96 protein-coding genes, 1 other RNA gene and 2 pseudogenes (1 of these 99 running past the window's edge) are annotated in these 115,343 nt (G+C 53.0%); 57 read left to right on the plus strand and 42 right to left on the minus strand.

The window, feature by feature from the left end; genetic code table 11:
• Positions 1–140: 140 nt before the first annotated feature.
• From CMR03_RS23180 to CMR03_RS23190, 3 genes are read right to left on the minus strand one after another with little or no spacing between them, the layout of a single operon-like run.
• Positions 141–1,073 (minus strand): SMP-30/gluconolactonase/LRE family protein, encoded by a 933-nt coding sequence (locus CMR03_RS23180; protein ID WP_063880632.1) that lies wholly within the window; start codon positions 1,071–1,073, stop codon positions 141–143.
• Entirely contained in the window at positions 1,070–2,008 is a 939-nt protein-coding gene (locus CMR03_RS23185) for a hydroxyacid dehydrogenase (RefSeq protein ID WP_096012778.1), read from the minus strand. Before CMR03_RS23185 ends, CMR03_RS23180 begins: the two co-directional genes overlap by 4 nt.
• Positions 2,008–2,700 (minus strand): RraA family protein, encoded by a 693-nt coding sequence (locus CMR03_RS23190; protein ID WP_096012779.1) that lies wholly within the window; start codon positions 2,698–2,700, stop codon positions 2,008–2,010. Before CMR03_RS23190 ends, CMR03_RS23185 begins: the two co-directional genes overlap by 1 nt.
• 171 nt (positions 2,701–2,871) lie before the next feature.
• Here CMR03_RS23190 and CMR03_RS23195 point away from each other — a divergent pair, with 171 nt between their 5' ends.
• The gene (locus tag CMR03_RS23195; RefSeq protein ID WP_096012780.1) at positions 2,872–3,588 is read left to right on the plus strand and encodes an IclR family transcriptional regulator; all 717 of its coding nucleotides are present in this window, start codon (positions 2,872–2,874) and stop codon (positions 3,586–3,588) included.
• Between the two features lie 132 nt (positions 3,589–3,720).
• Here CMR03_RS23195 and CMR03_RS23200 read toward each other — a convergent pair whose 3' ends face one another.
• The 11 genes and pseudogenes from CMR03_RS23200 to CMR03_RS23255 all read right to left on the minus strand — a co-directional run.
• Positions 3,721–4,479: an iron ABC transporter ATP-binding protein gene (locus CMR03_RS23200; RefSeq protein ID WP_096012781.1), complete on the minus strand. Its 759-nt coding sequence runs from the start codon at positions 4,477–4,479 to the stop codon at positions 3,721–3,723.
• Positions 4,476–5,468: an iron chelate uptake ABC transporter family permease subunit gene (locus CMR03_RS23205; RefSeq protein WP_096012782.1), complete on the minus strand. Its 993-nt coding sequence runs from the start codon at positions 5,466–5,468 to the stop codon at positions 4,476–4,478. The genes CMR03_RS23200 and CMR03_RS23205 overlap by 4 nt, the downstream gene beginning before the upstream one ends.
• Positions 5,458–6,417 carry an ABC transporter permease gene (locus CMR03_RS23210; protein WP_063880626.1) on the minus strand — a complete coding sequence of 320 codons (960 nt, stop codon included), beginning with the start codon at positions 6,415–6,417 and terminating at the stop codon, positions 5,458–5,460. Before CMR03_RS23210 ends, CMR03_RS23205 begins: the two co-directional genes overlap by 11 nt.
• Positions 6,418–7,359: a siderophore ABC transporter substrate-binding protein gene (locus tag CMR03_RS23215; RefSeq protein ID WP_096012783.1), complete on the minus strand. Its 942-nt coding sequence runs from the start codon at positions 7,357–7,359 to the stop codon at positions 6,418–6,420. It lies immediately after the preceding gene.
• A 273-nt stretch (positions 7,360–7,632) separates the two neighbouring features.
• Positions 7,633–9,840: a TonB-dependent receptor domain-containing protein gene (locus tag CMR03_RS23220; protein ID WP_096012784.1), complete on the minus strand. Its 2,208-nt coding sequence runs from the start codon at positions 9,838–9,840 to the stop codon at positions 7,633–7,635.
• 1,030 nt (positions 9,841–10,870) lie between these two features.
• Complete coding sequence (locus CMR03_RS23230) at positions 10,871–11,767, minus strand: alpha/beta fold hydrolase (RefSeq protein WP_096012785.1); 897 nt, start codon at positions 11,765–11,767, stop codon at positions 10,871–10,873.
• Between the two features lie 3 nt (positions 11,768–11,770).
• On the minus strand, positions 11,771–12,211 hold the full coding sequence (locus CMR03_RS23235) for a DMT family transporter (RefSeq protein ID WP_096012786.1): 441 nt from the start codon (positions 12,209–12,211) through the stop codon (positions 11,771–11,773).
• A 3-nt stretch (positions 12,212–12,214) separates the two neighbouring features.
• Positions 12,215–12,832, minus strand: coding sequence for a TetR/AcrR family transcriptional regulator (locus tag CMR03_RS23240; protein ID WP_096012787.1), 618 nt, complete (start codon positions 12,830–12,832; stop codon positions 12,215–12,217).
• Between the two features lie 545 nt (positions 12,833–13,377).
• Positions 13,378–13,770 (minus strand): DUF943 family protein, encoded by a 393-nt coding sequence (locus CMR03_RS23245; RefSeq protein WP_096012788.1) that lies wholly within the window; start codon positions 13,768–13,770, stop codon positions 13,378–13,380.
• Entirely contained in the window at positions 13,770–14,615 is an 846-nt protein-coding gene (locus CMR03_RS23250; RefSeq protein WP_096012789.1) for a DUF3289 family protein, read from the minus strand. Before CMR03_RS23250 ends, CMR03_RS23245 begins: the two co-directional genes overlap by 1 nt.
• A gap of 178 nt (positions 14,616–14,793) precedes the next feature.
• Positions 14,794–15,042, minus strand: a pseudogene (locus CMR03_RS23255) (transposase); the annotation flags it as partial.
• Positions 15,043–15,411: 369 nt separating this feature from the next.
• Between CMR03_RS23255 and CMR03_RS23260 the strand changes: the two are divergent.
• From CMR03_RS23260 to CMR03_RS23270, 3 genes are read left to right on the plus strand one after another with little or no spacing between them, the layout of a single operon-like run.
• Entirely contained in the window at positions 15,412–17,721 is a 2,310-nt protein-coding gene (locus CMR03_RS23260; protein ID WP_096012790.1) for a tellurite resistance TerB family protein, read from the plus strand.
• Positions 17,722–17,724: 3 nt separating this feature from the next.
• Positions 17,725–19,038: an ATP-binding protein gene (locus tag CMR03_RS23265; RefSeq protein WP_096012791.1), complete on the plus strand. Its 1,314-nt coding sequence runs from the start codon at positions 17,725–17,727 to the stop codon at positions 19,036–19,038.
• Complete coding sequence (locus CMR03_RS23270; protein ID WP_096012792.1) at positions 19,035–21,233, plus strand: DEAD/DEAH box helicase; 2,199 nt, start codon at positions 19,035–19,037, stop codon at positions 21,231–21,233. Before CMR03_RS23265 ends, CMR03_RS23270 begins: the two co-directional genes overlap by 4 nt.
• Before the next feature lie 490 nt (positions 21,234–21,723).
• Here the strand turns inward: CMR03_RS23270 and CMR03_RS23275 are convergent, their stop codons facing one another.
• The 4 genes and pseudogenes from CMR03_RS23275 to smpB form a co-directional block, all read right to left on the minus strand.
• The gene (locus tag CMR03_RS23275; protein ID WP_096012793.1) at positions 21,724–25,347 is read right to left on the minus strand and encodes a DEAD/DEAH box helicase; all 3,624 of its coding nucleotides are present in this window, start codon (positions 25,345–25,347) and stop codon (positions 21,724–21,726) included.
• Positions 25,348–25,535: 188 nt separating this feature from the next.
• A pseudogene (locus CMR03_RS23280) lies at positions 25,536–26,743 on the minus strand (integrase domain-containing protein).
• Positions 26,744–26,936: 193 nt separating this feature from the next.
• Positions 26,937–27,299: a transfer-messenger RNA gene (ssrA, locus tag CMR03_RS23285) on the minus strand.
• 43 nt (positions 27,300–27,342) lie between these two features.
• Positions 27,343–27,825: an SsrA-binding protein SmpB gene (gene smpB, locus CMR03_RS23290; RefSeq protein WP_063880613.1), complete on the minus strand. Its 483-nt coding sequence runs from the start codon at positions 27,823–27,825 to the stop codon at positions 27,343–27,345.
• A 158-nt stretch (positions 27,826–27,983) separates the two neighbouring features.
• Between smpB and CMR03_RS23295 the strand changes: the two genes are divergently transcribed.
• Complete coding sequence (locus CMR03_RS23295; protein ID WP_063880612.1) at positions 27,984–28,418, plus strand: type II toxin-antitoxin system RatA family toxin; 435 nt, start codon at positions 27,984–27,986, stop codon at positions 28,416–28,418.
• Complete coding sequence (locus CMR03_RS23300; protein ID WP_063880611.1) at positions 28,411–28,704, plus strand: RnfH family protein; 294 nt, start codon at positions 28,411–28,413, stop codon at positions 28,702–28,704. Before CMR03_RS23295 ends, CMR03_RS23300 begins: the two co-directional genes overlap by 8 nt.
• Positions 28,705–28,806: 102 nt before the next feature.
• On the opposite strand, the gene bamE is transcribed toward CMR03_RS23300, so the two are convergent.
• The 3 genes from bamE to nadK all read right to left on the minus strand — a co-directional run bounded on the left by bamE (position 28,807) and on the right by nadK (position 31,965).
• Positions 28,807–29,154 (minus strand): outer membrane protein assembly factor BamE, encoded by a 348-nt coding sequence (gene bamE / locus CMR03_RS23305; protein WP_063880610.1) that lies wholly within the window; start codon positions 29,152–29,154, stop codon positions 28,807–28,809.
• A 186-nt stretch (positions 29,155–29,340) separates the two neighbouring features.
• Complete coding sequence (gene recN, locus CMR03_RS23310) at positions 29,341–31,002, minus strand: DNA repair protein RecN (RefSeq protein WP_096012794.1); 1,662 nt, start codon at positions 31,000–31,002, stop codon at positions 29,341–29,343.
• Between the two features lie 84 nt (positions 31,003–31,086).
• On the minus strand, positions 31,087–31,965 hold the full coding sequence (gene nadK / locus CMR03_RS23315) for an NAD(+) kinase (protein WP_063880608.1): 879 nt from the start codon (positions 31,963–31,965) through the stop codon (positions 31,087–31,089).
• Positions 31,966–32,087: 122 nt separating this feature from the next.
• Here nadK and grpE point away from each other — a divergent pair, with 122 nt between their 5' ends.
• Positions 32,088–32,669, plus strand: coding sequence for a nucleotide exchange factor GrpE (gene grpE / locus CMR03_RS23320; protein WP_063880607.1), 582 nt, complete (start codon positions 32,088–32,090; stop codon positions 32,667–32,669).
• 57 nt (positions 32,670–32,726) lie between these two features.
• On the opposite strand, the gene ung is transcribed toward grpE, so the two are convergent.
• Positions 32,727–33,407 (minus strand): uracil-DNA glycosylase, encoded by a 681-nt coding sequence (gene ung, locus CMR03_RS23325; protein WP_063880606.1) that lies wholly within the window; start codon positions 33,405–33,407, stop codon positions 32,727–32,729.
• A 257-nt stretch (positions 33,408–33,664) separates the two neighbouring features.
• Between ung and grcA the strand changes: the two genes are divergently transcribed.
• Entirely contained in the window at positions 33,665–34,048 is a 384-nt protein-coding gene (gene grcA / locus CMR03_RS23330) for an autonomous glycyl radical cofactor GrcA (RefSeq protein ID WP_063880605.1), read from the plus strand.
• A 208-nt stretch (positions 34,049–34,256) separates the two neighbouring features.
• Here the strand turns inward: grcA and srmB are convergent, their stop codons facing one another.
• Positions 34,257–35,585, minus strand: a complete 1,329-nt coding sequence (srmB, locus tag CMR03_RS23335) for an ATP-dependent RNA helicase SrmB (RefSeq protein WP_063880604.1) — start codon at positions 35,583–35,585, stop codon at positions 34,257–34,259.
• A 167-nt stretch (positions 35,586–35,752) separates the two neighbouring features.
• Between srmB and trmN the strand changes: the two genes are divergently transcribed.
• Positions 35,753–36,505: a tRNA(1)(Val) (adenine(37)-N(6))-methyltransferase TrmN gene (trmN, locus tag CMR03_RS23340; RefSeq protein ID WP_096012795.1), complete on the plus strand. Its 753-nt coding sequence runs from the start codon at positions 35,753–35,755 to the stop codon at positions 36,503–36,505.
• Here trmN and nadB read toward each other — a convergent pair.
• A complete protein-coding gene (gene nadB / locus CMR03_RS23345) occupies positions 36,487–38,148 on the minus strand; it encodes an L-aspartate oxidase (protein ID WP_096012796.1) in 1,662 nt (553 codons plus the stop codon). The genes trmN and nadB overlap by 19 nt on opposite strands.
• A 371-nt stretch (positions 38,149–38,519) precedes the next feature.
• On the opposite strand from nadB, the gene rpoE reads away from it, so the two are divergent.
• From rpoE to acpS, 11 genes are all read left to right on the plus strand, one after another.
• Complete coding sequence (rpoE, locus tag CMR03_RS23350; RefSeq protein ID WP_006120509.1) at positions 38,520–39,098, plus strand: RNA polymerase sigma factor RpoE; 579 nt, start codon at positions 38,520–38,522, stop codon at positions 39,096–39,098.
• 26 nt (positions 39,099–39,124) lie between these two features.
• Complete coding sequence (gene rseA / locus CMR03_RS23355; RefSeq protein WP_096012797.1) at positions 39,125–39,772, plus strand: anti-sigma-E factor RseA; 648 nt, start codon at positions 39,125–39,127, stop codon at positions 39,770–39,772.
• Entirely contained in the window at positions 39,772–40,728 is a 957-nt protein-coding gene (gene rseB, locus CMR03_RS23360) for a sigma-E factor regulatory protein RseB (protein ID WP_096012798.1), read from the plus strand. The genes rseA and rseB overlap by 1 nt, the downstream gene beginning before the upstream one ends.
• Positions 40,725–41,189, plus strand: a complete 465-nt coding sequence (gene rseC / locus CMR03_RS23365) for a SoxR-reducing system protein RseC (RefSeq protein ID WP_096012799.1) — start codon at positions 40,725–40,727, stop codon at positions 41,187–41,189. The genes rseB and rseC overlap by 4 nt, the downstream gene beginning before the upstream one ends.
• A 219-nt stretch (positions 41,190–41,408) precedes the next feature.
• Complete coding sequence (gene lepA, locus CMR03_RS23370; RefSeq protein ID WP_063880599.1) at positions 41,409–43,208, plus strand: translation elongation factor 4; 1,800 nt, start codon at positions 41,409–41,411, stop codon at positions 43,206–43,208.
• Between the two features lie 9 nt (positions 43,209–43,217).
• Positions 43,218–44,192 carry a signal peptidase I gene (lepB, locus tag CMR03_RS23375; protein ID WP_096012800.1) on the plus strand — a complete coding sequence of 325 codons (975 nt, stop codon included), beginning with the start codon at positions 43,218–43,220 and terminating at the stop codon, positions 44,190–44,192.
• 129 nt (positions 44,193–44,321) lie between these two features.
• Complete coding sequence (gene rnc, locus CMR03_RS23380; protein WP_014594336.1) at positions 44,322–45,002, plus strand: ribonuclease III; 681 nt, start codon at positions 44,322–44,324, stop codon at positions 45,000–45,002.
• 45 nt (positions 45,003–45,047) lie between these two features.
• Positions 45,048–45,953, plus strand: coding sequence for a GTPase Era (era, locus tag CMR03_RS23385; RefSeq protein ID WP_063880597.1), 906 nt, complete (start codon positions 45,048–45,050; stop codon positions 45,951–45,953).
• Positions 45,954–45,957: 4 nt separating this feature from the next.
• Complete coding sequence (recO, locus tag CMR03_RS23390) at positions 45,958–46,695, plus strand: DNA repair protein RecO (RefSeq protein ID WP_063880596.1); 738 nt, start codon at positions 45,958–45,960, stop codon at positions 46,693–46,695.
• A 66-nt stretch (positions 46,696–46,761) separates the two neighbouring features.
• The gene (pdxJ, locus tag CMR03_RS23395; protein ID WP_096012801.1) at positions 46,762–47,493 is read left to right on the plus strand and encodes a pyridoxine 5'-phosphate synthase; all 732 of its coding nucleotides are present in this window, start codon (positions 46,762–46,764) and stop codon (positions 47,491–47,493) included.
• Positions 47,493–47,873 (plus strand): holo-ACP synthase, encoded by a 381-nt coding sequence (gene acpS / locus CMR03_RS23400; RefSeq protein ID WP_096012802.1) that lies wholly within the window; start codon positions 47,493–47,495, stop codon positions 47,871–47,873. Before pdxJ ends, acpS begins: the two co-directional genes overlap by 1 nt.
• Here acpS and CMR03_RS23405 read toward each other — a convergent pair.
• Entirely contained in the window at positions 47,870–48,118 is a 249-nt protein-coding gene (locus CMR03_RS23405) for a YfhL family 4Fe-4S dicluster ferredoxin (RefSeq protein ID WP_096012803.1), read from the minus strand. The two genes, acpS and CMR03_RS23405, sit on opposite strands and share 4 nt — an antisense overlap.
• A 490-nt stretch (positions 48,119–48,608) precedes the next feature.
• Here CMR03_RS23405 and CMR03_RS23410 point away from each other — a divergent pair, with 490 nt between their 5' ends.
• The gene (locus tag CMR03_RS23410) at positions 48,609–48,986 is read left to right on the plus strand and encodes a hypothetical protein (RefSeq protein WP_063880592.1); all 378 of its coding nucleotides are present in this window, start codon (positions 48,609–48,611) and stop codon (positions 48,984–48,986) included.
• A 112-nt stretch (positions 48,987–49,098) separates the two neighbouring features.
• Here the strand turns inward: CMR03_RS23410 and CMR03_RS23415 are convergent, their stop codons facing one another.
• Positions 49,099–49,938 carry a MurR/RpiR family transcriptional regulator gene (locus tag CMR03_RS23415; protein ID WP_063880591.1) on the minus strand — a complete coding sequence of 280 codons (840 nt, stop codon included), beginning with the start codon at positions 49,936–49,938 and terminating at the stop codon, positions 49,099–49,101.
• Positions 49,939–50,093: 155 nt separating this feature from the next.
• Between CMR03_RS23415 and yfhb the strand changes: the two genes are divergently transcribed.
• Together yfhb and tadA are read left to right on the plus strand one after the other, a co-directional pair.
• Positions 50,094–50,732 carry a phosphatidylglycerophosphatase C gene (yfhb, locus tag CMR03_RS23420; RefSeq protein WP_063880590.1) on the plus strand — a complete coding sequence of 213 codons (639 nt, stop codon included), beginning with the start codon at positions 50,094–50,096 and terminating at the stop codon, positions 50,730–50,732.
• A 73-nt stretch (positions 50,733–50,805) separates the two neighbouring features.
• Positions 50,806–51,300, plus strand: a complete 495-nt coding sequence (gene tadA, locus CMR03_RS23425) for a tRNA adenosine(34) deaminase TadA (protein ID WP_096012804.1) — start codon at positions 50,806–50,808, stop codon at positions 51,298–51,300.
• On the opposite strand, the gene mltF is transcribed toward tadA, so the two are convergent.
• Entirely contained in the window at positions 51,297–52,754 is a 1,458-nt protein-coding gene (gene mltF, locus CMR03_RS23430; RefSeq protein ID WP_096012805.1) for a membrane-bound lytic murein transglycosylase MltF, read from the minus strand. The two genes, tadA and mltF, sit on opposite strands and share 4 nt — an antisense overlap.
• A 267-nt stretch (positions 52,755–53,021) precedes the next feature.
• Between mltF and purL the strand changes: the two genes are divergently transcribed.
• The 5 genes from purL to glnB all read left to right on the plus strand — a co-directional run bounded on the left by purL (position 53,022) and on the right by glnB (position 61,331).
• Positions 53,022–56,912: a phosphoribosylformylglycinamidine synthase gene (gene purL / locus CMR03_RS23435; RefSeq protein ID WP_096012806.1), complete on the plus strand. Its 3,891-nt coding sequence runs from the start codon at positions 53,022–53,024 to the stop codon at positions 56,910–56,912.
• Between the two features lie 565 nt (positions 56,913–57,477).
• Positions 57,478–58,905 carry a sensor histidine kinase gene (locus tag CMR03_RS23440; RefSeq protein ID WP_096012807.1) on the plus strand — a complete coding sequence of 476 codons (1,428 nt, stop codon included), beginning with the start codon at positions 57,478–57,480 and terminating at the stop codon, positions 58,903–58,905.
• Between the two features lie 3 nt (positions 58,906–58,908).
• Positions 58,909–59,580: a two-component system QseEF-associated lipoprotein QseG gene (gene qseG, locus CMR03_RS23445; RefSeq protein ID WP_063880585.1), complete on the plus strand. Its 672-nt coding sequence runs from the start codon at positions 58,909–58,911 to the stop codon at positions 59,578–59,580.
• On the plus strand, positions 59,580–60,914 hold the full coding sequence (gene glrR, locus CMR03_RS23450) for a two-component system response regulator GlrR (RefSeq protein ID WP_063880584.1): 1,335 nt from the start codon (positions 59,580–59,582) through the stop codon (positions 60,912–60,914). The genes qseG and glrR overlap by 1 nt, the downstream gene beginning before the upstream one ends.
• A 78-nt stretch (positions 60,915–60,992) precedes the next feature.
• Positions 60,993–61,331: a nitrogen regulatory protein P-II gene (glnB, locus tag CMR03_RS23455; protein WP_003848647.1), complete on the plus strand. Its 339-nt coding sequence runs from the start codon at positions 60,993–60,995 to the stop codon at positions 61,329–61,331.
• A 51-nt stretch (positions 61,332–61,382) separates the two neighbouring features.
• Here glnB and hmpA read toward each other — a convergent pair whose 3' ends face one another.
• Complete coding sequence (hmpA, locus tag CMR03_RS23460; protein WP_096012808.1) at positions 61,383–62,567, minus strand: NO-inducible flavohemoprotein; 1,185 nt, start codon at positions 62,565–62,567, stop codon at positions 61,383–61,385.
• 325 nt (positions 62,568–62,892) lie between these two features.
• Here hmpA and glyA point away from each other — a divergent pair, with 325 nt between their 5' ends.
• Positions 62,893–64,146 (plus strand): serine hydroxymethyltransferase, encoded by a 1,254-nt coding sequence (gene glyA / locus CMR03_RS23465; protein WP_063880582.1) that lies wholly within the window; start codon positions 62,893–62,895, stop codon positions 64,144–64,146.
• A 130-nt stretch (positions 64,147–64,276) separates the two neighbouring features.
• A complete protein-coding gene (locus tag CMR03_RS23470) occupies positions 64,277–65,425 on the plus strand; it encodes a 3-phenylpropionate MFS transporter (protein ID WP_096012809.1) in 1,149 nt (382 codons plus the stop codon).
• Here the strand turns inward: CMR03_RS23470 and csiE are convergent.
• Entirely contained in the window at positions 65,407–66,675 is a 1,269-nt protein-coding gene (csiE, locus tag CMR03_RS23475) for a stationary phase inducible protein CsiE (protein WP_096012810.1), read from the minus strand. The two genes, CMR03_RS23470 and csiE, sit on opposite strands and share 19 nt — an antisense overlap.
• A 154-nt stretch (positions 66,676–66,829) precedes the next feature.
• On the opposite strand from csiE, the gene CMR03_RS23480 reads away from it, so the two are divergent.
• The 3 genes from CMR03_RS23480 to CMR03_RS23490 all read left to right on the plus strand — a co-directional run bounded on the left by CMR03_RS23480 (position 66,830) and on the right by CMR03_RS23490 (position 69,636).
• Positions 66,830–67,456, plus strand: coding sequence for a DUF1007 family protein (locus tag CMR03_RS23480; protein WP_063880579.1), 627 nt, complete (start codon positions 66,830–66,832; stop codon positions 67,454–67,456).
• The gene (locus CMR03_RS23485; protein WP_096012811.1) at positions 67,447–68,427 is read left to right on the plus strand and encodes a nickel/cobalt transporter; all 981 of its coding nucleotides are present in this window, start codon (positions 67,447–67,449) and stop codon (positions 68,425–68,427) included. The genes CMR03_RS23480 and CMR03_RS23485 overlap by 10 nt, the downstream gene beginning before the upstream one ends.
• Positions 68,428–68,622: 195 nt before the next feature.
• Positions 68,623–69,636, plus strand: coding sequence for a hypothetical protein (locus CMR03_RS23490; protein ID WP_063880577.1), 1,014 nt, complete (start codon positions 68,623–68,625; stop codon positions 69,634–69,636).
• 55 nt (positions 69,637–69,691) lie between these two features.
• Here the strand turns inward: CMR03_RS23490 and suhB are convergent, their stop codons facing one another.
• Positions 69,692–70,495 (minus strand): inositol-1-monophosphatase, encoded by an 804-nt coding sequence (gene suhB / locus CMR03_RS23495; protein ID WP_063880576.1) that lies wholly within the window; start codon positions 70,493–70,495, stop codon positions 69,692–69,694.
• A 119-nt stretch (positions 70,496–70,614) separates the two neighbouring features.
• Here suhB and trmJ point away from each other — a divergent pair, with 119 nt between their 5' ends.
• The 5 genes from trmJ (at position 70,615) to sseB (ending at position 75,475) form a co-directional block, all read left to right on the plus strand.
• On the plus strand, positions 70,615–71,361 hold the full coding sequence (gene trmJ, locus CMR03_RS23500) for a tRNA (cytosine(32)/uridine(32)-2'-O)-methyltransferase TrmJ (RefSeq protein ID WP_063880575.1): 747 nt from the start codon (positions 70,615–70,617) through the stop codon (positions 71,359–71,361).
• 136 nt (positions 71,362–71,497) lie between these two features.
• Positions 71,498–71,995: a Fe-S cluster assembly transcriptional regulator IscR gene (gene iscR, locus CMR03_RS23505; RefSeq protein WP_063880574.1), complete on the plus strand. Its 498-nt coding sequence runs from the start codon at positions 71,498–71,500 to the stop codon at positions 71,993–71,995.
• An 89-nt stretch (positions 71,996–72,084) separates the two neighbouring features.
• A complete protein-coding gene (locus tag CMR03_RS23510; RefSeq protein WP_096012812.1) occupies positions 72,085–73,245 on the plus strand; it encodes an IscS subfamily cysteine desulfurase in 1,161 nt (386 codons plus the stop codon).
• A 127-nt stretch (positions 73,246–73,372) separates the two neighbouring features.
• On the plus strand, positions 73,373–74,659 hold the full coding sequence (pepB, locus tag CMR03_RS23515; protein ID WP_096012813.1) for an aminopeptidase PepB: 1,287 nt from the start codon (positions 73,373–73,375) through the stop codon (positions 74,657–74,659).
• A 51-nt stretch (positions 74,660–74,710) separates the two neighbouring features.
• Entirely contained in the window at positions 74,711–75,475 is a 765-nt protein-coding gene (sseB, locus tag CMR03_RS23520; protein WP_096012814.1) for an enhanced serine sensitivity protein SseB, read from the plus strand.
• Between the two features lie 33 nt (positions 75,476–75,508).
• Here the strand turns inward: sseB and sseA are convergent, their stop codons facing one another.
• On the minus strand, positions 75,509–76,351 hold the full coding sequence (sseA, locus tag CMR03_RS23525) for a 3-mercaptopyruvate sulfurtransferase (protein WP_096012815.1): 843 nt from the start codon (positions 76,349–76,351) through the stop codon (positions 75,509–75,511).
• A 145-nt stretch (positions 76,352–76,496) separates the two neighbouring features.
• Here sseA and CMR03_RS23530 point away from each other — a divergent pair, with 145 nt between their 5' ends.
• The 13 genes from CMR03_RS23530 to CMR03_RS23590 all read left to right on the plus strand — a co-directional run bounded on the left by CMR03_RS23530 (position 76,497) and on the right by CMR03_RS23590 (position 96,624).
• The gene (locus CMR03_RS23530; protein WP_096012816.1) at positions 76,497–81,395 is read left to right on the plus strand and encodes an alpha-2-macroglobulin family protein; all 4,899 of its coding nucleotides are present in this window, start codon (positions 76,497–76,499) and stop codon (positions 81,393–81,395) included.
• A gap of 12 nt (positions 81,396–81,407) precedes the next feature.
• Complete coding sequence (gene pbpC, locus CMR03_RS23535) at positions 81,408–83,735, plus strand: peptidoglycan glycosyltransferase PbpC (RefSeq protein ID WP_096012817.1); 2,328 nt, start codon at positions 81,408–81,410, stop codon at positions 83,733–83,735.
• A 174-nt stretch (positions 83,736–83,909) separates the two neighbouring features.
• Positions 83,910–84,341, plus strand: coding sequence for a nucleoside-diphosphate kinase (gene ndk / locus CMR03_RS23540; protein WP_003848684.1), 432 nt, complete (start codon positions 83,910–83,912; stop codon positions 84,339–84,341).
• A gap of 183 nt (positions 84,342–84,524) precedes the next feature.
• Positions 84,525–85,694, plus strand: a complete 1,170-nt coding sequence (gene rlmN, locus CMR03_RS23545; protein WP_063880567.1) for a dual-specificity RNA methyltransferase RlmN — start codon at positions 84,525–84,527, stop codon at positions 85,692–85,694.
• Between the two features lie 81 nt (positions 85,695–85,775).
• Positions 85,776–86,507: a type IV pilus biogenesis/stability protein PilW gene (gene pilW, locus CMR03_RS23550; protein WP_063880566.1), complete on the plus strand. Its 732-nt coding sequence runs from the start codon at positions 85,776–85,778 to the stop codon at positions 86,505–86,507.
• Positions 86,497–87,501, plus strand: coding sequence for a cytoskeleton protein RodZ (gene rodZ / locus CMR03_RS23555; RefSeq protein ID WP_096012818.1), 1,005 nt, complete (start codon positions 86,497–86,499; stop codon positions 87,499–87,501). The genes pilW and rodZ overlap by 11 nt, the downstream gene beginning before the upstream one ends.
• A 39-nt stretch (positions 87,502–87,540) precedes the next feature.
• On the plus strand, positions 87,541–88,662 hold the full coding sequence (ispG, locus tag CMR03_RS23560) for a flavodoxin-dependent (E)-4-hydroxy-3-methylbut-2-enyl-diphosphate synthase (RefSeq protein WP_096012819.1): 1,122 nt from the start codon (positions 87,541–87,543) through the stop codon (positions 88,660–88,662).
• A gap of 105 nt (positions 88,663–88,767) precedes the next feature.
• Positions 88,768–90,042, plus strand: a complete 1,275-nt coding sequence (gene hisS / locus CMR03_RS23565) for a histidine--tRNA ligase (RefSeq protein WP_096012820.1) — start codon at positions 88,768–88,770, stop codon at positions 90,040–90,042.
• A 38-nt stretch (positions 90,043–90,080) separates the two neighbouring features.
• Positions 90,081–90,698 (plus strand): YfgM family protein, encoded by a 618-nt coding sequence (locus CMR03_RS23570; RefSeq protein WP_063880562.1) that lies wholly within the window; start codon positions 90,081–90,083, stop codon positions 90,696–90,698.
• Positions 90,699–90,717: 19 nt separating this feature from the next.
• Complete coding sequence (bamB, locus tag CMR03_RS23575) at positions 90,718–91,899, plus strand: outer membrane protein assembly factor BamB (RefSeq protein WP_063880561.1); 1,182 nt, start codon at positions 90,718–90,720, stop codon at positions 91,897–91,899.
• A gap of 174 nt (positions 91,900–92,073) precedes the next feature.
• Positions 92,074–93,558, plus strand: a complete 1,485-nt coding sequence (gene der / locus CMR03_RS23580; RefSeq protein WP_063880560.1) for a ribosome biogenesis GTPase Der — start codon at positions 92,074–92,076, stop codon at positions 93,556–93,558.
• A gap of 71 nt (positions 93,559–93,629) precedes the next feature.
• On the plus strand, positions 93,630–93,851 hold the full coding sequence (locus CMR03_RS23585) for a zinc ribbon domain-containing protein (RefSeq protein WP_074181031.1): 222 nt from the start codon (positions 93,630–93,632) through the stop codon (positions 93,849–93,851).
• A gap of 331 nt (positions 93,852–94,182) precedes the next feature.
• Positions 94,183–96,624 carry a glucose/quinate/shikimate family membrane-bound PQQ-dependent dehydrogenase gene (locus CMR03_RS23590; RefSeq protein ID WP_063880559.1) on the plus strand — a complete coding sequence of 814 codons (2,442 nt, stop codon included), beginning with the start codon at positions 94,183–94,185 and terminating at the stop codon, positions 96,622–96,624.
• Between the two features lie 53 nt (positions 96,625–96,677).
• Here the strand turns inward: CMR03_RS23590 and CMR03_RS23595 are convergent, their stop codons facing one another.
• Genes CMR03_RS23595 through xseA form a run of 3 tightly spaced genes read right to left on the minus strand, consistent with a single transcriptional unit; the run spans position 96,678 to position 99,434 of the window.
• Positions 96,678–97,010 carry a protealysin inhibitor emfourin gene (locus CMR03_RS23595; RefSeq protein WP_063880558.1) on the minus strand — a complete coding sequence of 111 codons (333 nt, stop codon included), beginning with the start codon at positions 97,008–97,010 and terminating at the stop codon, positions 96,678–96,680.
• On the minus strand, positions 97,007–98,020 hold the full coding sequence (locus CMR03_RS23600; RefSeq protein WP_063880557.1) for a M4 family metallopeptidase: 1,014 nt from the start codon (positions 98,018–98,020) through the stop codon (positions 97,007–97,009). The genes CMR03_RS23595 and CMR03_RS23600 overlap by 4 nt, the downstream gene beginning before the upstream one ends.
• A gap of 40 nt (positions 98,021–98,060) precedes the next feature.
• Positions 98,061–99,434, minus strand: a complete 1,374-nt coding sequence (xseA, locus tag CMR03_RS23605; protein ID WP_096012873.1) for an exodeoxyribonuclease VII large subunit — start codon at positions 99,432–99,434, stop codon at positions 98,061–98,063.
• 168 nt (positions 99,435–99,602) lie between these two features.
• Between xseA and guaB the strand changes: the two genes are divergently transcribed.
• Positions 99,603–101,069 carry an IMP dehydrogenase gene (gene guaB / locus CMR03_RS23610; protein ID WP_063880556.1) on the plus strand — a complete coding sequence of 489 codons (1,467 nt, stop codon included), beginning with the start codon at positions 99,603–99,605 and terminating at the stop codon, positions 101,067–101,069.
• Between the two features lie 69 nt (positions 101,070–101,138).
• Entirely contained in the window at positions 101,139–102,719 is a 1,581-nt protein-coding gene (gene guaA / locus CMR03_RS23615; protein WP_096012821.1) for a glutamine-hydrolyzing GMP synthase, read from the plus strand.
• 183 nt (positions 102,720–102,902) lie between these two features.
• Here the strand turns inward: guaA and CMR03_RS23620 are convergent, their stop codons facing one another.
• Together CMR03_RS23620 and CMR03_RS23625 are read right to left on the minus strand one after the other, a co-directional pair.
• Positions 102,903–103,781: a DMT family transporter gene (locus tag CMR03_RS23620; RefSeq protein ID WP_063880554.1), complete on the minus strand. Its 879-nt coding sequence runs from the start codon at positions 103,779–103,781 to the stop codon at positions 102,903–102,905.
• A gap of 496 nt (positions 103,782–104,277) precedes the next feature.
• On the minus strand, positions 104,278–105,297 hold the full coding sequence (locus CMR03_RS23625) for an alpha/beta hydrolase (RefSeq protein WP_096012822.1): 1,020 nt from the start codon (positions 105,295–105,297) through the stop codon (positions 104,278–104,280).
• 362 nt (positions 105,298–105,659) lie between these two features.
• On the opposite strand from CMR03_RS23625, the gene CMR03_RS23630 reads away from it, so the two are divergent.
• Together CMR03_RS23630 and CMR03_RS23640 are read left to right on the plus strand one after the other, a co-directional pair.
• On the plus strand, positions 105,660–107,630 hold the full coding sequence (locus tag CMR03_RS23630) for a tetratricopeptide repeat protein (protein ID WP_096012823.1): 1,971 nt from the start codon (positions 105,660–105,662) through the stop codon (positions 107,628–107,630).
• Positions 107,631–108,076: 446 nt separating this feature from the next.
• Positions 108,077–108,850 carry a DUF3750 domain-containing protein gene (locus CMR03_RS23640; RefSeq protein WP_096012825.1) on the plus strand — a complete coding sequence of 258 codons (774 nt, stop codon included), beginning with the start codon at positions 108,077–108,079 and terminating at the stop codon, positions 108,848–108,850.
• A gap of 117 nt (positions 108,851–108,967) precedes the next feature.
• On the opposite strand, the gene CMR03_RS23645 is transcribed toward CMR03_RS23640, so the two are convergent.
• The gene (locus CMR03_RS23645) at positions 108,968–109,147 is read right to left on the minus strand and encodes a DUF2158 domain-containing protein (protein ID WP_063880551.1); all 180 of its coding nucleotides are present in this window, start codon (positions 109,145–109,147) and stop codon (positions 108,968–108,970) included.
• A gap of 189 nt (positions 109,148–109,336) precedes the next feature.
• Between CMR03_RS23645 and CMR03_RS25725 the strand changes: the two genes are divergently transcribed.
• Together CMR03_RS25725 and CMR03_RS23655 are read left to right on the plus strand one after the other, a co-directional pair.
• Positions 109,337–109,600: a hypothetical protein gene (locus CMR03_RS25725; protein WP_096012826.1), complete on the plus strand. Its 264-nt coding sequence runs from the start codon at positions 109,337–109,339 to the stop codon at positions 109,598–109,600.
• A gap of 1 nt (position 109,601) precedes the next feature.
• Complete coding sequence (locus CMR03_RS23655; RefSeq protein ID WP_096012827.1) at positions 109,602–110,105, plus strand: helix-turn-helix transcriptional regulator; 504 nt, start codon at positions 109,602–109,604, stop codon at positions 110,103–110,105.
• Here the strand turns inward: CMR03_RS23655 and mgtE are convergent, their stop codons facing one another.
• The 5 genes from mgtE to ppk1 all read right to left on the minus strand — a co-directional run.
• A complete protein-coding gene (gene mgtE / locus CMR03_RS23660) occupies positions 110,106–111,539 on the minus strand; it encodes a magnesium transporter (protein WP_063880549.1) in 1,434 nt (477 codons plus the stop codon).
• Positions 111,540–111,663: 124 nt separating this feature from the next.
• Complete coding sequence (locus CMR03_RS25730; RefSeq protein ID WP_063880548.1) at positions 111,664–111,849, minus strand: YfgG family protein; 186 nt, start codon at positions 111,847–111,849, stop codon at positions 111,664–111,666.
• A 98-nt stretch (positions 111,850–111,947) separates the two neighbouring features.
• A complete protein-coding gene (tehB, locus tag CMR03_RS23670) occupies positions 111,948–112,586 on the minus strand; it encodes a tellurite resistance methyltransferase TehB (protein WP_208625043.1) in 639 nt (212 codons plus the stop codon).
• A gap of 2 nt (positions 112,587–112,588) precedes the next feature.
• Entirely contained in the window at positions 112,589–114,112 is a 1,524-nt protein-coding gene (gene ppx / locus CMR03_RS23675) for an exopolyphosphatase (protein WP_063880547.1), read from the minus strand.
• Positions 114,113–114,117: 5 nt separating this feature from the next.
• A protein-coding gene (gene ppk1 / locus CMR03_RS23680) for a polyphosphate kinase 1 (protein WP_063880546.1) crosses the window boundary here: on the minus strand, positions 114,118–115,343 show its 3' portion. It continues 835 nt past the right edge of the window; the window shows 1,226 of its 2,061 coding nt (coding positions 836–2,061); its start codon lies off the right edge, out of view; it ends in the stop codon at positions 114,118–114,120.

A 115,343-nucleotide genomic window follows, 5' to 3' on the forward strand; every position in this document is an offset into this window, starting at 1 on the left:
TAACTCGCTTTGTTCAAAATCTGTTTGATTCATTTCTTCACGAGATGCGGACACGGCTTGCGGCTCAACAGGTGAGCCGGCGCTTGCAGAATGCAGATTCATGGTTGCCTCCGCTGCGTTCAGGAAACGCAGAGTTGTTCTCAGAGAAAAGCAGTGGAAAGGAAGGGCAGTGGGTGGCCTGGTGTTTTCATTGAACAGGTAAGAATGCTGCCGCTGACGGATTCGGTAATAAACAGCTGCTGTAAATTTTCTCCACCAAAACAGAGATTAGTGGTGGAGCGTCCGGCGGGGCTGGTGAGGATTTCTGCAGGCTCAGCCAGATCGTTGAGCAGCCAGACGCGGCCCAGGCCCGGATTGGCAATCAGCAGCTCGCCGCGCGCGTTCATCGCTAACCCGTCGGGACCGCTGGGTCCGTGCGAGGTAAAATATTGACCGACCTTGCTGATCGAACCCTCTCGCTGAAGCGGCACGCGCCAGATTGAGTTACCGCGCGTCATGGCGACATACAGCACCTTTTCATCTGGCGACAGAACCAGCCCGTTTGGGCTGGGGCAGTTATCCAGCAGGATATCCAGTCGGCCGTCCTGGCTGAGCCGGTAAACCCGTCCGGTGGGATCGTGCAGCCCGGTTTGCCCTTGATCGGTGAAGTAAAGATTCCCGCGACTGTCAGGCGTTAAATCGTTAACGCCACGAAAACTCTCGCTATTGCGGCGCGACAGCCAGGGGGTGATCGTTTGCGTTTTAAGACAAAGCTTCATTAACCCGTGACGATAATCCGTAATCAGAAGCGTATCCGGGTCGGTGAGTTTCATGCCGTTGGGTTCGCCGTCGTACTGCATGACGATCTCCCAGTTGCCTGCCATATCGACCCGGAATATCCGGCCAAAGGGGATGTCGGTCAGGTACAGACAGCCCGAAGGATGCCAGACCGGCCCTTCCAGAAACGAATCGGTAAGCTGGCCGCCGCGATTGGCGGCAGCCCAGGTATTGTTGCTGTCGGGGACGCGGAAACGGTCAGGCAGCCGGGTGAAAATCGTTGTCTGCCTGACTTCCGCTGTTGTCAGGCACATCATACGGTGGCTTCCTTTTGCGCTAAGACCTTGAGCAGATTGGTCACGGAGGCGGTGCCCATTTTCACATAAGAGTTATCGCTTACGCCGCCGATGTGCGGGGTAATGATGACGTTTTCGACAGACTGCCAGATGTGCGGCGCAGTAAGAGGTTCAACGGTGAAACTGTCCAGGGCGGCGCCACGGAGTCTGCCGCTCTTAAGGGCCCGAATCAGGGCATCATCATCAATCAGTCCGCCACGTGCGGTGTTGATCAGAACGGCGCCGGGTTTGAACTGGGCCAGCGCCTGTTCATTAATCATCTTGCTATTTTGCGCGGTAAGGGGACAGTGCAGCGACACAATATCTGCGCGTGCATACAGCGTGGCTAAATCATCCACCTGCTCACAGCCCGCGGGCAAGGTTTTCGCCCAGGGATCGTAAGCAATAACCTGCATGCCAAACACGCGACCAATATCCGCCACCCGGCCGCCAATCGCGCCCAGCCCGACGAGCCCGAGCGTCCGACCTTCCAGTTCAAGTGACTTGTGGGTGGATTTATCCCAGTGTCCCTCACGCATCCGGCGATCCAGCGGGAGCAGGGATTTTGTGCAGGCCAGAATCAGTGCCCAGGTATGTTCAGCCACCGCCGCCGCATTGGCGCCTGGCGCAGACTGGACGCTGATGTTGCGTTCGCCCGCCGCATCTTGATCAATGACGTCAATGCCGCTGCCATGCTTGGAGATCACGCGCAGCGCAGGCGCGGCATCCATAATGCGTGCGTTGATTTTTCCATAGCGCACCACGATCCCAACGGGATTATACTGCTGGCACAGCGTGAATAAGTCGTCTTCAGACGGCTTACTGCCCGCAAAAACCACCTCATAATTGTCCAGCATCGCGAGCGCGGCGGGGGCAAGATCTTCGCCAGTTACGATGACGGTGTCCTGTTTGCGCATCAGAGTTCCTCCCCTTCCGCTAACATGCCAGCTGCACGCAGTGCACCGTTCAGCCAGCCCGGTCTTTTGTCCCCCGCTTTGATCGCGGCAATACGACGGGTTTCCATATCCAGCTTTTTCGCCGCGAGTGCTAATACTATTTCAACGTCGTCGCGCGGCACGACCACCACGCCATCGATATCCCCGACTACCAGATCGCCCGCGTTAATCGTGGCACCGGCAACGGAAACGGGATAATTCACGCGCCCGGGAATCGACTTGGTTGGGCCACAAGGGTTAAGGCCTGCGGAAAAAACAGGGTAGGTGTGCGTGCTGAGTGCATCGGCATCCCTGACTGCGCCATCGATGATGATGCCAGCAATGCCTGACGCTTCGGCCTGGGTTGCCATAATCTCGCCCAATAGCGCGCAGCTGATATCACCTTTACCATCAACCACGATGACGTCACCAGGTTTGGCAACCGCCAGCGCAGCATGGATCGCCAGGTTATCACCGGGACGAACCTCGACGGTCACTGCCGGACCCGCCACTTTCATATGTGCACCCAACGGCTTGATGCGGCCATGAAGTGTGCCCCTTCTGCCTGCCACATCAGCAATAATCGCGGCCTGAAATTCAGCCGCGCGTCTGACATAATCAGCGCTGACTCGCGTAACTTCACGGTTAATCATGGGTTTTTCATTAGCGGACATAGCGTACCTCATAGGTTGTTTTACACAGTAAAACCAGGTTGTACATTATGAAACCACTATATCGGTGATACTGACGATGACGCCAGTGTTGCGAGCTTGTTTGTGATGTAAACAAGATGTGACTCACAGTTTCGGGTACACTCGGTTCCAGCAAAAATCAGGAGAAGCAAAATGGGAAATGAAGGCGTTAATGCTGTAGAGAAGGCACTGGCCTTGCTGGACTGTTTTAAGCCAGGCGAAGAGAGTCTGTCACTCACGGCGTTGTCACAGCTTTCGGGTTACCATAAAACCACCGTTTATCGCCTGATGAATTCGCTGGAACGCATGAGTTATGTGGTCAGAAGGGAGAATGGCATTTATACCCTGGGGCCAAGGTTGCTGTATCTGGGCAAGCTGTATGAACAGTCGTTTCATCTGGCCAGCGTGGTTCAGCCCGAGCTGCAGTCGCTGGCCTCGGCAACAAACGAAAGCGCCAGCTGGTATGTGATTGATAACGGCCAGCGTCTTTGTGTCTTCCGTGCGGAGTCGTCGGACGGTTTGCGCCATACGCGACTGCCTGGCTCGCTTTATCCGCTGGATAACTCGGCGATTAGCCAGGTGCTGCGTCACTGGGGAATGGGCGAAAGCTTGTTTACTGACGTGCCCGATTTACCGCTCTATACCTCAGGCGCGCGCGATCCGCATACTGCCGCCTTTGCCATCCCGGTGTTTGGCGAAGGGGATAAATTAACGGCAGCCCTTGCGCTGACGGGGCCATCGTCACGATTAACCCTGGATCGTAAAGCGGCAGGGCTGGGCGACCTGATGCGGGACAGTGCGGCCAGACTGTCGGCCCAACTGGGCGCGAGAAAACCTTTCTGTGATTTCGTTTATGCACGTAGCGCGTGAAAAGCGTACGGCAAAAAACACGCATTCTGTAGGCCCACATTAGCGCAGACGCGGCTGACAGGCGGATGGTTGCCCGACATGAGCGTGACAGGGCCGGGGAACACCGCCGGCGTTCATGCTCAGTGCACAGGATTAACGGTAGTAAACCGCAATATGTTGCCCCGCCACGGTTTCAACCGCGACAGGTATTTCAAAAAGGCGTTCGATCAGATCGGGTTTCATCATTTCAGCGGGGGTGCCTCTGAAAAAAACCTCACCCTTTTTCATGGCGATAATATGGTCTGAATAGGTCGAGGCGAAGTTAATATCATGGATGACCAGGATAATGGATTTTCCCAGCTCGTCAGCGGCGCGCCGTAACTGCTTCATCATGGTGACGCTGTGTTTCATATCAAGATTATTCAGCGGCTCATCCAGCAGAACGTATTTGGTATTTTGACACAGCACCATGGCGACAAAGGCGCGCTGCCGCTGTCCTCCGGACAGTTCATCAAGATACCGCTCGGCCAGTGGCAGTAAATCCAGAAAATATAATGCCTGATGAATATGATGCTTATCGTTTTCCGTTATGCGCCCTTTTGAATAGGGATAGCGGCCAAAACTCACCAGATCGTAAACCGTGAGTCGGCTGGTAAAATGATTATCCTGCCGCAGGACTGACATGATTTTCGCCAGCTTCTCGCTGTGCGTTTCATTGACGACCAGCGAGTCGATCCTGACCTCGCCACTGTCGGGCATCATCAGGCGGCTAATGACTGACAGTAATGTGGATTTACCGGCCCCATTAGGCCCGATGATTGAGGTGATACCGGATGAGGGCAGGGTTTCATTAATGTTTTTAAGGACAGATAAGGGTCCGTACGCTTTATTAACATTTGCAACTTCAATCACGTCGCCACCTTTTTCAGAACCAGATAAATAAAGAGCCCACCGCCAAAGAATTCAATAATAACGGACAGCGTTCCCGCCATGTTGAACAACTGCTCCAGGAGCAACTGTCCGCCCGTCAGCATAATGATGCCAATAAGAATCGCCCCCGGTAGCAAATAACCATGACGCCAGGAGCCCACCACCGGCCAGGCAAGGTTAACCACCAACAGTCCCAGAAACGTCATCGGCCCGACCAGCGCGGTTGAAATCGCCACCAGCAGCGAAATCAGCAGCAGCAGGCCGGTCACATAATGTTGATAGGGCACGCCCAGTGCCGTCGCGCTATTGCGCCCTAGCGCAATGACGTCAAGGCGATGCCGAAGCCGCCAGACGATAACGGTGATCGCAACAATCATCATGGCTGAAATGGCCAGTACCTCAGCATCAGCATGGGTAAAGGTGGCAAACATCCGGCTTTGCAGCACGGCAAATTCGCCAGGTGACAGTAAGCGCTGCATCAGACCGGAAAGGCTGCGAAACAGCGTGCCGAACACCAGGCCAGTTAACAATACCCGGTGAAGATCCAGCCCACTGCGGTTGAATAACCAGCGGTAGAGCAGCGTAGCAAAGATCATTAACAGCGCCGTTTCGCCAAGAAACTGCACCACGCTGCCCATCTGACTCAGTTGCGAAAGCTGAATAAAAAACACCAACAGGGTTTGGAGAAAGACAAAGAGTGACTCAAGCCCCATCACCGACGGCGACAGAATGCGGTTTTGCGTAATGGTCTGGAAAAGCAGCGTGCTGATTCCGGATGCAAAGGCGACCAGTACGATGGTTAATAAAATCTGCCCTCGGTGTTTCAGTATGTAGCTGATATTTCCCTGCAGATGCAGTGTCATAAAGACCAGGGATAATACGACCGCAAGCAGCGCCAATATCCACAACCGCTTCACAGGCGATTGTGCCGCTCTCGGGGCGTGGGACGGTTGCAACAGGTCAGTTGGCATAGCGCTTTCCCCTGATAATCAGCACCAGAAAAACGGCTGCGCCCAGCACGCCGAGTAAGGCGCTGACCGGAATTTCAAAGGGATAAATAATCAGCCGTCCCAGGATATCGCAGCTCAATACCAACATGGCGCCTGTCATGGCGACCCAGGGCACGGTTCGTCGCAAATTATCGCCAAAAATCATGCTGACAATATTCGGGACGATCAATCCCAGGAAAGGTAAAACACCGACCACAACGATAACCACGCCGCTGGCGATGGCGATCATGGCCATGCCCGTTAACTGAATCTTGCGGTAGTTAAGCCCGACGTTAACAGAAAAATCATGGCCCAGGCCGGCCACCGTGAACCGATCGGCAATGAAGGCCGCCAGCAGGGTAATCAGCCCGACAATCCAGAGCAGCTCATAGCGTCCCTGCATCACGCTGGAAAAGTCACCGGATTCCCAACTGCCCAGGGATTGCAGGATATCAAACTGCATCCCCAAAAATGTCGTCACGGAACTGAAAACAGCCCCCAGCATGATGCCTGTAAGCGGCACGATAAAAGCGCTTTTCTGACGGATGTGTTGAATGAGCAGCATAAACAGCACCGTGCCAGCCAGGGCAAACAGGGACGCGATGCACATTTTGACGATGACGGGCGCGGCGGGATACCAGACCATCACCAGCAAAAGCCCCAGGCTTGCGGATTGCGTGGTGCCCACGACCGAAGGCTCAACAAAGCGGTTTTGCGTCAGCATCTGCATGATCTGGCCCGCGACACTCATCGCACTACCGGCCAGCACCAGCGCGACGGTACGCGGAAAGCGGCTGATAAACAGAATGTCCCGCATCTCTGCATCTTGCCACAGGTCGATTAATGACACGCGGGTTACGCCCGTCACTAAGCTCAGAATAACCAGCGCAGCCAGCAGGCCCAGGCTGACAAGATAAGCCCCGTATTTCATTCAGGGCTGGTTCCCGGCCGCGATCAGGTGCTGCCTGATCTGCTTCATCATGAGGCTGTAGCTCTGGATTCCACCGGCAATATACAGCGAGGCGGAATCCAGATAGATAATTTGCTGCTTTTTCCAGGCGGTGGTGCGGCGCACCAGCGGATTATCCAGTACCTGGCGGGCCGACAGGCCTTCTTTGCTGCCGATGGCGCTGTCACGATCCAGAACGAACAGCCAGTCGGGGTTGGCCTGCATGATCAGCTCGGGTGAAATGGCATTGCCATGTTTACTGGCGTTTGGCATAGCGAGTGCAGGTTTGAACTGCAGCACATCAAAAATAAAACCAAAGCGGGAGTGCGGCGTGTAGGCGCTGAGTTTGCCTCCGTTTACCATTAACATCATGGCGCTGCCCGACTGAGCGGCGGCGGTGCGAAGGTCTGCAATTTGTGCATTAAAGGCGCTTAAAACGGCCTTTGCCTGCGCCTGTTTACCAAAGATCTCCCCCAGTTGCGTAGTACGCTGTGTCAGACTTGCCATGACATTGTTCGGGTCAAGATCCAGCGAAACGGTTGGGGCGATATCGCTGAGTTTGGTGTAGGCCGCAAGGGCTCTGCCACCCGCAACGATCACATCCGGCCCGGCAGCGCTTAAGGCTTCATAGTTTGGCTCAAACAGCGTGCCGGCATTGAAATAGTCATGGCTGTTGTATTTAGCCAGATGCGCCGGATAGGTGAAACCGGATTGCGCGACGCCCGCAGGATTAATGCCTAACGCATCGGCAATATCCAGCGTGGCCGGATTCAGGATCACCACGCGTTGGGGATGCAGCGGCAGCGCGGTGGTTCCCTGTAGATGCGTGACGCTGACCGTTTGTGCTGCCTGGGCAGAAGCCGGAGGGAAAACGGTCAGTATGCAGGCCAGGGTAAATAAAATCGTCAGAAGAGGGAAACGCATAAGTTCTCCTTGCGCGTTGCTTTTATCCATGGGAAAGCATTCGTAGTCGGTTATAAATAATCGTTAATCTGTGCGTCAGGTCAGATAACCGGCGCGCCTTGCCTGTATGACGCTCAACGTGCCAGCACCGCTTACTCTCAGGCCGCAATAAATAAAACGTGATGCTGGCATCTGTTAACGTTCAGGTTTTATATCGCCATACCGGGCTGGTTTACCTGAATCATCCTTTTCAAAACGCCGTTAATGCAGCGGCCTGATAACAAAGCAGGGCGATCAGAATGAGGCCGTTATTGAGGCATACATGGTGCGACCGGGCACCGCGTAATTGTTGCCTGAATCCCCGCTTGAGGACGGATTGTCAGAGACAGGATTTTTATCAAAAAGATTGTCCAGCCCGACATTAAACTTAAGGTGTTTCGTTGCCCTGTATTGTCCTGACAGACCATAAATCATGTAGGCTTTTCGGATACGTGCTGTCGCGGTATTGCCTCGTGCGGCCTGGTCTGCGCTGCTGTTCAGTCCCAGCATTTTTCCATAGTATTTTGCGGTAAATGAAAGGCTTATGTCGTCATTAACCTGCCAGTCAAGAGAAGACCAGGTGGAGAGTTTTGGCGTTGTCACTAACATCACGCCCAGAGAATCTTCGGCTTTAATCATTCGCGTGAGCGTGTTATTCAGTGACAGACGCTTCATCCAGGGACCCTTTTCTTCTGATATCAAAGGAAGGGTTAAATTGCCCTCCAGGCCCTGGGTGCGCGCAGTGTCAAGATTGACGCGTTCAAGCCAGTAGCGGCCGGAGGTATCGCCCGGAATATAGCCAACAGGGGCAGCGGCAATTTTGTCTTTGAATCGGCTGTCAAAGAAAGTCAGTCCTGCGCTCCATCCCTCGTAATCGAAGATTGCGCCAACTTCCCAGTTTTGTGATGTTTCAGGCTTGAGTTGGTCGCTGCCCATCGTGTAACAACCCCCGCCGTTGTAATCGGCATAGCCGTTACATCCCGCGCCTTTTGAGGATTCAATAAAGCCTTTGCTTGCCTGGCGCACGCTGGGTGCTTTAAAACCTTCTGAATAACCGCCTTTTAATGTCCACGCGTCCGTGGCTTGCCAGACCAGATAGGCGCGCGGCGTTGTCCTGTTACCGTAATCGGTATTATCTCTGCGCAGGCCCAGAGTCAGTGAAACATCCTCCAGCAGGTCGATCTGGTCTTCGACGAACAGGCCGGTGCTTTTGGCTTCACCGCTGTGTTTGCCGTAGGTGCTGGAGGCGTCCGCTACCACGCCGATAGAACGAGGATTGTTCAGCTCTTCTTTTTTCCACTGTGCGCCGAATGTCAGGTTGTGCGGTAAGCCGAACTCAAAAGGCAGGTTAATATCGCCTTCCACGATGCTTTCTTTATTCCATAGCGCGACATCCTGGCTGCCCGTTACCGTAGCGCCAGAAATCACCGGGATATCGGACACCCAGTTTTTGAACTTATTTTGATAGGCGTTCAGCTTCACCGTGCCAAAGTCAAAAATACCGCGATAATCCAACGCATAATTTTCACGTTCAAGTTTATCCACGCCACGCAGCGCAATTTCACTGCCGTCACTGGACTCGCCGGGAATCCCTTTTTCGGTTCCCTGCTGAGTGGAAACGGACAGGCGGTGATTAGGGGTAATATCCCAGCCGAGTTCTGCGCCGTAATTTTCATTTTTGCGTCCTTCCTGGCCGCTTCCCCAGCGCAATGCGTCGGTCTCGCTTTTATCCGCTTCGCGCTTATTCCACGAACCGTTAACGCGTAAATCAAATCCATTTCCCAGCGGGCCGCCGATGCTGCCTGTCCAGGTCTGAGTGTTTCCCCGGTTACCATCTTGCGGCTGACGGGTGCCTGCCGTTAATGCACCGTGCCAGGCATCATTATTTTTTTTGGTGATAATATTCACCACACCGCCCATCGCATCTGAACCATAGAGCGCGGACATTGGCCCTCTGACCACTTCAATACGTTCAATGGATTCGGTTGGAATCCAGTTAATGTCGTCGAAATAGTTTTGCTGTGTGCTTTTGATGCCGTTACTTGAGCCTATGCGTTTTCCATCCACCAACAACAGCGTATATGCCGCTGGCATTCCGCGCAGTTGAATACCGGAACTCACGTCTGTACCAATCGCTTTTGTTACGCCTGCGACACGTTCGAGAATATCCGCCAAATCCGTGGCCGATTTACCGATGTCTCTTTCCAGCTGTTCTGCGGTGATGACAGAGATGGATGCGGGCGCATCTTTAAGCCGTTGTTCAATTGCCGATGCCGTTACCACCATCACATCTTCATTGTCGTCGTTAATATCAGGCTCAGCCAGAGCGGGGGAAACCATACCAAAGGCGGGAATGAATAAACTCGTAGTAATATGACGGGTGATTTTTTTTAACGGCAGCATAACGATTAATCCTTTAACGATTGTCATCCAGTTGAGGAAGCCACACTCGAAAGAAATCATAATTCCATATGCAAATGGGAATCAACTCAAGAATCATTATCAATTGTCGAAAAAATAAATCCGTCCGGAAACTGAATAGTTTTTTTAACGGATAAAGGCGAGCGGGAGGAGAGGGCGGCACCACGAATCGCTCGCGAGAGTTTGGCGTTAACTGATTTAATTGAAATGATTTTTACTTATGATTTTCTGGATTTAACATTGAATTAACGGTAAGAATAAATAATAAGGTGCCTATAAGTAACTTGCAAAGATTAAATATTCTCTTCTTTGTAATTCATCACCTTTTAAGAGTGAGTAACGATTTTTTATTGAATAGTTAACTCATAATCAACTTTACAGGAACGTTTAAAACATAACTTGGCTTTGTCCGGTTTGGTTCCGGCATTGTGCGGATGACGTGTCATTCAGATTTGTCATGGTTTCATGACAATACAGGGTAAGACAGGCTGAAATGATGGGAATATCTGGGCATATATCCCTAACCGCTACGAAAGTGGTTATCGGGTGAGCGAGGGCTTAGCCTCTGTTTTAAACAGGACTTTAAACCCGAAAAGTTTTTGACGCCACCTTGCTCGTGATAGAAAGGAGTGCGGAGTTTGGGGGCGTCATTCACTTTTATTTTCCACACAGAACCACTAATGAAACTGAATGTTATGGTTTCGTCATTTACCGACAGCTGTTAGAAAGAACCTGATGAAGAGGTATTGCCAGTTTGCAGGCTTTCAATATTCCCTTTGCTCAAGCTGATTAGCGTTACAGTTAAAGAGAATATCCTCTGTCGTGAACAGCAGATATCTGTCGTTATCGACCTTTATCGTTGTGCGTTAATCGTGATACCTGTCGGTTTATTCTGATAACAACTTAAGAAATTGCCTGCTTAACATGCGTGGCTTTATTTTTTTACGCAGAGTCACCGAAGCGGTTTGCTTCATCCTCCTCCAAAACGCTATTTCAAAAGTTCTATGACGGCTTCGCATAATAAATTAGCGTTCTGATTAATTTATACCGTTGCCAGACTAATCAACGGATTTTAATGTGCGTACTGACCAAAAAACGCGGCTAGCGCATGGGCCGTGGCTTCGGGTTGCTCCTCGGGCTGGAAATGTCCGCAATCCGAGAGACGCTGACCCTGTACATCATCGCCGTAGGCTTTCAACGTGGCAGCCATATCAGGAATGGAGCCCTGGTCGGCGGACAGTCCCAGTACCGGCATGGCCAACCGCCCCAGCCTGACCAGTTCTGCATTTTGCGCAGCGGATTGAGACAGCGCTCTGTAAAATGCCAGCCCGGCGCGTAAACCCCCCGGTGTTTTAAGCAACCGCTCATATTCGGTCAGTTCAGTCTCGCCATAACAGCTGTGATCAGCGGCTTTCTCGCGGAAAAACCATTCCAGATAAATGCGCTCACGTCCTGCCAGCAAGGCTTCAGGAAGATCAGCCACGGCATGGAAGGCAAAATGCCATGTTTTCCAGGATTTGTCGGAGGCCGACGGCAGTTTATCCGGCAGGGATATTCCCGGGATACCGGCATCCATCAGGGTCAGCGCACGTATTTCATCGCCATATAACATTGCATAGGTAAAGGCGACCCAGGCACCGACGTCATGCGCGGCAAGAAAGTACGATCCTAAATCAAGTGAATCGACAAAAGCATGCAGTCGCGTGGCAACCGTTTGAGTGTCGTAACCGGAAAGCGGCTTATCTGTGTCCCCCTGTCCCGGCAAATCAACGGCAATAATTCGGTATTTATCAGCCAGGGGACGCATGACATTTCGCCATGCAAACCAGCTTTCGGGGAAACCTGCCAGTAACACCAGGGGAAAGCCATCCTCACGACCGCCCGTCACATAATGAAAGCGCAGACCATTTACACGCGCAAAGTGGTGACTAAAACCATCGGGTGCAGCGGGGAGCATAAAAGCAGACATAATCTATTCCTGTAGTAAAAGTACAGTACCGGCTAACAGCAGAACCGCTGCCATGGCGCGTTGTACTGTAATGGGATGAGGGGGAACACCAAACAGACCGAAACGATCAATCACCAGAGAAAAGGCTACCTGCCCGGCGATAACCAGGGCGACCATCGCGGCGGCACCCAGGCGCGGTAGACTGACCGTGACGCCAGCCAGCGTCATCACACCGCAAATACCGCCAAACCACGCCCATAAAGGCAGAGACGGCAGGGATGAGGTGCGCGGGAAGGTTCCGGTTGTGATAGCCCCGAGTATAAAAAGAACGAGTGCCGAAACCAGTGCCGATACCGCCGCCGCCCAAATCGGTGAGCCCAGCGCATGGCCCAGGCGAGCATTGAAGACCGCCTGCAACGGCAGCATCGCCCCGGCGAGAACGGCAATAACGACGTAAATAATCATGGCTTATTCCAGTACCTTCAGCGCCTGAGCCACAAAACGCTCAGTATCCTGTGTGAGGGTTGAGGCTTTTCCGATGACGCGCATTCCCTGAAGTAACGCCAGAATGACCTCGGCAGCGGCGGTTTCGTTGGTAGTCGCGGCAATGGAACCGTCCTGTTTTCCGTTTTTAATCAATTCCGCAATGTTGCTGCGTCGCTTTGCCAGCTGTTTCTCCAGACTACTGGCCGCAGCGCCAAGCTGGTCGAAGCTGGTGACACCGGCCACCACCATGCAGCCCAGCTTGCCGTCTTTTCCCTGACTGAGCTCAACATAGTCCCGCAGCAGTTCCGCAAGCTTGTCTTTACTCGTTGCCGCCTTTTCCAGCCGGGTTTTTATCTGTTCTTCGCGAAGAAACACATAGCGCTCAAGCGCCATGGCAAAAACACCCTGTTTGTCTTTATACGCCTTGTAAACGCTACCGGTACTGAGGTTGGTGGCCGCGGTGATGTCACTGATGCTGACGCCACTAAAGCCACGATCGCGGAAAAGGCTAATGGCCCCGTCCAGAAATTGTTCTTCGTTGAAAGCGCGTGGTCGCCCCGCAGAGGATTGCGCACTACCGGTATGGGAAGAGGGTTTCATGGCTAACCTCCAATTAGGAAATGATCATTTCCTTTTTAGGGCATAGAGGGTGAGGTTGTCAAGGGGAAGGATGGGGAGGGGGGTTTTGGGGAGGTTGTGGGTGGGTTGGAGTTTCTGCGATATTCTGATGAAAAAATTGGAAATGATTATTAGCTGATAGTTTTGTAAAAGAAGGGTTTAAGGTAGTTAGGTGAGGGGGAAGGGGAGTGAATTTTTTGTAAGATCTTTGACGATGGTAGAAAGTAAACAGCATTTATTCGTTTTACTGCTGCTACGTATTGAACGTTATTTTACAAACCCAGTTTTTATTTTATGCTTCAATCTATACTTATTGCTTAGTAAAGCACTTTCTGGATTATTCATATAGACTGGTCTGCCCAGGATAGATTTTCTTCCCTGTATTCGTAGTACAGGAAAAAGAATGAATCATTTGGTAATCTTAATAAACCTCAATGTATTCAGGTTTCCACTATTTCAGGCTTTATTTTGACCTGGTAACAAACAAGCGAAACCTAACACTCATTCTGTTAATATTGGCTCGAAACTTATTTAAATTGATATTTTACACCACCATCTCGTGTGCGCCAGATCATCATGAGAATGTTTTTATCAATGCAGTTTTTCGGTGATTTTATGTCTGAGAAGCAAAGCCTGTCTTCTTTACCTTCCTCCTGATAGCCATTGCCATACGCATAGATTGCAATAAGAAATGGCACTTTATCTCCAGTTGGAATTTTGTACTTTTCAAGTATTTTATTTTGGTTTTGTTTCCACCAACTGATCTTTGCTGCGTCAGTCAATGGTAATTTATCGACAATAATCTGTGCCGTACTGCCATCGTAATGTGCGTCAATAACTGAAACGTCTTTTTTTTCATTAAAAAGAAAAAACGCGACGCATAATAGTAGTGTAAGTAGTAAAACTATCAACTTTCGCATTATCGGTTTCCTTTTATGTCAATCACTGCTTCCATATTAGTCAGGAAGGGACGAAACCCTAATCTATCAAAATGTTGCAAAATAAACCAGATTTTAAAAAACTGAAACTGGCTAAACATCTTCTTACGTATATCGCTGACATCCAGGCCGAAATGGTCCTGACCAGTAAACTTGATACTTGCTTGCCATCCAGTGTTGCTAACATCTAAATTTATTATTTCAATCTTCGTTGCATGAACATCATGAATTGTAATACCCATGCCATTTATTTTATCAACTATGAAAGAATCAAATTTGGGCAGTATGGAAATTTTTATTGCAGAGGCTAAATCATTCAGTCGATCTTGAGGAAATCCTCGTTTGTTATAATCAACAAATAATCCAATAGCTTCTTGCATGATAGCCGTTGTTTTTTTAGCAGAATAATCAGAGTGTAATTTATCACGGTAGGCGTTATTCAACTGTGGATGATTAAAAGCTGAACCTTGTGAAAACTGAAAGTGCTTTAGCATCAAGTTGATTAAAATTCTGTACGGACCGACAAACGAATAAGGTAGAGATGTTACCTGCATTTCCTCAAACAATAGTTGCGCGCATTGCTGAATGCTTAGCTTACTGCCACGGTTGAGGCCACCATAAGCACCTGTGAACCTCGATTGTGGGCTATCAAATGCTGTCAATCTGGTTAAGGTGTAGGGATCAACCACATTTGATATATTGACCAGTCCAAACTCTCGTTTTAGCCTCTGTTCTGAAATATCCCCGTATCGCATATCGTCAGAGGCAAAATCATTAAAACGCCTTTGTGTCGTAAAAATTGTCGCTGGAAATGTCGCATTGCTCATTGAAGTATTCCTTTACTTGTACCCATAACAACTTCAATGACACTTAGCGCTTTTAAGGGAGCTAATCGCCAGTACTGCCATTGAGAGCAATATTATATCGCCGCAGGCACTGATGAAACACTAAATAATTCATGTTTTGAACGAATTTAACAAAAAATGGTTAATGGTGCTGTCAGTACTTACGGCCCAATGCCACCTGTAATACTTCCTTATCCAGCATAGTTTCTGCAAGCAACTTCTTTAGACAGGTGTTCTCTTCTTCAGGCGATTTAAGGCGTTTGACTTCAGGGAATTCTCTGCCACCAAACTTCTTGCACCAGGTGTAAAAGGTGGCGTCAAAGTTACGACATAGGTCACAGTCGGATATGCCGGCTTTAGCTTCGCGGAGAATACTGATGATCTGCTCGTCAGAAAAGCGCTTCTTCATGGGGATGCCCTCACGTTGTTGTTGAAGACATTACTAACATAGCGGCGTGTTAATCAACGTGAGTAGGTCAGTGTCATCATACAGCCGTGATCTGCACTCCCAGTACATTTGCTTGCATGTTAACGTAACAGTAGTACAACATCATTCTAAAGTGCATTACCCAACAGGCTTTTTTAGACCTAAAAAATTCACTGCTGGTTAAGTACATTATTCAATGATTTTTGTCATTTAAATCATTGGTTTGATTTTGATTGTGATTTGCTTTAAACCCTCGCAATTTAGAAGTATTATTTTAAGATTAATCCCCTTGCTCCTTTTGCTCTCATCACTTTCCAGGTGTGCGTGAGGAATGATTTTAAGGTATATATCATGGATTTATTGAAGTTTTTAGCAGCGATTTTTATCATTTATTTATTATTTTTCAAAAAGAAAAAACGTAAATCCCCAAAGCCTTATGCTTCAAACCTTGTCAAAGCACCACCTAAAGAATGGATTGCTGACATCAAGAAAAAAGAGGCGGTTGTGCGAAAAGATGATAATAAAGATGATAACCTGGCAACCTTTACACTGCGCAGCAGCGGGGATGTAGAATTCCAGGTGACAACCAATCATCATCAGAAAATATCAAAATCTGCAGGAGCATTGGCTAGGTGGGTGCTTCCCGGAGAGAAGATAACTGTAGCTGGTGTAACTATTACAGGTGGTCACATTTACGTGGGGCACCGTATGAAGTCCACTGGAAAAGAGCTAAACGGCTATTATGACGATGGAAGTGAGGCATCATTAATTGATGACATGTGTAAGATACGACCTACTTCTTATCTTTACGAAGACAATTCATTAGGGTACTGGCCAGGTTTTTCCTCTCTTTCTCCAGAAGCACGTGGTGCGTATGTCAGTTGGCTTGCCAGTGACAGGTCTGACCCATCGTGTCCTATAGGCTATGTTTTTATATATCTCTACGGTCTGGAAAGAAAAGCGCTTGTGGATTCCTCAGACCAAAATTTCCCTGATGCTGAATTCCGTAATTTGTTCAATGAAGTCGCTCGGTTAAGGTCGGTATTCAGTGAGAACCGCTCCTTCCGTAGATATTCGGCCCAATTACTCGAAGCTATGTCTATTCTGCGCCCGGAAATGAATTTAACCACAGACCTCAATAGCGCATCAGGTTTCAGTAATGGCATGCAATTTAAGCTGGCTCTGGCAAAAACTGTACATGAGGGGATGCCTGTATCAGCCGAACTGGCGTTGAACTGGGTAATCAACCATACCGAGTATGCGCTGCGTACTCCGGCCCGCCGCTGTGCCAAAGAGTTTGCTGCGCTTTTCAAACGGCGTTACGCCCTCAGATATGGTGAGGGGATGGTCCTTAAGGCGAATAAAACGCGTTTGCGATTAGATTACGTACCTGCAAGCCCCAGTCTACGAGGTATTCGACTTCCTGTTCCCGACTTGCCTGATCCAAGTATATTGAAAGGTCCTACCCAGAAAATTATGACCCTTGCCGACATATGTACTGATGAACTTGATGCTTACAGTCGCTACCTTGGCAGGAAAGGTACGTCAGTAAATGATACTGCTGCAATTATGTTGCTTCCTTCAGAAATCGTTAATGAAAGCGCAGAAAAAATATTAAGCTCATTCAAAGCCTGGGCTGATGAGGCGATTCTCGATAAGGAGGGAGTAGTCTCAGTTGCTGATTTTTGGGCCCATATGAATGCCAGCTGTCCAGCGAAGATCAATAAAAAAGAAGCCGACTTGATGCAGGCCTTTGCACATAAAATGGGGTACAGTCTGGCACCTGATCTGTATTACCACCATATGAAGGCTGACGTTGATGGTACTCTTGTTCTATTCCCTGCCGGTGAAGGTGGACGCTTCTCGCCTTCTCCTGAATTTACCTCAGCTGTAATGACGCTCAGATTAGGTGCGATGGTCGCCTTGATTGACAATTCTCTTGATCAAGCCGAACAGAGAGTGCTTGAGAATGCCATTAACAATAATACTGGCTTCACCGATGATGAAAAGCGTTCTCTACATGCGTATTTAACGTGGCAGCTTCATACCCCAGCTAATATGACCGGAATGAAAAGCAGGATTGAGTTGCTGGGGGCTGCGGAAAAATCAGCGGTTGGTAAAGTTATCGTTAGTGTGGCCTGCTCGGATGGCACAATAGCGCCTGCCGAAATCAAACAGCTTGAGAAGATTTATTCAAGCTTGGGTCTGGATCCCTTATCTGTATCAAGCAATATCCATCAGCATTCCGCAACTGAACATTCTCTCGTTTCGTCTGTACCAACTGATCATCCAACGGCAGGGTTCGCACTGGATGTTAATGTGCTTGCCCGCCATGAATCTGCCACGGATGATGTTCGTAAATTACTAAACACGATTTTTACTGAAGAAGAACCGGAAGAATCAGAAAGCGCTCCAGCCTCATTAGTAGAGGAAGGAGGCCTTGATCCCGCACATAGCAAGCTTTATCGCAGTTTGCTGGAGAAAGAACAGTGGTCACGAAAAGAGGCGACAGAACTGTGCGGAAATTTGAATTTGATGCTCGGCGGTGCGCTTGAGGTGATCAATGACTGGTCCTATGCGGTGGTTGATGCTCCGGTGTTGGAAGATGCCGATGATGATATCTGGGTTGACCTGGAAATTGCTAAAGAATTAGAGGGATAGTGAATGTCTGTAATACGTATAAGAGTGAAAGAACGCGATGCTATTATTCAGTCACTTAAGTCAGGTGTTACGCCAAGGATAGGCATTCAGCATATCCAGGTTGGCCGCGTGAATGAGATCACCGCCCTCCATCAGGATATTGAGAGGATTGCTGACGGTGGTGCAAGCTTCCGACTTATCATCGGTGAGTATGGCTCTGGTAAAACGTTCTTTCTGAGTGTTGTGCGCTCTATTGCGCTAGAGAAGAAGCTGGTGTCAGTCAGTGCAGACCTTTCTCCTGACAGACGTATTCACTCATCGGGAGGTCAGGCTCGTAATCTCTATTCAGAACTTATGAAAAACATGTCCACCAGAAACAAGCCGGATGGTAATGCGTTGCTTAGCGTTGTTGAAAGGTTCGTTACGGAGGCAAGAAAGGAAGCTGACACGGACGGCACCCAAGTTTCATCAGTTATTCATAAACGCCTGGCAGCTTTGTCAGATATGGTGGGCGGATACGACTTTGCGAAGGTCATTGATGCATTCTGGCGTGGGCATGAGCAGGATAATGAAACGTTAAAATCCAATGCCATTCGCTGGTTGCGGGGAGAGTACACCACTAAAACTGATGCCCGTAACGATCTCGACGTTCGGACTATTATCTCAGACGCTTCATTCTATGATTCTTTAAAGTTAATGAGCCTTTTTGTCCGTCAGGCAGGCTATGCCGGTCTTTTGGTCAGCCTCGACGAATTGGTGAACCTCTTTAAGCTGAATAATACGCAAGCAAGAACAGCGAACTACGAACAGATTTTACGGATCCTAAATGACTGCCTGCAAGGTTCAGCTGAGAACATTGGTTTTATCCTCGGGGGGACACCAGAGTTCCTTTTCGATCCGCGTAAAGGTCTTTATAGCTATGAGGCGCTCCAATCGCGTCTGGCGGAAAACCGGTTCGCGCAAAAAGCGGGAGTTATTGACTACTCGTCTCCCACTTTGCATCTTGCCAGTCTCACCCCAGAGGAACTGTATATTTTACTGAAAAATCTTCGCCATGTTTATGCAGGCGGGGAGCCCGAGAAATATCTGGTACCAGATGATGCACTGACTGGATTTCTGCATCACTGTAGCAAAACCATTGGAGACGCTTACTTCCGTACCCCCCGTAATACCATAAAAGGTTTCCTGGACATGCTGGCCGTGCTGGAGCAAAACAGAACGATGAACTGGCAAGCGCTAATCGAGGGCGTGGCGATTGAAGAGGACAGACCCAGTGATATGGATGACGCCATTGTGGAGGAAAGTGACGACGACGGACTGGCGAACTTCAAACTATGAGCAGTGCCTACGATAATCTCGATCCACGCGTCCGTAAGTGGGTTTACAAGCAGGGCTGGTCTACATTAAGGCCCTTGCAGGAGAGTGCTATCCCGGCAATCTTAGCTGGTGATCGTGACGTGCTAATTAGTGCAGGTACAGCTGCGGGTAAAACAGAGGCTTTCTTTCTTCCTGCCTGTTCGGCAGTTGCAGATCTTACTAATGGATTTGGCATCGTCTATATCAGCCCGTTGAAGGCATTGATTAACGATCAGCATCGTCGTCTTGAGAGCCTTGGAGATGTATTGGACATGCCAGTAACTCCTTGGCACGGGGATGTAGCACAAAGCAAAAAGAAGAGAGCTCGGACGAATCCTGCTGGCATTTTACTGATTACACCTGAGTCACTTGAGTCTTTACTCATAAACTCAATGGGCTGGCTCAAACAGGCGTTTTCTTTAGTCGCGTACATTGTTATTGATGAGTTTCACGCCTTTATTGGCTCAGAGCGTGGCGTACAACTGCTTTCTCTGCTCAATAGAATTGACCATGTGCTAGGACGCTGGGTAAATCCAATTCCCCGCGTTGCGTTGAGTGCCACGCTGGGGGAACTGGATAAAGTGCCCGAGCTGTTGCGCCCGGACAAACGACTCCCCTGCGTAACTGTTACAGATAGTAATAGCACGGCCACTCTTCAGGTACAGGTCAAAGGGTACCTGGAGCGAGTACTCCAAAAAGAGGAAGAACTTCAGAGTTCAGCTGAACATGATGTTTGCGCTGACATTTTTAGACTTTGCCGTGGCGATTCTCATTTGGTCTTTGCAAACAGTCGAAAGCGCACTGAAAGCATTGCGGCAACGCTGAGCGACATGTGTGAGGAACATATTGTTCCCAATGAATTTTTTCCTCACCACGGCTCTCTTTCCAGGGAGTTACGTGAGGCGCTAGAAGCTCGTCTTCAGAAAGGAAATTTGCCCACAACAGCTGTTTGTACAATGACGCTCGAGTTGGGAATTGATATCGGTAAGGTTAAGTCGGTTATTCAAGTTACGCCTCCGCATTCTGTTTCCAGTCTGCGTCAGCGTATGGGACGTTCTGGACGACGCGGCTCCCCATCAGTTCTAAGAATGCTAATTACAGAAAATGAGCTTACTGTAACTAGCAGTATCGTTGACCAACTACGGCTGCAGTTGGTCCAGTCAATGGCAATGATCAGATTGATGATCTTTAAACAATGGTTTGAACCAGCTGATGCTCGACAGATGCATTACTCCACGCTGCTACACCAGATTCTTGCTATTACCGCACAATGGGGCGGAGTTCGTGCCGATCAGCTCTGGTCACAACTATGCCAGACAGGGCCGTTTAGAAATGTAGATTTAAACGATTTCAAAAGTCTGCTTAAGCATATGGGAACATGTGGCCTGCTCACTCAACTTGCAAGCGGCGAAATGGTTGTTGGGGCAGAGGGGGAGAAACTGACTAACCATTACACTTTTTATGCCGTGTTCAATACACCAGAAGAGTTCCGCATTGTCACCGGAAACAGAACCCTTGGAACAATACCTGTGGACTCCCCACTGCTACCAGACCAACACATCATCTTCGGTGGGCGGCGCTGGAAAGTGACAGAGATCGAGACAGAGAAAAAAGTTATCTATGTAGAGGCGACCAAAGGCGGTCGGCCACCACAATTTAGTGGGGGAGGAATGTCTGTTCATGATGCTGTTCGTCAGGAAATGCTCGCTATCTATAGGGAAAGTGATTACCGCATAGCGATAGGTAGCAAGAGAGTAGATTATGCCGATGCTGCCGCCAGAAACCTATTTGCGGAAGGCTGTAGTAACTTTCTGCGTTATAACCTACAAAATGAGTATTTTATTACGAGCGGGCAACACTGTTACCTAATCCCCTGGATGGGGGATAAAGTTGTGAATACGATTACAGCCTTGCTCATACGGTGTGGTTTTAAAGCAAATTCATTCGTTGGTGTTATAGAGATTGATGATGCAAGTGTAGCAACTGTTCAACAGGCGCTTAAAAAAATGCTGTTGTCAGGCTTACCATCTGCATTTGATCTTGCGAAAGATGTTCCAGAAAAGTACTTGGATAAATATGATGAGTATTTACCAGAGTCTTTGCTTGCGAAAGGGTTTGGGGAAAAAGCGTATGACATTGAAGGCACTCGTATTTGGTTAAAGCAACACCTTCAGTAAACTGGTTACATAAGAAGGGGGAGATGCTCCCCTTTAGATTTAGGATAGCGTTGCATTGACCCATTGAACTCACAGCACTAGACGGGCTAAAGCAGACAGATTTGATGAGATAAGGGTATAGATGAATTATCCATACCCTTGAAGGATTACTTCCCAGTTGATTTGCTTGGTTTCAGTCCTGGGGTATTGCCGGGTGTATCCTTATTATCACGCCTGCGTTGATCGGTTTTTCCTGTTGATTTTGCAATTGGTTTTGGACCAGGTTTAAGCCCCATAATCGTGCTCCTTAGCATTGTCAGAGGTTATTCCTCAGTGTGGATATAAGGGGAGCTGTAAGAATTATCAAGCTAGGATGGGCAGTGGATAATGACTACTAGACTATTATGTGAGCAATGTCAGTTTTTGACATATAGTAACCGGTCTGATACTGAAGTAGGTTGTAGATTGTTCGTGAGGTGGCCCTCAACAATGAGGGCCACCTCGGAGATTATCAGACTAATTGCGCCAATTGCCGATGCAGGACCTGTAGACTAGTTCCCGCCCCTGCCCATGCAGCAGTCGAGCCGACCACATACAGGTTTTGCTTGGCGCGTGAGACGGCTACATTGATTATGTTTGGCGGGCTTGCTGCCCACTGACGAGCCCTTTGCTGGCTAGTTTTCGGCGCACCCAGCAACAGGATGACGGTGTCCGCTTCTCGGCCCTGGAACGTGTGGATCGTGCCTACACGATCACGGCACCACTCATCCAACTTTACGCCGAACGCCCGCAAGAGATCAGTCTCACTGTCGAGACGCCGACGCATGTTCTGCTCCACGATCTTGAATGGTGTGATGATAAAGACGTCCGGATTTGTAATGCCCGATGCAGCCATATCTTTGAGCAACCGCACAACCGTGTCGCCCTCGTCGGGGCACCACTTCGTCTCGGCATCGCCATTGACGTCGATCCAGCGAGATCGCCCCAACACCGAGCCGATAGGTCCAGGCCTTCTGGGCCCGACAGCATGGACCATCTGCCCGGCATAGGCGATGGAGTTAGAGACATCGAACATTGGGTTCTGGCAACGCCTATGAACGAGGAGCGGCAATCCGACTTCTCGATCACCTACGTCCATGACGAAGGTGGATTTGAAGCGAGATGCCTGATCAGCAAGGGTCTGCGTAGATGCAGTGGGGGCAGACCATTCGATGTGGTCAATATCGAAGAACTTGCAGATTTCGGCGTTCAGTTTCTCGGGAAGCGAAACAACTGGTGGGATCTGCAACGGATCGCCTACCACGATGGTGCGCTTTGCCCGCATGATTGCTCCAACTGCTGCCTGAGGAACGGCCTGGCCCGCTTCATCGACCAGAAGCCAGCCAATACTCTCTGGTGGCAGATCCCCGAACATGGTCCGTATTGAGGCAAACGTTGTGGACACAGTCGGCACCACCATGAAAAGGCTCGACCAAAGATCAGGGAGAAGTTCACGGTGGGCGGAAGACTGGAAGGCACCAGCCACCATGCCCGACATTAATAGCCCAAGATTGTGTTGCAAGCGGCTGGCCGAAGCATCGATGAACGTTTTATGCACAGTCAGGGCAGCGGCGAAAAGATCCTCCCGCAGGTGATGAACCTCATCGGGAAGCCATGGCGCAGTCAGGTGGATAGCCTCGTGCTCGCGCTCGAAGAATCTCTCATCAACGACCCTGTCTCCCATGCGGTTTCGTGCCTCTGCCTCGGTTGCCTTCAATTTCGAGACAGCCTGACATTTGCTGGAAATTTCCTGATCGAGTTGCTGTAACTGGGACTCAGTATTGCTCCACTCAGTCCTTGCAAGCTCCAGGGCACCGTCTGTTTCCTGCGCTCGTAAGACTGATTGCTGCAAGGTCGCCGAGAGCTTCTGCAGTGTCGATCTCCACGACTTCCAGGCCGCAGTCGCGAACAAACGGGAGAAGAAACCTGGACGGCAAGCAAGATGGCTGTCGAGCATGATCTTGTCCTGCTCGATCTGCGATTTTGCCTTCTCATGCTCTCGTTGGCAGGATTCAGCAATCTGGTGTGCCTCTTCAACGGCTTCATTCAGACTCGGACGACGCTGTTCCACCCTTTGAAGTTCGGTGGTCGCTCCCTTGAGCGCCTGAATATCCCGTCGTATCTCTTCGATGTTGGCGATTTCGGCGTCGACCGTCTCCTTGAGTTTAAGGAAAACGGTTCGCGCTTTCCGCCAGGCCGCTAAAGCGTCAGCTTCGTTGGTGCTGGGCCGCTCATTGACGACTACACTGGGCATCACGCGATCAATGATTGCGCCAGTTCGTTCGTCCTTGATCTCACGCATAACGTTTATGCCGCGAGCTGCTTTCAGGTAGGTAAGTAAACCGCCGTCCTCATTCCACCAGAAACCTTGCTGGAACGCGCCTCGGTTACTGCTCTTGCCGAGTGCTGCGGCAATCAGTCCCCAAGTTTCGATAGGATCGGAGGGTGTATCGCCTTCGGCTTCGAAATATCCGGCGCGTTTGGGGTTCGCAATCAGGTCGCTGATGGACCGGAAGTAGGCGATATGTTCATGGCGACCATTGGCTTCCTTGAGAGGAAGCTCTTTACTCACGTTTTCGACCGCTTTGTTATTGGAGGAGGCTACGACGATCTCATGGCCCTTCAGAGAGGCATGTAACTTGTAGAAGTGCAGGAAGGCATTGGAACCGAATGCCAGCTTCTCTCCTGTTGTGGAAAAGGCATCCTGCGGTTTGTTGAAGCCTGACATTGCCGTGGCCCGATCAAGAATGCACCCAACGACAATATCCCGCAGAAGAGTGGTCTTTCCGGTACCCGGTGGCCCATTGACACCGATAATACCAGGAGCATCATTCAGCTCAGCACGCGCCGCATTCACGGCAGCCTGTTGAAGCAGCACCAATGGATGGCCGCCCTTCGAAGGCCAACGAGCCTGCGGCATGAGCGACGGTGCGACGAACGGCTCAACTGCGGAAATGGGCGATAGCACGTCGATTTTTTGGTCAGGCCTGCCAATTCCCATGTAGCGTCGCAAACCGGCTCCGGCTTTGCCCGTCTCGAGCAATTTGGTTGCTTCACCGAGATCTTCAAGATAGAAGGAATTCAATAACGAAGGTTCAGGCGGCGCCTTAGCTTTGAAATGATGAAACACCTTAATCGCAAATGTGGGTGGCTCAACCAAATGCTCAGGTACACCGAACTGAGACACAAGCCATTTATAAACGTTAAGAACAACATCCAAATCGATCGGTATGGGGTCTCCATCCTCGTTGTGGCGGCGAACCATTCGATCCAGATGCTCGATAATGCGCGGCTCAACATTTGGCCAATTCCCTAAGCTCCCAAGCTTCAGATCGAGAGCCGGCTTTAGTGCCCAGGCAAAACTGGAAACGGCGACGCCTTTGTTCTCAAGCACATAACCTTCCTTGTCGATCAGGATCGAGCCGATGGCTGCTTTCTTACCGTCCGGGCGTGAACGCTCCTCATCCTCGCCAAAAACCTTGACCAGCTCGTCCGTCGCCTTGTCGAGAGCGATGGCCCCGAGGACGACCTCGAAATAAAGCTTATAACTGGGCTTGCTGCGGGCATCTGGTCCCCATGGAACACCTCGCTCCAATAGAGCAACCCTGGAGCGGTCGCCGGTTGCCATATCCTCTGGGCGCTTATAACCTTGAGGTGATAGTGCTTCGAGGGCTGTCCATGCTGCCAGTATTGCTTGCGCATCATTCGCCTTATCTGACGGAGAAAAAGACGGGAGCGGACCAAGGTCGACCTGGTCGTTGCCGAACTGCTGTAGCATGACAGGGTCTGGAGTAGCCGTAGGTTGCAGTTGCACTACCGTTGCAGGCGCATCGCGGGGCACAACCTGAGAAGATTGCATGGACGTTGAACTGGGATGAAGCGCTGATAGATTGGAACCTGACATGGAGGCCACGCTGCGACCGCTATGTTCGGTTAGGGCTTGCTCGATTTTAGTCTTCAGCGTCCGCGCCTTGGCAGTGTTGCGAAAGGTCAGCTCGCTTAACAGCCGTTCAAGTTCACTAACGTTGTTGCGTGACCGTTCGAAGATGGCTTCCAGATCGAAGATTGATTTTTGCGCATACTGCCTTGTCGTCATTTATTTCTGTCGCCCCGTATCCCTTCAGTGGAGAGATTTTATGCTAATTAGCTTGTCTTCTAAAACTGTTAACTTCCGCTCTTCGCACTTATCGGGCTGAAATATAAAGTCTCATTCGGCCCACTACTAAAGTGGGAACCATCATTAATTATCTGTCACCCCGCTAAACGCATTCCTCTCATACCTTCCTAAATCATACTTCTACGATCCGAAGCCATCACGAAATCAGCCCATCATTGCATCATTGGACGTCGTTGCTCCGGATAATCGCTGTGGTTATAAGCACGTCGAACCCCATTCTTATCCACGTGGGCCAATGCTGCCTCAAAAACATCAGGCGCAAAACCCAGTTCATTAAGGGCGGTACTGTCGATAGATCGCAGACCGTGTGAAACGAGCATCCCGCCAAACCTGCGTGTTTTAGCGATGTATTAACGGTCTGACTGTTCATGGGTTGACTCGGCTTGGTAGGCTCGGAAAGATAAACTCTCGGTTGTCGCTTAACGGCTTCATCATTTCCAGAACAGCCATTGCTTGATATGACAATGGGACAGTATGGACGCGTTTAATTTTCATCCGTGATGCGGGGATTTTCCATTCTCGCACTTCCAGTTCCACTTCATCCCAGCTAGCCTCAGCCGCTTCGGCAGGGCGGGTGATGGTAAGAAGCTGCCGCATAAACAGGCATCGTGTTGAAAAGCTAATTCTGGTCGTTCACATCGTCTGCATCAGTTGAGGTAGCTGATCCGGTCGAATACTGGGCATGTTTTTCTTCTGCGGCTTCTCGAATGTCTTGCCAATATTGACACTGGGAACAGCATCAATCAGCCCTGTGTTCTGGGCATAGATCATGACTTCATTGATACGTTGGCAAAGACGACGGACGGTTTCCAGTGCTCCTCTGGCCTGAACAGGTTGAACGGCCTGAACCAGTGTGTGAGCTTTAATATCTGTAACGCTAACGTCGCCAATCGCAGGAAAGACATCTCTTTCAAGAGAGCGCCATATATCGTCGGCATAGTCTTCTGTCACGCTGGCTTTCTTCACATTCCACCATCGTTCAGCTACGAGCTGGAAAGTATTGGTTTTAGCTTCCAGCGAACTGCGAAGTTGTTCTTGCTGATGTTCCTGTGGATCGATTTGTTTCGCCAGAAGAGAACGAGACTCTGCGCGATAGTTTTTGGCATCGGCAAGCGTAACTGACGGGTAGGGGCCTATGCTCTTCTTCGCACTTTTCTTGGTGACAGGGCGAATGTAGCGAGACTGCCAGATTTTACTCCCGCTGGATTTGATGAGTTTCTCAGGGCCATCGCCATCGTAAAGAGCGTAGTCAGCTTCCTTGGGTTTTGGCAGATTCGATTTCCTTGACGGATATAGGTTTGGTTTGTCTTGCCATTGCCGGGTTTCCATAGTTTTGGCCATCCCAAAAACAAAAAAGCTTTATGAGGTGCCATAACAAGGTGCCTAAAAGATTCGAATTTTTTAGACTTCGCGGGACAAATTGAAGGCACAAAAAAACCCGCAAAGCTTTCACCTTGCGGGCTTTCAGGACTTCAGCGGACAATTCTGGTATCGCCGCGAAAGAATTTTGGTGGAGCTGGCGGGAGTTGAACCCGCGTCCGAAATTACTACACCGTCGGCACTACATGCTTAGTACAGTCTTTACATTCGCCGGTCAGCTGCGGACAGACACGCCACTGACAGACTAGCCTGATTCAGTTTAACGCTTCAACCCCAGGCAAGGCATCCGCGCGATCTCTTTTGGGTTTGACCTCTCTTGATCCCCGTCCTAAGAGCGGAGGCTAGGGAGAGAGGGCTCTAAGCAGGTTATTAAGCTGCTAGTGCGTAGTTTTCGTCGTTTGCGACTATTTTTTTGCGGCTTTTTACGAGGCCAACCGCCCCTCGGCATGCTCCTAAGGCTTCACAATCCCGTCGAATCCAGAATCAGCCCCAGAACTTCAAATACTAGCAAAAAAGCGTATCGAATTCCAGTGTTTAACGATTGGCATTCTTCATAATGCGTGCTTTATCCATTTGCCATTCGCGATCTTTGATGTCGTTGCGCTTGTCGTGCTCTTTCTTACCGCGTGCAACGCCAATCTTTAACTTACACCAGGCGTTTTTCCAGTAGAGCGACAGCGCGACTACGGTATAGCCTTCGCGGTTGACACGACCGTAGAGTGAGTCCAGCTCACGCTGCTTTAACAGCAGTTTACGGCTGCGGGTGGGATCGCAGACCACGTGCGATGAGGCCACCGCCAGCGGCTGAAAAGTGGAACCGAACAGATAAGCTTCACCGTCGCGCAGCAGAATATAGCTGTCGCTGATGTTAGCTTTACCTGCACGGAGTGATTTAACTTCCCATCCCTGTAGCGACAGACCAGCTTCGAATTCTTCTTCAATGAAGTATTCATGGCGAGCGCGCTTGTTCATGGCAATGGTGGCAGAACCGGATTTGTGTGTTTTTTTCTTTGTCATAATGCCGCGTATTTTACATCACTTGGTCGGTTATCGCATCCCCAGTCCAGCGGGGCAGCAGGAAACAGGCTATTCTAGCACACCATGACAATGAGGAATTTTTGTTTAATCGCTGAAAATGCTATTATTTAGCGGTTTTGTGACGAACAGGAACCATTATGGCTCAGATTAGTCGTTCGGCGCTGGTCCCCTTTAGCGCCGGACAAATGTACCAACTTGTAAATGATGTGGATGCTTACCCGCAATTCCTGCCGGGCTGCACCGGAAGCCGCGTACTGGATGCCTCAGAAAACCAAATGACGGCTTCAGTCGACGTGTCGAAAGCGGGCATCAGCAAAACATTTACAACCCGAAATACGCTGACTGACAACCAGAGCATTCATATGCAACTGGTCGATGGGCCGTTCCGTAAACTCACTGGTGGCTGGCGCTTTATCGATCTTGGGGAGGATGCCTGCAAGGTTGAGCTAAGCCTGGAGTTTGAATTCACCAATATGCTGGTTGAGATGGCATTTGGTCGAATCTTTAAAGAACTGGCTAATAGCATGGTGCAGGCATTCACCCAGCGCGCCAAAGAGGTTTACAGTGCCTGATATCTCTGTCGAGGTGGTGTATGCCCTGCCCGAAAAACAGTATCAGCACTATGTAAAACTTGAAGAGGGCAGCACGGTTGAGCAGGCTATCCGCAAATCAGGCTTACTGGAACTGCGGCCTGAAATCGATTTGGCCAGCAACAAGGTGGGGATTTACAGCCATCCGGTAAAACTGAGCGACAGCGTGCAGGAAGGCGATCGGGTAGAGATCTATCGCCCGCTTATCGCCGATCCTAAAGAGCTTCGTCGTCAACGTGCGGAGCGCGCGGCGAGCAGTAAAAAATAACCAGTTGGTACAAACTCTGGTCATTAAAAAAGGCGCTTATCAGCGCCTTTTTACATTCTGTGATACCCGGTCGTTTGTCGGTAACGACCTTTGCGTCTTCGATTAGTTATCCTGCGAAGACAGCGCTGGCTTGTTGTCGATGTTGGTCAGTACGCCGCTGCGGTCAAAGGTCAGCGTCAGCGTTTGCTGTTTCACTTTCTCGTGACCTGGCTCCTGACGGAACACGTAGTACCAGACATTGCTGCCAAAGGGATCTTTCATCATTGGCGTACCCAGCGTATAGGCCACCTGTTGCTGTGTCATACCGTTATGAAGCTTGGCAACATCATTGGCAACCAGATAGTTACCCTGGTTTATATCGGGGCGATAAACAACGCGCTCTAAAGTGGAACATCCGGCGGTCATCATTAACATTACTACTGCCGCGGCAGTCAGCGTTTTACAGCGCATCTATACATTCCTTTTCCGGGGCGAAACGCCTTTTACAGGCTGTTCTTCTGCCATCAAATTCTGAACTCTGCCTGCGGCAGGCTTTATTATTCAGGCGACATTAGCTGTCGATGATAATAAACCTTTTCGCTATTGGAAACCTCTACAGAGCATGCATATGACCACGCTGTGGTAAAAAAGTGCATATCAGGCCGCTAAAAGTTCTTTCGCGTTAGCCAGTGTGTTGCGGGTGACCTCGCTGCCGCCCAGTAAGCGCGCCAGTTCCTGCAGGCGTGCGCGCTTATCCAGAGGCTGCATGTGCGTTTCCGTCATTTCGCCATCGGTTTCCTTGCTGACATAGAAATGCTGATGCCCACAACCCGCCACCTGCGGCAGATGGGTTACGCACATGACCTGGGTGGATTCCCCAAGCTGGCGCAACATTTTACCCACTACCGCAGCCGTCGGACCGCTAATCCCCACGTCAACTTCGTCGAAAATCATCGCCGGCGTTTCCATTTTCTTAGCGGTGATAACCTGAATCGCCAGCGCGATACGCGACAGTTCACCCCCAGAGGCGACTTTACCCAGCGGCTGTAATGGCTGTCCGGGGTTGGTGGTCACCTGAAAATCAATGCGGCTGGCACCGTCGGCGGTCAGTTGCTCAGGGTTGAAGATCAGCTCAATGGCAAAGCGACCGTGCGGCATAGAGAGCAAATGCATGCTTTGGGTAATCAACTGCTGTAACTCGGTTGCATAAAGGCTGCGCTGAGCGTGCAGTTGCTCTGCACACTGGAGGGCTGCGTTGTAGTGTTCGGTTACCAACGTCTGCAGGCTTTCCTGGTCGCTTTCCTGCTGTGACAGCAGTTCCGCTTCATCCAGCAGTTGCTGGTGCACAGCGGGCAGGCCTTCTGGTGCCACATGATGCTTGCGGGCCAGGGCGATTTGTCGGGAGATACGCTGTTCCAGCTCATAGAGGCGGTTCGGGTCCAGATCCAGACTGTCGCAGTAGTGGCGCAGTTCGTCACTGGCTTCGCTCAACTGAATCGCCGCTTCTTCCAGCAGGTTATAAACGCCGCTCACCTTGTCATCCAGCGCGCTGAGTTCAGACAGCATCTGACGCGCGCTGTACAGCATGCTGTTCAGGTTGGTGTCATCGCTGTCGGCTAACAGCTGAAGCGCCTGCTGACTGGTCGACAACAGCTGGCCGCTGTTGGCCAGACGTTTGTACTCTTCGTCAATCTGCTCAAACTCGCCTGCCACCGGGGCAAACTCGTTCAGCTCTTTAAGCTGATACTGTAACAACTCACGGCGGGATTCACGCTCCTGCGCCTGCTGCTGATGCTGCGCCAGCGTACGGCAGCTCTGGTGCCACGTCTGGTAGGACGCACGCATTGCAACAAGCAAGTCGTCATGACCGGCGTAGGCATCCAGCAGGTGCTTCTGATGATCGGACTTGAGCAGCAACTGATGGGCATGCTGTCCGTGAATCTGAATCAGTAACTGGCCCAGGTCGCGTAACTGAGAGAGGGGAACGGCTGTGCCATTGATAAAGCCGCGTGAGCGACCATCGGCGCTGATAACACGGCGCAGCAGGCACTCGCTACCGTCATCCAGATGATTGTCAGTCAGCCAGCGCTGTGCCGACGGCGAGGCTTTGATTTGAAAACGCGCACACAAGTCCGCGCGACTGGCGCCCTGACGCACCATATCCGCATCGGCACGGCCGCCAAGGCACAACCCAAGCGCATCGATAGCAATAGATTTACCTGCACCGGTTTCACCGGTGATGGCGGTCATACCGCGTTGAAAATCAATGTCGAGCTCACGAACGATAGCGAAATTGCTGATGGTCAGTTGTGCCAGCATAGCGTCACCTGTATGAATAAACACATATGGTTTTTCATACAGTATAAACTGGTTTTTTATACAGTAAAGAGGGCGCGGTCATTTTCAGAACAATTTTTTTGACCAGCCCAGTTTCGAACTCAGCGTGTTGAAATAACTGTAGTTTTTAGGATGGATAAGATTGAGATGGTTTTCGCTGCGGCGAATCAGCACATCTTCCCCTTCCTGGATAGGCAGCGCAATCTGGCTGTCACAGCTGATCTCAAGGTCGTTACGACGTGCCGAAAAACGGAGCCGAATCGTACTGCTGCTGTTAATTACCAGCGGGCGCGCGGACAAGGTGTGCGGGAACATGGGCACAATGGTAATGGCGTCCAGAGAGGGCGTTAAAATCGGGCCGCCGGCGGAAAGCGAATAGGCGGTCGATCCGGTGGGCGTAGAAATAATCAGGCCGTCCGAACGCTGCGAGAAGGCAAAAACTTCGTCGATATAAACTTCAAACTCAATCATGTGGGCGACTTTGCCCGGATGCAGCACCACTTCATTGATGGCGCTGCCGATACGCGGCGAGCAATCCGACTTGCACACCTGCGCTTCCAGCAGAAAGCGGCTTTCAACAAAATAGTTGCCGTTCAGCACTTCATCGAGCTGGTGATGCGCGTTGTCAGGGTCAAGATCGGTTAAAAACCCCAAGTTGCCGCGGTTAATGCCAATCACTTTAATGTCATAACGCGCCAGCACTCTGGCCGCGCCTAACATATTACCGTCACCTCCCACCACAACGGCCAGATCGGCTTTTTGACCGATTTCAGCCAGCGTACCGGTCTGGACATCGCCAAGCGACAGTTCCTGCGCAATCTGCTGTTCAACAATAACGGGATAGCCTTTGGCGGTCAGCCAGCGACACAGCATTTCATGCGTCGTGAGTGCGGTAGGATGGCGTGGATGGCCCACAATACCAATACAGTTAAAGTGTTTGTTCATCGAGTGGGTGTTCCTCATAAGCCAAATCGGCACGATGATGTGACGTGTTCCCTTGAAACCGTCAAACCAATCCCCATAATAAGCCAACCAGCGAAGTGAATGTGCAAAACGCGGAGAAATTCATGAGTAGTAAAGAACAGAACACCCCAAACGAGCAAGTCTCAGACGAAATTCAACAGGATCAACATCAACCTCAGGACGCGGAGACAGCAGTAGAGGTGGATCCGCGTGATGAGCGCATCGCTCAGCTTGAAGCTGAGTTAGCCCAGTTGCAGACGGGCGTACGTGATGCTCAACTGCGTGCGCAGGCCGAAATTGAAAACGTTCGCCGCCGCACCGAAATGGATATTGAAAAAGCGCACAAGTTTGCGCTGGAGAAGTTTGCCAATGAGCTGCTTCCGGTGATTGATAGCCTGGAACGTGCGCTGGAACTGGCAAACAAAGAAGACGAGAAGTCTGCCTCTATGGTTGAAGGCATTGAGCTTACGCTGAAATCCCTGCTGGGCGCGGTGCGTAAATTCGGTGTTGAAGTGGTTGGTGAAACCGGTGTGCCGTTTAACCCGGAAGTGCACCAGGCGATGTCGATGATGGAATCTGAGGATTTCGAGCCGAACCACGTGATGATGGTGATGCAACCCGGTTATACGCTGAATGGCCGCCTGCTGCGTCCGGCCATGGTTGCCGTGGCGAAAGCGAAAGCCTGATCATTGCTTTATCCTGCAACGGCCGCGCACTGACGCGGCCGTTTGTGTTTATGGCGTTTACTCAGGTAAGACCGGCGTCCAGTTAATTGGCGTTTTACCGGCATCGCGTAACAACGCATTGGTTTTGGAAAAATGCTGGCAACCAAAGAAGCCACGATGTGCAGAAAGCGGGGAAGGGTGCGGAGCCTGCAGAACGTGATGGCGCTGGCGATCAATAATGCTGCCTTTCTTCTGCGCGTGTGAGCCCCAAAGTAAAAAGATCACGCCTTCACGCTGCTCATTGATAGCCTTGATCACCGTATCGGTAAAGGTTTCCCATCCCAGTCGGGCATGAGAATGCGCTTTACCGGCTTCAACGGTCAGTACGGTGTTCAGTAACATCACGCCCTGTTCCGCCCAACTGGCCAGATAACCATGATTGGGTTTCTCAAAGCCCGGAATATCCTGCTGCAACTCTTTGTACATGTTTTGCAATGACGGCGGTGTCTGTACGCCCGGCAGTACAGAGAAAGCCAGCCCGTGGGCCTGATGCGGGCCGTGATAAGGGTCCTGTCCCAGAATCACCACGTTCACATCGCCTAATTCGGTTAAGCGAAACGCGTTAAACACATCTTTCTGCGGCGGATAAACCGTTACGCCTGCAGCCCGCTGGTTAGCGACATGCTTAAGGGTTTCGATAAAGTAGGGTTTTTCTTTCTCTTCAGCCAGCACGTCATGCCAGGTCAGCTTTTCAGCCATGATCAACTCCCTTGTATTTCGAACCTTAAGCTTAGCGGTTCACTCTGCAGACATGAAGCCCAAAATTTTTTTAAAAATTAAACGAAACTTTCTTAGGGCGCGTTTTTAAAATCAAAAGCTTACCAGCGTGAGGATAAAACGCCCGATTGTAATTGATACAGGTCAAAGTCATGGTCGCTATCGGGTGATATACCAACAGCTCAAATTGACTGATTTACGGTGTTGGCAACCGTCAGCACGTTGTTGGAGGGATTGAAATGATCACAGGTATTCAGATTACCCAATCGAGTAATCCGGCTTTAATTAACTCGTTTTGGCTGCTGGACGAGGAAAAAGCGCAGGCGCGCTGTCTCTGTGCCGTCGCAGGCTATCAGGAGGATCAGATTGTGACGATTGGGGAACTCGGCGACGTCGCTTACCGTGAAGTGCCTGTCGAGGTGAAACCTCAGGTGCGCGTCGAGGGTGGACAGCATTTAAACGTCAACGTATTGCGCCGGGAAACGCTGGAAGATGCCGTGAAACATCCCGAGAAGTACCCACAGCTGACTATTCGCGTGTCGGGCTATGCCGTACGTTTTAACTCACTCACCGCTGAACAGCAGCGCGACGTGATTACCCGCACTTTTACAGAAAGTTTGTAACGGCTCTGGTGTCGAAATAAAACGCAACGCCTTATCCGGGAATTTGTTTCTATTAACAAGGAGATAACTTTTCGGGCAGGCGCGTCACGCCTGACTGTGAGGCCGGAGTAACCTGTTGGGCGTTAAAATGGCACTAAAGCGGTATTTACTGGCCTGATAAAATAAAAATCGCCTCATAAAGAGGCGATTTTTTTGAGCGGGTGTTGAATTATTCCGCACTCTCGCTGCCTGGCGTGCTGCCGCTTGGCTTGCGGCGCTTACCGACATTTTTGAGATCGCGATGACGTTTTTTAACCCGTGGTTTCTCTTCGTCTTTCGCTTTTTTCTCTGCACGCTTCACAAGCACCTTTTTCGACGGTTTTCCCGTGGATTTCGGTGATGGCGCACGGGTCACAGGACGCAGCTCATCAATCACGCGCGCCTTAAGTGGCTCATCCACATAACGACTGACTTTACCCAGCAGCAGATAATCGTGCGCTTCGACCAGCGAAATCGCAATGCCTTTACGACCGGCACGACCGGTGCGTCCAATGCGGTGCAGATAGGTGTCCGCCGTACGTGGCATATCGAAGTTAATCACGTGACTTACGTCGTCAACGTCGATACCGCGCGCAGCGATGTCCGTTGCTACCAGAATATTTACGCGTCCCTCAATCAGGCGCTTAATCGCCTCATTGCGTTTCGCCTGCACCATCTCACCTTCAAGGTAACTGGTACGAATGCCGGCATCGTGAAGCCAGCCGACCAGCTCATGCAGACGTTCACGCTTACGCACAAACACAATGGTGCGGGTGACTTCTGGCTGTTTTAACAGGTGAACCAGCAGTTTGGTTTTGTGCTCCAGGTCATCGGCCCGGTAATACCACTGCTGAATCTTTTTACGCTCGCGACGGCTGGGATCGGCTTCCAGTTCGACCGGATCGTTGAGCAGGCGCTCTGCAAAATCTTTGATGTGTTCGCCTTCCAGCGTGGCTGAAAACAGCAACGTCTGTTTGCGCCAGCGCGTTTCACCCGCGATGGTTTCGATATCCTGGGCAAAGCCCATATCCAGCATGCGGTCAGCTTCATCCAGAATCAGGGTTTCAACGGCGCGGCAATCAAAGTTTTCTTCTTTAATGTACTGCAGCAGACGTCCGGTGGTCGCCACCACCACGTCCTGATTCTCGCTAAACACTTCGGCGTGGTTCATATAGGCTACGCCGCCCGTGATCGTCGCAATATCCAGATGCGTATGCTTAGCCAGTTCACGCGCCTGGTCGGCAACCTGCATCGCCAGTTCGCGGGTTGGCGTTAAAATTAAAATGCGTGGCGGACCAGACTTTTTGCGTGGAAAATCGAGCAGGTGCTGCAACGCCGGTAATAAATACGCAGCGGTTTTCCCGGTCCCGGTAGGTGCCGAACCCAGAACGTCGCGGCCCTCCAGCGCGGGGGGAATGGCAGCAGCCTGAATTGCTGTAGGGCGCGTATAGCCTTTCTCCTGCAGCGCTTCAAGCAGGCTTTCGTCGAGTTCAAGTTCGGAAAATGTGGTTACGGTCATGTTCTACCTCAGTTTGGGGCGCTGATTATAGACAGATCGGACATAATCTTCATCTGTTTATCGGTATTGACTGCGCCAGATTACGTCAACGACGTGAATTCCCCAACCCACCACGTTACACTGACCCCTTGCCGTACGGCAGGTAAAAAGGTGAATGGTCGCTGAGTATGATGCAGGACAAGCCGCAGACGCGGCCACAATTAAAAAAGAATGGTTTTACCTTCAAGCAGTTTTTTGTTGCCCACGACCGTTGTGCGATGAAGGTCGGTACAGATGGTATTTTGCTGGGCGCATGGGCACCGGTGGCCGGGGTTAAGCGGATGCTTGATATCGGTGCTGGTTCGGGGCTGATTGCCCTGATGCTGGCCCAGCGTACTCCGTCAGCGGTTGACATTGATGCGGTAGAGTTAGATCCCGATGCCGCACAGCAGGCGCGCGAAAATATTCAGCATTCTCCATGGGCAACGCGGATTCATGTCCATCAGCAGGACATCGCCCAGTGGGCTGAAAACTGCGAAGCGCGCTACTCGCTTATCGTCAGTAATCCTCCTTATTTTGAGCCCGGTGTGGCCTGCGCGACGTCCGCTAGAGACAGTGCGCGCGCCACCGGTTCGTTAGATCACCAAACATTATTACGTTGTGCGGCCTCGCTGATTGAAGAAGAGGGGTTTTTCTGTGTGATCTTACCCGAAGCGACAGGGCAGCAGGTTATCGCCCAGGCGCAGGCTGACGGCTGGCATTTACGCTTTCGCTTTGACGTTGCGGAATACGCGCATCGCCCACCTCATCGGGTGCTACTGGGGTTTTCCCCCAGCGCAGGCGAAACCCTGTTTGAACGGCTGGCTATTCGCGACGCGGACAGACAATACTCTGAAGCCTGGCAAAGCCTGACGCGCGACTTCTATTTATTTATGTCATGACCGGGTTGCAGCACGGTAGGTTGTGCCTCGGGTAACAAATCAGGATAGTCGCGGATAAAATGCAACCCGCGACTCTCTTTCCTCTGCAGCGCACAGCGCACCATCAGTTCAGCCACCTGCACCAGGTTTCGCAGCTCCAGCAGGTTATTAGACAGGCGGAAGTGACGGTAGTACTCGTCTATTTCCTGTTGCAACAGCGTGATGCGACGCAATGCCCGCTCCAGCCGCTTGGTGGTGCGCACAATCCCCACGTAGTCCCACATAAACAGTCGCAGTTCATGCCAGTTATGCTGAATCACCACCCGTTCATCGGCATCATCCACCTGGCTGTCGTCCCAGGCCGGTAAGCTGTCTACAGCGTCAACCTCGGGTAAAATACGCAGCAGATCTTCCGCCGCCGACCAGCCATAGACAAGGCATTCGAGCAGTGAATTTGACGCCATGCGATTGGCACCGTGTAGGCCGGTATAGCTGACTTCGCCAATCGCGTACAAGCCGTTGATATCGGTGCGGCCCTGCTCGTTCACCATCACGCCGCCGCAGGTGTAATGGGCGGCGGGCACCACCGGGATCTTATCCTTCGTCAGGTCAAAGCCAAAGGTGAGCAGTTTTTCGTAAATCATGGGGAAGTGCGAACGCACAAACGCTTCAGGCTGATGACTGATGTCCAGATACATACAGTCCACGCCCAGGCGTTTCATTTCATGATCGATGGCGCGGGCGACAATATCGCGCGGTGCCAGCTCAGCGCGTGCATCAAAGTCGGGCATAAAACGCGAACCATCAGGCCGCACCAGCCAGGCACCTTCGCCGCGCAGCGCTTCGGTGAGCAGAAAGTTTTGTGCCTGGGGATGAAACAGGCAAGTGGGGTGAAACTGATTAAACTCCAGGTTAGCCACACGGCAACCTGCCCGCCATGCCATCGCAATGCCATCGCCCGATGCGACATCCGGATTCGTGGTGTACTGATACACTTTGGCGGCACCGCCTGTGGCCAGGACGACGGCGCGTGCGCGGCAGGTTTCAACCCGTTCGCGGTTACGGTTCCAGATCCAGGCACCGGTAACACGACGCGGGCCCGGCAGGCCGAGCTTATCTGAAAGAATAAGATCCACCGCGTTGGTGCGTTCAAGAATGCGGATATTCGGATGATGTAACGCCTGACCTACCAGCGTGGTTTCTACCTCGCGGCCCGTCGCGTCCGCGCTGTGCAGAATACGGCGATGACTGTGGCCGCCTTCTCGCGTCAGATGATAGCGCATCTCCCCCGCAGCCTGTGGATCGGTATCAAAGGCTACCCCGTTATCAATCAACCACTGTACGCAGTGACGCGCATTGCTGGCGACGAACGACACAGCAGCGCGATCGCATAAACCTGCCCCCGCGACCAGCGTGTCTTCAACATGCGAATCAATGCTGTCGGTTTCGTCAAAGACCGCCGCAATGCCGCCTTGCGCATACAGCGTCGAGCCTTCATTCACCTGCGCTTTGCTTAATACGGTGACCTGATAATGTTCTGCCAGACGCAATGCCAGCGACAATCCTGCCGCACCGCTGCCCACAATGAGTACATCACACTGATAATCTGAGGGAGAGAAAGTTGTCATGGTGTTTAATTTACTAAACAAGAATGGACCGAGCATAAGCGTTTGGTCGTTTTTTGTGAAGTATTTTGAACACAAACGGCACAGGATTCGCGCCTTTAAATTAATTTATCAGATATATCAAAAGGTTAATGTATAACGGCTTTAAGCAGGGTTTTTTATACCAAACTTAATCGATTACAAGGATTTAAAGATGAAAAAGCTGTTGTCATAGGTTACTCTGCCTGCGATTTGCGCGCTTTACACTGAACGAAAACCAACAAACTGTGTAATTCTGCCGTAAAGTGGCTAAAAAGAGGCTGAGAGTGAACTTTTCGCCACGCAAAGACTCAAAGCGCATGCTTGCTCAATAGCGGTGTGCTGGCAGTTCCTTAACGCATAAGAAAGTATTTGGGGAGACATTACCTCGGATGAGCGAGCAGTTAGCGGACCAGGTTCTTGTTGAACGGGTTCAGAAGGGGGATCAGAAGGCTTTCAACTTACTGGTAATTCGTTACCAGCATAAAGTGGCGAGCCTGGTCTCACGATATGTCCCTTCAGGCGATGTGCCTGATGTCGTTCAGGAATCATTCATTAAGGCTTATCGCGCACTGGATTCGTTCCGTGGCGATAGCGCGTTTTACACATGGCTGTATCGGATAGCAGTGAATACAGCAAAAAATTATTTGGTCGCTCAGGGACGGCGTCCGCCTTCCAGTGACGTTGATGCAATTGATGCTGAAAACTTCGAAAGTGCGGGCGCATTGAAAGAAATTTCGAACCCTGAGAACTTAATGTTGTCAGATGAACTGAAACAAATCGTCTTTCGTACCATCGAGGCGCTTCCTGAGGACTTGCGAATGGCAATTACCCTCAGGGAACTTGACGGTCTGAGCTATGAAGAGATCGCCGTCATTATGGATTGCCCGGTGGGCACGGTGAGGTCGCGTATCTTCCGTGCACGTGAGGCCATTGATAATAAAGTTCAACCGCTTATCCAACGTCAGTGATAACGGCTACTGGAAGGGTATTAGGCATGCAGAAAGAAAAACTTTCCGCTTTAATGGATGGTGAGGCTTTAGATAACGAGCTGTTTTCAGCGCTGTCTAAAGATGCAGATCTACAAAAAAGCTGGGAACGCTACCATCTCATCCGCGATACCATGCGCGGTGATGTTGGTGAGCACCTGCATTTTGATATTGCTGCGCGCGTCGCTGCTGCTATTGAAAAAGAGCCACAGCGCAACGTTACAACCTTGATCCCCGAAGCACAGCCCGAACCTTCTCGCTGGGAAAAAATGCCGTTCTGGCATAAAGTTCGCCCGTGGGCGGCACAGATTACCCAGGTTGGCGTCGCCGCCTGTGTTTCCCTGGCTGTTATCGTTGGCGTCCAGCATTACAACCAACCGGCCGGCGTCGAAAGTTCCGACTCGCCGGTGTTTAATACCTTACCTGTGATGGGTAAAGCCTCACCTGTGAGCCTGGGCGTGCCGTCTGATGCCTTTGGCGGCGGTAATGTCACGCAACAGGTGCAGGACCAGCGTCGCCGCGTCAATGCCATGCTGCAGGACTATGAACTCCAGCGTCGCCTCCATGCGGACCAGCTGCAGTTTGAAACCAATGCGCCTAAACAAGCGCAGGCCAATGTCCCTGGTAATCAGTCATTAGGAATGCAGCAGCAGTAATGAAGCCGCTATGGTATGCCGTCAGCCTTCTGGCAGGCAGCCTGTTGTGGCCATCTGCCGCCCCAGCGCAGGTTTCTGCGTCTGGGGCGTTATTGCAGCAGATGGAGCAGGCAAGCCAGACCCTCAACTACGAATTCGCCTATATCAATGTGTCCCGCCTTGGCATGGAATCGCTGCGCTATCGTCATGCGGTTATTGATGATCGCGTGTATGCGCAGGTGCTGCAGATGGACGGCCCGCGTCGTGAAGTGATTCAGCGCGGCAATGATATCAGCTATTTTGAACCCGGCATTGAGCCTTTCTCTCTGCCGGGCAATCACATTGTGGATGCGCTCCCGTCCATTATTTATGCCGATTTCGCCAAGCTGGATGTCGCCTATGACTTTATTACCGTAGGCCGCTCGCGCATTGCCGACCAGATGTGCGACGTGGTGCGCATCGTTTCACGCGATGGCACGCGCTACAGCTACGTTGTATGGCTGGACGTGGATACCAAGCTTCCTCTTCGCGTCGATTTGCTGGACCGCGATGGCGAAACGATGGAGCAATTCCGTGTTATCAGCTTTGCGGTCGATGATGGCGTACGTAATCTGATGCAGGGGCTGGAGAAAGCTAATCTGCCGCCGTCGTTGTCATTAACTAAAGCCGATAACGTCTCGTTAGACTGGCAGCCCGACTGGCTTCCCGCTGGAATGACGCTGGTGTCTCAAAGCCGTCGAATGATTCCCACATTAAATAAATCGCTAGAGTCACGGCTTTACAGCGATGGGCTGTTTAGCTTTGCCGTCAATGTGACGCCAGCAGATAAAAACAGCACCGCACAGACATTGCGCACGGGACGTCGTACGGTGCAGACCGTAATACGCGATAATAACGAGATTACGGTCGTCGGCGAGCTACCGCCCGTGACGGCAAAACGTATCGCAGACAGCGTCGAGCTCGGGGCAAAAAAATGATGAGAGAATGGGCCACCGTTGTGGCATGGCAGGATGGCATCGCCACGCTGCACACAGAAGCAAAAACGTCCTGCAACAGCTGCCAGGCTCGTAAAGGCTGTGGCAGCCATATGCTGAATAAGCTGGGTCCTAAGAATGCGCACGTGATGCAGATAGCCAGCAGCAAGCCACTGCAGCCAGGTCAGCGCGTTGAACTGGGCATCAAAGAGAGCAGCCTGCTGGGCTCTGCGCTGCTGGTTTATATGACGCCACTGTTCGGCCTGTTCCTGTTTGCCGGCCTGTTTCAGGCGCTGTTTGGCAGCGACCTGGCGGCAGCCAGCGGTGCGCTGTTAGGCGGTGTGGGCGGGTTTATCGTTGCTAAAGGCATTTCCATGAAATTTGGCGATCGTGAAGCCTTCCAGCCCGTTATTTTGAACATCGCTTTGCCGCCTGATGCGCTGCGCGTTGAAAGCGAAGCCTGATCCTCACTCAAGCCGCACTTGCTGCGGCTTTTGCCATTATGACTCCTCGCAAAAAACTGTTTCGTTTCCACAACGTTCCATTCTTTTATGCGCGGCCTTAACAGTGTAATATGCGTCGTCATTAATGAGGCTGACAGGATTGTGGGTTAAGAGCGATCTTCCTGAATGTGTCTGTGCTCAGGTTCCTAACTGATTCTCTACGTGAAGATATTCCTATAAATGAAGCACATAAGAAATTTCTCCATCATCGCCCACATTGACCATGGTAAATCCACGCTCTCTGACCGCTTGATTCAGATTTGCGGCGGATTAACTGCTCGCGAGATGGCCGCACAGGTTCTTGACTCTATGGACCTGGAGCGTGAGCGTGGCATTACGATTAAAGCGCAGAGCGTAACGCTCGATTACAAAGCGAAAGACGGCGAAACTTACCAGCTCAATTTCATCGACACACCGGGACACGTTGACTTCTCATATGAAGTTTCCCGCTCACTGGCAGCCTGTGAAGGCGCATTGCTGGTGGTTGATGCCGGACAGGGCGTAGAAGCACAAACCCTGGCCAACTGCTATACCGCACTTGAGATGGATCTGGAAGTCGTGCCGGTGCTGAATAAAATCGATTTGCCCGCTGCCGATCCCGATCGTGTTGCTCAGGAAATCGAAGACATCGTCGGAATTGATGCGACCGACGCTGTGCGTTGCTCGGCCAAAACTGGCGTGGGCGTTCCTGAAGTCCTGGAGCGTTTAGTCCGCGACATTCCGCCGCCAGAAGGTGATCCAGAAGCCCCGCTGCAGGCGCTGATTATCGACTCCTGGTTTGATAACTATCTTGGCGTCGTATCATTGGTGCGGGTAAAAAACGGCACCATGCGTAAAGGCGATAAAATTAAGGTACTGAGCACTGGTCAGGTCTACAATGCTGACCGACTGGGCATCTTCACGCCGAAGCGGGTTGATCGCAATGAACTCAACTGCGGCGAAGTTGGCTGGCTGGTCTGCGCCATCAAAGATATTCTTGGCGCGCCAGTGGGCGATACCCTGACAACCGCACGTAATCCGGCTGATAAAGCCTTACCGGGCTTTAAAAAAGTGAAGCCGCAGGTTTATGCCGGTCTGTTCCCTATCAGCTCTGATGATTATGAAGCCTTCCGTGATGCGCTGGGCAAGCTGAGTCTGAATGATGCCTCACTGTTCTACGAACCCGAAAGTTCAACGGCACTGGGCTTTGGTTTCCGCTGCGGCTTCCTGGGTCTGCTGCATATGGAGATCATTCAGGAACGTCTGGAACGTGAATACGATCTCGATCTGATCACAACCGCACCGACAGTGGTATACGAAGTGCAAACCACGAGCGGCGAAGTGGTCTATGTCGATAGCCCGTCAAAGCTTCCACCGCTCAATAATATCGAAGAGTTACGTGAACCCATTGCCGAGTGTCATATGTTGCTGCCTCAGGAGTACCTGGGCAACGTCATCACACTGTGCATCGAGAAACGTGGCTTCCAGACCAACATGGTTTACCACGGCAATCAGGTGGCACTGACCTATGAAATTCCGATGGCCGAAGTGGTGCTCGACTTCTTTGACCGTCTGAAATCAACGTCACGTGGCTATGCCTCACTGGACTATAATTTTAAACGTTTTCAGACCTCTGACATGGTGCGCGTCGACGTTCTGATCAACTCAGAACGTGTTGATGCGCTGGCGCTGATTACCCACCGTGAAAACGCACCTTATCGTGGACGTGATCTGGTTGAGAAAATGAAAGAACTCATCCCACGTCAGCAGTTTGATATTGCGATTCAGGCGGCTATCGGCAACCACATTATCGCTCGCTCGACCGTTAAACAGCTGCGTAAGAACGTTCTCGCCAAATGTTATGGCGGTGACGTCAGTCGTAAGAAAAAGCTGTTGCAGAAGCAGAAAGATGGTAAGAAGCGAATGAAGCAGGTCGGTAACGTTGAGCTGCCGCAGGAAGCATTCCTCGCCATTCTGCATGTCGGAAAAGACAGCAAATAAGGATCTCAAATGGCTAATATGTTCGCCCTGATACTGGCGATAGCGACATTGATTACCGGTATTCTTTGGGTGATTGATCGTATTAAGTGGGCACCACAGCGGCGTGCGGTGCAGGCGGCGGCGCAGGCGCAGGCCGGGGATTCACTCGACAGCAAAGCGCTGGCGAAGATGGCACCTAAGCCGGGCTGGATTGAAACCGCAGCATCAGTATTTCCGGTGTTGGCCGTGGTGTTCTTTGTGCGCTCTTTTGTTTATGAGCCATTCCAGATCCCGTCCGGTTCCATGATGCCAACCATGCTGATTGGGGACTTTATACTGGTCGAGAAGTTTGCCTACGGGATTAAAGACCCGATTACGCAAACGACGCTGATCCCGACCGGGCATCCAAAACGCGGTGATATCGCGGTATTTAAATACCCGAAAGATCCCAGCCTGGATTACATCAAACGCGTGATCGGTTTGCCTGGCGATCGGGTCACGTACGATCCGTACAGTAAAACGCTGACCATTAACCCGGCCTGCGATAACGGCAAACCTTGTAGCAAAGCGCTGCCTGTGACATACAGCAATATCGAACCCAGCAAATTTGTTCAGACGTTCAGCGGGTTTGACGGCAATGAAGCGGGTAATGGTTTCTATCAGTTACCGCTAAATGACAGCATGCAGGGTGGATTACGTCTGGCAACGCGCAAAGAAACGCTGGGCGATGTGACGCATGACATTCTGTTAGTAACCGAAGCACAAAGCCAGGCGAGCATGTATTATCAGCAGCCGGGTCAGCCGCAGGCTAGCTGGGTTGTGCCGCAGGGACAATATTTCATGATGGGCGATAACCGTGATAACAGCGCCGATAGCCGCTACTGGGGCTTTGTGCCCGAGCGCAATCTGGTGGGTAAAGCGGTCGCTATCTGGATGAGTTTCGAAAAACAAGAAGGTCAGTGGCCAACCGGCGTACGACTCAGTCGTATTGGTGGTATCCACTAACCGTAGCCTGACCGTCAGGCAAATAGGGTGGCCTCCATTTGGGGGCCACTGCACACCAAACAGAATGTGTTGGTTTTCCAGCCCTGTTTGGTATGCAGAGTGACAGACGCAAAACAGAACTGGAATCGCATGAACCCCATCTTGATTAACAAGCTTCAGCGTAAACTGGGCTACACTTTTACACATTCTGAACTTTTACAGCAGGCCCTGACGCATCGAAGCGCCAGCAGTAAACACAATGAACGTCTCGAATTTTTAGGCGATTCCATCCTCAGCTATGTGATCGCTAACGCGCTTTATCACCGTTTTCCACGCGTGGATGAAGGGGATATGAGTCGTATGCGTGCCACACTGGTGCGGGGTAACACTCTGGCAGAGATGGCGCGTGAGTTCGATTTGGGTGAATGCCTGCGTTTAGGCCCTGGCGAATTAAAAAGCGGGGGCTTCCGCCGTGAATCCATTCTGGCGGACACCGTAGAGGCGCTGATTGGTGGCGTGTTCCTCGACAGTGATATTCAGACGGTGGAGAAACTGATCCTCGACTGGTATCAGACGCGCCTGGACGAAATCAGTCCGGGTGACAAACAAAAAGATCCCAAAACGCGCCTGCAGGAGTATCTGCAAGGGCGGCATCTGCCACTGCCAAGTTATTTAGTGGTGCAGGTACGTGGCGAAGCCCACGATCAGGAATTCACCATTCACTGTCAGGTGAGTGGCATGGCAGAGCCGGTGGTGGGCGTAGGTTCCAGCCGCCGTAAAGCTGAACAAGCAGCAGCCGAACAGGCGCTGATTAAACTTGGTCTGGAATAGTTTTATCCCGGCGCCGCAACCGGCGCTGAAAACCTCAGGATTCGAATGAGCGAAAACGTTACATACAGCGGCTTTGTCGCGATAGTTGGCCGACCAAACGTCGGCAAATCCACCTTACTGAACCAGTTGCTGGGGCAGAAGGTCTCGATTACATCGCGTAAGCCGCAAACCACTCGTCACCGCATTATGGGCATCCATACTGAAGGCGCCTATCAGGCGATCTATGTGGATACGCCAGGGTTGCACATGGAAGAGAAGCGGGCGATTAACCGCCTGATGAACCGTGCGGCCAGCAGTTCTATCGGTGACGTTGAACTCATCATCTTTGTGGTGGACGGCACGCGCTGGACGCCCGATGACGAAATGGTATTAAACAAGCTGCGCGATGGCAAAGTGCCCGTGCTGCTGGCAATTAACAAAATCGACAATATTCAGGATAAAAGCATTCTGCTGCCGCATTTGCAGTTCCTTAGCCAGCAGATGAACTTTATCGATATTGTGCCGATCTCCGCAGAAAACGGTAAAAATGTTGACACCATTGCGGCTATTGCCCGTAAGCATCTGCCGGCGTCTGACCATCATTTCCCGGAAGATTACATCACCGATCGCTCTCAGCGCTTTATGGCCTCAGAAATCATCCGTGAAAAGCTGATGCGTTTTCTGGGCGCGGAACTGCCTTACTCGGTCACGGTTGAAATCGAACAGTTCGTGTCGAATGCGCGCGGCGGTTACGACATCAACGGTTTGATCCTGGTGGAGCGTGAAGGGCAGAAGAAAATGGTGATTGGTAACAAAGGTGCCAAAATCAAAACCATTGGTATTGAAGCGCGTAAAGACATGGAAGAGATGTTCGACGCGAAAGTGCATCTTGAACTGTGGGTTAAAGTTAAATCCGGCTGGGCGGACGACGAACGTGCGTTGCGCAGCCTGGGTTACACAGACGATCTCTGATTAAATGGAAGGCTGGCAACGCGCCTTTGTGCTGCATAGTCGCCCTTTCAGCGAGACCAGCCTGCTGCTTGACCTGTTTAGTGAAAGTGAAGGCCGCGTTCGTGTTCTGGCAAAAGGGGCACGTTCACGGCGTTCGCAGTTAAAAGGCACGTTACAGCCTTTTACGCCTTTACTGGTGCGCTGGAGCGGGCGCGGGGACGTAAAAACCCTGCGCAACGCTGAAGCGGTCTCCCTGGCCTTACCTCTCAGCGGTATCACGCTTTATTGCGGCCTGTACGTCAACGAGCTGTTGTCTCGGGTACTGGAACAGCACATTCCCTTCTCTGAACTGTTTTTTGACTACCTGCAATGCATCCAGATGCTGGCAGGGGCCGAAGGTTCACCCGAACCGGCGCTGCGTCGCTTTGAGCTGGCGCTGCTGGGACACCTTGGCTACGGCGTGGACTTCCTGCACTGCGCGGGCAGCGGCGAACCGGTCAGCGAAACCATGACCTACAGCTACCGTGAAGAGAAGGGCTTTATTGCCAGCCTGGTGCTGAACCAGCGTAGTTTCACCGGTCGCGAGCTGCAGGCGCTGTTTACCCGAGAATTCCCCGACGCAGAAACCCTGCGTGCAGCCAAGCGTTTCACCCGCATGGCGCTCAAACCCTATCTGGGCGGTAAACCGCTAAAAAGCCAGGAGCTTTTTCGCCAGTTCACACCGAAAAAAAAGCCGACTATTTCTGACGAGACAGAGCTCTGACCGTAGCCTGGCCTTATCTCTGCGCGGTACACTCAGCACAATGACCATAATGAACCGAGGATTGTCATGGCTGAGTTACTGTTAGGCGTGAATATTGACCACATCGCTACCGTCCGCAACGCACGTGGAACCCATTATCCCGATCCGGTACAGGCAGCGTTTATCGCTGAACAGGCGGGAGCGGACGGCATCACTGTGCACCTGCGCGAAGATCGTCGCCACATTACCGACAGAGATGTCCGCATCCTGCGCGATACCATTGAAACGCGTATGAATCTTGAAATGGCAGTGACCGAGGAGATGCTGGCTATCGCCTGTGAAATCAAACCGCATTTTTGCTGCCTGGTGCCGGAAAAGCGTCAGGAAGTTACCACAGAAGGCGGGCTGGACGTGGCAGGACAACAGGAAAAACTCAACGCCGCGGTGAAACAACTCAGCGAAGCGGGCATTTTGGTGTCCCTGTTTATCGATGCCGATCATCGCCAAATCGAGGCGGCGGTGACCAGCGGTGCGCCCTATATTGAAATTCATACCGGTGCCTACGCAGAAGCGCCTGAAGGCCCGGCCCGCGAGGCTGAACTGGCACGTATCCGTCAGGCCGCGACCTTTGCGGCCAGCCGTGGCTTGAAAGTCAACGCCGGACATGGCCTGACCTATCACAATGTGCTGCCGATTGCCGCACTGCCGGAAATGCATGAGCTGAACATCGGTCATGCGATTATTGGACGCGCCGTCATGAGCGGCCTGCCTGAGGCGGTGAAAGAGATGAAACAGCTGCTGCGGGAAGCGCGTCGTTAATGGCTATCTTAGGACTGGGTAGCGATATCGTCGAAATAGCGCGTATTGCTGACGTGATTTCACGCTCAGGTGACCGTCTGGCACGCCGTGTGCTCAGTGATGCCGAATGGCATCAGTACCAGCAGCACCTTCAGCCGGTGCGCTTTCTGGCTAAGCGTTTTGCGGTCAAAGAGGCGGCAGCAAAAGCGTTCGGCACCGGCATTCGTGGCGGGCTGGCTTTCAACCAGTTTGAAGTTTATAACGATGCGCTGGGTAAACCGCTGCTGCGCTTCTTCGATCATGCTGCTGAGATGGCGCAACGGCTGGGCGTGCAACATGTGCATGTCACCCTGGCGGACGAGCGTCACTATGCCTGCGCCACGGTGATTATCGAAAGCTAACCATCTAGCTGTACAAACTTATCCCACAGCGCATCGCGTGATTCGATGTGCTGTGGATCAATGACGATCGTGTTATCGATAGGGCAAACGCTCTGGCAGGTTGGCACATCGTAATGACCAACACATTCGGTACAGCGACTCACATCAATCTCATATATCGACTCACCCATTGAGATCGCCTGGTTCGGGCACTCAGGTTCACACATGTCACAGTTAATACAGCGTTCGGTAATCAGTAAAGCCATTGTGGTTTCTTAATTCGATAAATAATATTGGTCGTTTATGCCATTATCGGCAGTAAAATACGCCAAAATGTCTCAGCGCAACTTTCGCTATTGGCGCTACAGGTATAAGTCCGAAATCAATAGCCATGAGGCTTTGTCTGCCGCCCTAAGCCCGCCAGACAGTATCATATTCTGTTTAACGCAAAAATGATGCTGATAGGTAAAATCCTGAAAGACCAAAATAAAATTAATAACGCATTGATTTATATGGTTCTTATCGCGTTCGGTATGCTCAGAGCTAAAGAAATTAACTTTCTTTAGTTGAAGTTTTAGACGTCAGGATGAGCAAAGGCTTTAGAACCGCTGGAAGTCATCTTCGCAGGTTTTGTAAGGTTTACACAAAAAATGCGCTCAGTAGAAATATCTTGTCATAAAATGAGTGAGAGCAGATGCGTGATTAGGATTTTTCCGATAAAATCCACTCATCAAAAATATCGATGGATTGTGTCAGGTGAAAAAAAGAATTCTTTTAATAGCAGGCGTGGCTGTTCTGGCTGCAACAACAGCTTATGCAAGCCTCTCCGCAGGCGGATCTCGGCCAGATTTCGTTGCGTCGGCGGAAAATAAAACGAATAACTTCCTGCAGTACACCTATGGAAAGGGTAAATGTAAAGCAACGCAAGGAACAACGATAAGCTGGGATATGGAATGCAAGTATGAAGGTGGAAAGAAAGTCGTAAAATTTGCCCTTTATTCTGCGGATCACGCTCAGCAACCTACGGCTGAAACCTTCTATCTGGTAGCAAAAAACAAGGCAGCAGTCGAATCAGCGACTACAGGGATGAGCCAGTATTTACCTATCTCTACGCAAGATCTGAGTCGTAGCTAGTCTTTTAAGGTTTGGTTAGTATTCACAGCATTGCAAGAAGCCAGCGTTATCGCTGGCTTCTTGCATTATATGCTTAGCATATTATCTACGCTTAGTGAGCCTGGCTTTCTGCCTAAATCAGCTTCTTAACCAGCGCCTCACTGTGACGAATATGGCTGGATGCGCGCTCAGGATCGTTCTGCACCAGCGCCATAAAAAGCAGGTCGGTTAATGCCAACTGAGCGGTGGTGGACGAGATGGCGGCGCTGCGTGTGCTCTGCTCTTCTGCCACGGTGTACAGGCAATGCGTAGCGCACTGCTGAAGTGTATTCGGCGTAAAGCCGGTAAATGCCAGCACGTCCGCGCCCACACGAACGGCTTCCTGCGCGGCAAGATTAATCTCACGCCGTTCGCCGGTATAGGAAATCGCCAGCAGCACATCGCCGGCAGACATCGCCTGCACGCTGGCCAGCAGCGCGTGCATATCCTGTTCCGCCACCGCGTTGATACCGATTTTCATCAGCTTCCATGAAAAATCCTTTGCCACCAGGCCTGAGGCACCAATCCCGACCAGCAAGATACGGCGCGCGCGTTTAAGCAACTGCAGGACGGCATTTAATTTCTCTTCACTGTTGATATCCAGCGTCGCACGAATCGCCGAGAGTTTTTCCGTCAGCAATTTTTCACCAACCGCTTTAAGCGGATCGTCACTCAGTATCTGATTGTGCACAGTAATGGCATCTTTATCCGCCAGTGACTCACTCAGTGCCAGTTTGAGCGCAGGAAAACCTTTGTATCCCAGCTTTTGCGCAAACTTAACCACGCTCGACTGACTGACTCCTGACTCTTCCGCCAGCTTTTGCGAACTTAAATGCCGTGCCCGATCCGGTTGTGACAGTAAAAAATCCGCCAGCCGCCGCTCGTTCAGCGCCAGAGAGGGATAAAGCTGGCGAATGCGCAGCAATGAACTCATGCTCAATCCTTGTGATTTAGCGGATGTTCCGCATGGAATAAATGATTCAATGGGCATTGTAGTCACTGGAATAAAAAATGACAGTCATCGCCTCGCTCGACGAAGATGACTACAATAGAGGCTGTTGATGCATATTCGTTAAAAAGGAGTGTTGTTTGACCAACGATATACAACGTCGCGTGGTGTTTTTCGACCTTGATGGCACATTGCACCAACAGGACATGTTTGGCACCTTCATGCGCTATCTACTGCGTCGCAAGCCGCTGAATGTGCTGCTGGTAGTGCCGTTACTGCCGGTGGTGGGCGCAGGATTATTAGTCAAGGGACGTGCCGCGCGCTGGCCGATGAGTTTGCTGTTGTGGTCGATTACCTTTGGCCGCTCTGAAGCAACCCTGTTGCGCCTGGAGGCCGAATTCGCCCAATGGTTTCGGCAACGCGTTAAAGCCTTTCCCGTGGTGCAGAAACGCCTCAGTGAATACCTCAGCAGCGATGATGCAGATGTGTGGCTGATTACAGGGTCCCCCCAGTCTCTGGTTGAACAGGTCTATTATGACTCCGCGTTTTTGCCACGAGTAAAGCTGATTGCCAGCCAGATGCAGCGCGGTTTAGGAGGACGTGTGTTGAAAATGCGCTGCCTCGGTCACGAAAAAGTCGTGCAGCTGGAAGAGCAGATCGGTACGCCATTGCAGCTTTATAGCGGTTACAGCGACAGCAAACAGGACAACCCGCTGTTGTTCTTTTGCCAGCATCGCTGGCGCGTCACGCCGGTTGGTGAATTACAGCAGCTGGAATAACGGCCATCGCGCTTCGGTTTTCCGGGCGTGATGGGTATAATGCGCCGCTTTTTTGCTGCCGGGAGTGGTCTGCGTGACTCAAGAACAAGATGAATACTGGATGCGCCGTGCGCTTACCCTGGCGCAGCGCGCATGGGAGCAGGGCGAAGTGCCAGTGGGCGCGGTGCTGGTTCAGGGAGAGCGGGTGATAGGCGAGGGCTGGAACCGGCCTATCGGGCAGCACGATCCCACGGCCCACGCGGAGATCATGGCGCTACGTCAGGGCGGAAAAGTGCTGGAAAACTATCGCCTGCTTGATACCACGCTCTACGTTACGCTGGAGCCGTGCATTATGTGTGCGGGGGCGATGGTGCATGCTCGCATTGGTCGTCTGGTATATGGGGCGCACGATGTGAAAACCGGCGCAGCCGGCTCCTTGATTGACGTGTTAGGCCATCCGGGCATGAATCATCAGGTGGCGTTGCATCACGGTGTGCTGGAAGAGGCGTGCGCGGGGATGCTGAGCGATTTTTTCCGTATGCGCCGCCAGCAACAAAAAGCGCTGCGTCAGGCGCAGCGCGACAGTTAGTTCATTGCCACCTCGGGCGTGACGGCAGGATAACCTTTGCCCATCTCCGCTTCCAGAGCGGCCTGTTGGGCAAGGTGTTTTTCCTGCTCCTGCAAATAGCCCACCAGGCTAATCTCATACTTGCGAATATTCTCTACGTAGTTGTAGGCTTCCTGCCCGCGCGCATAGCCATAGGTGGTTTGCGTGTAGTAACGCTTTTGACTCAACATGGGTAAACGGAGTTTCACATCAGCCCAGCTGTCCGGGTTACCGCCTTGTTTCGCGGTGAGCTTACGCACATCCAGCATATGGGCATAGCCCATGTTATACGCCGCCAGCGCAAACCAGATACGTTCATCTTCCGGAATGGTTTGTGGCACCTTTTCCATCATGTTTTGCAGATACTGGCTCCCGCCACGAATACTCTGCTCGGGATCGGTACGGTCACCCACTTCAACGCTGTCAGCGGTGTTACGCGTTAACATCATCATGCCGCGCACGCCGGTCGGCGAGGTTGCCTGCGGATTCCAGTGCGATTCCTGATAGGAAATGGCTGCCAGTAATCGCCAGTCGATATTATTGGCATACTTCTCGAACAGCGGCTTAATGTCAGGCAGGACGTTATCAATGGAACGCAGGAAGGTGCGCGTATCCACATAGTCGAAGGTGCCGACGTGACCGAGGTATTTCTCTTCCAGTCGGGCCATCGCGCCTTCTTCTCCCATGCTGTTAAAGAAATCCAGCATCGCAGCATTCAGGCTGTCATCACTGTCATGGGGCAGGTACCACGTAACGGGTTCTTCATCCGTGACGTCGAAGGCAACGGCTAACTGAGGATGAATGCGCTGAAGCAGGGCAATCGTTACGGAATCGCCAATCGTGTAATCCAGCTTGCCTTCTGCCACGGCTTCCAGCAGGGCTTTTGGACTTTGATCGGTCGAAATGGCCCAGTCGAGATCGGGATACTGGTTTGTCCTGGCGCTCTTTAACGTCGACAGGTAGGCCGATCCTGAGGCAACCACCAGCCGTCCCTTCAGGTCACCCAGGTTTTTCGGCCGGGGTTTATCCACGCGATAAACCAGCTGCTGCGAAACGCTGTAGTAACCGGGGCCGGTTTGATAGCGATTCAGGCGCTCATTGTTGTAGATAAGGCCCGCCGCCAGCAAATCGGCTTTGCCATCGTCGAGCGCATCAAACAGGTCACTGAGGTTAGCGCGCACGGTTATGTCGAGCTTCACGCCCAAATAATCGGCAAAACGCTTCGCCAGCTCGTAGTCCATCCCGGCCGGTGCTTTGTTCACGGTGTAGTAAGTCAACGGCGAGTTTACGGTACTGACGCGCAGCACTCCCCGTGATTTAATCTGTGAGATCGTATCTTGTCCACCACCGTACCAGGGGATGGACGGCCACAGTGCCAAAGCCAGCAGCACGGTGAGAAGACCGATAACCAGATAATTAAATTTTAGGCGTTTCAAATAGTTATCTCTCGATGGCTCCAAGGCCTCTGTCTTTTAAGGCAGTATTGATCTTGTTTTAACTCCCAGAGCGAGGGGCATTTTGCGCAACAAACTCAGGTAGAGCAACTTATAAAGCAAGTTTTGCGCAAATTTCAGGCAAATCTTGTTGGCCATAAATTTTGCGCAAACGGTTTCGTCGCGGAGTGGGTTTCTCTATAATACGCCCCGTTTTCCCCTGTTGCGCCCAATGAAGCGTCGCCCGGCGCTTCGAAGACGAGAGATCTTATGATGGAAATTCTGCGTGGTTCGCCCGCCCTGTCGGCATTTCGTGTAAACAAACTGCTGACCCGCTTTCAGGACGCTCATCTGCCGGTGAGTGATATTTACGCTGAGTACGTCCATTTTGCCGATGTCAGCGCGCCGCTGAGCGAGGATGAAACGTCCCGTCTGCAGCGCCTGCTCAAGTACGGCCCTTCTCTCGCTGAACATGCGCCACAAGGGCGTTTACTGCTGGTGACGCCGCGTCCTGGCACCATTTCACCGTGGTCATCGAAAGCCACTGATATTGCCCACAACTGCGATCTTTCGCAGGTGCGTCGTCTGGAACGCGGCATGGCCTTTTATGTCCAGGCGCCTGAACTGACGGAAACCCAGTGGCAGGCGCTGGCGGCACTCCTTCATGACCGCATGATGGAAACGGTGTACAGCGATTTCAATCAGGCCGAGCAGCTGTTTGCTCACCATGAACCTCAGCCGGTCAAAAGCGTCGATGTGCTCGGTGAAGGCCGTCAGGCGCTGGTTGAAGCCAATATGACGTTGGGACTGGCGCTGGCCGAAGACGAAATTGATTATCTGCTGGCTGCCTTTACCGCACTGGGGCGCAATCCAAACGACATTGAGCTTTATATGTTTGCCCAGGCGAACTCTGAACATTGTCGTCACAAGATTTTTAACGCTGACTGGATTATCGACGGCGAAAAACAGCCTAAATCGCTGTTTAAAATGATTAAAAACACCTTCGAGCAAACACCGGATTATGTTCTGTCAGCCTACAAAGATAACGCTGCGGTCATGGAAGGCTCTGAGGTGGGACGCTTCTTCGCGGATGCTGAGAAAGGCGAATACGCCTATCACCAGGAAGCGGCGCACATTCTGATGAAGGTTGAAACCCACAACCATCCCACCGCGATTTCCCCCTGGCCTGGTGCGGCAACCGGCTCCGGCGGTGAAATTCGTGATGAGGGCGCAACCGGACGAGGCGCGAAGCCGAAGGCTGGCCTGGTCGGGTTCTCGGTATCGAATCTGCGTATTCCCGGCTTTGAACAGCCATGGGAAGAGGATTTTGGCAAGCCTGAGCGCATCGTCAGCGCGCTGGATATTATGACCGAAGGCCCACTGGGCGGCGCGGCGTTTAACAACGAATTTGGTCGTCCAGCCTTAAACGGCTACTTCCGTACCTACGAAGAGCAGGTTAACAGCCACAACGGCACTGAACTGCGTGGCTACCACAAACCCATTATGCTGGCTGGCGGTATCGGAAATATCCGTGCCGATCACGTGCAAAAGGGTGAAATCACCGTGGGTGCCAAACTGATCGTGCTGGGTGGCCCGGCGATGAATATCGGCCTGGGTGGCGGTGCTGCATCATCAATGGCGTCGGGTCAGTCCGATGCCGATCTCGATTTTGCATCAGTGCAGCGTGACAATCCAGAAATGGAACGCCGTTGCCAGGAAGTCATTGACCGCTGCTGGCAACTGGGCGATGACAACCCCATTCTGTTTATCCACGATGTGGGCGCAGGCGGATTGTCCAACGCGATGCCGGAACTGGTCAGCGATGGTGGCCGCGGTGGCCGCTTTAACCTGCGCGATATCCTCAGTGACGAACCGGGAATGAGCCCGCTTGAAGTCTGGTGTAATGAATCACAAGAGCGTTATGTGATGGCTGTCGCCCCAGAGAAGCTGGCCGAGTTTGCTGCTATTTGTCAGCGTGAGCGTGCGCCTTATGCGGTCATTGGTGAAGCCACCGAGGAGCTGCATCTGACGCTGGAAGACAGCCACTTCTCTAACAGCCCGATTGATATGCCGCTGGATGTGTTGTTGGGGAAAACCCCGAAAATGACCCGCGATGTGGTGAAACAGCAGGCTCAGGGTCATCCACTCCAGCGCGACGGCATCACGCTGACGGATGCGGTGAACCGTGTGCTGCACTTGCCGACCGTGGCGGAAAAAACCTTCCTGATCACCATAGGCGACCGCAGCGTAACCGGCATGGTGGCGCGCGATCAGATGGTCGGCCCCTGGCAGATCCCGGTCGCCAACTGCGCCGTAACAACGGCCAGCCTCGACAGCTACCATGGTGAGGCCTTCGCGCTGGGCGAGCGTGCCCCTGTGGCGCTACTCGACTTTGCCGCCTCGGCCCGTCTGGCCGTCGGTGAAGCACTGACTAACCTTGCGGCCACGCCGGTCGGTTCTTTGAAGCGCGTGAAACTTTCGGCCAACTGGATGTCGGCAGCAGGCCATCCGGGTGAAGACGCTGGCCTGTATGACGCTGTAAAAGCCGTCGGTGAAGAGCTGTGCCCGGCACTTGGCATCACCATTCCGGTGGGTAAAGACTCCATGTCGATGAAAACCCGCTGGCAGGAAGGCACCGAACAGCGCGAAATGACCTCGCCTCTGTCTCTGGTGATTACCGCGTTTGCCCGTGTAGAAGACGTGCGCCGCAACGTGACACCACAGCTGGTGGCAGATCAGGATAACCTGCTGCTGTTGATCGACCTTGGTAACGGCGCTAACACCTTAGGCGCGACGGCACTGGCTCAGGTTTATCGTCAGTTGGGCGACAAGCCTGCAGATGTGCGTGATGCACAGCAACTGGCGGGATTCTTTAATGCCGTTCAGGCGCTGGTAAGCCAACAAAAACTGCTGGCTTACCATGACCGTTCAGATGGTGGCCTGCTTGTTACCCTGGCGGAAATGGCCTTTACCGGTCACTGCGGCATTGACGTCGATATCGCGGCGTTGGGCAGCGATGCGCTGGCTGCGCTGTTCACCGAAGAACTGGGGGCGGTCATTCAAATCAACGCCGCCGATCGTGAGGCAGTAGAGCAGATTCTTGCAGCGCACGGTCTGGCGCACTGCAGCCATGTGCTGGGATGCGCGAAGCCAGGCGACCGCTTTGTGATTCGTTCTGGCGAGAGTGCTGTGTATAGCGAAAGCCGTAACACCTTACGGACCTGGTGGGCCGAAACCACCTGGCAGATGCAGCGTCTGCGTGATAATCCAGCCTGTGCCGATCAGGAACATCAGGCAAAGCAGGATAACAACGATCCGGGCCTGAACGTCAGCCTGACATTCAAGCCAGAAGAAGACGTTGCAGCACCGATGATTGCCACAGGTGCGCGTCCACGCGTTGCCGTCCTGCGTGAGCAGGGCGTTAACTCCCATGTGGAAATGGCCGCCGCCTTTGATCGCGCCGGGTTTACTGCGGTTGACGTTCATATGAGTGACCTGCTCGCCGGACGGCTCGATCTGGAACGTTTCCAGGCGTTAGTGGCTTGCGGCGGCTTCTCTTACGGTGACGTATTAGGGGCCGGTGAAGGCTGGGCAAAATCCATTCTGTTTAACCCACGTGTTCGCGATCAGTTCGCATCCTTCTTCCATCGCCCACAAACGCTGGCGCTCGGTGTCTGTAACGGCTGCCAGATGATGTCCAACCTGCGTGAGTTGATCCCCGGCAGCGAACTGTGGCCACGCTTTGTCCGTAATCAGTCAGAGCGTTTTGAAGCGCGCTTCAGCCTGGTTGAAGTGGCTGCCAGCCCGTCGTTACTGTTAGACGGTATGGCCGGCTCACGTATGCCAATCGCCGTATCGCATGGCGAGGGCTTCGTTGAGGTTCGCGATGGGGCGCATCTTGCCGCCCTCGAGTCCAAAGGGCTGGTGGCGCTACGTTATGTCGATAACGGAGGTAAGGTGACAGAAACTTATCCCGCAAACCCGAATGGGTCGCCAAACGGCATCACCGCCGTGACCAACGAGAGCGGGCGCGTCACCATTATGATGCCGCACCCTGAGCGCGTGTTCCGCACGGTCAGCAACTCATGGCACCCGGCTGAGTGGGGTGAAGACAGCCCCTGGATGCGTATTTTCCGTAACGCGCGTAAACAATTAGGTTAATTGCTGTTAAAAAAATGGGAGGCCTGAGCGCCTCCCTTTTTTATGGCGCGGTTGTTGGCAAAAGGAGACAGCCGTCACCTTTTTTTGTCGCTAATGGGTGACATCTATCTTGATGATTTTTCTCAGCAGATTCTGAACGACAAAATTGTGTTGGTATTTGGCGACACTTTTAGCAGACCAGACGGTCCGGAACGAAGCGTTAAAAGGTAAGCTGGCAGCCAATGCCCTGAAAATAAAGGGCCTTTCATTGTTGGCATGAACCTTGCTATACTTAACACGCTGCTCATTCACCTGTTTATGATTGCCACCGCGCTGCGGGTAGAGCTCATAAAGCCCGAATGACGCACCAAACGGAGCCTGTCGTCCACCACACCGATAATCGTATGTTCTGCATCGTTATCAAGCATCGGACGCAACGTTGAGTTAGGCTCCACCCATTCTCACGTGCTGCCAGGGCGGCACGCTAACGGCAGGCCATCGCGCCTGCCGTTTTCTTTTCTGCCTCTTCCTTCTCTGGGCTGACTCCGCTAGCATCCGATAAGCGTATCTTTAAGGAAGCTGTCGCGTGAAAAAATGGCGTTTATTTCCCCGGTCCCTGCGCCAGCTGGTGCTGATGGCCTTTTTGCTGGTGCTCCTTCCGCTGCTGGTGCTGGCCTGGCAGGCCTGGGAAAGCCTGTCGGCGTTAAGCAATCAGGCTGCCGACACTAACCGCAATACGTTTACCGACGTCAGGCGCAGTGAGGCCATGGCTCGAACCGCCATTGAGCTGGAGCGCAGTTATCGCCAGTACTGCGTGCTGGGTGATACGTCGCTGGCAAAGCTTTATCAGACGCAGCGTATTCGCTACAGTCAGATGCTCAGTTCCCATGCCGATAGCCTGCCTGATTTACCGGCGTTTAAAACCCTGCAGGCCACTCTGCCACAACTGGAAACGTTGCAGTGTGATAACGGCAATCCCGTAACTCACGCCGCTCAGGCACTGGAAAAGTTTTCAGCGACGAACGTGCAGCTGGTCCAGGATACGCGAGAAGTGGTGTTTGCCCGTGGTCTGCAGCTGCAGCGTGAAATTGCCGATCGCGGCCAGTTCTTTGGCTGGCAGGCGCTGATCCTGTTTATCATCAGTCTGACGTTAACCCTGCTGTTTACCCGCATGATCATCGGTCCGGTAAAAAGTGTTGAACGCATGATTAATCGTCTTGGTGAAGGACGTGAGCTGGGAAGCAGTATGGTGTTTCGTGGCCCGCGGGAGCTACGCTCTCTGGGGCAGCGCATTATCTGGTTAAGTGAACGCCTGGCCTGGCTGGAAACCCAGCGCCATGAATTTTTACGTCATCTTTCACATGAACTTAAAACACCGCTGGCCAGCCTGCGTGAAGGCACAGAGCTGCTGGCGGATGAAGTGGCGGGCGCACTGAATCCGGAACAAAAAGAAATTGTCTCAATACTGGATAACAGCAGCCGTCATCTGCAACGCCTTATCGAACAATTACTTGATTACAACCGTAAGGTCGCCGATGGGCCGATTACGCTAGAAGCGGTGAAGCTGAATGACATTGTGCATGATGTGGTTAACGCGCATGCGCTTACGGCGCGGACCAAACTCATGCATGTCGATATCGATCTCAAAGCAACGGATTGCCAGGCAGAGCCTATGCTATTGATGAGTGTGATTGATAACCTCTACTCTAACGCCGTGAACTATGGCAATGAATCCGGTAACATTTGGCTGCGCAGCCGCCAGCAGGACGACCGGATAGTGATCGAGGTGGCTAACAGCGGCACGCCCATTCCCGAAAATGAGCAGGAGATGATTTTTGAGCCTTTCTTCCAGGGCAGTCACCAGCGCAAAGGGCCGGTTAAAGGCAGCGGACTGGGGTTAAGCATCGCAAAGGATTGTCTGCGCCGTATGCACGGTAGCCTGCAACTGGTTGCCTGCGACGACGCTGATGTTTGTTTTCGCATCGAACTGAATACCACAGCCGGGAAAGTCTGAAGCATGAAATTTTTCGCCGTCATTATTTTAAGCGCCCTGAGCAGCATGATGCTCAGTGGATGTGCCTCATCCCCGGTCACCTCAACAACTCAGCCTGCCAGCGGCAACGTTGTGGTGCCTGAAGCCAGCCTGGTTGACTATCTCACCACGCACTGCGGCGATATCTGGCGCATTGAAAATAGCGCCGCTATGACGAATCCCCTTTACTGGATGCGCAGTATCGACTGTGCTGAGCGGCTTTCTCCCGCGGAAGCGCGCGCGGAGGCCCATCGCTGGCCGGTAGACAGTTGGGCGCGAGCGTTTAAGCAAGGCGTCTTAATGGCAAACGGCAATGTGACGCCGCTGGAGCGTCGTGACTACATCAACGTGCTCGATGGCTACAGTGAGCAGTTTCCGTCCAACCTGCGGGCATTCATTCAGCTCTGGCGCAGTAATCAGGTTGCCCAGCTTGAGTTAAGCGCCATGCGTACGCGTTACGCCCATTTACAGCAGAGCAGCGATGCGCAATCAGATTCACTGCGTCAACAGCAGATAAAACTGCGTCAGCAGCTCAGTGATACCCAGCGCAAACTGGAGCGTTTAACCGATATCGAACGCCAGCTTTCGTCGCGCAAAACCTCCGATATGTCTGACGGCAGTCACGGAACGGCCCTGCCACAAGAGGACGAACAGTAATGGTGAAACATGCGGCACACCTGCTTTTAGTGGATGACGATCCCAGCCTGCTCAAACTGTTAGGTATGCGCCTCACCAGTGAGGGATATCAGGTGACCACTGCCGCCAGTGGACCCGAGGCGCTTCGACTTTTGCAGAAAGAGAAAATCGAGCTGGTCATCAGCGATCTGCGCATGGATGAAATGGACGGCCTGGCATTATTTGGCGAAATTCAAAAGCGTCATACAGGCTTGCCGGTCATTATTTTAACGGCTCACGGCTCGATCCCGGAAGCGGTAGCGGCAACGCAGCAGGGCGTTTTCAGCTTCCTGACCAAACCGGTCGATCGCGATGCACTGTATAAGGCGATAGATGAAGCCCTGGCACAGCGCGCGCCAGTGAGTGACGATCGCTGGCGGGAAGCGATTGTCACCCGCAGCCCACAGATGCTGCGTTTGCTTGAACAGGCACATATGGTGGCCCAGTCAGACGTCAGTGTGCTGATCAACGGGCAAAGCGGGACGGGTAAAGAGGTGCTGGCGCAGGCTATCCATGCGGCAAGCCCGCGCGCAGGGCAACCGTTCATCGCCATCAACTGCGGGGCCTTACCCGAGCAACTTCTGGAGTCAGAATTGTTTGGTCATGCCAAAGGTGCCTTTACCGGTGCGGTGAGCGCCCGTGACGGGCTGTTTAAAGCCGCAGAGGGCGGCACGCTGTTTCTGGATGAGATCGGTGATATGCCGCCTGCGCTGCAGGTGAAATTACTGCGCGTGTTACAGGAGCGGAAAGTCCGGCCGCTGGGCAGCAACAATGATATTGATATTAACGTGCGGATTATCTCGGCAACGCACCGGGATCTGCCAAAGGCGATGGAAAAGAAAGAGTTCCGCGAAGATCTGTTTTATCGCCTTAACGTGGTGAATCTGAAAATTCCGGCGCTGCATCAGCGCACAGAAGATATCCCGTTGCTGGCGAACCATCTGCTGCGTCAGGCGGCAGAACGGCACAAACCACAGATACGCAGCTTTTCCGTTGATGCGATGAAGCGCCTGATATCTGCCAGTTGGCCGGGTAACGTACGTCAACTGGTTAACGTTATTGAGCAATGTGTTGCGCTCAGTTCCTCGCCGGTTATCAGCGATGCGCTGGTGGAGCAGGCGCTGAGCGGAGAAAACAGTGCGTTGCCTACCTTTGTAGAAGCGCGAAACCAGTTCGAACTCAATTATCTCCGCAAACTGTTGCAGATGACCAAAGGAAATGTCACCCACGCCGCGCGTCTGGCTGGACGTAACCGTACTGAATTCTATAAGCTGCTGTCACGGCATGAACTGGACGCCAGCGACTTTAAAGAGTAGTTTTCTGCCCCAATAAGCCTGCGGCATTTATACTTAAAAATCCCTCTGCACATGGAGGGCGTGAGGAAAGGATCTGACATGAAAAAGATCGATGCAATTATTAAACCCTTCAAGCTTGATGACGTACGTGAAGCACTCGCTGAAGTCGGCATCACCGGCATGACCGTGAGCGAAGTAAAAGGATTTGGCCGCCAGAAAGGCCATACGGAACTCTACCGTGGCGCAGAGTACATGGTGGACTTCCTGCCTAAGGTCAAAATTGAAATGGTGGTCGGGGACGATATCGTTGATACCTGCGTCGAAACCATCATGCGCACCGCGCAAACCGGCAAAATTGGCGACGGTAAAATCTTTGTTTTCGATGTGGCTCGGGTAGTACGTATTCGTACCGGCGAAGAAGACGAAGAAGCGATTTGATTACGATTGAGTCAGAAGCCCGCCTGTTGCGGGCTTTTTTATGTCCTGAGATCACATCTCTTTATGCGGCCCGAACACCTCATAGTGAATTCTTTCTGCCGCAATGCCCACCGCATGCAACTGCTTAACGATAAAAGACATAAAGCCCAGCGGCCCACACAGGTAGAAGTGGGTGTTCACATCCTGCAGCCGCGCTGACACTCTCGCCAAATCCATAACACCTTGCGCATCATAGCGGCCTACGTCTTGTTCATCGGGCGCGCGATACCAGATGTGCTGTACAAAATCAGGAAGCTGGGCGCCGGTCGTGTTTACTTCCTCTGCGAAGGCATGCTGTTTACCGTTTTCGGCAGCGTGGAGCCAGTTGACGGGCGCCGGATGGCGTTGTGCAGCTAACGCGTGCAGCATGGCCAGCATCGGTGTTTGTCCCACGCCAGCAGAAATGAGTGTGACCGGCGTCGTCGGGCGCACCTGCAGGAAAAAATCGCCATGCGGCGCGGCCAGCTGCACCTCGTCACCCACTTTGGCATGTCGGTGCAGCCAGCCTGATATACTCCCCAGCGCTTCTTGTTTAACCGCGATACGGTAGGTTTTCTCGTTGCTGGCCGTGGTTAGTGAGTACTGACGAATCTGATGATATTCAAACCCCGCAGGCTGTAAGTGAAGCGTCAAATACTGTCCGGGTTTGAACGCTGCAACCGGGCCGCCATCCACAGGCGTAAAGGTAAAGCTTTTAATGACGGCACTTTGCTGTTCCATCGCACTGATGCGAAACGCCCGCTTCCCGCGCCAGCCGCCTTTTTGCTGTTCTGACGCCTGATAAATGGCATCTTCACGCTGAATAAATACCTCTGCCAGTACGTTGTAAGCGCGTCCCCAGGCGGCCAGCGCCTCATCACCTGGATTCAGCAGTGTCTTGATGGTTGCGAGTAAATGCTCACCCACAATTGCATACTGCTCGGGTTGAATAATGAGGCTGGTGTGCTTCTGAGCAATTTTTTCAACTGCGGGCAGTATCGCCGTCAGGTTTTCCAGGTTTGCCCCATAGGCGCATATCGCATTAAACAGGGCTTCGCGCTGACCGCCATTACGTTGGTTATTCATGTTAAAGACATGCTTAAGTTCCGGATGCTGAGAAAACATGCGGTTATAGAAATGCGCCGTGAGATCGGGACCACAGGCGGCGATGGCGGGTAGGGTGGATTTCACGGTAGCAATGGTCTGTGCATCAAGCATGACAACACCTCGTTTAAAGTTGCATTTAAAATGCATCTTATATCCACTTCTTCCACACTGTAAATCTTCGCTTACTTTTTGTTGGCAGCAACTGGCAGGTTTTCGCTACAAAATGGAAGGAAATCTGTTTCATCGTCAGGAATAATGTTGAAGGGCAGGCATTGCAAAAAATGCGGTGAAAATGCTTTGCTATTCCATAGCCAAACGTTTGCGTAAAAAGAGGGAATTCACCCTACCTTACCCAGATAAAACGGTTTACACTGTCAGCCTTCGCCCTCAGGGGGCGTAAATTGCCGATTTAAAGATAGCCAGTCAGGAGATGCGGATGTTAAAGCGTGAAATGAACATTGCCGATTATGATGCCGAGTTGTGGCAGGCGATGGAGCAAGAGAAAGTGCGTCAGGAAGAGCACATTGAACTGATTGCTTCTGAAAACTACACCAGCCCGCGTGTTATGCAGGCGCAAGGTTCACAGCTCACTAACAAATATGCCGAAGGCTATCCGGGCAAGCGTTACTACGGCGGCTGCGAATACGTGGATATTGTCGAGCAACTGGCTATCGATCGTGCTAAAGCCCTGTTTGGCGCAGACTATGCCAACGTTCAGCCTCACTCAGGCTCTCAGGCTAACTTTGCCGTTTTCACCGCACTGTTGCAGCCCGGCGATACCATCCTGGGTATGAATCTGGCACACGGTGGTCACCTGACGCACGGTTCGCCGGTTAACCTGTCAGGTAAACTGTATAATGTTGTGCCTTACGGTATCGATGAAACCGGTAAAATTGACTACAACGAACTGGCCGATCTGGCACAAACCCACAAGCCTAAAATGATCATCGGCGGTTTCTCGGCGTATTCCGGTATTTGCGACTGGGCTAAAATGCGTGAAATCGCTGACAGCGTTGGCGCATGGCTGTTTGTTGATATGGCGCATGTTGCGGGTCTGATTGCTGCGGATGTTTACCCTAACCCGGTTCCTCACGCGCACATCGTAACCTCCACAACGCACAAAACCCTTGCGGGTCCGCGTGGTGGCATCATCCTGGCTCAGGGTGGCGACGAAGATCTGTACAAAAAGCTTAACTCTGCTGTATTCCCTGGTGGACAGGGCGGCCCGCTGATGCATGTCATCGCAGGTAAAGCCGTTGCTTTTAAAGAAGCGATGGAGCCTGAGTTTAAAGTCTACCAGCAGCAGGTGGCAAAAAACGCCAAAGCAATGGTAGAGGTGCTGATTGAGCGTGGCTACAACATCGTATCAGGTGGCACCTATAACCACCTGTTCCTGATCGACCTGGTCAGCAAAAACATGACCGGTAAAGAAGCGGATGCCGCGCTGGGCCGTGCTAACATCACCGTGAACAAAAACAGCGTGCCGAACGATCCGAAAAGTCCGTTTGTCACCTCAGGTGTGCGTATTGGTACGCCAGCCGTCACGCGCCGTGGCTTTAAAGAAGCGGACGTGCGTGAACTGGCCGGTTGGATCGCTGATGTGCTAGATAACGTCAATGATGAAGCCACCATTGAACGCACCAAGCAGAAAGTGCTGGATATCTGTGCGCGTCTGCCGGTTTACGCATAACAGGCTCTGTTGAAAACACAGTCTGACAAGAGGATGGCCCCGGCCATCCTTTTTTATTGCCTGCACGACCCGGCTCTGCCAAAGTAACGACCACTCATTATTGCCTGGTAGCATCGCTGCTGGAGGGAACATGGCAATCGGCTCCGCCAGGTGGCTTGGATTAAGCTACTTCACCTACTTTTTCTGTTACGGTATTTATCTTCCTTTCTGGGGCGTCTGGCTTAAAGGTGTCGGTCTGGACCCTGAACAAATTGGCTTGTTACTGGGATGCGGCATGGTAGCGCGCTTTGTTGGCAGTTTGTTTATTGCTTCCCAGGTTAAAAATCCAGCACAACTGATTACGGCGTTACGGCTGCTGGCGCTGCTGACCTGTTTTATTGCCGTTGGTTATTGGGTCGGGCAACAGTGGATGTGGCTGCTGTTAGTGATGACCGGTTTTAACCTGTTTTTCTCACCGCTGGTGCCGTTAAGCGATGCCCTGGCTGCAACCTGGACACAGCAGATTGGTCTGGCCTATGGACCCGTGCGCCTGTGGGGTTCCCTGGCATTTGTGATTAGCTCGGCGCTGACCGGGATGCTGGTGAGTGCGTTCTCTTCACAGGCGATCCTCATGCTGCTGTCTGTGGGGCTGGTCAGCATGCTGGCGGGCATGTTGCTGACGCCACGAACACATCCTCAGGGCAGCGAAAGGCAGGGCGGGGTAAGCGGTGGCTGGCAGGCCTGGCGTGACCTGATAAAGGAAAACGCGGTCTGGCGCTTTATGGTGTGCGTCACGTTATTACAGGGCGCGCATGCCGCCTATTACAGCTTTAGCGCAATCTGGTGGCAGGAGAGCGGCTATTCCGCGTCGGTGGTCGGTTATTTATGGTCGCTGGGCGTGGTGGCTGAAATAGTGGTATTTGCATTGAGTCACCGGCTGTTTCCACGCTGGCGCGCGCGCGATCTGCTGCTGCTCTCGGGCCTCTGTGCGCTGATTCGCTGGAGCCTGCTGGGAGCCAGCACCGCCTTGCCATTGCTGATCGTGGCGCAAATTCTGCACTGCGGCAGCTTTACGGTCTGCCATCTGGCCGCGATGCGTTTCATCGCTTCACGTCAGGGAACGGATGTTATTCGTTTGCAGTCACTCTATTCGGCGCTGGCGATGGGCGGCGGTATTGCGGTGATGACCATGATTTGCGGCGTCCTTTTTACCCATCTGCAGGGTCATCTCTTCTGGGTCATGGCGCTGGTTGTACTGCCTGCACTGTTCCTGCGCCCGCGCTACGATTCAAGCAAATAGCGAATGCGTTGCTGATGGTATTCTGTCAGCGGCAGTTCTGCGTGAATCAGCGGGGGCGAGAACAGCGGCAGCGAAGTCACATAAGGCGAAATAATTAAATCGACTTCGCGCGGTGCGCCATCGCGCTGAAAATCCTCAACGCGCTGGTAAGTAATATTGACAGGCAGCAAGGTGATCTCCCGGATCTGCTGCTCGACATCCTGTTCCAGCTCGGGATCGTCACCGGTAAGCAGCAGCACCTGTTTTTCCTGTAGCGCACTACTTTGCATGAGCCAGGCACCTAAAATCACGGTGATCAGACTAACCTCTTCCGCTTCGAAACAGATCTCATATTCCTGCTCAAAAGCGGCCAGCGCCTGCTGTGTCGTGCGCAGCAGGCGCGGATAAAGCCTGGTTACGTCTTGTGCCACACTGTCATCAATACCAATAGTAAAGTAGGTGCGATCCAGCGCCTGAGCTAAATGGGTATATAACTGCTGCTGCAGTTCAGATCGTTCATGAAAAGCGTTGCCAGCATAATGCTCAAAGTCATCAATCAGTCGCTGAGTGGCGCGCATCAGACGCTGTTCGCTGGAATGCGTGACGCAGTCTGGATCAGGCGAGTGGAGCAGGCTAAAGAGCAGCGTCCAGAAATCAGTCTCGCTGGCGTCCGGCGACAGATGGCAGCGTTTTTGCCAGTGATGGATGACATCTGTTGCGGCCTGGCGTTCTGCCTTTGCTGCCAGCCATGCCTGCTGCTGGGCAGTAAAGATGGCAGGCTGGCGTTGGCACAGACCGTATTTCATAAATATTTGTAAAAAGAGTTGATCGCGTGTGCTGAACGGGCGATTAAGGCACAGGCTGCAGTGCTGAATTAGCGCCTGCAAGTTGGTCTCATCGTACAGCGCTTTTTCAATTTTCATCTGTTTCAGACGCTGACGTAAGGGGGCAGCAAAATGCTCGCAGACAAAGGCCTGCGACAGTCGCAGGCTGCGTCGCAAATTGTGTATTAAGCAAATTCGGCGATCCAGCTCTGTACCATGAATGCGTAGGCTGCCATCCACCATCTGGTGAAGCTCCAGTTGATGATAGCGCTGTATCTCATCACCGACTTCCGCGATATCTTGTCGCGCGGTGGCGATATCCACTCCGTTCAGCAGGCTTAATCTTTTAAGCGTTAGCGCAGGAGCAGGCAGAAACAGCAGTAACAACAGATGGCAGCGACGCTGTAAACCGGTGAAGAGTGGTGCTGAAGATGTAGCAGAACTCATCAATCATTATCCAGCAGGCTATTTTTAGCTAAGAATAGTCAACCACCTGGACCAGTGAACGGTTTACCCGACTTTTTGTTCAGAGGTTTAAGGCGGGTCACAAAATTTTGTTACTTATGAAACCTTTTCATCAGGAAAGTTACTTTATAACATTATGAAACGCATGTTTTTCGTACTACTCTGCCTGGTAAGTTCGTCAGTCCTGGCACATCCCCATAGCTTTATCGATATGAAAACCGAGCTGGTCACGAAGGACGATCGTTTCACTGGCCTGAAAATGACCTGGACCATGGATGAGATTACGTCTGCCGATTTGCTGTATGACGCGAGTGATGCCAAACCGGGTACGGTGGTATGGAAGAAGCTGGCTGCGGGAGTGATGGCTAACGTGCTTGGACAACATTACTTTTCTGAAATCTGGCACAACAAGCAGCGGGTGAAGTTCTTGAATTTACCAACAGAGTACAATCTGTCACGCAGCGGCAACAAGGCGGTACTGGAGTTTGTCCTGCCGCTGGCCGAGCCGCCTTTACTCAACAATGAGCGCTTCGAGATTTTGACCTTCGATCCCACCTACTTCGTCGATATGTTTTACGACAAACCTGAGGCGCTAAGCGTACCGCCAGCGTTACAGTCACGCTGTTCATTTACGTTACATACGCCAAAGCCTGACGATTCATTGAAACAATATGCCCTCTCGCTTGACAAGGCGGATGCGCCGCCAGAGGAAATGGATTTAGGCAGGCAGTTCGCGCAAACGGTGATCCTGACATGTCACTAACGCTTACGACGAGGCCCAAAAAAAGGCTGTGGCCGCTGGCGCTATTTGCCGCAGCGCTTGGTACGGTGGGGGCGGCAATCTGGCTACACTGGCCGCAGATACTCCTGCAAAGTGTTCTCTGGCAAAAAGTGTTGCATCGCCAGATGACCCAGCTCCTGCAGCAGGTTGCAGAGCAGCCCCATCATGCCGGACTGTCGTTACTGGCATTTAGCCTGATTTATGGCGTGCTCCATGCATTAGGGCCGGGCCACGGTAAAGTGGTGATTACTACCTTCCTGGCAACCCATCCGGCAAAATTAAAAACCAGCATGAAGCTGACGTTGCTGGCCTCCCTGCTTCAGGGCTCGGTCGCCATTATCCTGGTCACGCTGATGCTCGTGGTGCTGAAAACCTCGTCGCGCCAGCTGCATCTCAGCAGTTTCTGGCTGGAGAAGGGCAGCTACCTGCTGGTTATTGCCTTAGGCATCTGGGTTGGCTACCGGGCAATCAAGACGCTTTGGTTGCTGCTGCGTCCACCGTCGGCAATGAAAATTCATGCGATCCATCCTCACCATCAACATGATGAGCATTGTGGTTGCGGGCATGCGCATCTGCCGAGTGCGCAGCAGGTGGCCGGCGCAGTTAACGGCAAAACCCAACTGCTGGTGGTGGTGTCGATGGGACTGCGGCCCTGCTCTGGCGCGGTTATGATGCTGCTGTTTTCTAAGGTGATTGGCGTTTATCTGTGGGGCGTGCTCTCTGCAGCCGTCATGGCCCTGGGCACCGCCCTGACCATTTCTGCCATTGGTTTACTGGTTCAGCGTTCCCGTGCTCTGGCGCAACGTCTTGGCGCTGACAGCCAGGCGGGTAAAGGTGCGCGCAGCCTGCTGCCTGTGCTGGCATTAGTGGGAAGTCTGACATTAATTGTTGTGGGCTGTGCACTTTGGCAATCAGCCCAACCCGGGCTGGCGGGTGGAATCCGGCCGTTTTAATTTCCTTAGCAGCGGAAGTCAATTTCCGCTGTGAATTCTCCGCTTTTTCTTTTCCTCTGCTATTTTCATTTTTCTGTTGACGGTTTAGTGGTGAAAGTTGTTTTCACTGACTACGCTATTAACAGCTAATCCACTTCCCATCCTGGGAATAAATAAACATGGCACGGCTTTTCTGTGTTGCGAGGAAAATATCTCATGGCTGATACCCGTATTAATAATGGTTACCACGATCCGCTGGTAACTGGAACGGCAGGTTTACCCCTTAAACGCATTTCATGGAGTGCCATTTTTGCCGGTGTAATTTGTGCTTTGATTATTCACATATTATTAACCTTGCTGGGTACGGCAATTGGTGCTACCACCATTGATCCTTTGCAGGAAGATAATCCATTTAAACATTTGGGAACCGGTGCCTTAGTCTGGACGGCAATTGAAATGCTCCTCGCCATTGCTGCCGGTGGTTACGTCGCCGGACGCCTGGCCCAGCGTGAAGGTGCGCTGCACGGACTGCTGATGTTTGGTATTAGCACCGTTTTAACTATTTACCTGGCGGTCAGCCTTGCCAGTAGCGTATTAGGCGGTGCCATGAATATTCTTGGCACGGGTTTTCAGGCGGTAGGCAGTGGTATTTCAGCAGCTGCGCCATCTGTTACGCAAATGGCAAAAGACAAACTGCAGCAAAACAATATTAATTTAAACGATATGCAGAAAGAACTGGAAACTACGTTGCGTCAAACGGGTAAGCCTGAATTACAACCGGAAAAACTGAAGCAGGATGCGAATAATGAAGCGCAGAATGCAGAGAACCAGGCGAATAATACCGCTAACCATCCTCAAACCGCCGACACAGATTTAACCAACTGGTTTAAAGGCGTCATTGAACGTCATTCGGATACGTTACAGGCAGCCGACCGTGATGCGTTAAAAAATATTATTAAAGCGCGGACCGGAAAAAGCGATCAGGAAGCAGAACAGATCGTTAATCAGGCTGAACAAAGCTATCAGCAGGCCATGCAGAAATATCAGGAACTGAAAAAACAGGCAGAGCAGAAAGCGCGCGAAGCGGGTGAACAGGCTGCCAAGGCAACGGCCAAAGCCAGCTGGTATGCCTTCTTTATCCTGATTATTGAAGCCGTACTGGCAGGTGTGATGGGAATGGTGGGTCGTCGTACTCAGCCAGCTCAGGTACTCACACACGAACGTCACTAACCGACAGGCAATAAAAAAGGCGGCACGTTAACGTGCCGCCTTTTCTTTTAGCACTTTAGCGCTTCAGCGCTTCGCTCAGCTCATCACGCATCGCGGATAACAGCGATTTCACCACGCGAGGATTACCGGCAACGATGTTGCCTGATTGCAGGTAGCCGTGGTTGCCTGTGAAGTCAGTAATCAGCCCGCCAGCTTCACGCACCAGCAGTTCACCTGCGGCGAAATCCCAGGGTTTCAGACCAATTTCAAAATAACCGTCAACCCGACCTGCCGCAACATAGGCCAGATCCAGCGCAGCAGAACCCGTGCGACGGAAGTCGGCACACTGGGTAAACAGTTTCGTCAGGATGTTCATGTAGGCTGGCGCGTGCTGCTTGAGCTTAAAAGGGAAACCTGTGGCAAGAATCGTGCCGTCCAGATCGCGAGCAATGCTGCCACGCAGGCGGTATCCATTAAGTTGCGTACCTTGTCCACGCACGGCGCTGAACAGTTCATTACGCATTGGATCGTAAACGACAGCCACTTCTGTACGGCCTTTAATACGGACGGCAATAGAAACGGCGAAGTGGGGCAGACGTTTGATAAAGTTGGTGGTGCCATCCAGCGGATCGATTACCCATTGAATGTCCTGATCTTCCCCCTCCAGCTCACCGCTTTCTTCAGTGATGATGGTATGTTTTGGGTAGGATTTACGAATGACTTCGATAATCAGGCGTTCTGCGTCGCGGTCAACATTAGTTACGAAGTCGTTGCTGCCTTTCTGGCTGGCCTCGACGGCGTCCGGGGTTTCATAATTCTTGGCAATTAAATTTCCGGCCTTGCGCGCTGCGCGCACGGCAATGTTGAGCATTGGATGCATCGGTATCTCTCGCTGGATGTTAAAGAACGGGGAAAACGGCGCGGAGTATAGCAGGGTGTTCGGTAAATGTCCTGCTTTATGTTAGAGTACGCCTCATCATTTTCTGACCGATCCCAATTATGCTGCAAAATATTCGTATCGTGCTGGTGGAAACTTCTCATACCGGCAACATGGGCTCCGTAGCGCGCGCCATGAAAACCATGGGGTTAACGAACCTCTATTTGGTCAACCCACTGGTGAAGCCTGATTCTCAGGCTATCTCTCTGGCTGCGGGTGCCAGTGACGTGATTGGCGAGGCGAAGATTGTTGACTCGCTGGATGAGGCCATTGCCGGGTGCAGCCTGGTGGTGGGCACCAGCGCACGTTCCCGCTCTTTGCCCTGGCCGATGCTGGACGCCCGCGAATGCGGTGTTAAAAGCATTGAAGAAGGGCAGCAGGCACCCGTCGCGCTGGTGTTTGGCCGTGAACGTGTTGGCTTGACCAACGAGGAACTGCAAAAGTGCCACTATCACGTGGCGATCCAGGCCAATCCAGAATACAGCTCGCTCAACCTGGCGATGGCCGTGCAGATTATTGCTTATGAAGTGCGCATGGCCTGGCTGCAGGCGCAAGAGAAGCAGAGTCCAAAACCGCAGTACGACGCTTCACCTTATCCGCTGGTGGACGATCTGGAGCGCTTCTATCAGCATATGGAAAACATGATGCTGGAAAGCGGGTTTATCCGCGAAGCCAACCCCGGTCAGGTGATGAGCAAACTGCGTCGTCTGTATACGCGCGCCCGTCCTGAACGCGATGAGCTGAATATTTTGCGCGGTATGCTCTCATCTTTTGAGAAGCGCAAAAAGACGAAGCCGGACAGCGAATAATAGTTGAGTAAATTACCAGGTTAAATACTTGAGTAATTTACTTGGTTAAATAGTTGACCAAATTACTCGGGAATGTCAGACTTGCTGTCATCTTCGCTAATCCTCCGATAACCGGACGCTATTGAGGTTGTATGCTATGAGACTGACATCCAAAGGACGTTATGCTGTTACCGCTATGCTGGACGTTGCCCTGCATTCTCACCAGGGCCCGGTTCCACTGGCTGATATCTCTGAACGCCAGGGCATTTCGCTCTCCTATCTGGAGCAGTTATTCTCGCGTTTACGCAAGCATGGCCTGGTCGCAAGCGTTCGTGGCCCGGGTGGCGGCTATCTGTTAGGTAAAGAAGCCAATGCGATTGCGGTAGGTGAAGTGATCACCGCCGTGGATGAGTCCGTGGACGCGACCAAGTGTCAGGGTAAAGAAGGCTGCCAGGGCGGCGAACGCTGCCTGACTCACGTCTTATGGCGCGATCTGAGCGTGCGCATCAGTGAGTTCCTGAACAACATTACGCTGGCCGAGCTGGTGAATAATCAGGAAATCCTGGACGTGGCCGATCGCCAAAATGCCAACGACAACCGCCGTTTCCAGAACTCCCGTGCTCAGGAAATCAACGTTAACCTTCGCGCCTCGTAATCCTCCGCTTCTCCGGCCCTTACTGCTAACGCGGTAGGGGCTGAATCTGCTATAAATACGTATGATTTTCTATACGGAGCTGTAGCGCAATGAAATTACCGATTTACCTGGATTATGCCGCCACCACGCCGGCCGATCCGCGTGTGGCCAGCAAAATGATGCAATTCCTGACGCTGGATGGCACGTTTGGTAACCCGGCCTCCCGTTCACACCGTTTCGGCTGGCAAGCAGAAGAAGCGGTGGACGTTGCGCGTAATCAGGTTGCAGAGCTGGTCAATGCTGACCCGCGTGAAATTGTGTTTACCTCCGGTGCGACCGAATCCGATAATCTTGCGATTAAAGGTGCCGCCCATTTCAATCAGGCGCGTGGCAAGCACATTGTCACCAGCATAACCGAACATAAAGCGGTGATTGATACTTGCCTGCAACTCGAACGAGAAGGGTTTGACATCACCTGGTTGACGCCCGCCGCGAACGGCCTGATCGCTGTTGAGGATCTGCGCGCGGCGGTGCGTGACGACACGGTTCTGGTGTCGATCATGCACGTGAACAATGAAATCGGCGTGATTCAGGATATTGCCGCGCTGGGCGCGCTTTGTCGCGAACAGGGCATCCTGTTTCATGTTGATGCGACCCAGAGCGTGGGTAAACTCCCGATTGATCTCAGCGAACTCCCTGTCGATCTGATGTCTTTTTCCGCCCATAAAGTTTATGGTCCCAAAGGCATCGGCGCGCTGTATGTGCGCCGTAAACCGCGTATCCAAATCGATGCACAAATCCACGGCGGCGGTCATGAGCGTAATATGCGTTCGGGCACCTTGCCTGTGCACCAGATTGTCGGTATGGGTGAAGCCTATCGCATTGCCCGTGAAGTCCGTGAAGACGAGATGGCGCGCCTGGCTGCACTGCGTGACCGGCTCTGGCAGGGACTTCGTCAGACAGGTGGCGTGAGTGTCAACGGTGATTTGCAGCACAGTTGCGCCAACATTCTTAACGTGAGTTTTGCTGACGTTGAAGGTGAGTCGTTGATCATGGCGTTGAAAGATCTCGCGCTGTCGTCTGGATCGGCCTGTACCTCTGCCAGTCTGGAACCTTCCTATGTCCTGCGCGCGCTTGGCCTGAACGAAGAGCTGGCACACAGTTCGCTTCGCTTCTCGTTGGGACGCTTTACCACTGAAGAAGAGATCGACTATGCCATCGCGCTGGTGCAGAAGTCTGTTACCCGGCTGCGCGAACTCATGAAGTCATAATGCATTTGCCAGCCGAGGCTGACAAACTGTGCGCCGACAACGTCTGCGGCGTGCAGCGTAACATCTGAATTAAAAGCCGTCGCAAAAACAGGCTGGATGAAACGAATAACGAATACGGAGCCCTACAATGAATACACAACCCATGAAGATAACTCTCAGCAGCCAGCCCGCCGATGCGCGCTGGGGCGAAAAAGCGCTGTTAAGCAGCAACGAAAACGGCATGACGCTGCACCTGCGTGATGCGGATGCATTGATGACCATCCAGCGGGCTGCCCGTAAACTGGATGGACAGGGCATTCGTCATGTGGCGCTGGCGGGTGAAGGCTGGCACCTGGAGCAGTGCTGGGCGTTCTGGCAGGGCTATCGCGGTCCAAAAGGTAAAAACCAGGTGGACTGGCCGCAACTGGGTGAACACGAGCAGGCGGAGTTTGATCGCCGCCGTAAGATCGTGGGCTGGGTGCGCGATACCATCAATTTACCTGCAGACGATCTGGGCCCGGAAACACTGGCGCACAGCGCTATCGACTTACTCAGTGAACTGGGTGGTGAAGCCGTCAGCTATCGCATCACCAAAGGCGACGATTTACGTGAACAAGGCTATATGGGCCTGCACACCGTCGGTCGCGGCTCCAACCGTCCGCCGGTCTTTTTAGCGCTGGATTTCAACCCAACCGGCGACAGCGAAGCTCCCGTTTACGCGTGTCTGGTGGGCAAAGGCATTACCTTTGATACCGGCGGCTACAGCCTGAAACCGAGCGCTGGCATGGACTCGATGAAGTCAGACATGGGCGGCGCAGCCACCGTGACTGGTGCACTGGCTATGGCAATCTCTCGCGGCCTGAATAAGCGCGTTAAGCTCTATCTCTGCTGCGCGGATAACATGGTCAGCAGCAACGCCTTTAAGCTGGGCGACATTATTCGTTACCGCAACGGCAAGTCAGTGGAAGTGATGAACACCGACGCTGAAGGCCGCCTGGTGCTGGCTGATGGTCTGATTGATGCCAGCGAGCAGAACCCGACGCTTCTGATCGATGCGGCAACCCTGACCGGTGCAGCGAAAACGGCGGTGGGTAACGATTATCACGCACTCTTTACCTTTGACGATAATCTGGCGCAGTCGGTGATGGGCAGCGCAGTCAGCGAAAACGAACCTTTCTGGCGTCTGCCGCTGGCAGAATTCCATCGCAACCATCTGCCGTCGAACTTTGCCGATCTGAACAACATCGCCAGCCCGGCGCACTCGGCGGGTGCCAGCAGCGCTGCCGCGTTCCTGTCGTACTTCGTCAGCAACTATCAGCAGGGCTGGTTACACATTGACTGCTCAGCAACTTACCGCAAAAGCGCGGTGGATCAGTGGGCTGCCGGTGCAACCGGTCTTGGAGTGCGGACCCTCGCCAACCTGTTACTGAAATAAGCGCAATCCAGCGGTGGCCTGGCCACCGCTTTCTGAAGGTAGAAGTAAACTATGAACCGTCTTGAAGAGGTACTGAAGCTGGCAGCGACCGAGCCTGCGCACCGGCCTGAATTTTTCCAGCTGTTGCTGGAAGCCGATGTCTGGGTCCCCGGCGAAAGTACCAGCCAGCAGTTGGATGCCAGCACGCCAGTCGATCTCCAGCACTGGGAGAAAGAGGATGGCAGCAGCGTCATTCCGTTTTTTACTTCCGAACAGGCAATGAGCGACGCCGTCGATGACGAACAGGCGTATTTACGTTTACCCGTGCGCACCCTGTTTGAAATGACGCGCGGCGAAACCCTGTTTCTCAATCCAAAACTGCCTACCGGCAAAGAGTTCTCCGCCGCGGAAATCAGCCATCTGCTGGGCGAAGAAGGCAGTGCACTCACGCAGCAAAGCGTGCTGGAAGGGGGACAGTCGCTGTTGCTGTCAGAAGTGGCAGAGCCGCCCGCTCAGATGATCGACTCGCTGACCCAGCTGTTTAGTAAATATAAGCAGGTGAAACGCGCCTTTGTTGCCAGCATCCGAGAACATGCTGATGAGCAGGCTAACTTGCTGATTGGAATTGAAGCGGACAGCGATATTGAGACGATTATTCAGGCCGCCGGCAGCGTTGCCAGCGACACATTACTGGATGATGCACCCATTGATATCTGCGAGGTCACGGCAGAAGATCGCGGCATTAGCCACTTTTTTACCGCCCACATTACGCCCTTTTATGAACGCCGCTGGGGAAGCTTCCTGCGCGAGTTCAAAGGCGGTCAGCGTATTATCTGACAACGCGCGCGGCCGCTCTGGCCGCGCGTTTCCTTATTTCGCAATCGGCAAATCGTCCCGGCTGCCCCATTCGCCCCAGGAACCGTCATAGAGCGAGACATCCCGGACACCCAGCGACGTCAGCGCCAGAATCAACACGACTGCGGTCACGCCTGAGCCACAGGTGGCGACAATGGGTTGATGAATATCCACGCCTGCTTCGGCAAACAGGGCGCGCAGTTCGGATGCCGGCTTCAGTTGTCCCTGTTCAACCAGCAGGTTCCACGGCAGATTCAAACTGTTGGGAATGTGCCCGCGATGTAAACCGGGACGCGGTTCATCTACCTCGGCATTGAAGCGGTTAGCCGCGCGCGCATCCACAATTTGCGCACCACCTTCATGGCTAATCAGCAGCACGTCAGTCAGGCGTTTCACCAGGCCGTCATCAAACTCTGCGTCAAATTCACCTTCAGGCAGGCTCACTTCGCCCTCCGCCAGCGTCAAGCCTGCGGCTTTCCAGCCTTGTAAACCGCCTGCCAGAATGGAAACCTGCGCCACACCAAATGCGCGTAGCATCCACCAGGCGCGGGGCGCAGAAAACAGGTTGCCCTCATCATAAACAATCAGATGTTTATCACTGTTCACACCCAGCTCGCGCATGGCCACGGCAAAACTTTCAGCGCGCGGGAGCATATGCGGATAAGGGCTGGTGTGATCGGAAAGTGCTTCAATATTAAAGAAAGGTGCGTGGGGCAAATGCCCCGCCAGGTATTCAGCCTGGATATTGCGAACCGCATCCATGCCTGGCGGCAGCATACGTGCGTCCAGTACCTGCAGCGTTTCATCATTGTAGTGTTCTTGTAACCAGTCGGCGGACACAAACAGTGGCGTCGTCATAACAACCTCATCTCAGCAATCTGTCATGCCAGTGTCGGGTAATGTGCACACCATCTCAAGAGAAGCGTTGATTAAATGCGAGCATTGATGTGAAATTGCCCAGCGTTATACAACAATTCCCCTGGGACCCGGTGAAGGATTTACCATGAAAAAACGCATTAACCGGCTGCTGTTCAGCATGCTGATCGGTGGATCGCTGCTGTCTGTCGCCACCTTACCTGTTTTTCCCGTCAGTGCAGAAACCCCTGCAGCCAGCGCGCAGGCCAGCAAACCGCTCACCATTATCGATCTCTCTGAATTACAGCTTGATGGCGCGGCGGCGTTGGTTTTAACCTTTAATCAGCCGCTGGATGACAAGCAGGATCTGGCGCAAAAGGTCAGGTTGATCGACGATAAACACGGCAAAGTCGATGGTGGTTGGGAGCTTTCCAGCAATCGTAAAGCCCTGCGTTTTCGCCATCCTGAACCCTCTCGTCAGTTCACCGTGACCGTTGATTCGGGCTTGCGCGCCGCCAGCGGTGAAACGCTGACAACGGCCTACAGCAAAAAAATCACTACCCGTGACATTGAGCCGATGGTGGGCTTTGCCAGCCGAGGCTCCCTGTTGCCATTGCGTATCGCTCAGGGGCTGCCGGTACTGGCGTTGAACGTGGACCAGGTGGATGTGGATTTTTTCCGAATCAAAAATGCGGGCCTGGCGGAATTCCTATCCCAGTGGAATTACGGCAACAACCTGTCTACCTGGCAATCTCAGGAACTGCTGAAAACCAGCCAACTGGTGTATACCGGCCGCTTTGAACTCAACCCGGCCCGTAATACGCGGGAAAAACTGCAGCTGCCGCTGAAAGATATTAAGCCGCTTCAGCAGCCAGGGGTTTATCTGGCGGTGATGAAGCAGGCAGGCACTTATCACTACAGCATGCCTGCGACGCTGTTTACCCTGAGCGATATCGGCCTGTCGCTGCACCGTTTTCCCACCCAGTTTGAACTCTTCGCACAGAGTCTGGAAAACGGCGCACCGCTTTCCGGCGTCAGTATCAGGCTGTTGAATGATAAAGGTCAGGTGCTGCAAAACGGCACCAGCGACAGCAGCGGTCATTTGCGCCTTAATGCAGATGAAAAAGGCAAGTTCCTGCTGGCCATGAAGGGCGAGCAAACCTCGCTGATCGACCTGGCGCGTCCGGCTCTGGATTTAGCCGAATTCCCCGTAGCGGGGCCCGAAGGCTATGACAAACAGCTCTTCGTCTTCGGCCCACGAGACATTTATCGGCCTGGCGAAACGGTGATCGTCAATGCGCTGCTGCGCGATGCTGACGGCAAGCCTTTACCGGCCCAACCGGTTAAAGCAGAACTGGTACAGCCTGACGGCGAGGTAGTGCGCACGGTGGTCTGGCAGCCGCAGGACGGTTTCTATCAGCAGCGGTTTGCTTTACCGGCTTCGGCGATGACCGGCGGCTGGATGCTGCGGCTGAATACCGGTGATAACCAGCTACGGCAGTGGCATTTCCGCGTTGAGGATTTTCTGCCTGAGCGCATGGCATTAACGCTGAAAAACGATGAGCAACCCCAGCCAGCGGATGCCGATATTACGTTCGACATTGAGGGGCGCTATCTGTATGGCGCGCCTGCGGCAGGGAATCAGCTGCAGGGACAGCTCTATCTGCGTCCGGCCCGTGAGGCGGTTGCTGCGCTGCCGGGCTACCAGTTTGGTGACATCACCGAACAGGGCCTGAAGCGCAGTCTGGACGATGTCGATCTTAAACTTGACGCCAACGGCAAGGCGCAACTGACCGTGGATAATCAGTGGGATCAGCTTCACTCACCGCTGAACCTGATACTGCAGGCCAGCCTGCTGGAAACCGGCGGTCGCCCGGTCACCCGACGTGCTACTCAGGCCATCTGGCCCGCGGACGCGTTGCCCGGCATTCGTCCGCTGTTTGGCAATAAATCGGTTTACGATTACCGCAATGACAGCTATCACGATGAGCCGACCGTGCCAGAAAACAGCCTGGCAGAATTCGATATTGTTTATGCCAACAGTCAGGGCGCTAAGCTGGCGGCAGAAAAGCTTGATGTGCGTTTGATTCGTGAACGGCGTGATTACTACTGGAGTTTCTCTGACAGCGAAGGCTGGCAGTCACGTTACGATGCCAAAGACCTGCAGGAAGATGAGCAATCTGTCAGCATTCCCGCTGACGGCAGCACGAAGGTCAGCTTCCCGGTTGAGTGGGGCAGCTACCGGCTTGAGGTCCAGTCAGGTGAAAAAATCATTAGCAGCGTGCGTTTTCAGGCGGGCTATGACTGGCAGGATAATACCAATGGTACAGGCGCACTGCGTCCGGACCAGGTCAAGCTGAAGCTGGATAAAGCCGCGTATCAGCCGGGTGAAACCGTCCATTTGCAGGTCGAATCGCCCACGGCCGGGAAAGGCTATCTGATGGTGGAATCCAGCAGCGGGACGCTCTGGTGGCAACCCTTAACGGTGCCGCAGGGTGGAACGCAGGTGGACGTGCCGATCGCGGACAACTGGCAGCGTCACGATCTCTATTTCAGTGCCATTGTGGTTCGGGAAGGGGACAAGGCCAGCGGCGCAACGCCGAAACGGGCGATCGGACTGTTACATCTGCCGATGGCGACCGAGGCGCGACGTTTAACGCTGACGCTGGACGCACCCGATAAGGTCCGTCCTGAGCAGAACCTGACGGTGAACGTTCAGGCCAGCCGTGAAGGCGGCCCGCTGCCTGACAAGGTGCACGTCCTGCTGTCAGCGGTAGACAGCGGTGTGTTAAGCGTGACGGATTATAAAACGCCAGATCCCTGGACGGCTTTTTTCGGTCGCAAGCGTTATAACGTCGATCAGTACGATGTGTTTGGTCAACTGATTGAAGGCGGTGGACGGCTGGCCGCTCTGCGCTTTGGCGGAGACGGTGAAGACGAATCCATGACGCGCGGCGGTAAAAAACCGGTCACCCATGTCAATATCGTGGCACAGCAACTTCAGGCCGTTACGCTGGATAAAAACGGCAAGGGCTCAGTGACACTGCCCATCCCGGCCTTTAACGGCGAGCTGCGGCTGATGACGCAGGTCTGGAGCGATGACAGCTTTGGCGCAGCAGAACGCAAACTGGTGGTGGCTGCCCCGCTGGTCAGCGAACTGGCCACGCCGCGTTTTCTGGCCAGCGGGGACAGCGCGTCACTGGCACTGGATATCACCAATCTGACGGACCTGCCGCAAACCCTGAAGGTAGATTTGACTGCCAAAGGTCTGATAGGGCTGTCGGGCGCGGCCACACAAAATGTGACGCTGGCAAAAGGCGAAACGACCACCTTGCAGGTGCCCGTGACGGCGAAAACCGGGTTTGGTGACGGCGAAGTGCAGGTGCAGATTTCAGGACTGAACCTGCCCGGTGAGACGGTGCGGCCCAGTCAGCAGACGTGGAAGATTGGCGTAAGGCCGCCTTATCCTGCGCAAACCCTCAGTTTTGCCGCTGTCATTGACCACGATAGCCCCTGGCAGGTCACGGCGGCGGCATTTGCGGGTCTGGATGCAGAAACCCTGAGTGGACAACTGACTCTGAGTAATCGTCCGCCTTTAAATATCGCCAGCTACATCAGTGCGCTTTATGCCTATCCCTATGGCTGTCTGGAGCAGACCACCAGCGGTCTCTGGCCGTCGCTCTATACCAGTCAGGCGCAGCTCAGCGCTATGGGGATAAAAACCAGCAGTGATGACGTTCGTCGGGCCGCCGTTGACACCGGCATCGCCCGTCTGGCCGGGATGCAGCGTGCTGACGGCAGTTTTGGGTTGTGGAGTAAGCAGAGTGAAGAGGAGTTCTGGCTTACACCTTATGTTACCGACTTTTTACTGCGCGCCAGCGAAGCGGGCTATGCCTTGCCCCCTGACGTGATTGATCGGGCTAACGCACGGCTGCTGCGTTATTTACAGGACCCTTCACAAATCACCGCCGGTGGCAGTGCCGACACCGATGCATTGCGTTTCAGCGTTCAGGCTTATGCCGGCCTGGTGCTGGCGCGTCAGCAGCGTGCGCCACTGGGCGCGTTGCGTGCGCTTTACGAAAAGCGTGACAAGGCCAAATCGGGGCTGGCGCTGATGCAGTTGGGTGTAGCGCTGAAGCTGATGGGGGATGGACAGCGTTCGCCGCTGGCTGTGATGCAGGGCGCCACGCTGTCACGACCTGAAAGCCGCTGGTTTGGCGACTATGGCAGCACGGTGCGCGATGAGGGGATGATGATCGCCCTGTTAGCGGAATATCAGCTGCAGCCGGAACTGCAAAACAGCCTGCTGCTGTCACTGTCAAAAGAGCTGAACGGGAAGCGCTGGCTCTCCACCCAGGAGAACAATGCGCTTTACCTGGCGGCGCGCACGCTGCAAACCGCACAGGGTAAGGACTGGCAGGCGATATTACAGGGTCATCAACCGCCCGTAAGCAGCAGTGGGCCTGTGAATAAAGGGCTGGATAATCAACAACTGGCGCAAGGCGTTGAGGTGAGCAACCCTGGCACGGCACCGCTGTATGGCAGCCTGAATGTGGTCAGTTATCCGCTGACGCCGCCGAATCCGGTCAGCCATATGCTGTCCGTTAAGCGAGAGTACTTCACCCTGGACGGTAAACTGGCGGATCTCAATAATCTGCGCAGCGGTGAATTGCTGGTGGTCCGTCTTACCGTGGCTGCGAAACGCCGCATCAGCGATGCGCTGGTCGTGGATCTGTTACCGGCCGGACTGGAGCTGGAAAACCAGAATCTGGCAGACAGCAGTGCCAGCCTGGGTGACAGTGCGGATGCGTTAAAAGAGAGCATGATGGATATGCAGCAGGCCAACATCCGGCATATTGAGTTCCGTGACGATCGCTTCGTTGCCGCGCTGGCAGTGGATACTTATCGTCCTGCCACCTTGATGTATCTGGCGCGCGCGGTGACGCCGGGCCTCTACCACATGCCGCCACCGCAGGTGGAATCGATGTACGTACCTGAGTGGCGGGCGATTGGCGCTACGCCGCAACAGCTGCATGTACAACCGTAGCCGGGCCGGGTTGTGATCAAAAACAGGCACATCAAAAAGCGGTGGGTAGCCCTGCCGCTTTTTATTCTGGCCTTGCTGTTTATCCCGCTGATTCTGGATCGGTTATTCCCCTTGCCCCTCAAAGAGGTGCAGCCCGCACGCGTGGTGGTCGCCGAGGATGGCACGCCACTGTGGCGCTTTGCCGACAGCCAGGGCATCTGGCGCTATCCCGTCACCCCCAGTGACGTCTCGCCGGCCTATTTACAGGCGTTGCTGACCTATGAAGATCGCTGGTTCTGGTACCATCCCGGCATTAATCCCCTGGCCCTGCTTCGCGCAGCCTGGCAGGATCTGCGTCATCGCAGCGTCATTTCGGGCGGCAGCACCTTAACCATGCAGGTGGCACGACTCATTGACCCGCAACCGCGAACACTGCGCGGCAAGCTGATTCAGGCATGGCGCGCTCTGCAACTGGAGTGGCATCTTTCTAAACGCGACATCTTAACGCTTTATCTGAATCGCGCGCCCTTTGGTGGCACGCTGGAAGGGATTGGGGCGGCAAGCTGGAGCTGGCTGGGAAAAGCCCCGTCGCAGCTGACACGAGGCGAAGCGGCCCTGATGGCCGTATTGCCGCAGGCACCCAGTCGTCTGCGCCCCGATCGCTGGCCAGAGCGGGCGGAAGCCGCACGTAACAAGGTGCTGGACAGGCTGGCACAGTATCATGTCTGGTCGCCCCGCCAGGTCGCCGAAATCCGCGAGGAGCCGGTCTGGCTTCCGCCGCGCCAGATGCCGCAGATGGCACCGTTGCTGGCGCGACGACTGCTGTCGATGACCACGCACGATAAAATTGTCTCGACGCTGGACCCGTCCCTGCAGCGTGAGCTGGAAAACATGGCGCTGAATGTTAAAAACCAGCTCCCCCCACGGACCTCGCTGGCGATGCTGGTGGTGGATCACACGACAATGGCGGTACGGGGTTATGTCGGCTCCGTAGACTTTAGTGATGACAGCCGGTTTGGTCATGTCGATATGATTGCCAGCGTGCGTTCGCCAGGCTCGGTATTAAAACCCTTTGTCTATGGCATGGCGCTGGACGATGGGCTCATTCATGCCGAGTCCTTACTGCAGGATGTCCCGCGCCGCTTTGGCGATTACCGCCCAGGCAACTTCGATACCGGTTTTCATGGCCCGGTCAGTGCCAGCGAGGCATTAGTACGATCGCTAAACCTGCCCGCCGTTCAACTGCTGGAGGCGCTTGGCCCCAAAAATGTCGCCGCACGTCTGCGCAACGTGGGGCTGAATTTACGTTTCCCACCGGGGGCGGAGCCAAACCTCTCCTTGATACTCGGCGGCACCGGGGCGCGCATGGATGATATCGTCGCGGCCTATAGTGCCTTTGCCCGTCATGGCAACGCCGCTCAACTGCGCTGGATGGCCGATCAACCTTTACAGGCGCGCCGGCTGCTGTCGCCGGGGGCCGCCTGGATTATCCGCCGTATTCTGGCGGGAGAGGCTCAGCCTGCTGGCAATGGCAGCGCGCCTGCTGTCGCACCGCTGGCGTGGAAAACCGGCACCAGCTATGGCTACCGCGATGCGTGGGCGGTGGGGATAAATCCTCGTTATTTAATCGGCGTCTGGGTTGGACGACCGGATGCCACTCCGGTGGCCGGCCAATTTGGCTTCGCGTCTGCCGTGCCTGTCATGAATCAAATTAACAGCGTACTGATGAACCGCGTAGCCGCTCAGGAAATGCCCACCGATCCGCGTCCAGCGTCGGTCAGCGTGGCCAGCATCTGTTGGCCTGGCGGTCAGCCATTGCCTGCCGGGGATGAGAACTGTCGACAGCGGCGGCAGAGCTGGGTGTTAAATGAGACGCTACCGCCCACCTTACTCGCGCCGGGGCAGGAAAGCCTGAGCGGCTTACGCCTGCACTACTGGCAGAACGAACAGGGTTTGCGGGTTGCGGCGGATTGCCCGCATGCTATCAGCCATGAACGCCTGGTGTGGCCGCTGCCGCTGGAGGCCTGGCTGCCCCCGCAGGAGCGTCGGGCGCAGCGTTTACCCGCTATCGACACCCGGTGTCCGCCCTTGCAGCAGGGCAGCAGCGCGCCGCTGATTGTCACCGGCGTTATCGAAGGACAGCGCGTTCAGCCGCTGCCGGGTACTACGACGCTGGTGATGCCGGTGGCGGTGCAGGGTGGTCAGGGCGTTCAGCGCTGGTGGTTTTTAAATGGCGAGCCGCTTGAGACGGAAAGTCAGAACGGCACGCTGTCGCTGCGGCTCGACCGGGCTGGCGATTATCAGCTGGTGGTGATGGATGAAGCCGCTCAACTCGCCTCCGTCGGCTTTACCCGCGATTGAGTGTTTTTTGCGCTAAATCACAGTGGAAAGCTGTCCGCACAGACGCAGATCAAGATTTTTCAATAAATTATGGGTTCTGTGATAGGCAACGTCACACTCAACCCCTATAATCGGCGCCGTTTCTTAGCCGGGGCGCGCCTCCGGTTTCTTCAGAACGTCAAGACAGAGGTCATCATGGCAATCGAACGTACTTTTTCTATCATCAAGCCAAACGCCGTCGCGAAAAACGTGATCGGTGCTATCTACAACCGTTTTGAAAGCGCAGGCTTTAAAATCGTTGGCGCAAAAATGCTGCAGCTGAGCAAAGAGCAGGCTGAAGGTTTCTACGCAGAGCACCAGGGCAAGCCGTTCTTCGACGGTCTGGTTGAATTCATGACGTCTGGCCCGGTTGTGGTTTCCGTGCTGGAAGGTGAAAATGCCGTTCAGCGTCACCGTGACCTGATGGGTGCAACTAACCCTGCTAACGCACTGGCCGGTACACTGCGTGCTGACTATGCTGACAGCTTCACCGAGAACGCCACTCACGGTTCAGATTCTGCAGAATCAGCAGCCCGTGAAATTGCCTACTTCTTCGGCGAAAACGAAATCTGCCCACGCACGCGTTAATCCCTTAGCGGCTGACGCGTACGCGGCTTTACAAAAATCTGCTGAACACAGGCAAGTCTCACCTGTTATCAGGCAGCAGATGTTGTACAATATTGCGCCTTCATTGAGTCAGCTTAGTGAAGGCGTAATTTTTTTCTTTTCCCAACAGCGCCATAACGTGTAACAACGAGGCCAGAGAACATTATGTCCGAACAGATTGTGACGTCCGCGTCCACCTCGCCTATTTCCGTCTCTCCGAAGAGCCAAAAAATCAACCTGCTGGATCTTAACCGTCAGCAGATGCGTGAATTTTTTGTCTCGCTCGGTGAAAAACCGTTCCGTGCCGATCAGGTGATGAAGTGGATTTACCACTACTGCTGCGATGATTTCGAGCAGATGACCGACATTAACAAGAAGCTGCGTAACCGCTTAATGGAACTCACCGAAATTCGCGCCCCGGAAGTGGCCGAAGAGATGCGCTCAACGGATGGCACCATTAAATGGGCTATTCGCGTAGGCGATCAGCTGGTTGAAACGGTTTATATCCCGGAAGGTGAGCGCGCGACCTTGTGCGTGTCATCTCAGGTGGGTTGCGCACTGGAATGTAAATTCTGCTCGACGGCACAGCAAGGCTTTAACCGCAATCTGCGCGTTTCAGAAATTATTGGCCAGGTCTGGCGTGCTGCAAAAATTGTCGGTGCCGCCAAAGTCACCGGCCAGCGTCCTATCACCAACGTGGTGATGATGGGCATGGGCGAGCCGTTGCTTAACCTGAATAATGTCGTCCCGGCTATGGAAATCATGCTGGATGACTTCGGTTTTGGTTTGTCAAAACGCCGTGTCACCTTGTCGACCTCGGGCGTGGTTCCGGCCCTCGACAAGCTGGGTGACATGATTGACGTTGCGTTGGCGATTTCGCTGCATGCGCCAAATGACAAACTGCGCGACGACATCGTACCCATTAACAAGAAGTACAATATTGAAACTTTCCTGGCCGCGGTTAAACGCTACATTGGTAAATCCAATGCAAACCAGGGACGTGTCACCATCGAGTATGTGTTGCTGGATCATGTTAACGACAGCACGGATGATGCGCATGAACTGGCAGCATTGCTGAAAGAAACGCCCTGTAAAATCAACCTGATCCCATGGAACCCCTTCCCGGGTGCGCCTTATGGCCGGAGCTCTAACAGCCGTATCGACCGCTTTTCTAAGGTGCTGATGGACTACGGTTTTACCACCATTGTGCGTAAAACCCGTGGTGATGATATTGATGCCGCCTGCGGTCAGTTAGCCGGTGAAGTCATTGACCGTACCAAGCGTACCCTGCGTAAGAAAATGGCGGGCGAAGCGATATCTGTGAAGGCGCTCTGAAAGGCTGATTAACAGCGTTTCCCATTCTGTCTCTGCGTGGCAGGCTGATGCCCGCCACAGAGATAACAGGATGGAGACGATATGTGCAAAGGGATGCGCGCGGCATTACTGGCCGTTTTTGTTGTAAGCGGTTGTGTCAGTTCACCGTCACAACCCGGGGCAGCAGAACTGCGTTTGCAATTGGGTATGCACTACCTGGCAGTGGAAGATTACCCTGCTGCGCGCCGCAATCTCCTGCGGGCACAGGCTGCTGATCCCCAGGATTACCGGGTGCCCCTGGCCTTAGCCAGGCTGGCTCAGCGGCAAGGGCAAAACGCCGCTGCGCATTTCCATTTTTCAAATGCGCAGCGAATTGCGCCACATAATGGTTACATCCCTAACAATTACGGTGCGTTTCTTTGCGCTTTAGGGCAGTATGATGATGCGCATCAACAGTTTATCCGGGCGAAGGGTGCGCAGGAAGGAGACGCCCGTATCGATGCGTATGAACTGTCGGGGTATTGTTATCTGCGGGCAGGGGACAGACAGGCAGCGCGTGCTGCGTTGTCATATGCGCTCGATGCGGACCAGAGTAAAGGAGAGGCGCTACTAGCCGAAGCTGAAAGCGCGGTCGAAAATGACCAGTGGGCTAACGTAGCGCTATTATTAGAGCTTTACCAGCCGCTGCCGACGACGGCACGCAGCCTGGCGTTACACATACGTTTCGCCGCGCAACAGGGAAATGCCGCAGACGTTTCACGTTATGGCGACCAGTTAGCGCGACGTTTTCCGCAATCGATACAGTACCAGCGTTATTTAGCTAATGAATACTGAAGCCACTCAAGAAAATTCTGCAGTTCATTCCACAGGTACACGCCTGCGTCTGGCCCGTGAACAAATGGGACTCACGCAGCAACATGTTGCTGAACGCCTGTGCCTTAAACTTTCTACCGTACGTGAAATTGAAGAAGACAGATTACCTGCGAATTTAGCCTCTACCTTCCTGCGCGGTTACATCCGTTCTTATGCCCGTCTGGTGCATATTCCTGAAGAGGAACTGCTGCCGATGATGGAAAAACAGACGCCGGTTCGCGCCACAAAAATTGAGCCGATGCAGAGTTTTTCCCTGGGCAAACGCCGTAAGAAACGCGATGGCTGGCTGATGATTTTCACCTGGCTGGTGATCTTCGTGGTGGTCGGTCTGACGGGTGCCTGGTGGTGGCAGAACCATAAAGCCTCTCAGGATGAACTGGTGTCGATGGCCGATCAGAACGGCAGTAGCAGCGACAGCAGCCAGTCAATCCCGTTAGGGCAAACTAACGCCGCATCAACGGATAACAGCACCAGCGTACCGCTGAACAATAATACCAGCAGTACACCGGCTAACACTGGCGCAGCGACCAGCACGGCCCCCGCTGAAAGCAGTAACGGCAATAACACGGCTGCGGCGACGCAGCAGGAAGAGAACAACGCGGTCGTGTCGCCTTCGCAGGCACCGACTGATACCAGTAGCACTGCACCGGCCAACACTGCGCAGCAGATGCCAGTAGGCGCAGCGGCGGTCAGCGAACCGGCTGCCGATCCCAATTCAGTGGTCATGACCTTTACAGGCGACTGCTGGCTGGACGTCACGGATGCTACCGGTAAAAAACTGTTCAGCGGTATTCAGCGTAGCGGCGGCAAGCTGAGCCTGTCAGGCATAGCGCCTTATCGTCTGAAAATTGGCGCGCCATCCGTTGTTCAGGTGCAATATCAGAATAAACCCGTTGATTTAAGTCGTTTTATCCGTAATAACCAGGTTGCTCGCCTGACGTTGGGTGCGCAATAACAGCGTATCGCGTGTACCGGGCAATTGTGGAGAAGAAATATGCATAACCAAGCACCCATTATCCGCCGTAAGTCCAAACGTATTTACGTCGGCCAGGTGCCCGTTGGCGACGGCGCGCCAATCGCCGTCCAGTCGATGACCAACACCCGCACCACTGACGTGGCCGCGACGGTAAACCAGATTAAAGCCCTTGAGCGCGTGGGCGTTGATATCGTGCGCATTTCGGTACCGACCATGGATGCCGCAGAAGCCTTTAAGCTGATTAAGCAGCAGGTCAATGTGCCGCTGGTGGCTGATATCCACTTTGACTACCGTATCGCGCTTAAAGTGGCTGAATACGGCGTGGACTGCCTGCGTATTAATCCGGGCAATATCGGTAATAACGAGCGTATTCGCGCCGTCGTTGACTGCGCCCGCGATAAAAATATCCCCATTCGTATCGGTGTTAACGCCGGATCGCTGGAAAAAGATCTGCAGGAAAAATACGGTGAACCTACACCTCAGGCCCTGCTGGAATCAGCGATGCGACATGTCGATCATCTGGATCGCCTCAACTTCGATCAATTCAAAGTCAGCGTTAAAGCCTCGGATGTTTTTCTGGCGGTTGAATCTTATCGTCTGCTGGCAAAACAAATCGAGCAGCCTCTGCATCTTGGGATTACCGAAGCGGGCGGCGCGCGCGCAGGTGCGGTGAAGTCCGCTATCGGCCTGGGGCTGTTGCTGGCCGAAGGGATTGGCGACACGTTGCGTATTTCTCTGGCCGCCGATCCGGTTGAAGAGGTGAAAGTCGGCTTTGATATTTTGAAGTCGCTGCGCATTCGTTCTCGCGGTATCAACTTCATTGCCTGCCCGACCTGTTCACGTCAGGAGTTTGACGTTATCGGTACGGTTAACGCCCTGGAGCAGCGCCTGGAAGACATCATCACCCCGATGGACGTCTCCATTATCGGCTGTGTGGTGAATGGTCCGGGCGAAGCCACGGTATCCACGCTGGGCGTGACTGGCAGCAACAAGAAAAGCGGCTTCTATGAAGATGGCGTGCGTCAGCGCGTGCGTCTGGATAATGACGATATGATCGATCAACTGGAAGCGCGCATTCGTGCCAAAGCGGCCATGCTGGATGAATCCCGTAGTATTGACGTGCAGCAACTGGAAAAATAATCCGGTTCCTGTACGGCATGCATGACTTTTTTAGCTGAGCCTGTGCGGTTTCATCCTCATGAGGTATGATGCCGGACAGGTTTTTTTGTATTAAGAGATTTTAACGTGGCGAAGAATATTCAAGCGATTCGCGGGATGAACGATTTTCTGCCTGCGGATACGGCCATCTGGCAACGGATTGAAGCGGTACTGAAGTCAGTGCTGGCGAACTATGGTTACAGCGAAATTCGCTTACCTATCGTAGAGCAGACTCCTCTGTTCAAACGCGCCATTGGTGAAGTTACCGATGTGGTTGAAAAAGAGATGTATACCTTTGACGATCGCAATGGCGAAAGCCTGACGCTTCGTCCGGAAGGGACGGCAGGCTGCGTGCGTGCAGGTATCGAACACGGTCTGCTTTATAATCAGGAACAGCGCCTGTGGTACATGGGCCCGATGTTCCGCTACGAGCGACCTCAGAAAGGGCGCTATCGCCAGTTTCATCAGATAGGCGTTGAAGTGTTTGGCCTGCAGGGGCCGGATATTGATGCCGAACTGATTATGCTGAATGCGCGCTGGTGGAAAGCGCTGGGTATCGCCGATCATGTTCGTCTGGAACTGAACTCCATTGGTTCGCTTGAAGCCCGTGCCAGCTATCGCGACGCGCTGGTGGCATTTCTGGAACAGCACAAAGACGCGCTGGACGAAGACTGCAAGCGCCGCATGTACAGCAACCCAATGCGTGTACTCGACAGCAAAAACCCCGATATTCAGACGTTGTTAAATGATGCGCCCCAGTTGGGCGATTATCTGGATGCGGAGTCACGCGAGCATTTTGACGGTCTGCGTGCGCTGCTGGACGACGCCGGTATTGCCTATACAGTCAATCAGCGCCTGGTGCGCGGGCTGGATTATTACAACCGCACGGTGATTGAATGGGTTACCGACAGCCTGGGATCGCAGGGCACCGTTTGCGGTGGTGGTCGTTATGATGGCCTGGTCGAACAACTGGGCGGTCGGGCAACGCCTGCGGTTGGTTTTGCCATGGGAATGGAGCGCCTGGTGTTGTTAGTGCAGGCGGTTAATCCCGAATTTGAACCCGCGCGCAATGTCGATGTCTATGTTATCGCTTCCGGCCAGGGGGTTCAGTCAGCGGCGATGCAGTTGGCTGAAAAGCTGCGTGACCAACTGCCCGACATAAAACTGATGACCAACTTTGGTGGCGGTAACTTCAAGAAGCAGTTTGCCCGTGCGGATAAGTGGGGCGCTCGCGTTGCTCTGGTGCTGGGTGAAGATGAACAGAAGGCCGGTCAGGTCGTGATTAAAGATCTGCGCAATGGCGAACAGCAAACGCTGGCGCAGGCAGATGCGGCTGCTGCACTGCGCACGCTGTTGCAGTAAGCGTGTCACAGCACAACCATTGAAAGGAGAAGGATTGCGTGGAAGTTTATAGCAATGAGAACGAACAGGTTGATGCGCTGCGTCGCTTTTTCGCCAACAACGGTAAAGCCTTAGCTGTCGGTGTCGTCATCGGGATCGCTGCGCTGGGCGGCTGGCGTTACTGGTCCAGCCATCAGCAGGATTCAGCTAAAACCGTGTCAGCTGAATACCAGAAAGTCACCAGTGCGATGCAGGCCGGTAAGCCAGAAACGCTGGAAGCGGTAAACACTTTCGCCAGCGAAAACAGTAATACCTACGGTGCCCTGGCGGCACTGGATCTGGCGAAGCAGTATGTCGACAGCAATCAGCTGGACAAAGCCGCAACCCTGCTGCAAAACGGATTGAAAGACACGAAAGATGCCAACCTGCAGGCGGTCATTAACCTGCGTCTGGCACGCATTCAACTGCAACAAAATCAGGCTGATGCAGCACTTAAAACCCTTGACGGTGTGAAGGGTGATGGCTGGACAGCCATTGTCGCTGACATCCGCGGCGAAGCGCTGCTGAGCAAAGGCGATAAGCAGGGCGCGCGCGATGCATGGAGCAAAGGCGTCGAATCTGATGCGTCTCCTGCACTGAAGCAAATGATGCAGATGAAGATGAATAACTTAAGCTAAGCCAGTCAAGAGAGAGCGCATGGAATTACGTAAATACCTGCTGCCGGGGCTGATCTCAGTCACCTTGCTCAGTGGTTGCTCGCTGTTCAGCGGCGAAGAAGATGTAGTGAAAATGGCCCCATTGCCGAAGGTGGAAAATCAGTTCACGCCTCAGACCGTGTGGAGCACTGGCGTGGGTGATGGAATCGGTGATTTCTACTCTAACCTGCACCCGACCTGGCAAGACGGCACCGTTTATGCTGCTGACCGCTTTGGTATCGTAAAAGCGCTCGACGCGGCGGATGGTAAAGAAAAATGGAAAGTCGATCTCTCTGAGAAAACCGGCTTCTTCTCGAAAAACCGCTCTGCCATGCTGTCTGGCGGTATCACCGTGAGTGGCGACCGCCTCTACATCGGCAGCGAACGTGGCCAGGTCTATGCACTGAACACCAGCGATGGTGCGATTGCATGGCAAGCCAAAGCCGCGGGCGAAGCGCTGTCGCGTCCGGTGGTCAGCGATGGCCTGGTACTGGTTCACACCAGCAACGGTATGCTGCAGGGACTTGATCAAACCAGCGGTGCAGTAAAATGGACCGTTAACCTGGATATGCCTGCGCTGTCACTGCGCGGTGAATCTGCCCCGTCTGTTGCCTTTGGTGGCGCAATCGTGGGTGGCGATAACGGCCGCGTTAGCGCCGTTATTCTGAACCAGGGCCAGCTGATTTGGCAGCAGCGTATTTCACAGCCGAGCGGTGCGACAGAAATCGACCGTCTGAGCGATGTGGATACCACGCCGGTCATTGTTAACGGCGTTGTGTATGCGTTGGCCTACAACGGTAACCTGACTGCACTGGATTTACGTTCTGGTCAGATTTTGTGGAAACGTGAAATCGGCGGTGTGAAAGATCTGATTGTGGATGCGGGTCGTATCTACCTGGTGGATCAGGACGATCGCGTGATTGCCCTCAACGCGGATGGCGGTGTGGCTATCTGGCGTCAAAGCGATCTGCTGCATCGCAATCTGACTTCACCGGTCCTGTATAACGGCTACCTTGTGGTCGGTGACAGCGAAGGCTATCTGCACTGGCTGAACACCACCGACGGCCGTTTTGTTGCCCAGCAAAAGCTGGACAGTTCAGGCTTCCAGACTGAGCCAGTCGTCGCCAGCGACAAGTTGCTGATTCAGTCAAAAGACGGTGAAGTTTACGCCATTACCCGCTAACGGGTAAGTTGTCAGGCAGGGTTATCCTTCCGGCACAACGGCTCCTGATTTCATCAGGGGCCGTTTCGTTTTTAGTCAGGCATGGTATCCTTAGCGCCTTAAGCCTGAACTGAGCGGCTAAAGCCGTTATAATCACGCCATTCGGGCGATTTAATACATTATTGAGGCATTGTTATGGTACCTGTGGTCGCGCTGGTTGGGCGTCCCAATGTGGGAAAATCTACGCTGTTTAACCGTTTAACCCGCACACGAGATGCGCTGGTAGCGGATTTTCCTGGACTGACTCGCGATCGCAAATATGGTCGCGCCGAAGTGGAAGGGCGCGAATTTATTGTTATCGATACCGGCGGTATTGATGGCACCGAAGACGGTGTTGAAACGCGTATGGCAGAGCAGTCGCTGCTGGCGATTGAAGAAGCAGACGTTGTGCTGTTTATGGTGGACGCGCGCGCAGGCATGATGGCCGCCGATCAGCAAATTGCAAAACATCTTCGCTCTCGCCAAAAAGCGACGTTTCTGGTCGCGAATAAAACTGACGGACTGGATCCGGATCAGGCGGTCGTAGACTTCTATTCTCTGGGGCTGGGTGAGATTCACGCCATCGCCGCTTCTCATGGTCGCGGTGTCACCAGCCTGATTGAAACTGCTCTGCTGCCGTGGATGGAGAAGGTCGATCCGGTCGAGATGACCGAAGAAGACGAAAACGAAGCTTACTGGGCAGCCTTAGCGGCAGAAGAAAACGGTGAGGAAGAGGAAGAAGAGGATGATTTCGATCCTACAACCTTGCCAATTAAGCTGGCGATTGTTGGCCGTCCTAACGTCGGTAAGTCTACGTTGACTAACCGTATTCTCGGTGAAGATCGCGTGGTCGTTTACGACATGCCAGGCACCACCCGTGACAGTATCTACATTCCCATGGAACGTGACGGTCGCGAGTATGTGTTGATCGACACCGCGGGCGTACGTAAGCGCGGAAAAATCACGGATACGGTCGAGAAATTCTCGGTAATCAAAACGTTGCAGGCGATTGAAGACGCTAACGTCGTGATGCTGGTGATCGATGCGCGTGCCGGCATTTCCGATCAGGATCTGTCCCTGTTGGGCTTTATCCTGAACAGCGGACGTTCACTGGTGATCGTGGTGAACAAATGGGATGGCTTGTCGCAGGAAGTCCGTGACGAAGTCAAAGAAACGCTCGACTTCCGTCTGGGCTTTATCGATTTTGCGCGCGTGCACTTCATCTCGGCGTTGCATGGCAGCGGCGTAGGCAACCTGTTTGAGTCCGTCACGGAAGCATACGATTGCTCCACGAAGCGAGTAAACACGTCACTGCTGACGCGCATTATGAACATGGCAGCGGAAGACCATCAGCCACCGCTGGTTCGCGGTCGTCGCGTTAAACTGAAATATGCCCATGCGGGCGGTTATAACCCACCGATTGTGGTGATACACGGTAATCAGGTTAAAGACCTGCCGGACTCCTACAAACGTTATTTGATGAACTACTTCCGTCGTTCACTGAACGTGATGGGGACGCCAATCCGCATTCAGTTTAAAGAGGGTGAAAACCCTTATGAAGGTAAACGCAATCTGCTGACGCCGACGCAACAGCGAAAGCGCAAGCGTTTGATGGCGCATATGAAGAAAAATAAGCGTTAACTGATCGAGGGCCAGATGGCCCTCTTTTTTTGTCCTGGAATTGCGCTTATTTGCCTGGCCGGATGAAAAAAATGAGCGCAACCTGTGAAAAATGTCAGCAACCCTTAGCCCCGGACGCCACCGATCTTATCTGTACCGGTTGTGGTGTCCGTTATCACTATCAGCCTGTCTGCCCCGACTGCCATCAGCCCCTTGAGCAACTCAGAAGCTGCGGCGCGACTGACTACTTTTGTAATCATGGTCACGGCTTAGTTTCAAAACATCGTCTGACTTACAGGATTGTTCCTGCCTGACGCTTGGGTGCTTCAACCTGCAACACATAACGATCCAAACGCTGCGAGCCGTAACGGTAACGGCGTAAAAATTTGTAGCGAAAATGCTATTGCTTCGTAACGAACACGTTTAAACCTTCACGGGATAACGTACCAGGTGGTACAATTTTTGCCGCGTCATGACGGAGTCACGCCAGCATGGGCTGCCTCCGGAACACATCATTCATTTCATGAACGCGGGTCCGCTTTAATTGGAATAAAACAACGCTGTTTCTTTTACCTGCACCGTGACCGGCGATGAGCCGGGTCGCACAGGACAGGAGCGGCTTTGTTTATCAGGAGAGTAAGTGTTATGGCTGAAACATCATCTCGATCCGGTAAAGGGTTGAGAATATGGTCCGTGCTGCTCGGGCTGGTGCTACTGGCAACCGGCCTGTTCTTTGCTGTTGGCGGGGGAAAACTCGCGACGCTGGGCGGCAGTTGGTATTTTCTGATTGCAGGCATCGTGATGGTGCTGTCCGCCATTCAGTTTGTCCGTGCCAAATCATCGGCAGTGGTTCTGTTCCTGCTGGTGTTTGTCGGGACGTTAATCTGGGCCGTTATCGACGCCGGGCTGGATTTCTGGCCACTGGTTTCCCGCCTGATGGTGCCTGCGGGTTTAATGATCCTGGCATTCATCACATGGCCCGCGCTGCGTAAGCGTGAAAATAAGCCTTCTCTGGCAAAAGTCTCGTATGCCTTTTCTGCCGTCATTGCCGTAGGCATGGTTGCCACATTAGTGCAGATGTTCCAGCCTCATCCTACCGTTGCTTCAACCGGACAGGAGCTGCCGCTGATCCCGGTGGATAAGTCAAAGCAACAGCAAAACTGGGACCACTATGGGAATACCGCAGGGGGAAGCCGTTTTGTTGCGCTGGACCAGATCACCCGCGATAACGTGAAGGATCTGCAGGTCGCCTGGACTTACCACACTGGCGATATTCCAGAAAGCCCAACCGGCAATGGTGCTGAAGATCAGCAAACCCCGCTGCAGGTGGGAAATACCGTCTATCTTTGCACCCCGCACAACAATGTGATTGCGGTTGAAGCCGACAGCGGCAAGCAGATTTGGAAGCGTGAAATTAATGCCCAGGCAGAAGTCTGGCCGCGCTGCCGTGGACTGGCCTATTTTGATGCCACCAAACCGCTTACCCAGCCAACTCAACCGGGATCAACGCCGGTCCCAGGCGTGACCCTGGCTGCCGGAGACAGCTGCCAGCGCCGTATTCTGATGAATACCATTGATGCACGTCTTATTGCTATCAATGCCGACAACGGTGAATTCTGTGAGGACTTCGGTAACCACGGCATCGTCGATCTCAAAGCGGGCCTGGGTGATGCGCCCGATCCCCTTTATCAGCTCACGTCTGCACCCACGATTGCCGGTACAACGGTTGTTGTAGGCGGGCGCGTGGCTGACAACGTTAAAACAGACATGCCTGGCGGTGTGTTGCGCGGTTTTGACGTGATCACCGGCCAGATGCGTTGGGCCTTTGACCCGGGCAATACCGATCCAAATGCCATTCTGATGCCAGGTAAGGACTACACGCGGAGTACGCCGAACTCATGGGCACCCATGTCCTATGATCCGGCCATGAACACCGTGTTTATTCCAATGGGAAGCTCCTCAGTCGATCTGTGGGGTGCGAACCGCAACGCACTGGACCATAAATACGGTGCCTCGGTACTGGCGCTTGATGCCACAACCGGCAAAGAGAAGTGGGTTTATCAGACCGTACATAACGATCTCTGGGACTTCGATCTGCCGATGCAGCCCAGCCTGATCGACTTCCCGATGAAGGACGGCAGCACCAAACCTGCGGTGGTTATCGGCGGCAAGACCGGCATGATCTTTGTGCTGGATCGTCTGACCGGCAAGCCTCTCACTAAAGTGGAAGAGCTGCCGATGCCGCAGGGGCATATCCCGAACGAGCAATATACGAAAACCCAGCCGCATTCGACCGGTATGCCAATGATTGGCAATCAGAAACTGAAAGAGTCTGATATGTGGGGCGCCACGCCGTTCGATCAGCTTGCCTGCCGTATCGCGTTTAAATCCATGCGCTATGACGGCCTGTTTACCGTGCCGGGCACCGATAAGTCGCTGAGCTTCCCTGGCTCGCTGGGCGGGATGAACTGGGGCAGCATGTCCACCGATCCAAATAACAACCTGTTGTTTGTCAACGACATGCGTTTAGGATTGTGGGTACAGATGATTCCGGTGGATACCAGCAAGGTTTCCCGTGGCAGCAACGGCGGTGAAGCGATTAATACCGGTATGGGCGCCGTTCCTCTGAAAGGCACACCTTATGCGGTGAACAAGAACCGCTTTATGTCACCGCTGGGCATTCCCTGTCAGGCACCGCCGTTTGGTACCTTGTCAGCTATCGATATGAAAACCCAGAAAATCGTCTGGCAGGTCCCGGTTGGTACCGTGCAGGATACCGGTCCGTTTGGGATTAAAATGCGCGCCAAAATGCCAATCGGTATGCCAACGCTGGGCGGCACGCTGGCAACTCAGGGCGGTCTGGTCTTTATTGCCGGCACCCAGGATTACTATCTGCGGGCATTCGATAGCGCAACCGGTAAAGAGGTGTGGAAAGCGCGTCTGCCTGTGGGAAGTCAGGGCGGTCCGATGAGCTATGTCTCACCAAAAACCGGTAAGCAGTACATTCTGATCTCGGCAGGCGGTGCACGTCAGTCACCGGATCGCGGTGATTACGTGATTGCTTATGCGCTGCCTGACAGCAAGTAACAGCACGTCGTAACGGATAAAAGAAAAGGGCCGCTAGCGGCCCTTTTTTCTGCTTATTTTCCGTCGCGGAAGAGCGACGCCAGCTCCGGCGGTGCCGACTGCTCCGGTATCAGGAGCACTACCGTGCCTGCTTCACGGCGCGTGGCGTACTGGATCTGGATACGAAAATAGCGCTGGTCCCCGCCGCCTACCTTAGCCGCTTTTTCCTCTGGTTCGCACAGCGGCATCGCCTGTTCCAGCACTTTACAGACGCGCTGTTTCTCTGGCGCAGGAAGTTCACCCAAAGGAAAACGACGCTCGCTACGTAAGCCGGGAATAAAAGCAAAGCCACCTTCACGCGTAACCACAATGGTTGCGTCATCGGTAAGTTCGGGGAGTTGACTCATAATACGCCTACCTCTTTCCACGCCTGTTCAATTTTGCTACCAACAGAACGATCAAAGCGCTTTTCACCGTGCTGCACGGTCAACTGTGCAAAGGCTTTAAAGTCAGCATCCTGATGCAAATTATCATCACATAAGGTGTCATACCAGGCTTGCCCTGCCTGTTCCCAGGCAAATCCACCTAATGCTTTTGCTGCCAGATAAAAGGCACGGTTAGGAATGCCAGAATTCAGATGCACACCGCCGTTATCTTCACGCGTTTTAATATAATCGTCCATATGGCCCGGTTGCGGGTCTTTACCCAACATGGGATCGTCATAAGCGGTGCCGGGGTGCGACATCGATCGCAAGCCTTTACCGTGAATACCTTTCGCCAGCAAGCCTTCACCAATAATCCAGTCGGCTTTCTCCGCCGTCTGTTTCTTACTGAACTGCTTCACCAGAGAGCCAAATACGTCGGACATCGACTCATTCAGTGCGCCAGCCTGTTCAAAATAGATCAAACCGGCCTCGGTTTCTGTGACACCGTGCGATAACTCATGCGCAACAACGTCGATAGCGATGGTAAAGCGGTTAAAGATTTCACCATCGCCGTCTCCGAATACCATCTGCTGACCATTCCAGAAGGCATTCTGATATTTCTCGCCATAATGCACGGTGCCAGCTAATTTCAAACCGTTATTATCCAGAGAATTGCGTTTATATATTTGCCAGAAAAAGTCATGAGTTACGCCAAGATAGTTCCAGGCCTCATCGGCGGCAATGTCACCATTTGAGGACTGGCCTTCTTTACGCACCAGGGTGCCCGGCAACGTTTCCTGATTTTTGGCGTCATAGATTTCACGCTCAATCTTCCCTGCCTGCGTGGTCTTGGGTGCAGCGGTCTTTTGCCAGTGCTCCGCCATCAGGTGCTGAACGTGGGTGAGCGTACGGCGCGCCTGCTCCTGTTGATAGCCGGAACCGTGAGCAATAATCTTACGAAGAATGTAGGGAGGTATAACGCTGAAAGCCATTGTAGACTCCTTGGCACGAGGGATGTACCAGGAAGTATAGTTAAGAAATGCTTTTCTTTCGTTTCGGTTTTTCAGGAATCAGCTGAGTGACCTGACTTTCTACCCAGCCATCATCAAGGCGGGTACGCAGTAAATCGCCGTTGCTTAACTGACGTGTTTTTTTCACCACCTGACCCGCGTTGTCGGTGGTGACGCTGAAGCCACGCGCCAGGGTGGCTAACGGGCTGACGCCTTCCAACTGGGCCGCAAGCTGACCGAAGCGGTTTTTGTCGCGGTTAAGCAATTTCTCCATGCTTTGTTGCAGGCGATAATGCCAGCTTTGCAGGCTTTGTTGCGCCAGATACAGGCGCTTCTGTGGTTGCTGCTGTGCCAGCCTCTGTGACAGGCGATCCTGCTGGCGGCTGGCGTTGCGCAGCCGCACTTCCATCGCTTCGCTCAGGCGCTGCTGTAAGCGAAACAGTGCAGTCTGCTGGCGGGCCAGGCGCAACTGCGGATGCTGCTGTTGCAGGCGGTGATCTAAACGGCTAAAGCCCCGCTGCTGGCGTGCCAGATAATAATCCATCGCCATTTCCAGCCGCTGCTGTTGTGACTGCAGCTGACGCAGAAGTTCAAGCTGATTACGGCTGACAATCTCTGCCGCGGCAGAAGGCGTTGGCGCGCGCAGGTCCGCAACAAAATCGGCAATAGTCACGTCGGTTTCATGGCCCACCGCGCTGACCACGGGAATGCGACTGGCAAAAATCGCACGCGCGACTCGCTCGTCGTTAAAACTCCACAGATCTTCCAGCGAACCGCCGCCGCGCCCCACGATGAGCACATCGCACTCTGCACGCTGGTTCGCAAGCTCAATGGCGCGCACGATAGCGGCAGGCGCATCCACGCCCTGTACGGCGGTGGGGTAAATCACCACAGGCAATGACGGATCGCGACGATGCAGCACACGCAGCACATCGTGCAGGGCTGCACCGGTCGCGGAAGTAATAACGCCAACCTGTTTAGCCGGTTGGGGCAAGGGTTTTTTGTGCCCGGGCTCGAATAAGCCTTCCTGTGCCAGCTTAGCTTTCAACTGCTCAAACTGCTGCTGCAACAGGCCTTCACCAGCGGGATGCATGCTTTCAATAATCAGCTGATAATCGCCGCGCGGTTCATACAAGGTGATGTTCGCGCGCACCAGGACCTGCTGACCGTGCTGAGGACGAAACGTGACGCGACGATTGCCATTGCGGAACATGGCACAGCGTACCTGTGCGCCATCATCTTTTAGGGTGAAGTACCAGTGACCCGAGGCAGGCTGGGTGAAATTGGAGATCTCGGCACTGAGCCAAACCAAACCCATCTCATTTTCCAGCAGCTGACGCACTGTGGTATTGAGACGGCTGACGGTAAAAATATTGGCGTTTGGCGGCAGCGACATGTGACGAAGATCAAATTCCAAATCAGTAGGTTAATCAGTCGATACTACATTGCTGATTGTGCGGATCAAGACTTTTTATCAAATAATAGTGGAGGCAATCGATTACGGCCTGTATAATGCCGCGGCAATATTTTATCTATTCTCACGCACCCAAGGTGGAGTATTGCCATGTTAAGAATCGCTAAAGAAGCACTCACTTTTGACGACGTCCTGCTCGTTCCTGCACACTCCACCGTCCTGCCGAATACGGCCGATCTCAGCACTCAACTGACCAAAAACATTCGTCTGAACATTCCAATGCTTTCTGCTGCGATGGATACCGTGACCGAAGCGGGTCTGGCTATTGCGCTGGCGCAAGAGGGCGGTCTGGGCTTCATTCACAAAAATATGTCGATTGAGCGCCAGGCAGATGAAGTGCGTAAGGTTAAAAAGCATGAAAGCGGCGTGGTCACCGAACCGCAGACCGTGTTGCCAACCACCACGCTGGCAGAAGTCAAAGAGCTGACCGAACGTAACGGCTTTGCCGGCTATCCGGTGGTGAACGCGGACAACGAACTGGTGGGCATTATCACCGGTCGCGATGTGCGCTTCGTTACCGATCTCACCCAGCCCGTCACTGCCGTTATGACGCCGAAAGAGCGTCTGGTTACAGTGAAAGAGGGCGAAGCCCGTGATGTCGTGCTGCACAGAATGCATGAAAAGCGTGTAGAAAAAGCGCTGGTCGTGGATGACAGTTTCCACCTGCTGGGCATGATCACCGTTAAAGACTTCCAGAAAGCCGAACGTAAACCTAACGCCTGTAAAGATGCGCAGGGTCGTCTGCGCGTTGGTGCCGCCGTGGGTGCAGGTGCGGGCAATGAAGAGCGCGTGGATGCCCTGGTCGCAGCAGGGGTGGACGTACTGCTTATTGATTCGTCGCATGGCCACTCCGAAGGCGTGCTGCAACGTATTCGCGAAACCCGCGCTAAATATCCTGAGCTTGAAATCGTCGGCGGCAACGTCGCGACGGGTGCAGGTGCGCTGGCGCTGGTTGAAGCTGGCGTGAGCGCGGTCAAAGTCGGTATCGGCCCAGGCTCAATTTGTACCACTCGTATTGTTACCGGTGTGGGTGTACCTCAGATTACCGCCGTTTCTGACGCCGTTGCCGCGCTGGAAGGCACGGGCATTCCGGTTATCGCAGATGGCGGGATTCGTTTCTCTGGTGATATCGCTAAGGCGATTGCGGCGGGCGCGTCCTGTGTGATGGTGGGATCGATGCTGGCAGGTACTGAAGAATCGCCGGGTGAAATCGAACTTTACCAGGGCCGTTCTTTTAAATCCTACCGTGGAATGGGCTCGCTGGGCGCGATGTCTAAAGGATCATCGGACCGCTACTTCCAGACTGATAACGCTGCTGACAAGCTGGTGCCAGAAGGTATCGAAGGCCGCGTGGCCTATAAAGGCCGCCTGAAAGAGATCGTGCATCAGCAAATGGGCGGCCTGCGCTCCTGTATGGGCCTGACCGGCTGCCAGACCATTGATGACCTGCGCACCAAAGCCGAATTCGTGCGTATCAGCGGTGCGGGCATCAATGAAAGCCACGTGCATGATGTGACCATCACCAAAGAGTCACCAAACTACCGCATGGGTTCATAACCCCGTAAGATTTCCCGCCCGGCAACAGCCGGGCGCTTTACTTAAAGTCACCGTTCTGGAAACCCCTCAATGACGACGGAAAATATCCATAAGCACCGCATTCTGATTCTCGATTTTGGTTCTCAATATACTCAGTTGGTCGCGCGCCGCGTACGTGAGCTTGGCGTGTACTGTGAACTCTGGGCGTGGGATGTCACCGAAGCGCAGATTCGCCAGTTCAATCCAAGCGGCATCATCCTGTCTGGCGGCCCGGAAAGTACCACCGAAAACGACAGCCCGCGCGCACCTGACTATGTGTTTACTGCGGGTGTACCGGTTCTGGGTGTGTGTTACGGCATGCAAACCATGGCGATGCAGTTGGGTGGCAAGGTGGAAGGGTCCAACGAGCGCGAGTTTGGCTATGCGCAGGTTGAAGTCAACACCGCAAGCGCGCTGATTCGCGATATCGAAGATGCCATCAGCGCGGCCGGTAAACCGCTGCTGGATGTCTGGATGAGCCACGGCGATAAAGTGACTGCTATCCCTGATGGTTTTGTTACGGTCGCCAGCACAGAAACCTGTCCGTTTGCCATCATGGCTAACGAAGAGAAACGCTTCTATGGCGTGCAGTTCCACCCGGAAGTCACGCACACGCGTCAGGGACTGCGCATGCTGGAACGTTTCGTGATGGATATTTGTGAATGTGAAGCGCTCTGGACACCGGCGAAAATCATTGAGGATGCCGTCGAGCGTCTGCGTGTGCAGGTCGGCAACGACAAAGTGATCCTGGGCTTATCCGGCGGTGTGGATTCGTCAGTGACTGCCATGCTGCTGCATCGCGCCATCGGTAAAAACCTGACCTGCGTATTCGTGGATAACGGGCTGCTGCGCCTGAACGAAGCTGAGCAGGTGCTGGACATGTTCGGCGACCATTTTGGTCTGAATATTGTGCACGTTGACGGTGAAGCACGTTTCCTGAATGCCCTGGCAGGGGAAAACGATCCGGAAGCGAAGCGCAAAATCATTGGCCGCGTTTTCGTCGAAGTGTTTGACGAGCAGGCATTGCGCCTGCAGGACGTGAAGTGGCTGGCGCAGGGCACTATTTATCCTGACGTGATTGAATCCGCAGCCTCGGCTACCGGTAAAGCGCACGTGATCAAGTCGCACCACAACGTGGGTGGCCTGCCAAAAGAGATGAAGATGGGCCTGGTCGAGCCGCTGCGTGAGCTGTTTAAAGACGAAGTGCGTAAGATCGGTCTGGAGTTAGGTCTGCCTTACGATATGCTCTATCGTCATCCGTTCCCGGGGCCTGGCCTTGGCGTGCGCGTGCTGGGTGAAGTGAAGAAAGAGTATTGTGACCTGCTTCGTCGTGCAGATGCCATCTTTATTGAAGAGCTGCACAAAGCCGACCTCTACAACAAAGTCAGCCAGGCCTTTACCGTGTTTCTGCCTGTGCGTTCCGTTGGCGTGATGGGCGATGGCCGTAAATATGACTGGGTTGTTTCACTGCGTGCGGTCGAAACCATCGACTTCATGACCGCCCACTGGGCGCACCTGCCGTATGACTTCCTGGGCCGCGTATCCAACCGCATTATCAACGAAGTTAACGGCATTTCCCGGGTAGTTTATGATATTTCGGGCAAACCACCGGCGACGATTGAGTGGGAGTAATCCCGCGTCCGGCTTAGCCGACAGTAAGCAGTATAAAAACGAAGCCCGCGTTATGCGGGCTTTTTGCATTTTAGATCCCGCATTGTCTGGCCGATAGTCGCTTCGCCGGAACGGCGAGGGATATCACTGAATTTCGCCTGAAAAATGGGTTCGCGTTGAACAGTGCACGGCGCTGAAGCGAACTCAGGATCTACGCCAGGCGGCAGGCAGGAGACGTACGACGCGAAGCTCGGTGACGACAATCCCCACCAGGATTAACGCCGCCCCTGCAAGTCTTTCCGGCGGCAGACGATCGCCCGCGAGAAAATAACCAAAAATCCCACTAAACACAGGTTCGCAAATCAGTATCAGAGCGACCTTTTCCGGGGCCAGCACAGCCTGAGCACGATTCTGAATAGCGTACGCCAGGGCTGTTGCGAACAGGGCCAGTGACAGGATTGTTAATGCTGTCGGCAGCGAGTGAGGTACAGCAAACTGGTCACGGGCGACGCTCCATAACAAAGAAAGCACGCCAACGATGCCCAGTTGTATCGATGTTGAGGCCAGGGAAATGTCAGGCGTTGTGAAAGTCGACACGATGACGATGTGTACGGCGAAGCACACCGCACAACCCAGAATAAGTAAATCACCATAGTGCACCCTGAACCCGTCAAGGCTGAGCAAGCCAAGCCCAAACACGGCAATGGCAGTTCCTGCTGCCTGTTTAGCACTGGGGCGTCCTCTGCCGATAAGATAGATACACAACGGCGTGAAAACGGTGCACAAGCCTGTGATGAACCCGGCATTGGAGGGCGTTGTGTAAGCTGTGCCGGATGTCTGCAGGGAGAACGCAGCGAAAAGCACGATGCCTGCCAATACCGCACGCGCCCAGTCACGTGGCTTCAGGTGGCGAAAAGAACGGATCGAAAAGGGGAGAAGCGCAAAAGCCGCCAGGGTAAACATCCACGCGTTCAGGGTGGATGCGGCCATGACGCCCAGCGTGTCGTGCTTCGCAACGAAGCTCCAGCCCCACACCGCCGTGACGGCTAAAAGCGCGATTGACCAAAGGATGCGATATGACATAGTTGTCCCTTCGGCAGGCATTTATACCGAATGCCTGGCCCAGAATTGTATGTCAGCGGTACCCAAAGCGGCTTACGATAATTCAGTAAAAAGGTCCTGGCAATCCTTAACGCTGTTCCTGTGGCGGCTATCCGAAATCTCAACTGTTGATGAAGCGAAGTAGCGGGATAGAAGGGGTCAGTACAAGGTGCCAGCAACCGGGAATTTGATAAGGTCAGGGTTCTGTGGCTGGCGGTGGTCGGGATGAGCAATGAGCAGACGTTGATAACATTACTGCCGCGCTACAAGCCTGCTTAACGGCGGGTTTTTCCTTTCACTGGTCTCAGGCCGTTTTTTGGTGAAGGCATAAATACTTGCGTGGAGTGGATAAGGGTGATCACGCCCTGATGCCTGTCAGCATTTAAGCCAGAAAAAAATCAGCCGGTGCTATCCGGCTGATTTTATTTACCGCATGTCTGCACGAACAAAAAAATACGAATCCGCTGTCGGGCGATGTTTACTTAAGGTGTTCCTTCAGCTCTGCTGACGCCTGGCCAATCGCCGTACGCACGGTAGGCTCTTTACTCAAGGCATTCAGCAAACCAAAGTCGTGAATCATGCCGTTATAGCGGGTAACCGTCACCGGTACACCGGCGGCATCCAGCTTACGACCAAAGGCTTCACCTTCATCGCGCAGCACGTCGAGTTCGGCAGTCTGAATCAGCGTTGGCGGTAAACCTGCCAGTTGTGCCTCAGTGGCACGCAGCGGAGAAGCCAGAATGTTATTCCGATCTTTATCTGACGTTGTGTAGTTATCCCAGAACCACTTCATCATGTTTCGGGTCAGGAAATAGCCGTTGGCGAATTGCTGATAAGAAGCATCATCAAAGCGGGCATCGGTAACGGGCCACAGCATCACATCGTAACGAATCGCCGGGGTTTTATGTTGTTTGGCCTGCAGCGCGACGGCGGCCACCATGTTGCCTCCCACGCTGTTACCGACCAGCGCCAGGCGCTTACCGTCAACGCCAATTTCCGCACCGTGTTCGGCTACCCATTTTGTCGCTTCATAAGCCTGGTTAATCGCGACCGGATAATGGGCTTCCGGTGATGGCTCGTAATTCACAAATACCGCCGCAGCGCCGGATTCGTTCACAAGGTCTCGCACCAGACGTTCGTGCGTCGGGAAGTCACCCAGCACCCAGCCGCCACCGTGGAAGAACATGAATACCGGGAGCACTCCGCTGGCGTGTTCGGGTTTAACAATCGTTAGTTTGAGTGGTTTGCCCAATGCTGTGATGGTTTTTTCAGAAATCTGTGCTGGCGGCAGCGCGGCGCCTTGCTGCGCGCCTGTCAGCACTGCGCGTGCTTCTTTCGGCGTTAAGGTTTCGATGGGCTTGCCGCCGCCGCTGTTAAGGGCTTTAAGAAAGGCGGCGACACCAACGGTAGGTTCAGGCGCATTCTCCACAGGGCTGGCCCATGCTGATGTGATCTGGCTGGCTAACAATAAAGCACCTGCGGTGAGTTTCACGTTCATTTTGATTTCCTTGTGTTTGCGATTAAGTAGTGCGCTATTTAGTTTGGCTAAGATGGCAGGATTTTATCGTGTTGTAAACTATTAAATAGTGCACTACTTAATTTTTTATCTCTGATGCGATAAGAATGTGAATGACGAAAGGCAAAGGGAAGAGGCGCGGCATCGCTATTGGACGGCATTTTTTAACGATTTGCCCGTTGCTTAATCAATTTCGTGCCAGCTGTTTTTTTGAGCGCTACACTCATATCTGAGCCGCTACGCTGTCAGTCGGTAAAACCGCCTCAGGGCGCGAACACAGGCGACATGATGAAGGCTGGCAATCAGGCTGTCTGATGTCTCACTACTCAAGGATTGAATTAACCATGTTTAAGCGTCTTCTCTCTTCTCTGCGCAATAAAAACCAACCCGCCGATACCGCACCAGACGAGCCCGCCCAAGAACGGGAGATGATTGTTGCTTACGATGCTCATGGACAGGAAATGTACATTGCACGCAATGAATGGCGTGAGAAGGTCTTTTTGCCGGATCTGGAAAAGAAGTGGGATGATGCGGACGCGTTGTACACCGCGATTCTGATGGGGTTGAAAGACGCCTTTGCTTCCGATCTGGTTGCGGCAGCGGAGCGCCTGGTGGACATTGACAGCAATCCCGAGCGAAGTCATACCCTTCACGGCATCGTACTGATGAAAACCGGCCAACTGGATGCGGCAGAACAAACCCTGCGCCAGGGAATCGATAAATCAGGCGCGACAGGAACCTTACTCACCAATCTGGCGAAAGTCTTTTCCGAGCGCGGTGAGGATAAACAGGCAGATGAAACGCTCTGGCAGGCCATTCAAACGGACCCCAACCTCGACAATGGCTTACTCTGGTGGGCGAGCATCCAGCGCGAGCGGGGTGGTGATGAGGCCTATATCGAGGGCTTACGCAGCATTGCCGCGATGCCGGGAAGCTGGCGGGCACAGCTCTGGATGGCCCGTTTTTATCTGGAGCATAACGAAACCGACAAGGCTCGCGGACTTTATGACGAGGTACTGTCGGGTGGACGGTACGATTCTGACGCGCTGTATATGATCTCTGGTGACCTGGGGCGAAATGGCGAGATTCCTCTTCTGATTTCGCTGGTTGTGCCTCATTACGATGTTCAAAAGCACGATCCTATGGCCGGTATAAATTTATTGCAGGCTTATCTTGAGCAGGACCAGACGGAGCAGGGGCTCAAGCTTCTTAACCAGCTGTATGCACTCAATTTTGCCCCGATCAAGCAGCATCTTGATTATTACAGACAAGCGTTTGAAGAGAAACGTCGCCAAACGGAACCCGTTCAGCAGGTGGCGCCTGATGATGTGAAAATCACAACGTTATCTGTCACGCAGCCCATTTGGCATTACGGCTTATGCAAAGCCGACTGGCTGTTTAACCAAAAACCCGAAGAGACAGCGAAGATCGGTTTCTTTGTGTTATCAAAAATACCGGATGGATTAGCAGCCCAGGGCATACAGCGTGAAGACGAGCTTGGCCGCCTGTCGCGCGCGATTCCGCTCTATCTGGCTGAAGCCGCACATTACTGGAGTGATTATGCGGCGTGCACCTATTTTCTGATGGCGGAGGGCCATGGTCCTGTTCTCACTGGCCAACCGATGGTGGGTGAGGATATTTATGAGATCCTGCCTCCTGACATGAAGTATGTGGTGACGGGGGAAATTGGCTGCACTGGCGAGGGCGAACAGCGTCGTTGGCAGATTGCGTTGTCGCTGTGGAACTGTACCACGCGCAGTAAACAGTTGACTGAAACTGAAGAGGCAACGGATGCCGGGTTAGGCAACGTGATGCAGGAGCTGGAGCGAAAATTACTGATGCAGGCCGGCCTGAAGCGCGAACATCCACTGGATGCCTTTTATCAACGTCCTCCGGCTGACGCGTTGCCCGTCTATCTGACCGGGCTGGGGCAATCGTTAATGCTGACGTTGCTGGCTAACCAACAGGTTCCGTATTCGGAGGTCTGGAATGAGCGCGCTATGTTGGACTGGCCGCTAGATATTGCCCGTCACTGGCCATCCCTGACTGCCGCTAAAATCATGTATCTTTCCGGGTTGGGCAAAGCTTTCGATTACCACTCCGAGGCCCTGCCGGGCTACCAGACATCCAGTCTGGAATGGATGAGAATAGAGAGCAGTCAACACAGCGTGATCACAGGACTCGCGCCGCTGATGTGGAAAATATTTGGCATCGAAGGTGAGATAAACTCACGCAGCCAACCTGCCGCGCCGGAGGCGCAGCGGCGCTATGAAGCGTGGTTGCAGCGTGTAGCGGAAAAGGCGATAACAGGCTAGTTTTCAGACGGCGGGTTCAAGATAACCTATGCTGTTGTTGAAATCGCTAGGCATGAAATGCACCTGGAATCTGTTATCTGCTTCGTGCATGGGTGAAGTGCAGGCTTCGCGTGCCTTCGGGATTGGATCTGACGCCTTCCGTACTGGCCGCAAAGCAAAGGGCAGCCCAGACCGGTCGCCCGCTGAATGCGGGCGGCGAGTATCCCTGTTTACTTCCTGAGCCTTGGCGGGTTTCAGGCTGGCTGATTCTGCGTATAGCCCGCCTCTGAGCATGCTGGTGGTGACAGCCATCACGGCATTTTAACGTTGCGTGATGGCGGGCATTGCGTCAGCAGCCACTAACCAGCGGGAGTGAATATTGCGATGACATCGCAGCATAGTTAGTGAATACAAACCCTATATTTCATTGCAAAATCATCCCTTATCTTTTACCTGCAGGAACCGCGATGCTGCCTCTGAAAATCTTCAGTCTCTGTTTTCTCACCGTGATTTTGCTGTCGCTTGCGGCCAGCCTGGCGCAAGCCACTCATGGTAACAACGCTACCGGCCAGGGTGGCTGGGCGACGGCTCGCCGGGATTCGGCTGGCGTTGCGCCCGATCCTCATGCTCATGCCAGTCAGGCTATTGTTCAGGTCTATGCCGCACCGACATACGGCTGGAAAGGCGCAATCGCAGTGCATCCGTGGATTATCTTTAAACGTGCAGGTGAAACCCGCTATACACGTTACGAAGTGATTAGCTGGGGCAGTGGCGATAAAGTCAGGCGCAATTCATCCCTGCCTGATGGCTACTGGTACGGAGCAAAACCGCGGCTGCTGGTTGAGCATCGCGGCCCCGATGCGCAAAAAATGATCCCGCAAATTGAAGCCGCCATAAAATCCTATCCCTGGCCTACCACCTATCATGCCTGGCCTGGACCCAACAGTAATACCTTTATGGCGCACATCGGTCGTAACGTGCCCGCCTTGCAGCTTGACTTGCCCGCCAACGCACTGGGAAAAGACTACCGGCCATTATGGCGTCCGGTGGGGTTACCGCCTTCAGGTCGTGGGGTTCAGGTGTCGATACTCGGCGTAGCAGGCATCACCTTAGGGGCGGAAGAGGGGATTGAATTCAATCTTTTGGGGTTAAGCGCGGGAATAGGCTTTTCCCCGTTTCGGTTGCGGCTGCCCTTTATCGGTGGTTTAGGCAGCAATAACCTGCAGGAAAATAAAATCTGACGGCCGAATAGCCCGGAATAGGGCAATCAGAAAAGGTTACCCGGAAGCCAGGCTCCCGGGTAACCGAATGGCCGGTTGCCTTAACCGTTGCGGTCGGTGTGAGTCACGTCATCCCTTTTAACAGACGCCAAAATCGCCCTCTTCATGGTAGAGATTGACGCTTTCTGCGTTAACTTCAATTTCCTTTTTGCTGGCATCGTCCACGCGAGCGCACCACAGTGTTTCACCATCGGCACGCAGTACGACCATTTTGGGTCCGCCCGTTTTCGCTTGTACCAGGTCATCAGTTTTAAACATATTTCCTCCGTTGTTATCTTCGATTGTCGTCCATCACGTCAGGCTGACACTTTTTTGCGTAATCCTTTCCATTTTAGTCGCAACCTGTTTTACCTGCCGCCATACAGCCCGCATGCTGCCCCTGTACCGCACGAATGACACTTTAGTTGTCAGTTGACAACCCTCTAAAAACAAGGGATGATAGGCGCCATGGTGGACAGAAAGCGACATCCCAGCAAAGAGATTGAAGCCGCCTTATGTTACGCAGAATCACAGGGGTGGCTCGTGGTGGCTACGGGTCATCACGCATGGGGCAAAATGTACTGTCCGGCAAATCTGTCGACGTGCCGCTGTGGGGAATACTGTCTGACCTGTATCTGGCGCACCCCAAAAAATGCCCATAACCATGCCAGAGCGCTGCGGCGCGTAGTAGATAACTGTACCGTTACTGATACGTTAAAAAGAGGGAATTAATATGACGGAATATCATTTCATCTTGCGGTTTGAATTGCCTGAATCAGCGGGGTCCATTGATGCGTTACTGGAAAAACTGGCGGAGGCAGGATGCGATGATGCATTGGTCGGTGCCGGTGTGGCAGGCAAGCTGGCGCTGGAATTTACGCGCCACGCCGACTCGGCGAGCCACGCACTCAGCAGTGCGATAGCAGATGTGCAGTCTGCTATTCCTGGCGCATTGATGGTTGAAGCCGCGCCTGATTTTGTCGGCTTAACTGATGTTGCAGACCTGATTGGTGTATCACGTCAGAACATGCGCAAACTGATGCTGACGCACAGCAAACAGTTTCCGTTACCGGTACACGATGGCAAAACGGCTATCTGGCATTTAGCTGATGTGCTGGAGTGGCTGGGGCAGCGCAATCACTACCAGTTGCCCGCAGTCACCTGCGAACTGGCACAGGTGACACGTCGGCTGAATGTCATGGGATCGCTGCAGCGCTACGGTTATCAAAACCAGTAATCAATGCGGTATCAGGAAGATCGTCGCCAGGCCCAGGAAAATAAAAAAACCACCGGTATCGGTGATGGCGGTAATTAATACACTGGAGCCCACGGCGGGATCGCGTTTCATTTTGGTCATGACCAGCGGCACCATCACACCCATTATGGCTGCCAGCAGAAGATTCAGCACCATGGCCAGCATCATCACGCCGCCCAGCGCCATGTTGTCGTACATAAGCCAGGTGATACCGCCCATAATCGCGCCCCAGAACAGGCCGTTGATCAAGGCTACGCCGAGTTCGCGCATAAACAGGAACGAGAAGTTGCCCGGTTCAACCTGATGCAGCGCAAGGGCGCGAACAATCATCGTGATGGTCTGATTGCCGGTATTACCGCCAATACCGGCAATAATCGGCATTAACGTGGCAAGGGCGACAATTTGCGAGATAGTGTTTTCAAACAAGCCAATGACGCGGGATGCAACAAACGCCGTACATAAATTGATCGCCAGCCAGGCCCAGCGATTACGCACAGATTTACGCACCGGGGCGAAAACATCCTCTTCCTGGCTAATCCCGCCCATTTTACGGATATTGCTTTCGTTCTCTTTGTTGACCAGGTCGACAACGTCTTCAATGGTAATACGGCCAATAAGTTTACCCTGCGCATCGGTCACCGCCGCTGAGATCAGGTTATAACGTTCAAAGGCACTGGCCGCGTCTTCGGCTTTGTCGTCGAGCTGAAAGGTGGTGGGATGCGAATTCATCACGTCGCTCACCATGGTCTTAGGTTTGTTCAGCAGGATATCGGTTAGCAGTAGCTCGCCCAGCAGCTGATTGTTTTCATTGGTGATGAAGATTTTGTCTGTGCCATCCGGCATGCTTTTGCCTTTACGCAAAAAGCGCTGCACAGTGGCTAATGTGACGTCCTCGCGTACCGTGAGGATATTAAAGTCCATGACCCGACCCACGCGATCACGGTCAAACTGCATCACGCTCAGGATGCGTGCTCGCAGGTTCGGCTCCAGAGAGGTCAGCAGGCGTCCTGTAAGGTCGCGCGGCAGATAACGCACCAGCCAGGCCTGATCGTCAATATCCAGCGGTTCCATCGCCTGCAGGATGGCGCGATCGCTCATCTCTTCGGTCAGGCTGTCCCAGACGGTTTCTGAGGCTTCAACCAGTACGCGGCCGCGTTTTTCACCCGGAACCAGGCTCCAGAGCGCCAGTCGGGCTTCTTCAGGCAAGGCTTCAAGAATATCGGCAAGGTCAGCGGCGTGAAGCTGGCTGATGTCTTGCTGGAGTATTTCCCGATGTATCACATTTTCACGTTGCTGCTCAGGGGAAAGATGACTGGCTTTATCCAGTAATTCATCCACAAGGTCGTGCTCATTGAGCAGCAGCGTCAGAATACGATGACGAATTTCACTTAAACGTTGAGAGTGTGAGGCAGACACATTGCATCCCTTTAGTCTGAAAGCACCTGCACGAAGTGTAGCGTTTTGACTGGAAAAGGGATGTAAAAAATGGCGCAAGCAGCGGGATTGCGCGTCGTTTAATCAGGTTAATGAAACCTTTCGATTAACGACTGTCAGAAAGCGTCGTGATCACCGGCGGTGATTCAGTTTGTTTTTGCTGGTGATGCTCGAAGGCCGCAGGCAGGATAAAAACGAGGCGACTAAACAGAATGATAAAACTGATCAGTAAAACAATCCGCGTCATGCTGACGCTTTTTTTACGTCTTCGTGGAGAAAGGGCGCTGTTCACGCAGGGTAATTCCTGTAATAACCCAAACCGGGCGACAGCAATATTTAGTCACAGTCGCCCAGTGAAATCAACCGTTGTTTAAAAAAAACACAACTGTGTTAATAACTGGCTTTCTGCGCCAACAGCGTGGCAAAGCGGCAGTTAATCCGGTTGCCGTTTTCATCTTTGCGATGTAGCTGTCCCCAGTTTTCGTTGTACTTCACAATATGCCAGTTGCGGTAGTAATGACTTAACTCACCCGATTTAAAAGCAAAAGGGAAGTCAGACGGGCAGGGCGCGTCCTCGGTATTCATGGCCGCAACAATCAGGTTAAAGCCGTTTTTCACCGTACAGGCCTGCATATCGGCAATAAGCTGCGGGATCGTTCCCGGTTGTAAAAACATCATTACCACGGTGGAGAGCACCACTTGGTAGGCTCCACTAAAACGCACCTGGTTCAGATCCTGTTGGGCCGTATGAATGCCGGTCAGGCCTTCGGTGGCAATAATGTGATTCAGGCGATCCAGGCTGGCGGTATTATGGTCCCAGGCCGTGACTTCAAAACCATGTTGATTCAGGAACAGCGTGTTACGCCCGCTTCCGCATCCCAGATCAAGCGCTTTTCCGGGCGTCAACTGAGGTAAGGCTTCGACCACTTCAGAATGGGTCGGTGTTAAGCCATAGGTCTCGGCAAAATAATTATCGGTTCGTAATGTCATCGTCGTCGGTTCAGTGATGCGGGCAGTCAATGCCCGCATTGTCAGGCTTCTGCGAGAATCAGTTTCCAGCCGGTTACTTCATCCCAGTAGGTTTGCTCACGCTCAAGATCGAGTTGCACCAGGTTATTCTGATTGAAATAGCCTGCCGGGAAGGTGAGCGTCCAGTGACCGTCATCGCAGGTCAGTTTTAACGAATCCGGGCGCGTCGTGGCCTGGCGCTGGTTGTTCAGTAAGGTGCCCAGACGAAGCAGAAAGATCAGGGGTAAAAACTGCTTCTTCTTGAACAGCGTCACGCGTGGCAGCTCATCCACCTTCACCGCTTTACGGTGAAATCTGACCAGCGCCGCCAACAGCATTTGCTGATCCTGATTGAAGCCCGGCAGGTTAGTGTTCTGCAAAATATAGGCAGAATGGCGCTGTAAACCACTGTGGTTAATGGTCAGCCCGACCTCATGCAACATGGCTGCCCATTTTAACAGCGCAGCCAGCTGTGGATTCGCCAGTTTGGGATTTTGATCGCGCCACTGCAGATAAAGCTGTTCAGTCGTTTCCAGTACGCGCCGGGCCTGATCGCTGTCGATGGCATAGTGATTAGCCAGGCTCTGGGCTGTACGGCTGCGAATATCCTGATGACGGAAACGGCCTTCCATTTCATACAGCACGCCTTCCCGGAGGGCGCCATCACTCAGCGTCAGCTCACGGATGGCGAGTGCATCAAACACGCCACAGAGAATGGCTAAGCCGGGAACAAATACGCTTTTACGCTCTTCAGACAGACCCGGCAGACTCAGCGCCGCAAAGGATTTGTGCTTAATGACTTCATCGTAAAGCATGGTCAGGCGCTCGGGCGTAATCAGCTTCTCTTTCTCGCCCATGGCCAGCAGCACTTCGCAGGCCGCTTTGATGGTGCCCGATGCGCCCAGCGCATACTGCCAGCCGTGCAGACGATACTGCCACGCCAGCGTTTCCAGCTTTTGAGTGGCGGCCAGGCGAGCACGACGAAAATTCTCTACGCTGATTTCACCGCCAGGGAAATAAAGCTGGGCAAAACTGACGCAGCCCATACGACGGCTTTCCACCAGTTGCGGCTCAAAATCCTCGCCGATAACCAATTCCGTTGACCCGCCGCCGATGTCGATCACCAGCTTGCGGCCTTTTTCTGGCTGAGTATGCTCGACGCCCATAAAAATCAGACGAGCTTCTTCGTGGCCGGAAATCACCTCAATCGGATAGGGAATGACCTCTGCCGCACGCTGCAAAAAGGTTTCGGCGTTCACCGCCTGACGTAACGTATGGGTGCCCACAATCGTCACGTTGCTGGCGTTAAAGCCCTGCAGGCGTTCAGCAAACAGCGCCAGGCAGTTCAGCCCGCGTTCCATTGCCTCTTCGCTCAGGTAATTTTTGGCATCCAGACCATCGGCCAGATGGACCCGTTGCTTCAGACGCCCCAGAACCTGCAAAGCACCATCCACCACGCGGGCAATTACCATGTGGAAACTATTGGAACCAAGGTCAATTGCCGCAAACTCTTGAGGTTTCGGCGTACTTTTTTGGGAGATTGGCATAGGCGTTATTCAGGTTGTTCCAGCTTCTTAATGTAATCGTAAATGGCCATCTGCGACCGCACTTTACGACGATTGCCGCGCTGAACGTACTGGTTAGTCAGCTCTTTATCGACAACCCGGGCTTTAACGGTGTCGCTGAGCTGAATAGCAATAATGTCCAGAATGCGCTGCTTTATTTGTGGATCAAGGATCGCTACGGCAACTTCGATGCGATAATCAATGTTACGCGTCATCCAGTCAGCGGATGAAAGAAACACTTTCTTATCACCACCGTTTTCAAAAATATAAACACGGTCGTGTTCCAGGAAGCGGTCAACGATACTGATTACGCGAATATTTTCACTGATCCCGGGCAAGTCTGGAATCAATGAGCACATTCCGCGCACCAGTAAATTAACATTTACGCCCACGCTGGATGCGGTATAAAGCCTGTCTACCAGCCCTTTGTCCACCAGGTTGTTAATTTTCAGCGTAATCCCACTGGGGCGTTTTTGCTGGGCATTGGCTATCTCGTTATCGATCAAATCATACAGCATCCGACGTGAGTTTTGCGGAGAAACCATTAAATGGTCAAAGGTCACCGGACGGTAAGGGTTTTCGATAAAGTTGAACACCCGGCGCACTTCATTGGTGATACGAGCATCGGCGGTTAACAGGGAATAGTCCGTGTAGAGCCTTGCCGTTTTTTCGTTGAAGTTACCGGTGCCGATGTGGGCGTAGCGCACGATCTCTTCGCCTTCACGTCGGGAAATTAAAAACAGTTTGGCGTGAATCTTCAGGCCGGGTGCCGAGAAAATAACGTGTACACCGGCTTCAGTCAGACGTTTCGCCCAGTAAATATTGGCTTCTTCATCAAAGCGGGCCTGAAGTTCCACTACAACCGTGACTTTCTTGCCGTTATAGGCGGCGTGAATCATCGCATCCATAATGCGGGAATGTTTGGCGACGCGGTAAATATTGATTTTAATCGCCAGCACGCTCGGGTCGAATGACGCCTGACGTAACAATTCCAGCACATGCTCGAAGGTGTGATACGGATAGTAAAGCAGCACGTCGCGGTTACGGATGGCATCAAAACCGTTGCGGAAACCATCAAAGCCAATATGACGGATTTGCGGCATCGGCCGGTTAATCAGGTTGTTTTTCCCGACATTAGGGAAGCCGATAAAATCTTTAAAGTTGTGGTAACGGCCGCCCGCCAGGACGGAGTCATAATTTGAAATCGACAGTT

The organism is Pantoea allii, assembly GCF_002307475.1.
Classification (GTDB): Bacteria; Pseudomonadota; Gammaproteobacteria; order Enterobacterales; family Enterobacteriaceae; genus Pantoea; species Pantoea allii.

What these genes read in the sequence shown, in the direction of transcription:
- glyA (WP_063880582.1), top strand. Translation starts at nt 62,893, where the DNA reads ATGTTAAAGCGTGAAATGAACATTGCCGATTATGATGCCGAGTTGTGG.
- bamB (WP_063880561.1), top strand. Translation starts at nt 90,718, where the DNA reads ATGGAATTACGTAAATACCTGCTGCCGGGGCTGATCTCAGTCACCTTG.
- era (WP_063880597.1), top strand. Translation starts at nt 45,048, where the DNA reads ATGAGCGAAAACGTTACATACAGCGGCTTTGTCGCGATAGTTGGCCGA.
- CMR03_RS23275 (WP_096012793.1), bottom strand. Translation starts at nt 25,347, where the DNA reads ATGACGACAAGGCAGTATGCGCAAAAATCAATCTTCGATCTGGAAGCC.
- qseG (WP_063880585.1), top strand. Translation starts at nt 58,909, where the DNA reads ATGAAATTTTTCGCCGTCATTATTTTAAGCGCCCTGAGCAGCATGATG.
- CMR03_RS23485 (WP_096012811.1), top strand. Translation starts at nt 67,447, where the DNA reads ATGTCACTAACGCTTACGACGAGGCCCAAAAAAAGGCTGTGGCCGCTG.
- CMR03_RS23655 (WP_096012827.1), top strand. Translation starts at nt 109,602, where the DNA reads ATGACGGAATATCATTTCATCTTGCGGTTTGAATTGCCTGAATCAGCG.
- CMR03_RS23195 (WP_096012780.1), top strand. Translation starts at nt 2,872, where the DNA reads ATGGGAAATGAAGGCGTTAATGCTGTAGAGAAGGCACTGGCCTTGCTG.
- CMR03_RS23295 (WP_063880612.1), top strand. Translation starts at nt 27,984, where the DNA reads ATGGCTCAGATTAGTCGTTCGGCGCTGGTCCCCTTTAGCGCCGGACAA.
- CMR03_RS23250 (WP_096012789.1), bottom strand. Translation starts at nt 14,615, where the DNA reads ATGAGCAATGCGACATTTCCAGCGACAATTTTTACGACACAAAGGCGT.
- CMR03_RS23595 (WP_063880558.1), bottom strand. Translation starts at nt 97,010, where the DNA reads ATGAGTCAACTCCCCGAACTTACCGATGACGCAACCATTGTGGTTACG.
- xseA (WP_096012873.1), bottom strand. Translation starts at nt 99,434, where the DNA reads ATGTCGCTGCCGCCAAACGCCAATATTTTTACCGTCAGCCGTCTCAAT.
- srmB (WP_063880604.1), bottom strand. Translation starts at nt 35,585, where the DNA reads ATGACCGTAACCACATTTTCCGAACTTGAACTCGACGAAAGCCTGCTT.
- nadK (WP_063880608.1), bottom strand. Translation starts at nt 31,965, where the DNA reads ATGAACAAACACTTTAACTGTATTGGTATTGTGGGCCATCCACGCCAT.
- glrR (WP_063880584.1), top strand. Translation starts at nt 59,580, where the DNA reads ATGGTGAAACATGCGGCACACCTGCTTTTAGTGGATGACGATCCCAGC.
- CMR03_RS23235 (WP_096012786.1), bottom strand. Translation starts at nt 12,211, where the DNA reads ATGATTATTTACGTCGTTATTGCCGTTCTCGCCGGGGCGATGCTGCCG.
- CMR03_RS23180 (WP_063880632.1), bottom strand. Translation starts at nt 1,073, where the DNA reads ATGATGTGCCTGACAACAGCGGAAGTCAGGCAGACAACGATTTTCACC.
- CMR03_RS23640 (WP_096012825.1), top strand. Translation starts at nt 108,077, where the DNA reads ATGCTGCCTCTGAAAATCTTCAGTCTCTGTTTTCTCACCGTGATTTTG.
- lepA (WP_063880599.1), top strand. Translation starts at nt 41,409, where the DNA reads ATGAAGCACATAAGAAATTTCTCCATCATCGCCCACATTGACCATGGT.
- CMR03_RS23190 (WP_096012779.1), bottom strand. Translation starts at nt 2,700, where the DNA reads ATGTCCGCTAATGAAAAACCCATGATTAACCGTGAAGTTACGCGAGTC.
- grpE (WP_063880607.1), top strand. Translation starts at nt 32,088, where the DNA reads ATGAGTAGTAAAGAACAGAACACCCCAAACGAGCAAGTCTCAGACGAA.
- recO (WP_063880596.1), top strand. Translation starts at nt 45,958, where the DNA reads ATGGAAGGCTGGCAACGCGCCTTTGTGCTGCATAGTCGCCCTTTCAGC.
- CMR03_RS23620 (WP_063880554.1), bottom strand. Translation starts at nt 103,781, where the DNA reads ATGTCATATCGCATCCTTTGGTCAATCGCGCTTTTAGCCGTCACGGCG.
- ppx (WP_063880547.1), bottom strand. Translation starts at nt 114,112, where the DNA reads ATGCCAATCTCCCAAAAAAGTACGCCGAAACCTCAAGAGTTTGCGGCA.
- CMR03_RS23205 (WP_096012782.1), bottom strand. Translation starts at nt 5,468, where the DNA reads ATGCCAACTGACCTGTTGCAACCGTCCCACGCCCCGAGAGCGGCACAA.
- tehB (WP_208625043.1), bottom strand. Translation starts at nt 112,586, where the DNA reads ATGCGGGCATTGACTGCCCGCATCACTGAACCGACGACGATGACATTA.
- acpS (WP_096012802.1), top strand. Translation starts at nt 47,493, where the DNA reads ATGGCTATCTTAGGACTGGGTAGCGATATCGTCGAAATAGCGCGTATT.
- sseB (WP_096012814.1), top strand. Translation starts at nt 74,711, where the DNA reads ATGAACCGTCTTGAAGAGGTACTGAAGCTGGCAGCGACCGAGCCTGCG.
- rnc (WP_014594336.1), top strand. Translation starts at nt 44,322, where the DNA reads ATGAACCCCATCTTGATTAACAAGCTTCAGCGTAAACTGGGCTACACT.
- rodZ (WP_096012818.1), top strand. Translation starts at nt 86,497, where the DNA reads ATGAATACTGAAGCCACTCAAGAAAATTCTGCAGTTCATTCCACAGGT.
- rseC (WP_096012799.1), top strand. Translation starts at nt 40,725, where the DNA reads ATGATGAGAGAATGGGCCACCGTTGTGGCATGGCAGGATGGCATCGCC.
- CMR03_RS23265 (WP_096012791.1), top strand. Translation starts at nt 17,725, where the DNA reads ATGTCTGTAATACGTATAAGAGTGAAAGAACGCGATGCTATTATTCAG.
- CMR03_RS23510 (WP_096012812.1), top strand. Translation starts at nt 72,085, where the DNA reads ATGAAATTACCGATTTACCTGGATTATGCCGCCACCACGCCGGCCGAT.
- CMR03_RS23630 (WP_096012823.1), top strand. Translation starts at nt 105,660, where the DNA reads ATGTTTAAGCGTCTTCTCTCTTCTCTGCGCAATAAAAACCAACCCGCC.
- CMR03_RS23600 (WP_063880557.1), bottom strand. Translation starts at nt 98,020, where the DNA reads ATGGCTTTCAGCGTTATACCTCCCTACATTCTTCGTAAGATTATTGCT.
- CMR03_RS23590 (WP_063880559.1), top strand. Translation starts at nt 94,183, where the DNA reads ATGGCTGAAACATCATCTCGATCCGGTAAAGGGTTGAGAATATGGTCC.
- rpoE (WP_006120509.1), top strand. Translation starts at nt 38,520, where the DNA reads ATGAGCGAGCAGTTAGCGGACCAGGTTCTTGTTGAACGGGTTCAGAAG.
- CMR03_RS23215 (WP_096012783.1), bottom strand. Translation starts at nt 7,359, where the DNA reads ATGCGTTTCCCTCTTCTGACGATTTTATTTACCCTGGCCTGCATACTG.
- trmJ (WP_063880575.1), top strand. Translation starts at nt 70,615, where the DNA reads ATGCTGCAAAATATTCGTATCGTGCTGGTGGAAACTTCTCATACCGGC.
- hmpA (WP_096012808.1), bottom strand. Translation starts at nt 62,567, where the DNA reads ATGCTTGATGCACAGACCATTGCTACCGTGAAATCCACCCTACCCGCC.
- CMR03_RS23185 (WP_096012778.1), bottom strand. Translation starts at nt 2,008, where the DNA reads ATGCGCAAACAGGACACCGTCATCGTAACTGGCGAAGATCTTGCCCCC.
- rseA (WP_096012797.1), top strand. Translation starts at nt 39,125, where the DNA reads ATGCAGAAAGAAAAACTTTCCGCTTTAATGGATGGTGAGGCTTTAGAT.
- grcA (WP_063880605.1), top strand. Translation starts at nt 33,665, where the DNA reads ATGATCACAGGTATTCAGATTACCCAATCGAGTAATCCGGCTTTAATT.
- CMR03_RS23645 (WP_063880551.1), bottom strand. Translation starts at nt 109,147, where the DNA reads ATGTTTAAAACTGATGACCTGGTACAAGCGAAAACGGGCGGACCCAAA.
- CMR03_RS25725 (WP_096012826.1), top strand. Translation starts at nt 109,337, where the DNA reads ATGGTGGACAGAAAGCGACATCCCAGCAAAGAGATTGAAGCCGCCTTA.
- bamE (WP_063880610.1), bottom strand. Translation starts at nt 29,154, where the DNA reads ATGCGCTGTAAAACGCTGACTGCCGCGGCAGTAGTAATGTTAATGATG.
- CMR03_RS23625 (WP_096012822.1), bottom strand. Translation starts at nt 105,297, where the DNA reads ATGAACGTGAAACTCACCGCAGGTGCTTTATTGTTAGCCAGCCAGATC.
- CMR03_RS23260 (WP_096012790.1), top strand. Translation starts at nt 15,412, where the DNA reads ATGGATTTATTGAAGTTTTTAGCAGCGATTTTTATCATTTATTTATTA.
- guaA (WP_096012821.1), top strand. Translation starts at nt 101,139, where the DNA reads ATGACGACGGAAAATATCCATAAGCACCGCATTCTGATTCTCGATTTT.
- ung (WP_063880606.1), bottom strand. Translation starts at nt 33,407, where the DNA reads ATGGCTGAAAAGCTGACCTGGCATGACGTGCTGGCTGAAGAGAAAGAA.
- rlmN (WP_063880567.1), top strand. Translation starts at nt 84,525, where the DNA reads ATGTCCGAACAGATTGTGACGTCCGCGTCCACCTCGCCTATTTCCGTC.
- pepB (WP_096012813.1), top strand. Translation starts at nt 73,373, where the DNA reads ATGAATACACAACCCATGAAGATAACTCTCAGCAGCCAGCCCGCCGAT.
- CMR03_RS23245 (WP_096012788.1), bottom strand. Translation starts at nt 13,770, where the DNA reads ATGCGAAAGTTGATAGTTTTACTACTTACACTACTATTATGCGTCGCG.
- lepB (WP_096012800.1), top strand. Translation starts at nt 43,218, where the DNA reads ATGGCTAATATGTTCGCCCTGATACTGGCGATAGCGACATTGATTACC.
- iscR (WP_063880574.1), top strand. Translation starts at nt 71,498, where the DNA reads ATGAGACTGACATCCAAAGGACGTTATGCTGTTACCGCTATGCTGGAC.
- der (WP_063880560.1), top strand. Translation starts at nt 92,074, where the DNA reads ATGGTACCTGTGGTCGCGCTGGTTGGGCGTCCCAATGTGGGAAAATCT.
- guaB (WP_063880556.1), top strand. Translation starts at nt 99,603, where the DNA reads ATGTTAAGAATCGCTAAAGAAGCACTCACTTTTGACGACGTCCTGCTC.
- ndk (WP_003848684.1), top strand. Translation starts at nt 83,910, where the DNA reads ATGGCAATCGAACGTACTTTTTCTATCATCAAGCCAAACGCCGTCGCG.
- suhB (WP_063880576.1), bottom strand. Translation starts at nt 70,495, where the DNA reads ATGCATCCAATGCTCAACATTGCCGTGCGCGCAGCGCGCAAGGCCGGA.
- smpB (WP_063880613.1), bottom strand. Translation starts at nt 27,825, where the DNA reads ATGACAAAGAAAAAAACACACAAATCCGGTTCTGCCACCATTGCCATG.
- CMR03_RS23470 (WP_096012809.1), top strand. Translation starts at nt 64,277, where the DNA reads ATGGCAATCGGCTCCGCCAGGTGGCTTGGATTAAGCTACTTCACCTAC.
- CMR03_RS23220 (WP_096012784.1), bottom strand. Translation starts at nt 9,840, where the DNA reads ATGATTTCTTTCGAGTGTGGCTTCCTCAACTGGATGACAATCGTTAAA.
- pdxJ (WP_096012801.1), top strand. Translation starts at nt 46,762, where the DNA reads ATGGCTGAGTTACTGTTAGGCGTGAATATTGACCACATCGCTACCGTC.
- CMR03_RS23480 (WP_063880579.1), top strand. Translation starts at nt 66,830, where the DNA reads ATGAAACGCATGTTTTTCGTACTACTCTGCCTGGTAAGTTCGTCAGTC.
- CMR03_RS23405 (WP_096012803.1), bottom strand. Translation starts at nt 48,118, where the DNA reads ATGGCTTTACTGATTACCGAACGCTGTATTAACTGTGACATGTGTGAA.
- CMR03_RS23585 (WP_074181031.1), top strand. Translation starts at nt 93,630, where the DNA reads ATGAGCGCAACCTGTGAAAAATGTCAGCAACCCTTAGCCCCGGACGCC.
- CMR03_RS23490 (WP_063880577.1), top strand. Translation starts at nt 68,623, where the DNA reads ATGGCTGATACCCGTATTAATAATGGTTACCACGATCCGCTGGTAACT.
- CMR03_RS23415 (WP_063880591.1), bottom strand. Translation starts at nt 49,938, where the DNA reads ATGAGTTCATTGCTGCGCATTCGCCAGCTTTATCCCTCTCTGGCGCTG.
- recN (WP_096012794.1), bottom strand. Translation starts at nt 31,002, where the DNA reads ATGCTGGCACAACTGACCATCAGCAATTTCGCTATCGTTCGTGAGCTC.
- purL (WP_096012806.1), top strand. Translation starts at nt 53,022, where the DNA reads ATGATGGAAATTCTGCGTGGTTCGCCCGCCCTGTCGGCATTTCGTGTA.
- nadB (WP_096012796.1), bottom strand. Translation starts at nt 38,148, where the DNA reads ATGCTCGGTCCATTCTTGTTTAGTAAATTAAACACCATGACAACTTTC.
- glnB (WP_003848647.1), top strand. Translation starts at nt 60,993, where the DNA reads ATGAAAAAGATCGATGCAATTATTAAACCCTTCAAGCTTGATGACGTA.
- ispG (WP_096012819.1), top strand. Translation starts at nt 87,541, where the DNA reads ATGCATAACCAAGCACCCATTATCCGCCGTAAGTCCAAACGTATTTAC.
- CMR03_RS23240 (WP_096012787.1), bottom strand. Translation starts at nt 12,832, where the DNA reads ATGAAACCCTCTTCCCATACCGGTAGTGCGCAATCCTCTGCGGGGCGA.
- pilW (WP_063880566.1), top strand. Translation starts at nt 85,776, where the DNA reads ATGTGCAAAGGGATGCGCGCGGCATTACTGGCCGTTTTTGTTGTAAGC.
- CMR03_RS23230 (WP_096012785.1), bottom strand. Translation starts at nt 11,767, where the DNA reads ATGTCTGCTTTTATGCTCCCCGCTGCACCCGATGGTTTTAGTCACCAC.
- sseA (WP_096012815.1), bottom strand. Translation starts at nt 76,351, where the DNA reads ATGACGACGCCACTGTTTGTGTCCGCCGACTGGTTACAAGAACACTAC.
- CMR03_RS23530 (WP_096012816.1), top strand. Translation starts at nt 76,497, where the DNA reads ATGAAAAAACGCATTAACCGGCTGCTGTTCAGCATGCTGATCGGTGGA.
- csiE (WP_096012810.1), bottom strand. Translation starts at nt 66,675, where the DNA reads ATGAGTTCTGCTACATCTTCAGCACCACTCTTCACCGGTTTACAGCGT.
- CMR03_RS23210 (WP_063880626.1), bottom strand. Translation starts at nt 6,417, where the DNA reads ATGAAATACGGGGCTTATCTTGTCAGCCTGGGCCTGCTGGCTGCGCTG.
- CMR03_RS23270 (WP_096012792.1), top strand. Translation starts at nt 19,035, where the DNA reads ATGAGCAGTGCCTACGATAATCTCGATCCACGCGTCCGTAAGTGGGTT.
- trmN (WP_096012795.1), top strand. Translation starts at nt 35,753, where the DNA reads ATGATGCAGGACAAGCCGCAGACGCGGCCACAATTAAAAAAGAATGGT.
- rseB (WP_096012798.1), top strand. Translation starts at nt 39,772, where the DNA reads ATGAAGCCGCTATGGTATGCCGTCAGCCTTCTGGCAGGCAGCCTGTTG.